The organism is Enterococcus sp. DIV1758 (assembly GCF_051711985.1).
In the GTDB taxonomy this organism is placed as follows: Bacteria; Bacillota; Bacilli; order Lactobacillales; family Enterococcaceae; genus Enterococcus; species Enterococcus faecalis.
This window is the reverse complement of the sequence record NZ_JBIOOA010000001.1, coordinates 247,501-362,843: the sequence shown is the minus strand read 5'-3', so window position 1 is coordinate 362,843 and position 115,343 is coordinate 247,501. Positions and strand designations below refer to the sequence as shown.

The following is a 115,343-nucleotide window of genomic DNA, read 5'->3' as shown; positions in this document are numbered from 1 at the left end:
GGGAAAGTGTAACACCAATACCATGTCCCTGAGGCACGGTCATTGTCCCTTGCTCTAAAATAAAAGGTTCCGTGATGATATCTTCATAAAAATAGCGTTCCGTTGCTGAAATATCACCTGGAAAGGAAAAGGTAGGCTGTGACGCAAATTGCAAATTCAATGCGCGACCAACACCAGACTCAAACATACCACCTAACCAAACCAATAAATCATTTTCTTGGCAAAATGTGGCAATCTTCAACGCCTCGTGAATCCCACCTACACGAGGAATCTTCAAATTGATACTACGGCAACTGCCTAACGCTAAAGCCACTTGGCAGTCTTTGAGGCTGCGAATATTTTCATCCAAACAAATTCTTGTCTTCAGTTCTCTTTGTAATTGTGCGTGATCTAAAAAATCATCTGCAGCAAAAGGCTGTTCAATCATCGCTAATTGATAGTGATCTAAACGTTGCAATTGAGGCAAATCTGCCAATGTATACGCTGAATTGGCATCGACCATTAAAGGCAAGTTAGGAAAATGCTGACGAATCAAAGCAACGGGTTCCACATCATAACCGGGACGAATTTTCAGCTTCACTCGTTGATACCCTTTTTCTACAGCTAACTGAACTTGTTTAAGCAATTGAGGTAACTCTTCTTGAATCCCTAAACTAATCCCTACAGGAATTTTCCTCCGCGTTGGTCCAAAAAATTCAGTTAAACTCTTCTGTTGCCGTTTGGCATATAAATCCCAGATGGCAGTTTCTAACGCAGCTTTTCCCATCCAATGCCCTTTAACTTCTTCAAAAATCGTTGAAACCTCTTGCGGCTGTTCAATCGCTTCTGTTAAAAGTAACGGAATTAAATGCTGTTGGATGATGAAGCGTTCGGTTACCAACGTTTCTTGCACATAATCAGGTTGCTCAAAAGCCACTAATTCGCCAAACCCTTGATTTCCTTGCTCATCTGTTATTACAAATAGATCAAACGCTTTTTCTTCCAGGCGACCATAGCTCGTGACAAACGGCGTTTTTAAAGGCAAACGAACCTGATAGGTTTCAATTGATTGAATGTTCATTCAGATAGCTCCTTTCAATAACGCTGTCACCTTTTCATAGAAAATCGTTGGTTGTTCCAAATGGATACAATGTCCTGCTTCAGGAAAAATTGTCAGCCTCAACAACGGTTGACGTGCCTGCATTTTTTTCGCAATCCCAATAAATTTTTGATCTTCGCCGCCTACCAATAAATCGGTAGGAATCGGCTGCAATTCTGCTAGACGTTCCCAGTAACTCTCTTGCGCTCCTGTACCCATATACCACAAACTACTAGCCAATCCAAATGCCGATTGGCTCAAACGTTCCTGACGAATGGCCATTTGCTGTGCCACAGACAAGGCTTTTTGCGTTTGAAATAACGGTAATTCTTGCCAGAAATCAATAAAATCCACAAGCGGTTCCTCTAAGAGACGTTCCGCCAAACGATGATCTTGACAGATACGAGCCTGACGTTCTGCGGCGGTGGTCAAACCTGGCGATCCACTTTCCAATAAAAGCTGCTGTACCTTTTGTGGATAATGTAATGCAAAACCTAAAGCTGTTCGAGCACCCATTGAATAGCCTAGTAAACAAAAGCAAGGCAAATTTAGCGATTCGGTTAGTTCAGCAAGATCATGGCAAACCTGTATCATGGTATAACGCTCTGGTGCTACCAAACTAGCAGTCGCGCCATGCCCAGGTAAATCAATGCCTAAAACGTTATAAGGTGTTTGACTGGGAAAAACGGCTGCAAACGTGGCTAACGTTCCTGTGAAACCATGTAAACAGACTAGTGTCGTTCGCTTTGCATCAAAAGGTGTTAACCATTGATAATGGTACTGCATCCCCCGAATTAACCGTTCCATGAAATCCCCTGTCTTTCTACTCGTCTACCAATTTCAGCTAAAATTGATTCGTACAAATGAACATTCTCTTGGCGATTTCCTTTGACTTCGATCACTTGAAATTGTGGTTCTTCAGCCGCTGTTTGTAAAATTTGCTTGAGCTCCACGATTGTTTTGACTTCTTGGTACGAAGCACCGTAAAGTTCAGCAACTAACGAAAAATCTAAATCAAGCGGTGTTCCAAATAAAGGCTCGAAATCGTCCTCACGTAAAGTTCGTTGAGATAGAAAAGAGAAAATCCCGCCACCATTGTTATTTAATAAAACAATTGTTAACGGCAACTGATAACGTTTAGCCAAAAATAAACCATTCATATCATGATATAGCGCTAAATCACCAATCAGTAAAACGTTTTGCTGTGTCGGTGCTACGGCACTCATCCCTAAAGCAGTTGAAACAATCCCATCAATCCCGTTGATGCCGCGATTTCCAAACATCCGATAAGGGCGACTATCCATAAATCGATCTAAGTAGCGGATAGCCATACTATTAGATACAAATAACTGACCGTTCTCTTTCATCGTTTGGTGAACAGCTAAGCTGGCTGTTGTTTCATTTAATTCTGTCGCGTTCAGCGTTTCTAGAAGAACTTCAGAGACCGTTTTTTCCAGCAGGAGCCATTGTGCTAACCAAGTCGCTTCTGTTGGTTTGACAACCGTTAGCAGTTGTTCTACAAACGTGGTTTCCTTTGCCTGAATAACCGTTTGTGATTTTTTCAATTGCTCTTGCCATTGACCATTTTCGTCCACAAAATAAAAAGTAGTCTCTGTCGTTGTTAAGCGTTTCAACCATAACATGATGTTTTTAGAAATTGGCAGCGAACCAAAACGCACTACCACTTCTGGTTCTTGTGGCAAGGTCGTCACATTTAGAAACAGATCACTGTGTGCAATAACAACTTCACTATTTTGCCCATGTGTCACAATGTTTGCTAAAGGATCCGCTAGTAACGGCCATTGCAAAGCTTCGGCTAATTGAATAAATAACGCCGCTTCCTCCTCTGTATGACTGCCACCGACAACCAAGACGCCGTTTTTCTGGTACCATTGATCCGCTAAGTGTTGCACTTGTTCTGTAGAAAGGATTGATTGGCCAGCGAATAAAGCCGTTTGTTGAGAACTCTTTGTTTTTCTCTCTAAGTCAGGTAATAATGGTTCCCGCAAAGGAAAATTCAAATGAACAGGTGCAGCAGGCGTTTGTTGCGCGAATGCTGCTCCTTTAGCGCCTTGCCAATAGGCGTAATTCAACATCTCTTCTGTTGCTTCTGGCAAAGCCATTTCAACAAATAATTTCACATGATTTTGATACATTTGTAATTGGTCCATGGCTTGAGGAGCACCAACTTGACGTAACTCATGTGGCCGATCCGTTGTTAAAACAACTAAGGGTACATGGCTAATATTGGCTTCGCAAATTGCAGGATAATAGTTTGCAGCTGCTGTTCCAGAAGTACAAAGTAAGACCACTGGTTTTTGGCTCGCTTTACTTAATCCTAAAGCAAAAAAAGCAGCGGAACGTTCATCGACATCGACAAAAGTTTGGATTGCGGTTTCCCGATGAAGTAATAAAGCCAGTGGTGTGGAACGGGACCCTGGACTAATGACTGCTTGTTCAACCCCGCTATTTTTTAAGCCTTCAATAAAGGCCGTTAAATAATCGGTCATTGTTTCTTGATGATTCATTAAACCTGCCCTCCAATTCCTCGTAACATCGGTTGAAATTTTATTTTCGTTTCTTCTCTTTCTAGCTCTGCTTGGGAATCCGCAACAATACCACAACCTGCATAAAGAACGCCTTGCTGACCAGCAAAGACACCTGAACGCAAGGCCACAGCGAACTCGCCACTATCATCATTCCCTGAAATCCAACCGATTGGCGCACCATATAACCCACGACTCCCTGGCTCATATTGTCGAATCCATTCGACTGCCAACTCTTTGGGCTCACCGCCTAAAGCTGGCGTTGGGTGTAGCTGCATCACACTTTCCAAAAACGAAATTCCCGGTTTACGTTGACCCGAGATTGGCACATAAAGATGTTGTACATCTCGATTTTCCAAAATAATGGGTGCTTGAATACTGTTTTCAGAAGTCGTCATCTTCGCCAACTCTTTCGCTAAACGTTCCACCACAATTTGGTGTTCTCCGGTATTTTTGCGGTCTTGCAAAAGTTGTGCTCCTAAAGCTTTCGTTTCTTCTGGTGTTTGACCCGTTTTAATGGTTCCTGCAATACAAGCGGTCGCAAACGCTTCTTTAGTACCCAACAGAAGTCGTTCTGGTGTTGCACCAATGAAACTTGTGTCATTGGCTTCCAAAGCAAACAAATACGTATTTTGTTGTTGTGCCATTAAATTAACGAGCACTTGGTTACTTCGAATTTTTTCAGGACTGCTCACAGCAAGTTGTCGAGCCAAAACCACTTTTTTTAAAGGGCCATCTTCTCTTAAGACTGCTACGGTTTCGTTGACAGCTTGTAGCCATTCAGTCACGGCAACTTCTTCCTTGTCAATCTTTGTTTCCGCTACAGCTGGCAACTCCTCACAGGTAGCTAACAAGCGATCAAACTGAGCCACCAAAGTCGACCAACGTTCCTCGACTTCTTGTTCACTAGAACCTGAAAAGTTCAGCGTTCCATAAATACGTGAACCTGAAAAAGTAAATAGAATACTTGGTAGATAAAACCAACCTTCCCCTAACTCTCCCCAGGCCTCAGTAGGCGTTTGTTCTGTATCAAAAGGCAAACCGCCAAACAGAAGAGCCCCCGTACCAGAAATAGACATATTTTGAAAACGAGTTGCCGCCTCTTTTTTTAAAAAGTTGTTCAATTGATGCGTTTCTGTTTCTGCGCCTTTTAAGATAGTTTCATATCCGAAGCCAACCAAAGCAAAATCTTTTTTCGGCGTTTGCCAAAAAAAACGTTCTCCTTGGTATGCCTTTTCACCAGCGGCAAAAATTGCCAAGGCTGTTTGTTCTGTTTCTAATGGAAAAACCCAACTGAACTGACGGGCATTCTTCTGATAGGCTTGTCGTAATTCATCAGGCAATTTCATCTGATTAAAAACGCCTCTCTTTCTTCTGTCATGAAACGATGTTTGGCAATCTTTCCACTCGCTGTTTGCGGGAAAGAATGACAAAAATAAATGCGTTTCGGTCGTTTATATTTTGCCAGTTTTCGTGAACACTGGTCTTGAATTTGCGCTAAGGTGAGTTCTTGGTCACTAATCACATAAGCAACTGGGACGGCTCCCCATTGCGCATCTGGTTCTCCTACAACTGCCGCTGCTTTAATTCCTGTTATCGCCTGTAACACCTGTTCAACCTCAGTGGGGTAAATATTTTCACCACCAGAGATAATGAGTTCACTTAAACGACTAACCAAATACAGGTAACCTTGTGCATCTAAATAGCCCATGTCGCCTGTTTTAAACCAACCATCCGCTGTCCATTTTTCAGGTTGACGCTGGTTAAGGTAACCTGAAACAACGTTTGGTCCCTTAAGTAAAATTTCCCCGTCTTGTTTTTCTGGCTGTTCTTGTCCTAGTTCATCAACAATTTTGATCTGCATATCTTTTAACGGTTGCCCAGCAGAGCCGATTTTCAGTGCCGCATCTTCAAATTTCAAGGCAACAACTTGCGAACACGTTTCCGTCATCCCATAAGATTGAATAACTGGAATCCCTTTTTCCTCACACTGCGCTAATTTATCCGGTGCAATCGGTCCGCCGCCCAATAGCATTCCTTTAAAGCTGGCGCTGTAGCCAGCCTCAGGATAGACAGACAATAATTGTTGTAACATTGTCGCAACCACTGAAATGACGGTTCCACGGCCTTCTTGTAAATCTTGTGTCACTTGCTGTTCATCAAATTTATCGTAAAGGCGAATACTACAACCTAAGACGAGTTGTCGAACAACAATCGACAATCCGCTAATATGAAATAATGGGACTGCACACAACCAACAATCTTCAGCAGTAATCCCCATATTTTCTTGAGTGCCTCTAGCACTGGCCAGATGATTTTTAAACCGTTGCAAGACCCCTTTAGGCTGTCCTGTAGTTCCTGATGTATACATAATAGAAGCCACCGACTCTAAGTCACTTGGCTGTTGAAACTCCTGATGTGAAAGACTATGCTGTTTTTTAATCATTGGCTGAACGTCGACAAAAGAAATTTCTTCTAACAAAGCCTGCGTTTCAGGCGCACCAATAATCGTTTTAACTTGCGCATCTTTTAACTGAAAAGTCAGTTCAGCAAGTGTCAAATGCGTATTTAAAAATAATAACTCTTTCCCCAATTCCCATAAGGCTAGAATTGAAAAATACAACTCTTTGCTGTTCTTACTGAATAAAGCCACACGTTTTTCTTCTGGTGCAAGCACCTGTTGATATGTGGCTACCCAATGGCTGACTTCTTGTTGCACTTCTAAAAACGTCCAAGATTCATCCTGAAAATAAAAAGCAGGATGATCGGGACGTTTTTGTACTTGTTTATTTAACCAAGTCATTGGTTTATGGGAATTTAGGGAATTGATCGAAATCTGGTGTCCGTTTTTCTTTAAATGCATCTCGGCCTTCTTGTGCTTCAGCCATTGTATAGTAAAGAAGTGTCGCATCACCAGCTAATTGTTGCACACCAGCCAAGCCATCTGTATCGGCATTTAAAGAGGCTTTAATCATCCGTAAAGCAATCGGGCTTTTGGTTAACATTTCTTCTGCCCACTCCATTGTCACATCTTCTACTTGATCCAATGGAACAACGGTATTAATCCAACCCATATCTAAAGCTTCTTGGGCAGAATATTGTTTACACATAAACCAAACTTCTTTTGCTTTTTTATGGCCGATAACACGCGCTAAGTAACCTGAGCCGTATCCACCATCAAAGCTACCGACATTTGGTCCTGTTTGCCCAAACTTAGCATTTTCCGCCGCAATTGTTAAATCACAGACTAATTGTAAAACATTGCCGCCACCAATGGACCAGCCTTTCACCATTGCGATGACTGGTTTGGGAATGACACGGATTAACCGTTGTAAATCTAATACATTTAAACGTGGAATATTGTCTTCGCCAACGTAACCACCATTACCTCGAACTTTTTGATCGCCACCAGAACAGAATGCTTGGTCACCTGCGCCTGTTAAAATAATAACCCCGACATCTTCTTTATCACGACTAATGTTGAATGCATCAATCATTTCCATGACTGTTTTTGGTGTGAATGCGTTGTGAACATGCGGGCGGTTGATAGTAATTTTTGCTACTTTGCCTTCTTGCTCAAATAAAATTTCATCATATTCTTTAATTGTTGTCCAGTTTCTCATTAGGAAACCTCCTTCATTAATCTCATCTTTTCTATTATACACAAGAATCGGCACTTTAGAGAAAAAGTCGCTTGAATTTTAAGAAAAAACATGGCTATTTCAAATTTTCTTCATTCCTGTATAATAAATAAAAAACCTTTTATTCTCTCTTTTATTAGAAAGGACTGATTACTATTCATCTTTTAGAGTATTTAGGCATCACGATTCAACAGGTTTCTTCTGAGAAATGTCAGCTTACTTTAGCGGTAAAAGACGTGCATAAACAACCCTATGGCCTTGTCCACGGGGGCTTAAACGGCGTCTTAATTGAAACTGCCTGTAGTTTAGGTGCGAACGAAAACGTTCCTGAAAACACTTTTGCTGTCGGCATAGACTTACAAGTAAATCATCTTCGTAGTGTCCATGATGGTAGCCTTACCGTGATTGCGACACCCGATCACTCGGGAAAGACCCTTCAAGTTTGGGAAGCAAAAATTTATAACGCAGACCACCAATTGACGAGCGTGGGGCGCTGTACCTTAACAAATCGACAAAAAAAACAGTAATCTTTACAGGTTACTGTTTTTTTGTTTATGGTTTTTAATAAGTAATTAGATTACTTCGTTTATTTAATTTTAGTACCAACCATTTGCTAACCAGAATGATTTAGCTGCATCCCATGAACCATAGCGACCTGCTACGTACTGATCTGCCACGCGTTCTTGGTTGGCAGGTGAATAGTCACCATTTAAATAAGAGGCAGATAATTGGTAACGACCGATATACTGACCGTTTGTTGCATCGTAAGAACCACTAGATTCACGTTGTGCGATCCACTCTTTTGCATCACTGCTTGCGGCAGGTGCTGCTGGTTGCGCTACTTCTTGAGCAACAGGTTGTTGTACTTCTTGTTGTACTGGTTGTGCAACAGGTTGTTCAACTACTTGTTGAACTGGTGCAACTTCTACAGCTGGTGCTGGAGTATTAGCAACTTCTTTTTCTGAACGAATAACTAATTGTTCCCCTTCAAAAATTAAATCAAGGTTTGGCAATTTGTTATCAGAAGCAATTTTTTGAATTAAGCTATTGTCTCCTGCAAATTGATGAGAAATTGTTGATAAAGTATCTCCTGCTTTAACTGTATATAAGCTTTCTGCGTTTGCGTCTGTTCCTAAGAATAATCCTAAACCTGCGGCCAAAGTTGTTCCAAGTAAAATCGTTTTGATTGATTTCATGTATGTTTCTCCTTTGTAATTAAAAATATTTGATTGTTGCTCTTAGCTCTCGGCAACAACCACGTCTGCTTCGCTTTATCGAAACGACTTCACATACTTTATCATCGAATGGCCGGCCGTAGGTGAATATCTCGTGACAATTTATTACTAGAATGTCGGTTTTGTTACATTTTGTAATAAAAAGCTACTGGAAGCTTGATATTATCCTGTTTATATTTTGCAAAAAAAAGTTAAAAAAACAGGATTTTATTTTCGAGAAACCGTTTTCTAACCCTTGATTAGCCATTAAATGTCGGTTTTTTTACATTCGTTTCAGTCAAAAAGTAACAAAATGTTAAAGATACTAGACATGAGAATGTTTTTTTAAAAAACTCACGCCTAAAAAGAACAGGTGTTTTCTTTGAATTTTTTTATCATTCACTATTTTTATTTTTCCTTCTATATATATAGATAAATTTTTTGTCGTATTCGCTTTTTCGATTCTGAAAAAACACTAAGCACTTCCTATTGAAAAAAAAGAGTTAAACAAAAAAATCTTATATTTCGCTTGTTATTTATTCATTTTAATCTTATTCAAAAAAAGAACAGCTAAAACGACTGTGAAAACAAAGTATTGAAAATAAAGCAGAATAAATATTCATTTTTATCATAATTCACGAATAAAAAACAAACAATCGCTCGAACGCTTGTTATTTAAAAACGTAATCAGTTTTTTCTCTTTCTATTTTCCAATCTATGAGTAATAAAATATATGAATCTACATTTAAGTCATTTTATTATCAAATATTCTGAATATTATAAGAATTGGAGTTTTATCTATGAGTGACAAAGAACAACTTGAGAAATTAGACAAATCCTTTCTGGGACAACCGAAAGGACTAGCAACACTGTTCTTCACAGAAATGTGGGAACGTTTCAGTTACTACGGCATGCGTGCTATTCTAATGTATTACATTTACGATACCGTAGCCAATGGCGGTTTAGGTCTCCCCAAAGCAACTGCCTTAGCCATCATGTCCATTTATGGATCAATGGTTTTCATGTCCAGTATCATTGGCGGTTGGGTCTCTGACCGTGTCTTAGGTTCAAGGAAAACTGTTTTTATTGGTGGTTTGTTAATCATTGCTGGACATATTGTTCTCGCTACCCCATTTGGTGTCCCCGCCTTATTCGTTTCTATTATGTTAATTGTATTTGGGACTGGGATGTTAAAACCAAACGTTTCAGGGATGGTTGGCCATCTTTATTCAAAAACTGACTTACGTAGAGATGCAGGCTTCTCCATTTTTTACATGGGGATTAATATCGGAGCCTTAATCGCTCCCCTTGTTGTCGGAACTTTAGGACAAGAATATAATTATCATTTAGGCTTTTCCGTTGCCGCAGTAGGGATGTTCTTCGGGCTACTACAATATTATTTCCAAGGACGTAAATCTCTTGCTGGGATTGGTCAGGCCCCAACTAATCCAATGTCTAAAGAAGAGCAAAAGAAATTTGCTAAAGCATTTATGTTGGCAATTGTCGTTGCTTTACTTATTTTTGGTGGCGCCTATTTCACAGGACATTTAACAATTGATTTCTTTATTAATACCATCAGCGTGTTAGGAATCCTGTTACCTGTTTATTATTTCAGCAAAATGTTAACGTCTAAAGATGTCACTGCTGAAGAAAAACCAAAAGTTCTGGCTTACTTGCCATTATTCTTAGCAGCAATTGTTTTCTGGTCATTGGAAGAACAAGGTTCGTCTATTCTTGCTCTATTTGCAAATGAACGGACGCAAACGAGTTTGTTTGGCTTCCCGATTGCCGCTAGCTGGTTCCAATCATTAAATCCTGTATTCGTAGTTATTTTGACCCCTATTTTTGTTACATTATGGACAAAACTAGGCAAACGTCAACCATCAACAGTTGTGAAGTTTTCACTAGGGCTAGTCTTTGCTGGTCTTTCCTTCGTCTTATTAATGTTGCCAGGTATACTTTATGGTACCGAAGGACGGGTGAGTCCACTTTGGTTATTCTTTAGTTTCTTCATTATGATTGTCGGAGAAATGTGTTTATCTCCCGTTGGCTTATCGATTACTACAAAATTAGCACCGAAAGCTTTCGAAGCTCAAACCGTTGCTATTTGGTTATTAGCAGATGCCGCTTCACAAGCCATTAACGCTCAAATTGCTCGTTTCTATACACCTGGAACAGAGTCAGCATATTTTGGGATTGTCGGACTTGTAGCTGTCGTTGCTGGGATTCTCTTATTCATTGTGAAAAAACCAATCCAAAACTTAATGGGTGACGTCCGTTAAACCGTCAAAAAAGTTGCCTTTCTCTTTTTTGAAAGGCAACTTTTTTATACAGCTTTTTGATAACGTTTTCATCAAGTGGTATACTAAATAGAAGGAGGACGAGGACATGCGTTACTTAATTGGCGGTATTTTTTTATTGATTAGTATCTGGCAATTCATTGTTACTGGACGGACATTTGCCTACTTAAAGAAAGAGGGCGGCAAAAGAACCTCACCATTTATTCTGTTAGGACTATGGAGCAGTTTAGTGTTTGCTATTATTTCATTTGCTGTGGCGATTGCTTCTTTCTTTTATGTGAGTTTTTAGTAGAAGGCTAGCCATAAGTAAAGGAGCGAGATTGCTAGTCTCGCTCCTTTTACTTATTTTTTATGGTTGTTTCCCAATATAAGCTAAAATTCCACCATCAACATATAAGATATGTCCGTTAACAAAGTCAGAAGCGTTAGATGCTAAGAAAACTGCTGGGCCAGCTAAGTCTGCTGGTGTACCCCAACGATTAGCAGGTGTTCGACCCAAGATGAATTCGTTAAATGGATGTTCTGGTTCTCTTAATGGCGCCGTCTGTGGCGTTTCAATGTAGCCAGGTCCAATCCCATTACATTGAATATTATATTGTCCATATTCAGAAGCAATATTTTTCGTTAACATTTTTAGTCCGCCTTTTGCTGCTGCGTACGCACTAACTGTTTCACGACCTAGTTCACTCATCATTGAACAGATATTGATAATTTTGCCATGACCCTTTTCAATCATATCTGGAATAACCGCTTTTGCCATAATAAATGGCGCATTCAAGTCAACATCAATCACTTGACGGAACTCTTCTGCTGACATATCCACCATTGGAATTCGTTTAATAATTCCCGCATTATTGACTAAAATATCAATAGAGCCGACTTCTTCTTTAATCTGAGCAACCATCGCTTGAACTTGCTCTTCATCAGTGACATCACACACATAACCACGTGCTTCAATCCCTGCGGCCCGATAATTTTCCAAGCCTTGTTTAACTGATTCAGGAGATAAGTTATTAAAAACAATTGTTGCTCCTGCTTCCGCTAGGGATTTCGCAATCTCAAAGCCAATCCCATAAACAGCACCTGTAATTAACGCTACTTTTCCATCTAATTGAAAATCATTCATTTTAAATTCCATGTTTTCTCCTCTTTCTTTAGTTTATTTTAATTGATCCATTGCAACCATATCCATGTCTGTGTACGTAATATTTTCTCCGCACATGGCCCAAATAAAGGAATAATTACTTGTACCAACCCCAGAATGAATTGACCAGCTTGGTGAAATGGCTGCTTGTTCATTACTCATTACTAAATGTTTCGTTTCATCTGGTTTACCCATCATGTGGAAAATCCGCGTATCTTCTTCCATATCAAAATAAACATACGCTTCCATACGACGTTCATGTGTATGACAAGGCATTGTATTCCAAGCGCTACCTGGTTCTAAAATGGTGTAGCCCATTTGTAACTGGCAACTTTCACAAACGTTCGGATGAATGTATTGGTAAATTTTACGTTGGTTCAATGTTAATGGATCACCCGTTTCCATTGGGGTAATTTCATCAATACTAATTTTTACGTTGGGATATTTATGATGTGCTGGCACACAACTAATGTAAAATTTCGCTGGATTATCAGGGTTTTCTGAAGAAAAACGAACATGTTTTGTTTCTTTCCCAATATAATAGCCATCTTGTTTTTTCATTGTTTCTTTGGCGCCATCAATTTCAATAAAGCCTGGTCCCCCAATATTAATAACCCCTAGTTCACGGCGTTCTAAGAAATAGTCAACCCCTAATTCTTTGTCCAAAATAATTTCTAATTCTTCTGTGGTCGGTGTCACACCACCAAAAATCATCCGATCATTATGTGTGTAGGTTAAGCTGATTGCACCTGGAATAAAAACTTTCTCTACTAAAAATTCATCTCTCAATTGTTCTGTTGAATAGTGACGGATATCCGCCGGACTATGTGTATAACGTGTTTCCATATTTTGCATAACTAAAATCTCCTATCTATTTATTTTTCCTGAGCCCGTTGCCAAAAAAGCAAGGACTTCTTTTTGACTAAATTGATTACAATCACCATGGACAGTATGTTTTAACGCACTAGCCGCTGTCGCAAAATCAATGCAGGTTTGTGGATCATAGTCAGCTAATAAACCATGTAAAACCCCACCAGCAAACGCATCACCGGCACCGACACGGTCAACAATCGGTTGTAATCGATGACATTTGGACGTATAATACGCACCTTTGTACCATAGCGTTCCGATTAATTCATTATCTGTCGCTGAGTGTACTTGACGTTTGGTTGAATAAAATACTTGAATGTTGGGATAACGTTCTTGCATTTTTCGGTAGTACCACGTTAATGCGTCTTCAAGTTCTTCCTCTGGTTCTGGAATCTCCAGTAAATAACGAGCATCTAATACCCCAGCTGAACAAATATCAACAAATGGAAGAATGGCCTTCAATGCCACGCTCGCTTCTTTCTGGGACCAAAGTTTCCCTCGATAATTAATGTCAAAACTTACTTGGCACCCTGCTTGCTTCGCTGCTTTAACTAGCGCAACCGTCATACTTTGCCAATTTTTTGATAACGCCGCTGTAATCCCTGAAATATGAAAGATCTCTACTCCTGAAAACAGCTCATGTAAGTCCCATTCCATTTCTTCGATTTGAGCAAAGCTTGAATAGGCGCGATCGTAGACAACACTGGCTGCTCGTTCTCCTGTACCAGTTTCCAAGTAATATGTTCCTAGGCGTGTTCCGCCAGTTCGTACAAATTCCGTTGAAACCCCATAACGACTTAAATGCTTTTTGGCGGCTTCTCCTAATGAATTATCGGGCACTTTACTAGCAAACGTCACTTGGTGGCCATAGTTCGCTAACGAAATCGCTACATTCGCTTCACCACCGCCGTAATGTACAGCAAAATTTTCTGTTTGTGCTACGCGTATTCCGACAGGCGTGGACAAACGCAACATGATTTCTCCCAATGTTACGACTTTCCCCATGTGCCTACACTCCTTTGATTGCTTGGAATTTTTCCATATAGGCTTGGGCAACCTCACGAACTTTTTCAAAATCCCCAGTTGCTGCTGGCGCTAACAGATTGCCACCAACACCGACGGCCGTCACACCTGCAGCAAACCACTCGGCCATATTTTCCAAACTGACACCACCCGTTGGCATAATATTTAACTGAGGCAATGGCGCTTTAAATGCCGAAATAACACTCGGTCCATAAACACTTCCCGGAAATAGTTTAATAATATCTGCTCCGCTTTTCAGTGCTTCTTTCATTTCTGTGATGGTCATACAGCCTGGCAAGTAGGGAACTTGATATAAATTGCAAATTTTAGCGGTTTCTTCATCGAAGCTTGGACTCACAATATATTCAGCCCCTGCTACAATAGCTAAACGAGCAGTCGTAGCATCCAAAACTGTCCCCGCACCAATGACTACGTCAGGATTTTCTTTGTATAACGCAACTAATTCCTGAATCACTTCTGTTGCTTGAGGAACAGTAAAGGTTAACTCAATCCCCCGCATACCGCCGGCTACAATAGCTTGACTAGCTTTTAGCGCTTCCTCTTTTGTCTTTCCGCGAACCACAGCAATCACGCCAGCATTTTCTAATTTTTGTAAAATTGATACTCGCTTCAACAGACTCCCTCATTTCTTATTTAGAAATATATATTTATTATAAAGAAATTCACAACTTCATTATACAGATAAAAAAAGAAAATGCAAACGTTTTTATAAAAATAAAAAAAGAAAGCCAAACAAAAATCTCAATCGACTTTTGTTTGGCTTTCTTTTTCTACTATAATTTCGCTTCAATCGCTGCTTTTGTTGCTAAAAGGGCTTGATTAATCGTCGTTTTATTTTCCTCTGTCAAACGATATTTCGGCATGCTTACACTAAAAGCACCCGCAATTTCGCCATCTTTCATTAAAGATACTCCGCTACAGAAAATATCTTGTTCAATTTCTTCATCATCGTAAGCAACCCCCGTTTGTTGCACTTGTTTTAATTCTTTTTTCAAACGCAAGGGATTGGTAATCGTATTTTCGGTATAGGGAATTAATGTCTGCGTGTCTAAATATTGTTGCACTTGTTCTTCCGAAAATTCTGCTAAAACGGCTTTACCCATGGCCGAATTATACAACGGCCGAGTAATTCCCACTTTCGAGGACATGCGAATCGTTTGATTTTTCGGTTCTAATTTATTGATATACAGAATTTCATTATTATTTAAAATCCCTAAATGAATGGTTTCATCGACCGTATTTTGAAGGTTTTCTAAATAAGGTACCGCAATTTCAGCTAAATCGATTTGCTCCACACTTTGATTCGCATAGCGAATCAATTTTGTTCCTAAGCGGTACGTCTTGTTCGTGTCTTTTTGAACATAGCCAATTAATGTTAAGGTTTCTAAAATTTTGATTGCCGTTGATGCCGTCATTTCGGTATTCTTTGCAATTTCCTGTAAGGTTTGATCGGGTTGTAAACTTAGACAGTCCATGATTTTAGCCGCTTTTAACAAGACTGTTCCGTAAGGTTTTGTTTCTTTCATCGAAACCCTCCTTTTCCATATAAGAAATTATATAGAAAAATAAAGAAATTGCAAGAAAAAAAGAACTCGAAGATTCATTCAGTAACGTTTTACTTTCACTTCAGGTCTTTCTCCCAGTCCTATTTCATTCTTATTTTCTTTTCTTTAACTCATCAGAAACATCTGCATCCTTAGGAATTAAAAGATACTCACTGACTTCTGTGGTTTCATTAAATACGACATATAATTTTTGTTCTTCATCGAAATCGCCCAAATCAATCGCTACGTAATTGGGACAAACTTCTGAGATACCATGAAACATTTGACTAAAGATTTTTTTCGTCATCCCCACATTACGATGCTGCTCTTCTGCTTTTTCCACCGCACTTTGTAACGTATATCCTTCATCTAAAAAACGCTTGATCCAATGCACTTTGACGACTGTATGTAATCGATATTTCCGTGGACCGTTTGCGTCTTTCGCAATAGAAGAAATATACCCTTTTTCTTCCCAATAACGAAGTTGACGTGGCGAAACTTCAGCAATTTCACTTAGTTCACTAATTCCTATCAACAAATTTTCTTCATTTAATAAACGCTGAATCATTTTTGACCACATTAGTTTAACTTCCTTTCCCTTATCCTTTCCTTAATTGTAGTTTTTTTTACACCTTTGTCAAGTAAGTTGACAAAGATTCTAATTAGTTGTAAAGTAGTTAATGCAATTTAATTTGAAACTTACAGAAAAAGGAGCGATATATGTGACTTCACAACAACCTGTGGATATTCACGGAAAACCTTATAACCGGTCGTTACTAGTCGGCGTTTTACTAATCGGAACATTTTGTACGATTTTAAACCAAACACTTTTAACGACGGCCTTACCTACATTAATGAAAGAATTTGATATCTCAGCTTCAAGTGTACAGTGGCTAACCACTGGATTCCTACTTGTGAACGGCATTATGATTCCCATCAGTGCTTGGTTGATTAACAAATTTAGTTCAAAAAAATTATACATAACAGCGATGTCAACGTTCTTAATCGGAACCATCATCTGTTTTGTAGCGCAAGACTTCGGCATGTTATTGACTGGACGTCTTGTTCAAGCCGCAGGGGTCGGCGTATCTATGCCTCTTTTACAAACAATTATGCTTTCAATTTTCCCGCCTGAAAAACGTGGCGCTGCCATGGGCACAACGGGAATTGTTATCGGATTAGCACCCGCTTTAGGTCCAACATTATCTGGTTGGATTATTGATTCTTATACATGGCGTGACCTTTTTGGGATGGTCATTCCAATTGTCGTTTTAGTCCTAATTTTGGCTTCATTCTTAATGAAAAATGTCATCCAATTATCTAATCCAAGTATCGATGTCTTATCGGTCATTCTTTCTACTCTCGGCTTTGGTAGCTTACTTTACGGCTTCTCAAGCGTTGGTGATAAAGGTTGGGGTAGCCCGCAAGTCTATGGATTCTTAATTGTTGGTGCGATTGTTTTATGTCTTTTTACATATCGACAATTGCATTTAGAACAACCTTTCTTAGAACTACGCGTTTTTAAATCAAAAGTCTTTACTGTTGCGGCCATTTTATCTGGCGTAACCAACATGGCAATGATTGGTGCCGAAATGGTTTTACCTTTGTATATCCAAAATATTCGTGGCGAATCTGCCTTCCATTCAGGGTTAATGCTTTTACCAGGAGCGTTAGTCATGGGACTTATGATGCCAGTAACTGGTCGCATTTTTGATAAAATTGGTGCCCGTCGTCTTGCGATTACCGGGATGTTTATTTTAACAGCTGCAACGTTACCGTTTGCTTTCTTAACAAAAGCAACACCTATTATTTATATCATTGTCCTATATGCGATTCGGATGTTTGGTATTTCGATGGTCATGATGCCTGTGACAACTTCTGGCATGAATGCTTTACCAATGAATTTATTAAGTCACGGAACTGCTGTAAACAACACCTTCCGACAAGTAGCCAGCTCAATTGGAACAGCTGTTTTGATTAGTGTTTTAACAAATGTTACCAAAGGCGGCTTACCTGCATCAGACTTATTAAAAACAGCCCCACTCGCTTATCGCGATCAAGCAACAAACGCAACATTAAACGGCTATCACGCAGCCTTCTTCGTGGCAACAATCTTTGGCGTTCTCGGCTTGGCGATTACTTTCTTCTTAAATAAAAAAGAAGCGATGCCGGTTAAGGAAGTAGGTGCAATGAAATAATGATTATTTTTCTTTTAATCCTTTGCGTGTTAGGCTTTGCCTACACAAATGTATTTGGCCGAAAAGTCTGGCATAAATTCTGTATGGTTATTTTTGGTTTAGGCTTCTTAGCTTCGTTAAGTCTTATCGTTTTAAACGATAAAGATCATTTTGGTATGACCGAAGTTACTCAGGACAAAACGTTTGAACTAAAAAGCAGTAGCGCAAGCAAAGATGGCCCCAACATGTTATTGTACCAGCCGTTGGGCGATGGTTCCGAAAAAGTTTATTTATATAACACACCAGATAAAAAGAAACTACAAAAAACAGGAACGGAAAACGTCACAAACACAGTTCAAAAAGATGCTCAAAAAGCCACATTAGTCCAAAAAACGACGAAATGGTCCTATCAAGAGTCTTGGGCCAAAACACTATTTGGCCTTGCTGACAACGATAACCAATTTGCAAAACAAGAAAACACCTTCAACGTTGCTAGTGACTGGCTAGTTTTAAGTGCTGATCAAGCCAAAAAATTAGGCAAATATATGGAACAACATGCCGCTGATATCAAAAAAGAAGGGACTGAAACAGTTGGCAAAAAAATGATGGCCGCTATGATGGCGAATCCATCAATGTCCCAAGAAGAACAAGCGAAACTCACCGAACAATATACCAAAGAGTTTCAACAAGAATTGATTCAGAAAATTCTTAGTGATATGAAATAAAAAAGCGAGCTTGATAGGATCATCAAAAAAGATGTGACTACCAAGCTCTTCTTTTTAATTATAAATCGCTTTAATCGGATCCATCCTCGAGGCACCAATTGCTGGAATAATCCCGAAAAAGATACCTGTGAAGACCGAAACCAATGTTGAAATAGCAAAGATGGACGGCGTAATAATTGGCGTAATCGAAATATACCCACCGACCACAGTTGCCAATAAGTAGCCGCAGCCGACACCGATCAAACCACCAATCAATGTGATAAACGCTGCTTCCATTAAAAATTGGAATAAAATGACTCGTGGTTTAGCACCAATGGCCCGACGAATCCCGATTTCTCGTTTCCGTTCCGTGACAGACACATACATGATGTTCATGACGCCAATTCCCCCGACTAATAGGGAGATTGCAGTAATTGCCATCAGAAACATCGTCATACCCGTGACCATTTCTTCCATTTGTTGTTGGAGTTGTTGGTCTTGGTCATTTTCTTTAAACGTTCCTTTCACTTCAGGATGATTTTCACTTAAAATGGTGATTGCCTGTCCTAAAATTGCTTCCCGGTCCGCTCCCTCACGAACCTTAATATTGATGCCACTAATTGCTTTTGTTTTCGCTAATTTATTGTATGATTCTCGAGAAACAAAACTGCTCATAGCAGTTGCCCAATCATCGTTCATGCCAAAACTATCTAAATCTTTTGGTGCTAAAATACCAATCACCTTGTACATATAACCACCAATTGAAACAGCTTTTCCAATGAGTTGGCTAGGATCATCAAGCCGAATTTGCGCTTCAAAGATATCATGATTTAAGACAATCGCATCTGTATTTGCATCGCTCGGTTGAAAATCACGACCATATAAAATATCATTCTGCCCTTTAGTCGACGTAATGGATAAATTCGCTTGCGCCCCAAAATAATCCATTGGTACAAACAAATTGTCTCCGCCCCCCATCATTGATTCACCATATTGAGGATAAATACTTTCAATTCCTTGAATGTCTTGTAATTTTTTCAAGTCCACTCGGCTAAACGTATAATCTGGCTCTTCGTAGGACATAAAATTGTCACTGCTACCATCCGACATTGTATAATGAATCTTCAAAACATCCGCGTTCACTGCACTGGATGCCTTCACAACTTGGCGCTTCATCCCTTCACCTAGCGCAGAAATCGTTACGACTGATGTAATCCCAATAATAATCCCGACCATCGTTAAAAATACCCGCAACTTATGCGCCTTTAAGCTTAAAAAAGTACTAACAAATAAATTAGCAATCATCTAATCACCTCTTCTTCCAAAAAGCGACCATCTTTCATATGAATCACTCGTGAGGCATATTTTTTCATATCTTCATCATGTGTCACCATGACAATTGTTTTGCCCTGTTCATTCAATTCTTTCAATAATTCCATAATTTCTGTACCCGTTTCACTATCCAATGCCCCAGTCGGTTCATCAGCCATAATCAATAATGGATCATTCACCAAGGAACGAGCAATGGCTACTCTTTGTTGCTGTCCTCCAGAAAGTTCAGTAACTTTTGATTTGGCTTTTGTTTCCAAACCGACAATTTTTAGGTATTTTTCAGCAATCGCTTTTTTCTCAGCGCGGCTTTTTTTCCCTTCATAAACACAGGGCAATTGAACATTTTGACTAACATTTAAAGAATTAATCAAGAAAAATTGTTGAAAAATAAATCCTAGATATTCATTGCGAAAGGCTGATTTTTTATTTTCAGACAATTTTGAAACATCTGTTCCTGAGAAATGATAACTTCCGTCTGTTAAGCGATCCAAGAAACCAATAATGTTCATCAGCGTTGTCTTACCGCTACCGGACTTCCCCATGATTAAAATGAACTCTCCTTGATGGATGGTCAAGTTCAATTCTTTTAAAACATGTAGTTTTTCCTTACCTACTGGATAGAACTTGTTAATGTCCCGCAATTCAATGAGGGGTTGATTTGTATTGTTTGCTTCCACCATCAAGCCCTCCTATTTCGACGCATCTGTCATTGATTCGTTGGTTGCTGATTCATCAGAAGCAATCGCTGCATCTGATTCCACAATATCACCGACTTTTACTGGTTTTTTTGAAGAAATAACCACTCGGTCGGCTGATTCTAAGCCAGATTCAATCGCCATTTTGTCGCCATTTTCTTGCCCGACTTGGACATCACGACGAATGATGGTTCCAAAATCATTCACTAAAACGTAGGCCTGTTCACCCTCTTTTTGAATTGCTTTTTTCGGTAACTCAATCGCCCCTAAATCGCCTAAATCAATGGTTGCTTGCATATGATAGCCATTTTTGACTTTGTCTAAATTGGCCAACGCAATTTTGACACTATAACTAGACATCGTTGTGCCGCCCTCTGGATTGCCACTCGCGGCATCGCTGTTGCCTTCAGGAGGATTATCATCGATGTAAGAAATTGAGCCACCCACAACCACATTATTGGAAACAGAAGTTAGTTTAGCTTTTTGCCCAACACTAATTTTAGTCAAGTCCTTTTCATTCACTTTCCCAGCTAAATAAAGATCTTCTGAAGTTAACCGTAAAATCGGTGAATTGGTATCTTTTACTTCTGGAATTGATACGCGACCTTTGAAATTAGCCTTTGTGGAAATATATTGCTTCGCTCCTAAATCCGCTAAGGTTTCATTGGTGAAGGTAATCTCTTCATCTACCGCATCGACTTCTGTTTGATATTGTTCATTTAAATCATCCCCAGACATCGTGCGGTCTTCTTCTTTAGTTTTATTAAATTTATCAATAGCCCGATTCCACTTATTATAGATATTCGCCCGCTTCGTTTCTAATTTGGCTAAGCTATTTTGTTGTGCCTCAATTTCTTTTGTGACCGCTTCATCTTCATAAGTAAATAATTCTGTGCCTGCATCTACGACATCGCCGTTTTTCACCTTAATCTCTGGATCCTTTGTTATTTTTTGATCGCGCGCAAAGGCTTCCATTTGTTCCGGTTGGATGACACCATTAATATAAATTTGCTGCAAGTCAGGAACGTCAAAATAGTCAATTCCCCAGTCATCTTTAGGCGCTTGCTTGACAGCTACTTGTTGTGCATTTTTATTTAACGCATTCACAGTTACGATGCCCCCAACCGCAATTACCGCAACTGCCCCCAATATAATTATCGTTTTCTTCTTCATTTTCTTCGTTTCATCTCCTCATTCTGTCTATTTTCCCCAACAAACTAAATTGCTCGGTCGTTCACTTATACCTATTTAACCATGCTTGAATTCAAGAAACAAGGGCCTTTCTCTAGGCCTTTAGTCTGATTTATTTCATTTTTGTTCATTTTTTTATTTATTTCACGACAATAAACAACCATTGTTGGGTCTTTGTGTTTCAACAATCAAAAAAGGTTATTTTTATGTTATTTATAACTAAACTATGCGCAATCGAGATTTTTTGCTTCTTTTTTTATTTAAGGTACACTAGAAGAAACAATTGAAAGTGAGGGCTTGCCATGAAAGTCATTATTTTTGGCGGTAGCGGTTTTTTAGGTCAACAAATCGCAAAAATTTTAGTCCAACGCCAACATCAAGTCATCAGTGTTTCACGTCATGGAAAGCCTGCCACGCTCTCCGCATCTTGGAGCCACCAAGTGCAGTGGGTATGCTCCGATGTTACTCGTGACACGAATTGGCAAGAACAAGTCCAGCGTGCTGACTGGGTCATTGATACAGTAGGTATTTTATTTGAAAATCCACGAAAAAAGAAAACCTATCAACGGCTAATTCTGACGCCCGTGAAAAAAATCAGCTCTTTTTTAGCACAACAAAAAAAGCCAGCTAAGTTTTTATTTATTTCAGCCAATACTGTTCCTTTCCCTTTGAGAAAATATATGGATGCCAAATTGGCAGCGGAGGAACTAATCCACCAAGAAGTCGCCGAAGCGGTGATTTTTTATCCTAGTTTACTTGTAGGTCAAGAACGTACCGGCACCATACTTTTTAGTAAATGTATTTATTTTTTTAAGAAAATCCCCTTTTTAAAGAACTTATTTATTGGCTATGATCCCGTGCCTGTGGCAGAAATGGCACAAGAAATTGTTCACGTTTTAGAAGGCGGCAATTCTATTTATACACACAGAAGGACCCGCTAACAATTTATCTCTCAATCGTCTCTGTCTAGAGGCGGTTTTTTTGTGTTACAATACAACTGTTCGAAGGAGAGAAGAAGCATGAAAAAAATTGCCATTATTGGCGGCGGCATTATCGGAATGACGTTAGCTAATTATTTAGATCCACAAAAATTTGACATTACCGTTTATGATGAAGGGCTCGGCCAAGCGACTAAAGCGAGCGCCGGGATTATTTCCCCTTGGCTATCCAAACGTCGGAATAAGAAATGGTACCAATTAGCGCGAGAGGGCGCTGCCCTATTTCCAAAGCTAGTCAAAGATTTTCAGCTGACGGAGGATATTTATCGTCAATCAGGGACTGTCATTTTGCGCCCGGCAGCCGCTTTGGCAGACTTAGCCCATTTGGCAGAAGAGCGTAAGCAAACTGCACCTGAAATTGGAGAAATCACGATGTTGTCAGCAGTTCAAACAGCGAAGTTCTTACCGCTACTTAAGGAAACTCCCTCACTTTTTATTTCTGGCGGCGGTCGCCTAGATGGACCAGCTTATCTAAACCATCTTCAGAAACGCGCCGAAGCCAACGGGGTCACTTTTTGCTCACAACGGGCGCACTTTCGACAACTGAATCAAGGGTGGGAAATTGTCACAAATTCAGAAAAAAAGAGCGTTGATTTTCTCGCTTTAACACCTGGTCCTCATTTAAAGGAATTACTCGCTACTTTAAATTTATCTGTGGACATTCGTCCCCAAAAAGGACAATTGTTAGTTTTCGAGACCCCTTTTACAAACAGTCAGCAATGGCCTGTTGCTATGTTAGATGGCGAAGCCGATTTAATTCCTTTTAATCAAGGGAAAATTTTATTAGGTGCCACCCACGAAAATGATCAAGCCTGGGATTTAGAAGAGACTGCTAGCGCTTTTCAACAACTAACTTCTGGGACTGCGCCATTTCTAAAAGAAGCAGAGCAGCTTTTTAAGCAATCCATGCATTACCGCGTCGGTACACGTGCTTATACATCTGATTTCGCTCCGTTTTTTGGCCCTTTGCCAGAAATGCCCCACCTTGTGGTTGCTAGCGGACTTGGTTCATCAGGACTCACTACTGGCCCATTCATTGGTTACCAATTAGCTGAATACTTCAATACAGGTGCCTTCAAAGGAGAGCTTTATCAAAAACCACTTAGTCAATATGTAAAAAACAACCCCTCACTTTAATCAGTGAGCGGTTGTTTTTTTCCCTTTAATTAAGAAATGTGAAGTATCTTGGTAGAAGGATTTTGTTATTATGCTACTTGTGGTCGCGCATAGCGTTCTACGTTTTGTTTAATATTTTTAACCGTTTCTGGATCTTCAATGCCCGTTACTTCAGCGATCACTGTATCAACACTTTCTTGGTCAAGCATTTCCTGTAATTGACGGCTTTGTTCATCTTCTGGATCATGATAATTAAAGACAATACCAATCATTGCTAATAAATGCGGCGACACTAGATTGCGTTCCTGTAATTCACGGATTGGTCGAATAAACCGTTCTTGCGCACCTAATTTTCTGATTGGTGTCCGTGCTACACGTGTAATAGCATCTGAAATATATTTATTTTGGAAACGTTGAATAATTTTTTCAATATAGGCTGCATGTTCTTGTTCATCAAAATTCCATTTGGCCACTAAAAGTTTACCGGTTTCCTGCAAAACTGATTTGAGTTGTGCTACCACTAAGGCATCCTGCATCGCTTCGTCAATGGTTTGATAGCCTAACAACGCCCCTGTATAGGCAACTGTAGCATGGCCAGTGTTTACACTAAATAATTTTCGTTCAATATACGGCTCTAAATCAGCAACGTAATGAACGCCTTCTAAATGAATCTCTTTGGCTTTTCGGTTGGTATCATCAATGACCCATTCACAAAAAGGCTCAACTTGAACAAAAAGTGGGTCTTCATGTTTTTGTAATGGAACAATCCGATCAACCGCCGCATCAGGAAAACCAATCCATTGTTCAGCATAAGCTGGATTTTTCAAATATTTGGCCACTTCTTCTGCTAAAAAGGTTGAACCACCAATCATATTTTCACAAGCGATAATATCCAGCGGCTTTTGGCAATTTGCTTCGGCACGTGCATCAATTCCTTGGGCAATTAATTCAGCAATTCTTGGTAAAATATTAGGACCAATCGCCGTCGTGACTAAATCGGCTTCCGCAATTGCTTCTACTACTTTTTCTGGTTCTGTCATGTTATTTAACCCAGTCACATTTTCAACGTTAATTTGTTGATGTGAGGCATCAGCCAATTCAATTGTATAACTTTTACGTTCTTTTAACGCTTGAATGATGGTTTCATTAACATCCACAAACGTAATATGAAACCCGTTTTTAGCTAAAATTTCGCCGATAAAGCCGCGTCCAATATTTCCTGCTCCAAAATGTACTGCATTCATTCTTATTCTCTCCTTTAAGCAATGGCTAAATTTTCTGTTATTTCTTCTTTACTTAATGCATCGGCAAGTTGCACCACGTTATCCATATCACTACAATAAAGTGCAATTTGTTGGACTAATTGCAAATGTTCTTCACCGACTCCGGCAATCCCAAATAATACGGTAGCAATTTTTTCATCTTCTTCGGTGCCAAAATTAACGCCCTCTGGGACTTGCACTACACAGATTCCTGATTTTTTCACTAATTTTTTGGCTTCTTCTGTTCCATGAGGAATGGCAATAAAATTCCCCATATAAACAGATAGCAATTGGTCTCTTTCAATCATTGCTTCGATATAAGCGGGCTCAACACAGCCTGCCTCGACTAGTTTTTCGCCGCAAAAGCGAATAGCTTCTTCTTTTGTATTAAACTGTTGATTTAATTCAATTGAAATATTCGTAAGATTTTCCATTGTTTTCTTCCTCTCTAGGCACTTTCTTTTAAGAGCGAAACCACTGTTTCATATTTTTGGGGATTAACCATACTTTTTACTGATAAGTGTGTCGCTTTCGGTGCTTTTTTACGGGCTTGTTCCGTTAGTTCAGCTTTTGTGACAATTAAAGCCTGTGTTTGTTGAGTTAATTCATTAATATTAATTTTTCGAATCGGCATTGAAATTTTCTCTTTATCTAAAATTTCTTCTAAGACTTTCATTCCCATCGTTGCTGACCCGACACGGTCATCGTGAACCAAAAGAATCTCATTGACATTTGCTAAATCTCCCTCAATTTCAGAAGCAGGTGTTGCTTTGAAGGCTGTTGGTTGTGCGTCGTTTTTTTCTTTGGTACCTGATAGTTCAGCCACAATTTCATCATAACGTGGTGAGTTCAAGAAATTTTCAACTGCTACAAAGGTTGCATTAGGTGCTTTCTGTTTAGCCCGTTCTTGCAATTCCGCTTGTGTGACAATCAATGTATTTCCCTCATCGGTCAAATTATTAATAGCCCGATTCGTCACAGTTTGTACTAAACCAGCCTCTTGGACCTTTTTCCGTAAGATAGACGCCCCCATTGCACTAGAGCCCATCCCAGCATCACAAGCAAAAATAATTTGTTGAATTCCTGACAATGAAGCACTACCATTTGCGACAGTTAATCCTTTTGATGCTGCTTTAGCAGCTTGGGTTTCTTTCACTTTTTGGGCAAATTCATCACTTTCTTCTTTCGCATCTGCTTTTAAAATGACTGCGGATACTGCAAAGGAAACAGCAGTTGCTGCCAAAACACCTAAAATAACTGGTAAGTAAGAACCCATTGGTGTCATCGCTAAAATAGCTATAATGGAGCCTGGTGAAGCGGGCGCACGTAAACCAGCATCTAACGTTTGGAAAACCAAACTACCTGTCGCACCACCTGCAATAACCGATAAGAATAATAACGGTTTCATCATTACATATGGGAAGTAAATTTCGTGGATACCACCAAGGAAATGAATAATTATTGCTCCCGGCGCAGAAGATTTTGCCGCACCTTTTCCAAAAAACATAAATGCTAATAAGACACCTAACCCAGGACCAGGGTTTGCTTCTAATAGGAAAAGAATTGATTTGCCAGCCGATAAGACTTGTTCTGTCCCTAAGGGTGTTAAAATGCCATGATTAATCGCATTGTTTAAAAAGAGCACTTTTGCCGGTTCAATAAAAATACTCGTTAATGGAATCAAATGAGCATTTAAAATGATTTCCACACCACGTGCCATTGCAGCAGTCAGCGCATCGACAATTGGGCCAATCGCTGAAAAACCAAGTAAAGCTAACGCAAAACCAATTAATCCAGCTGAAAAATTGTTTACTAACATTTCAAAACCAGCTTTAATCCGATGTTGGAAATACTGATCAAATTTCTTAATTGTAAAGCCACCAAGTGGACCCATAATCATGGCACCTAGCATCATCGGAATATCGGTTCCCACAATCACGCCCATTGTCGCAATTGCGCCAACTACGGCACCGCGATCACCTGCAATTACTTTCCCACCAGTGTAGCCAATTAATAATGGAATTAAATAGGTCAACATTGGGCCAACCATCGTGGCAAAGGCTTTATTTGGCAGATATCCATCTGGGATAAATAGCGCTGTCAAAACGCCCCACGCAATCAACGCCCCGATATTGGGCATCACCATGCTAGATAAGGTACTGCCAAGTCTTTGGACTTTTGCTTTAATTGATACTTTATTTTTTTCTGGTACTTGTTCCATTTTTATTCCCCTTCTCTCAAGTAACTTTTCTTGTTGACTAAATTGTATCCGCTTTCCAAATCTGGAAAAAGTCGTACTTTGGCACAAACCATTGTGCCAAAAGTTGAAAGAAAAAAGCACGTGTTCTCTAGTTACGAAAACCAGAAAACACGTGCTTATTCCATTTCTAATAATTTCAATAATAAATGAACAACTTTTTATGCTATACTCAAATTGGCGACTTGCCTCGAAAGGAGGTGCATCACATGTACGAGATTGTCACAAAAATTCTTGTGCCGATTTTTGTCGGGATTGTCCTGAAACTTGTAACCATTTGGTTGGAAAAACAGAACGAGGAATAAACAAGTTGCTTCCAACCGCTGCTGTCTAAACAGCAAAAAAAGACACCCTACCACAATAGGGTGTCTTTTTAGTGCATCCATGCACGACTTTGTCACAAGTTACTTTAAATTTATCATAGGGCCTATTTTTTGTCAAGGAATCTTCTTATCTTTTTTGTTTAATCTCTTAAATAAAAATATTTTAATTTTTATTATAAAATTATTTCAATAATTATTGAACATTTCAGAATGAATTGATTTTTTACTACCAATTTTTTTCAGATGTAACTTTAGGCTTGAGCCAGAATTTTTTGCGCTTCATCTATTGTTCGACAATCACTGAGCCGCTGAATGTTTTCGAGATCTGAACAGAAAAAAGCTAATTCTTGAAGCATGCTTAGTTGCCGTTGACTTTTTAGAGCAACGACAAATAACAAAGTAGCTATTTTTCGATCTGCTTCCGTACCAAAGTTGACCCCATCAGGCACTTGAATAAAGCAAATCCCTTCTTTTAAAACTTGTTCATCTTGTCCTTCCGCATGAGGCAATGCCACGAAGTTACCGATATACACACTGACTTTTTGTTGACGTTGATACATTGCTTTGACATAGTCAGGCGTGACCAACTGATTTTTTAGCAGTAATTCACCAGAAGCTGCAAGTGCTTCCTCCCAACTAGCATACGATTGATTCAACATTATTTGCTCCGCTGTAATTTCAAACATCTCTCAACACCTAGCCTTTCATTTCTTCAATTAATAATGACGAAAGCAACTGATAAACAATGGCTTCATTTCCTGAATGAAAAATTTCTGTATTTAAATCATTCATAATAATCGCACCACTGATTTTTCCTAAAATTTTCCCGATTGTTTCATCAATCGGCATCGGCGCTAGCATGAGTAACATACGTTGTAACTGCATCGGCTTTTTATCCATACCTTCAATCATAAGTGGCTGGGCCAAATTAAAAATACAAAAAACAGGCTGTGTCACTGCTGTACTTGAGGTATGGAATAAGGCCATTTCCGTCTGAGGAATCCCAATAGGCGCTTGCTCGTAACGTTTCATCAATTGCTGACAAACGATTGCACTATCGGTGATTAAATCTGCGGAAAGTTGCGCGAGGGCTTGTTGAACGGTTTCTGCCAAATCCGCTTGATTATTTAAATCTGTTATGAAAAATGTTTCTAATAGTTTACTAATTTCTTCCATGAAAGCGACCACTGTTTCGTAGCTTTCTTCGCCACCTGTTTTTTTCACAGGTGCTTTCCTAAGCGAGCGTTTTTCGTGACTAATCCGCTTAAACTCTTCTTTCAATTGGCGGATTTCATCGTCTAAAAGTAACGGTGAGATCAATTTATATTTGCCATTGTATCCTGGTAATAACGAAGTGGAAATCACTAAGTCATAGTTTTCCTCAACATTCACCTTACCTAAATCCGCAATCCGAAAAAAATGAATCTGGTTGATAAAAGGAAAGTAGCGCCGTAATCGCATTTCCAACATACTTGTCGAAGCCAAACCGCTAGGAGAAAAACCAGCAATATCAACTTCCATAATTTTGGGACTCCGTTCTAAAGAATTAGCAAAATGAAGTACCATGTAGGCAATTTCCTCTTCCGATAGATTCTTTTGCGGAAAAATTTGCGGCAACGCTTGGCGTAAAGCCGTAGCTATTTCTTGATATTGATTCATGATCCGTTCTAAAATGGGATTCGTTAAATCTTCTTCTTGTAAAACCGCCCGAGAAAAAACACCTGATAAATGCGTCAACAACATTTTATACAAATTGGTATCTTCGAAAAAATTAACTTCCGTTTCTTGACTTACTGCTTCAATCAGTTGTTTCACTGCATAAGCCAGCTGAGTGTCAAAATGTTCATCAAAAAAATCTTCATCAAAAGAATTAGAAAAATCACTTAATAAGCTAGCAAAAAAAACAATCTCACTGACAGCGTATAGTTGTTTCGTTTCAGCAGCGACTTTTGAAAAAAGTCGTTTAGAACAATTTAGAAAAGCCTTATTCATCTGCCCAGTATAGGTCTCATCAGCTAAATAAAAACCTGCAGTGACTCGATCCATCGCAATTGTTAACATTAAAATCAAATGTTGTAATTTGCGATCACTTAATGCTGGAAATAAAGTTTCTACTTCTGGCTGAACAATTTTTTGTGCAAATGCTAAATGTTCTGCATGAATAAACTGAAAGAAAAAATGGTCGCTTGTTGTTAATTCGGTAAAATGAAAAAATTGGTACTCATTAATTTCCATACTTAGAATATTCGCCATTAGAAGACGGCGATATTTTTCAGAACCAGTCACTTCATAGCCTTGATTCCGAGAAATCGTCAACGGAATCCGAGCAATCCGTGTTTCTAATTGTTTAATATCGGCATAAAAAGTCGTATTACTAATACAATACGTTTCCAGAAAATAATGCATAGAGACTGGCTCTTTTGTTTGAAGTAATGTCAATAAAATCGCATGTTGCCGCGCCAAAGTAGAAAGTTCCTGTGTCTCTTCTCCTAAAATAGCAGCCTGAATTTCCGTCATCGCTGCTTCATCTGCTTGAATCGAAAAGCGCCCACGAGCTACTTTTTCCAACGTCGCGCCCATCGATGCTAGCGAGGTTTCTAAATTTTCTAATTCACGATATACCGTCCGGCGGCTAACCTTTAACAAATTCATCATGCGGTTTACTGAAACGGGGGTAGGACTATTCACTAATTCCGTTAATAGAACAGTTTCTCTTGTCGTTAAAAACATCTATCAGCTCCTCCTTCCAGCCATTCTTGATACTCTTTCTTATTCAAAAAACTAGTAACTACGTATAAATTTTGTTGCGTTAGATCTAAATGATAGGCTTGCGCCAGTTCACGAGTCACTACGTAGGTTGTCTCCTTGGTAAAAAAGACTGTTTCCAGTGGCTCTTTAGATACTTCAATCGCGACTCCTTGTTTCGCCGCTTGTTGCCGCAATAATTCCATTCCCATTGTTTGCGATCCTCGAACATTCTCGGCATATAAAAAAACAAGCTTCTGTATTTGTTTTGTCGGGTTCGTTTCAGTAGACTCTGAACCAAGTGAAGATTGCTCTTGAGAAGAAGCAGTCAGTTTGGCTAAAACTTGCGGGTAATAGGATTTAATTTCTAAAAAATTTTGAACACTCACCATATCCTTTTCTGGGACGTACTTTTGTGCTAACTGTTTCAATTCTGCTTGAATCACCACTAATGTCTTAGGCTGCCACTTCATCTGATGAACGGACTGGTAAGTCACAGGCATCTCCAAGTTCACCGCTTTTAATTGTCGGCTTAGCAAACTAGCCCCCATGGCACTTGAGCCCATTCCTGCATCACAAACAAATAAAATTTGCTGATAGTTAGGTGTGACTGTTTCCACTTGGTCTTCCTCCTTCTCCTTCATCTTTATCATTGAAACTGGTTCAGTTCCTCGTTGACGTTTTAATAACAAGCTTGCTATTGCAAAAGAGCACAGAAAGCTAACAAAAATTCCACTAAAAACCGCCAGCCTTGCCTCAGTCGGGGCATTGGCTACAATCGCAACCAATGAACCTGGCGAAGCAGGAGCGCTTAACCCCACATTAAATATTTGAAAAACAAGCGTACCACTCATTCCTCCAGCAATTACTGCTAAAAATAAGCGCGGATCCATCAAAACAAACGGAAAATAAATTTCATGAATACCCCCAATCAATTGAATCATGGTGGCGCCTCCTGCTGTTTTTCGTTGTCCTACAGGACCAAACAGCAGAAAAGCAACCAAAACGCCCACGCCTGGTCCAGGGTTTGTTTCCAATAAAAATAAAATGGACTGACCTGTTTGACTAGCACCTTCTAAACCTAGAGGCGTTAATAAGCCATGATTAATCGCATTATTAAAAAATAACACTTTTAAGGGTTCTAAGAAAACGTGAACCAATGGTAAAAGATTGGCTTCAATTAACCAAGAAGAAAATTGATACAGCCAAAAACTAGCGCTTTCAACAGTAGGAGCTACAACCAGAATACCAAAACAGCAAAGCAGTCCTCCCACAATTCCTGCTAAAAAGTTTTTAGTCAGCATCTCATAGCCTTCTTTAACTTTCGGTAAGAAAATTTGTTCAATTTTGGCGAAAGTATATCCTGCTAAAGGGCCAATAAACATAGCACCAAACAACTGTGGAACATCTGTGGAAACAATCACGCCCACTGTCGCAATAGCAGCAACAACGCCGCCACGTTGTTCCTCGAACATTTTTCCGCCTGTAAAACCAATTAAAATCGGTAAAACAACTCGAATCATTATCGTTTCGACTTCAGAAAGAGCTAGCCGTAGATTCCCAGTCGTATAGCCAGCCACCAAAGACAATAAGCTCCACGCAATAAAAATACTCAAATTTGGCATAATCATCCCACTCAAACGATGACCAAAACGACGTAAATAGGGAATTACTTTCACAAACTTATGTTTAAAAAAGAGCGAATGCATTTCTTTTTCCTTCATATTCCTTGTCCCTCGCTCTCTATGTAGATAATTAGAATACTTCTATTATATGAAATTTCACAAAAAAATAGTATAGATTTTTGTAAAATAATTCTTTTATACACCTCACAAGAGAATCCGTTTACATTAATAGAAAAAACTTTTATACTAAAAGAAAGAAACTCTTCGGATTGGAGGCCAATTATGGCAATCAAAGCAATTGTAATGGATATTGATGGTACCTTGTTAACTTCAGAAAAAAAGATTTCACCAAAAACGCGACAAGCACTAGTAGCTGCACAAAAGCAAGGCCTCTCACTGATTTTGGCTTCTGGCCGCCCGACTAACGGTATGCGACCCTTTGCAGATGAATTGGAGATGGCTCATTATAACGGACACCTACTTTCCTATAACGGCGCTTGTGTCACCCATCATGGCAGTCAGCAACAACTATTTAACCAGACAATTTCAAAATCATTGAGTCAACAAATTTTAGAGCATTTGAAACAATTTGACGTAATTCCAATGATTAATGATGAAACATTTATGTATGTCAATGATGTTTTTCATCACACCTTACATTTAGAGACTGGTGATTTTAATATTATTGAATATGAATCACGGGGCGGCAACTTTCAATTATGTGAGTGGCATGATTTAGCCGCCAGACTAAACTTTCCCTTGAACAAAATTTTAATTGCTGGTGAACCCGCCTATTTACAAAAATATCATGAGGCCATCTACGCGCCTTTCAAAGAAACCGTCACCGCTGCTTTTTCCGCTCCTTTCTATTTTGAATTTACCGCAAAAAATATTGATAAAGCGCGTTCTTTAGAAAAACTAACCCTACAGTTAGGTATAGCTGCTGAAGAAGTAATTGCTTTTGGTGATGGGCACAACGATTATACAATGTTGGAATGGGCTGGCACGGGGATTGCTATGGAAAACGCCGTTGAAGAGCTTAAAAGCATCGCAACGGAAGTCACTTTATCCAACGACAATGACGGCATCGCTGTTGCATTAGCCAACTTTCTTTAAGATCGTTGGTTGATACAAGCGTACGCCGTCATTTTTTATTGCCTATTCAAATGTCGTGATTTTTTCTGGTGCTAAACGAACAGATTCATAGCCAGTTTCCATGCCCTTACCCACAGATAAAATCATTACTGGGACATAGCGCTCTTGATCTAAACCAAATGTTTCGGCTAATTTTTCCGCTTCAAAACCACCGATTGGATTTGTTTCATATCCGTGAGCTCGTGCCACTAACATAAATTGCATAGCTGCTAAACTCGCATCAATTTTTACGATGTCATTCATTTGTTCTCTGCTTAAACTTTCATAATGGGGAATAATTGCTGCTAATTGTTGGTCCCGCACTTCCTTAGGCATTTTACCACTAGCATAAGCTTGATTGTAAATTTCCTCTCCTCGCTCATGGCAGTTTAGATCACCAAAAATTAAGAGCATTGCAGAAGATGTTTCATTTTGACGCGTATTAAAGCGAATTAAGGGTTTTAATTTTTCTTTGCCTGCTTCACTTTCCACTACGACAAAACGCCATGGCTGCATGTTAACAGAAGAAGGGGCAGTGGTCGCTTCTTGAATCATTGTTAACATTTCTTCATGAGAAATTTTATGGGTTTCATCGTACACCCGAACCGATTTGCGGCCAAAAACAATCTCTGAAAAATCATTCGTTGTATATGTTGTCATTCTATCATACCTCTTTCGTTGTAATGCTTTGATCTAGTTTTGTCAAAAGTTCTTTTAATTGGCGACAGTCGTCCTTTGTAAATGTACTGGGAATAATTTCTGTTACCGTTTGTTGCTTGGCTGTACATTGCTGTAGTTCTTGTTGTGCTTTTTCTGTTAAATGCACTAGCACTTCCCGATTATTTTCTGGATTTCGCTGTCGTGTCACATACTGTTTCTCTTCTAAAATTTTCAAATGGCGAGTGACCGCACCACTATCGATTTTTAAGTGTTCTTGAATCTCCGTTTGAAGACACGGCTGACGTTCTTTTAAAATCATCAGCAACTCATAACGAGTCAAACTCAAGCCAACTTGCTCTTCAAAAACTTTGGTAATTTTTTGATCTAATACCTTTAACTGACATAATAATTGGCTGACTTCCCGTAATGATAACGACATAGTTTCCTCCTTAAAAAAATGACTCGTCAACAATTGACTAGTCAACTATAACTGTTTCTTTCTAAAAATGCAACCTTTTTTACAAGAAAAATAGAACAATTGACAGAGAGAAACTACAGTATTCCCCATCAACTGTTCTATTTTAATCAATCTATTTTTCGGTAACAGGTTCTGCTGATAACCGCTTAATCCCTAAACCAGTAAACGCACTGACCATTGAGAAGACAGGCGATAATAAGCTAAAGAAAACAAATGGTAAGTAAGTCAACGTTGGTACGCCAAAGGTCCCCGCTACGAAGCTACCTGCAATCCCCCAAGGAATGAGGTAGTTAATAACCGTCCCACCATCCTCCAAGGTTCTGCCTAAAACAGTCGGATCCAAGCCTTCTTTTTTGTAAACTTCTTTAAAGGCATTCCCTGGTAAAATAACCGATAGGAATTGTTCACCAATAAAAATATTTACGCCAATTCCTGTTAATAACGTTGATAAAATCAATTTCGGTGTACTGCTCATTTTCTGCGAAACAACTTCCATGACCGCAGAAATCAATCCTAATTCCATTAATAAGCCACCTAGAGACAACGTTAGAATAATAAGTGCCACAGTCGGCATCATACTCATAATTCCGCCACGACTTAGTAATTGATCAATTTGTGCGTTCCCCGTTTGAGAAACAAACCCATTTTCCAACGTGTTTCCTAATGCCTGCAACGATACTTTCGGATTTTGAATAATAATCATAATTACTGCCACAATAATGTTTAACAAAATCGTGATAATCGCTGGAATTTTGCGCCAGGCACAGATTAACATTAAGGCTAATGGTAACAATGACCAAATGGAAATGGTAAAGTGGTCTTCCAATACTTGAATAACTTGAACTACTTCTGTCAGACTTGTATTCGCGTACGTTTGCCCTAAAATCATAAACAAGATTAAAGAGACGATAAATGCTGGTACAGTCGACCACATCAAGTTTTTTATATGTTTAAACAAATCCGCTTCAACAATCGCTGCGGCTAAGTTTGTTGATTCTGATAAAGGCGACATTTTATCACCAAAAACTGAACCAGAAACAATCGCCCCCACAACTAAAGCAGGATTTAACCCTAAGGTACTGCCAATACCGAAAAAGGCAATTCCAATTGTTGACATCACTGTAAAAGCGCTACCTACTGCACTGCCGACAATCGCACAGACAATAAAAACTGACGGCACAAACCATTTAACACTAATCATTTTAAAACCAAAAACCATAATCGTTGGAATAATTCCAGCTTGAATCCAAACGGCAATCAATGCACCCACTAAAATGAAAATAAAAATTGGAATAATCCCTGGCTTCAAGCCATCAACAATCCCTTTATGCATTTGATCAAATGGTACTTTACGAAACATTGCGTAGCCTGAAATCAATGCAATCACAAACAAAATAGTAATATTTGGCGATATCTTTAAGCCAATTACTCCTGTCGCAATAGCTGCCACAATAATTAATAACACGATACTTGCTTCTCGAACACTCACGGTCTTCTTTTTCTGTTTTTCTTTCATTTCGTTACTCTCCTCTAATCTTTTTTCTGAATACTCTGACATTAAAGGATCTTATGATAACGAATAACCCCTCCACAACTCATTGAAAACGCCTCCTAAAGCTACATAAAAAGAGAGATTCATCCTTAAAGAATAAGGACGAATCTCTCCGCGGTACCACCTTAATTAGAAGCTTACTTGCTTCTCGCTTATGTATTATGTAATTGTTACTACTTATTAGTGTAATTCACAAATAGACTTGATCGATTCGCAGCAACCATCGACTTTCTGAACAAAACATCTATTTCCTACTGGGCTAATAATTTATGAATCTCAATATACCAAGAAGAAACCGACTTGTCAACGAAAATAGTATAAAAAATTTTTTCACACGCCAACAAAAATTACTTTTTCTTTTTGTAAAAATAGAAAAGCGCCTCCGTTCTCACGAAAGCGCCTGTTAATTAGTGGGTTGTGCCACCTTGTAGTTGAATATCTTCTTGCGTTTTTACCGCTGCTTCAATCATATAGAACAAAGATTCTGTGATTGCTTCTAATGACATAGAAGCAAACGTTGGTTTATCAATTGTTTGTTCTGGTAGGAACGGAACATGAATAAATCCGCCACGAATAGTTGGATATTTAGTGTTAATTAAGTGTAGTAAGTGATACATAATATCATTACATACAAAGGTTCCTGCTGTATAAGAAATCGCTGCAGGTAATTGATGGTCATGACAATTTTTTACCATCGCTTTAATCGGTAAATTTGTAAAATAGGCTGTTGCTCCATCTTCAACCAACGGTACATCGCTTGGTTGTTGTCCTGCATTATCCGGGATACGCGCTTCCGCTAAATTAATCGCTACTTTTTCAACAGTGACTGTTTGACGGCCGCCTGCTTGTCCAACACAAATCACCATATCTGGTTGATGGGTTTCAATTGCTTCAGCCACTTTTTCACCACTAGTGCCAAAAACAGTTGGCACCTCCACTTTAATAATTTCAGCTCCTGCAATTTCAGCAGGTAATTTTTTGACTGCTTCAAAGGCAGGATTGATTGCTTCTCCTCCAAATGGATCAAAGCCAGTAACGACAACTTTCATTTCGATCATCCTTTCTTATTTGAATAGAATCATATAAACAATTTGGAAAATTAACATGAAAAGTGCAATCGGCAATTGATTTTTAATGACGCCGTACTTATCTTTCATTTCCAACATGGCTACAGGTACGATATTAAAGTTCGCAGCCATCGGTGTTAACAGTGTACCACAAAAACCACATGTTAAGGCAACCATCCCAACTAATGCGGGATCTGCACCTAAAGAAAAGACAAACGGCACACCAATTCCGACTGTCATCACGGTTATTGCTGCAAAGGCATTGCCCATGATAGCCGTAAAAATAACCATTCCCACAGCATAAATAATAATCCCTACATTGACATTTCCTGCTGGTACTACGGCACTAACTCCTTTTGAAATAATCTCACCAACACCAGCGCTAGTAAAAACAGCACCTAAACAAGCTAATAGCATTGGCAACGTACTAAGCGGACCGACTGTCTCTAACATTTCCGCCGCATCATCAAAAAATACTTTCGGCGTATTATTTTTAGAAAAGAACATCATGATGAAAATCGCTACAAAGACACCAACACCGACACCGACTAAAGCCCCTAAAGTAGTCAATGTGGCAAAAAGAATTGCAAAAACCCCGATACTTAGTGCGGGAATAAAAATCTTCATTCCTAATTTTTGAGACATTTTTTCCATGTATTCTTTCGAAGGTAAGCGACTTTCTCCTTTTGTCACTTTTTGAAGAATTGCCGGAATTGTCATCACAAAAATAAGTACGCCACAGGCAACTGGTGGAATAAACCGACCAAAACCGATTAAGATCCCTAAAATCCCCCAGAATAAACTAGTCCCATACGCATGTTGATTGGTTTTATCACGAAAACTACGAAAACTTGTATATAACAAGATAATACCCATAAAAATATAAAGGACTTCCAATAACTTTGCACTCAAATCAATACTTGGATCTGTGAAAAAACTCATTTCAGTCCCTCCTGTCCATAATATTTTTTACGTAATCTTTTTTCTTTTAAAGTAAAGTAAATACTTGCCGAAATTAAGGCAACTAAGGCGACTGGTACTTCCACTAAAGCCAATTTACCTAATGTCACTTCATAGCCTAAATCTTTCAATGTTGATTGAACAAGCAATGCCCCAGCCCCACCAACAAACAGAACTTGACCAAAGAACCAACAGATATTTTCCATGGCTGAAGCCATCCCTTTTAGTTCTTCTTCATACTCTGGCACCATTGGTAAATTTTTTGATTCAATTGTTCCTAACGCCATTGGCAAAATAATCGGACGCACAAAACCTGCTACCCCACCGAAACTTACGTTAAAAGCGGCGAAGATAATCCGAAAGACACCATAAATGTCAATAATCACACCAGCAGATACCTTTTTGAATCGTTTAATCAACGTAGCCGCTGACTCTTTCAAGCCATTTCTCTCTAACGTTCCTGTTGCTAACATAATAATAATAAAGATAGCCATGCCTCGATTATTCACAAAGGTTGTTCCTAGTGTTTCTAGCATTGATGTCAAACCAAGCCCGCCAGTAAAAGCCGTCACTATTAAAGCAACCATCACAATCAAGATAGCATCAAATTTCAATGCGAAGCCGACAATGACGATCAATACGCCTAATAAAGGTAATAAATCCATCAAATCTCTCCTTCTTAAAATAAAATTTCACTTTCCATTATATGCCAATTTTCGCTCATTTGTAAGACTTTTTTAATTTTTAATGTTATTTTTTCTAAAGACACAGTTTCCAACACTTTTTAGAGCTACCACTCGCACTTTTTTCTTTTTTCCGCTAGAATAAAAGAAACAATAACATTGAGGAGGATTTTTATGTTCCAAACTTTTAGAGAAAATTTTCGGCGCCATACCCTATTGCGCGACGCCGTATTTATCGTTATCGGAAGTGCCATTGTCTTTAATCCCGGTGCTTTCTTCCAGTTCGTCGGTTATTTAATTGCTGGTTATTTGATGCTTTTAGGGTTAATTAATATTTATGATGACTACAAAATAAAAAAACAAACGGGTAGCTGGGGGCTTGGTTTCGTAACAGGTTTAATCTTTGTCGTCTTAGCAGTAGCCTTTTTATTTTTTGCACCGGTGATTGTTTCGATTCTGCCATTTTTATTAGGGATTAGCATTGTTATAAACGGCCTCGTTCAATTGACTTTTGCTTTAAATACTCGTCAAACAGGCGCGCTTATCTACAGTATTCTGGTTTTAATCGCTGGAGCTGTTTTAGTTTTCAACCCCTTCAAAAGTCTCTTAGTTTTGATGCAAGTCTTTGGATTTATCCTGATTTTCATGGGTGTCATTGAAATTATTGGTCATTTTAGAAATAAAGCTTAACGAAAGGAGCAACTTATGGATAAAGAAAGTACCAAGTGGATCCGCTTTTTAGGTGGGAAAAATTTACTTTACACATTAACTATCCTTTGTCTAATTGCTGTAACTATCTTTTTATTCAACACTGTTTCATTTATCTTTAAACCAATTTTTGTTATTTTGAGTGCCGTCTTAGGCCCGGTACTTTTTGGTATTATTCTATTTTATTTGCTTAATCCAATGGTGAAACGCCTTGAGAAAAAAATTCCCCGTGTTTGGGCGATTGCGATTCTCTATGTCTTAATTATTGCATTACTAGTGTTAGCTGGACTGCAACTTTTCCCAATTATCCAAGACCAAACGGAAGAATTAATCAAACAATTCCCAAGTTTTTGGAAAAGCACGCTCCAAACAGTACAAGAATTTATGGCTAAAACACCTTTTGCAAAAGATTTAGAATCCGCTAATGAGTCGATTAATCAGCTCTGGGGCAAACTTGCAAACTCCTTTAAAGACTTTGCAGGGGATTACCTACAAACAGGCGCACAAGGTCTGGGAAGCGTCTTTTCTGCAGTCTCTTCTACTTTCCTAACCTTGTTTACAGGACCTATCATCGCCTTTTTCCTTTTAAAAGACAAAGAAAAGTTTTATCGCTTTGTAAAAGGCATCATTCCCCCAGCTTTTCGTCCTGATTTTGATGAATATAGCCAAATTGCCAACATTCAAATTGGCGATTATCTAAAAGGTCAAGTCATTGCTTCCTTGGTTTTAGGGATTATGTATTGGCCAGCTTTTCTATTAATTGGTTTACAATTTGGTAGCATTTTAGCTTTAGCTGCGGGTATTTTATGTATTATTCCTTATATCGGGCCATTTATTGCCTTTATTCCTGGATTGATTATTGCCTTTCAGGATTCCACATTTATGGTAGTAAAATTTGTTATCGTCTGGTTTGCCATCCAATTGATTCATGGAGATTTTGTTATTCCTCGTGTGATGGGCGATAAATTAAAAGTCCATCCGATTACTATTTTACTTGTCTTGTTAGTTATGGGTGAACTGTTTGGTTTAATGGGCGTTATTTTTGGGATTCCAATGTATTGCCTAGTTAAAGTGACAGTCATTTATTTATTCCGCAAATTCAAACAACGCTATAACCGCTTTTATGGTGACAATGGCGAGTATGAACACACGAATTTTACTAAAGATCAATATTTAAAATAATACAATGAAAAAGAGCGTGGGACAAAAATCACTTTGGATTTTTGTTCCACGCTCAAAAACTGATAAACGGCGGGAACAGAAGCAACTCCTTCGGAAATAAGCCGAAATTCTCCAAAAATTATAGAACAATTTTCGGAAATTCCTTCTTATTTCTCGGAGTTAAACACTTCTGTCCCGACCTCTTTTTTACCATACTTCTCTAGCAATTTCTTGAAGTAATTGAACTTTGCGCCATTGTTCTTCCTCCGTCAAACGATTTCCTTCTTCCGTCGAAGCAAAACCACATTGCGGACTAATACTTAAGTTTTCTAAAGGAACAAACTGTTGGGCTTCTTCAATTCGTGCTTTCACTTGTTCAGTCTCTTCTAATTCAGGAAACTTAGAAGTAACTAAACCTAAAACGACTTTGCTGCCATTATTTTGCCAATGTCTTAATGGTGAAAAGTCCCCTGCACGATCTGAGTCATATTCCAAGAAGAAACCATCATAATTCGTAGCAAATAATTCTTTTGCTATCGGTTCATAACCACCTGAAAATAACCAAGACGAAGCATGGTTCCCACGGCAAATGTGTGTGGTTACAGTTAAATCTTCTGGCTTGCCAGCTAAGGCTTCATTAATAATCGTGGTACACACTTGTGCAATTTCTTCTGGCTGTATTCCTTTCGCTCGTAATTCTTCTTGTTTTGTCTGATCCGCTAGAAACGCCCAATTTGTATCATCAAATTGCAAATAGCGGCAACCTTTCTCGTAAAAGGCCGCAATTGCATCTTTATATGTTTGTGCTAAATCCTTATAAAAAGCACCAATCTCTGGATAAATTGTTTGAATGCGCGAGGTGCCGTCGTTGGATAAAATTTCTTGACGTAAAATCATGGTTGGACTAGGGATCGTTGCTTTGGCTACCGTGCCATCACCAACTTCCACCACCTCTTTTAAAAATGAAAAGTCCTCTAAAAATGGATGTTGCGCAGGAAAAGATATTTTATCCACTACGCGGATATTATAGGCCGGAGCTGCTTTTCCATGAAAGGTTTGGTTATACCCCGTTTCTGGAATATAGCCTGTCACGCCATTTAATCCTTCTAAGAAATCAATATGCCAAAAACCGCGACGAAATTCACCATCTGTGATTCCCCGTAAGCCGCCAGCTTTTTGTTTTGCTACTAATGCTTTGATTTCTTCATCTTCAATAAGACGTAGCTCTGCTTGAGATAAAGCACCTGCTTGGACCTTTTTCCGTGCTTTCTTAATTGTTTCTGGACGTAAAAAACTTCCCACATGATCAACTGTAAAAGGAATCTGACTACTCATTTGCCTCACTCTTTCCTATTTTTATTTATAAAAAAACGCCCTTTTACTAGCCGTAACTAGTAAAAGGGCGATTATTATCGCGGTACCACCTTTTTTCGGAAAGATGACTCTTTCCCTTCAACTGACAATCATAATCAGCGGTCTTGTTAACGAAAGACATTTCGTTTTTGCCTACGTTTCGACAAAAATTCCTCCTAGGCCATTTTTCGATACAGACATCTAACTTTTTTCACCAACCAAAGTCTCTCTACCAGCTGTCTTGCATTTACTTTCCTATTCAACGGAAATTATTAGATTATAATTAGAATACCACGTTTAGCAAATTTGTCAACGGAGATGGATGAAATAGTAACGAAAAAAGCAGCTTCTGAAAAGAAGCTGCTTACGTCTATTTTTATCATTGCTGATTAGGCAGAGTGTCCTACAATTGTGCTACCTGAGTAACCAAAACCGACACGTGTAATACCTGGGTTAATTTCCCAATCACGGTGACCGCTACCTGAAGCTGTTACCATGTTTGTTTCATTGTACCACGCCATGATTACTGAGTTACCTGGAGCCCACATAATTGCGATAACTTCATCTCCGCGAGACCAGTGATCATTTGGGATACCACCTGCTTCAACTTGTGCTGCACGAGCAGTTGCAGAAGCTGCTAAACCTGCATCCCATACTACTGGACGTAAACCTAATGATTGACGTAGAACGTTCAATGCATTGATTGTTGGATCAGCAGAAGGTGTTGGTGTTGGTGGTGTTGGTTTCTCTGGTTCTGGTGTAGGTGTTGGTGTAACTGTTCCACCACCAGTTTGGCCACCATTATTTCCATTATCACTTGGTGTTGTAGGTTGTACTGGTTGTTCTGATGAAGAAGAGCCAGTATTTTCTGTTGCACTATTATCTGTACTTGGTGTAGTTGTTTCAGTTGTTTGTTGCGTGCTTGATTCAGTTGCTGAGCTTGAGCTTGCTGGTGCTTGTGCTTCTGTTGTTGATGAAGAGGCAACTGGTGCTTCTGCTTTCACTTCAGCTTTAGCTGGTTTTGCAGCAGCTTGTTTGGCTTTTTCAGCTGCAGCTTTTTGTTCAGCAGCTAAACGTGCTTGCTCTGCTTCAGCAGCTGCTTTTTGTTTTTCTAAGCCAGCTTTAGAACTTTCAGCAGATGATTGTTCTAATGCTAATGAAGCTTTCATTACGTTTAATTCAGATTGTTTAGAAAGTAAATCTTGACGTTTTGTTTCTAATTCAGCTTCTGTTGCTTCAAGTTGTTTCACTTTTTTCTCGTTTTCAGCTTTTTTATCAACAACAGCTTGTTTGTCTTCTTTTTGTTGTTGCATTAAGTCGTTGTTGGCATTTACGATTGTTGAAACAGCTTGAACACGGCTGATTGCGTCTGCAACTGAGTCCGCATCTAAAACTGCATCTAGCATTGTTGTGCTTTGTCCATTAACTTGAACATCGCGTGCTTGATTTTTGATTGCTTCGTTACGTTTTTCAATACGTTGATTCAAGTTTGTAATTTCTTGTTGTAATTGTTCTGATTTTGCTTTTAGTGTTTGCTTTTGTTCACGTAAAGCCATGCTTTCATCAAATACTGAAGATACTTCTGCTTCTAAAGAAGATACTTGTGAAGCTAAATCCCCTTGTTTTGCTTTTAATGATGAAATTTCTTGATTTTTTTCTTCAATTTTTTTATCAACATTGTCCGCCAAAGCGATGCTTGGGGTAGCAATTGCTGATAGCGTTAATGAACATAGTAATACTGATGCAAATAGACGTTTCTTCACTTGTCATTCCTCCGAATTAATTTCTAAAGTTTATTTAAAATATCTTAATCTTTTCTTACGACAAAAACATTCTACCACACCCATATTTCAATTAAGCAATAGAAATGTTACAAAAACATTTCAGATCATTCCTTCTTTCTTCATAATAGGTAAACTTACCTTTTGTAAGGTTTTTACACCTTGTCATGACTGGTTTTCACGTGTTTTCAATTGTTAAACAATTCTTCGGTTTTTTTTCATATTTTTTCTTTTTTTATTCAAATTTTGCTTCTTTTTTGTCGATATATGCTTTTTTTCGTAAAATTAATCATTTTTCCTTCTTTTTATCAAACGTTTTTGTTACAAAATTCGTTATATTTTGGTAATGAATCAAGAAAAAGGCCGCTTCGTTGAGCCGCCTTTTATTGCTTTATTTAAAGAATTATTTTAGTTTCTCTGCTTAAGTAAATAGAATCCAGATAAACCTACCAATAAACCACCTAATAGTAAGAATACTCTTTGAAATTTCTGGGTTTCGTTTGTTTTTGGTAAATGTGTGTCATTGGGTGTAGCCTTCGTTATTTTTTTTGCTGTTGTGTTCGTCTCTGCTAAGAAATTATTATCCTTGAGTTCTGAGGTTGCTGTGGTAGTTTCTACAACAATTGGTTTTTCAGCACTCGAATTTGTCGTAGCAGTCTCAGAACTTAAAGACTCATTCGTACTTGTATCTGTTGTGCTGGAAACAACTTCTTTACGACGATTGGTAAGGATAAATTCATCCTTTGTCTTTGTCATTATACTGTCAAATTCAGATGGCACGTTCACTTCTTCTATCTGATATATAAAGTCTTCACCCCTGTTATTAAACTTTGGTAATACTACTTCTGCGCCATTAACCGTTACTTGATTAATCAGCTTTTGATAGCCTTCTTTTTTGGTTAGTTGCATGACTTCTGAAGTAGACCAAGCAGCTTCTTCTGTTGTCGCTTTTCGAGTTACTTGATATTGAATTGCTTCTGGAATTTCTTTTTCTGCAATATTTTCCCAGTTCTTAATCAATTTTAATTGTACAGTAGGTGCTTTAATTGCTGGAATCGGAAAATCAACTGCTTCTTCTTCTGGAGTTGGCTGTAACGTAGTACGATCATTACATAAAAACCATGTATCTCCTTTAAAATCATTTGTTTCTGTGTTCAATCTAATCTGATAAGTTAATGTTAAACGTTCGTTCTTTCCTAATGAAATAGTAGAAATATGGAGCACTTGATTTTCTTCTGTAACTACGACATCAGTCAATAAGTCACTAGCCTCTAACCATTCACCCGTTGGTATTTTTCGCCAACCTTTTAGTTGGTAGCTATCTTCTGTGAAATTCCCAGCACCTTGTAAAAGAATATTTTCTCCCATCGGATCGATAATGAGCCCCTCATGGATAGTATTATTGATACTCCCAGCTAATTCTTTCAGCGCAGTGCCCAAGCCAGATAAATTTTCATCAATAATCAAATAATTTTTAGGATCAGAAGCTATATTCCTACTAATATACTCTCCTCTTAACGAAGGATTAGCTGCAATTGAATAATAAGTATCTCCTGATTTTTTTAGAGAAACAATGGTTCCTAACGTATTATCTGTCACTGTTGTACTGTTTGTTTGGATAGCGTTAGCATCAGTAGAAGCACTGTTACTTGTATAGTACTGATTGGATTCTGTTTGAAACTCTTCCATGTAGGACGATGTATGGTAACCGTTGTAATCGATAATTTCACCATTATTGGGATAGATTTGAGCATTTTCTCTAGGTAAAAAACTAGCATTTGCACTCCCATCACCAATATGAACCAACATCTTTTTTGCATTTGGACGACTTTTTTCAGCCAATAAACGTTGCCCTTCTAGCAAGCCTTTTTGCATAAACGTACCTGAATGTGGTTCGGCTGTATTTCTTAAAAAGTCTTCTAAGTCATTCATGTCTGTAGAAAAATCCGCGGTGGAGTAAGTTAGTCGATTATAGGCAACAATACCAATTCGAACATGACCATCTGTTAATGAATCTGAAAGTTCTTCGCCGAATTGTTGCAAGCCTTTCAAAGCGTTGTTTAATTTTTCACCTTTCATTGATGAAGAATAGTCAATCACTAACACTAGATCAATGGGGCTTTCTGTTTGATTTCCTTTTACATCTAAAGTCACATTAAAAAGCCCTTGCTGGCCTGTTACAGCCACCACGCTTTTCTTCAAATAAGCTTCATCTCCATAATTCACATATTTTTCTTCGTCAAATGTCGCTTCAGGGGCATGACCATAATCATAATTGTATGTATCTCCCTCACTAATTCCGTTCGTTAAATAATGACCTTGTTCGTCATTTTTATAGTTAAAATTGTATGTTTCTGCGGAAACGTCTATACTAAAAATAATCATTAGGAAAAAGAACATAAATAAAAATAAGGTTGTTTTTTTCAATTTTTTTAACTCCTTTGTGGTAAGTAATTTCTCATTCAAATGAAATTTGAGCGATATATGTAACTTACTACAGAAATAACTTTTAAGGAGACAAAAAAATGTACTTGCTAAGTACATTTTTTTAAACAATCGAATAAAAAACAAGTTATACTTATTTTAAATCGAACCAATTGGAGAAGAATAATGGAAATATTAGACACTTTTTTCGGCTCAGAAGTTAAAAAGGAATTGGATTTACTGCGTTTGTTGTACCATAAAAAAAACTTTATTCGTATTGAAACACTTAGTCAATTGTTACAAATGGATCGACGTTCAATCAATAAATACTACGAATCCTTAATTAGTAAACCTTATGTATTGGCTAATAATTGTTCACATATTTTCTCTGCCGAGCGAGGTAAAGGCTATTGTTTCATGGGATCAAAAAAAGAATATAAAATTTTGACGAAGCAAATTTTGCAAAGTAGTCCGTATTTTACATTGCTCGAAAAACTATTCTTTGAAAGCAATGTTCATTTAACAAAATTTAGTATGGACCAATTCTTATCCGAATCAACTGTTCGGCATAAGGTTGCTGAGTTAGATACCATTTTAAAAACCTTTGATTTTTCGATCCAGAGAACCAAAGGCGAGATTCGTTTAGTTGGTGCTGAACCACGCATTCGTTTTTTCATGATTGCTTTCTATTGGCGCGTTTTTTCTGGTCTCGATTGGCCATTTGCTGACGTCTCGCAAACAAAATGTGAAACCCTTGCGAAAGAGCTGATTGCTTTAGGCTATTTCCCAGCCAATCAATTGAATATGAAACTTATTTGTTATATTTTAGCGGTAAATATTATTCGTTATCGAAAGGGATTCCAGATAAATTTCCTGCTTTCTGAATCTATTTCTTCTTTATCTGATGAAGATCAAGAAGTACTGCTTCAATTTGTTGATACTCATCATCTACTAAAAGAACATTTAGAAAATCAATTAACGAACGCCTTTCTGTTACCCAAGAGTGAAAGCCAGCTGATTTTTTTATTTCTATTAACAAATACAACAGTACAACTCTCGAACAAACATTTTATAGATTTAATCGAACCTAACCAACCATTTTCAGAGACGAATTCTTTTATTAAAAAGATTCTTCACTCCCTTGAAACAGAAAACCCTCATGCCTTTGAAACGACAAAAAACAGGGGCTTATTCACAAAACAATTAGTGGCTGGTCTTCTTTTCGTAGAGTTATTTGAACAAATGGATTTTACACTTACTGGCTACAATATTAAGAAGTATTTATTACAAAATTTTGCTCATTTATTTGAGCATGCACAAAAGATAGTCGCCGAGCAAGACATCTATGTTTCGAACCCAGCTAAACAAACTGGCTTAGGCCTTCAATTATCGACGGCCTACACGTTAATTACTGCTCCAACAGCTTTCAATCAAACAATTCACATAAAAATAGAAACAGACTTACCTACACCGATTGAAGCGATTATCATTCAACGAATTCGTGAAACGTTTGCAAGTTTCTATCACCTTGCAATTAATCAATTGTCTGAAGAAGATAGGTACGACCTTTATTTAAGCACTACGCCTTTGCTGCAAGTAAAACAAGCTGCACCATTTTTATTAATTAATGCGCAAGTTTCTTTACCTGACTTACTAGCGATTCAAGAACAATTAGATCGGTTGGTAGCAAAGAAATGATTTAATTCTGTTATAAATAGAACTCGAGGAACAAAAAAATAACTAAAACAGGATCAATCAAACACATCTTCACCTTTATCAAAAAAAGCTCAAAAAGTTAGTTGCGCAAACTAACCTTTTGAGCTTTTTGATTTTTTTCTTAACGAATGATTTCGACTTTTTTGTCTGTCTTGACTGTAACACGGCCGTTTTTAATAACATATAACCGTTCTGGAATATCAATAATCGCATGTTCAACCACTTTTGTGTCTAATAAGACTAAATCTGCTTTATTCCCAACTGCGACACCGTATCCTTCTAGTCCCATCGCACGAGCAGGACTTGTTGTTACCATTGGTAGCACTGTTTTTAAGTCATCCGCTCCACCTAGGTGCCCAACAGGAATGGCTAGCATCGCTGTTTGAACAATATCCCCTGTGCCATATGGTGTAAAAGCATTGCGAATATTATTTGTAGCAATACAGATATTCACGCCACCATCGCGTAATTTACGGATTGGCGTAACCGCACGTCGAACATTGTACTGATCACCGCGAGCTCCTAAATGTAAATCCGTTGCTGGTAAAGCCATCACGCTAATATTTGCTTCCGCCATTTTTGCAATAATAGGCGCCAATTCTGCTTCAGGTAAGGCGTGCAATGCCGTTAAGTGGCCCACTGAAACACGGCCTTGGTAGCCTTCAGCGATAGTTTTTTCACATAAATATTCAATACTCATATCATCAGCTTCATCGGCAAAATCTTGATGTAAATCTACATCTTTATCATATTTTTTAGCAATTTCAAACACTAAATCAATATGTTCTTTCGCTGGTGCATCATTATAAGGAATACCGCCGACAACGTCTGCGCCCATATCCATTGCTTCATACATCATTTGTTCTGTTCCAGGGGCTTTAAAAATTCCTTCTTGCGGAAACGCAACTACTTGCATGTCAATTAACTCTTTATATTCTTCTTTCAAACGCATAATTGTTTTGAAGCCAGTAAAACCTTGCGCTGGGTCAAATTCTGCATGCGTTCTTAACGCCGTGGTTCCATGAACGATTAACATTTCTAAGGCACGCTTAGCACGGTCATAAATGTCTTCTTCGGTAAATGTTGGTTTTAATTCCGCGGTTACTTCAATCGCTTCTTTCAACGTACCTGATTTATTTGGTTTACGATCAGCGATTAATGCCTTGTCCAAATGTAAATGGCTTTCTACAAAACCTGGGATTAAAACACGACCATCTGCTTCGATGACTTCTTTGGCATCGCCAGTAATAACTGGGGCGATTTCAATGATTTTTCCTTCTTTAATAGCTACATCTTGTAATGCTTCACCGTCTTGAAGACGAACTTGTTTAATTAATAAATCCATGTTTTCCACTCCCTAAATTGTTTTTTATCCAAAGATTAAACCGATAACTAATAATAGTACAGAGGCAATACTTAACCATTTCACGTTTCCTTTAACTACATCCAAAATTGGAATTTGGAAGCCTGAAGATAAAGCTTGCATAGTAATATTAACGAAACTCATTTGACTACCTAAACCAACACCCATTGCTACAAAACCTAATGCTAACGGCGGGAAGTTCAACGATACAGCAACTGGTAGCACTAAAGTTAAAACAGAACCTACGTAGGCCCCAGCTGGAATCCCAATTAAAATCCCTGTTAAAATGGCAACTGGCACGACAATAAAGGCTGGTGCATTTTCAGCAACACCTGCGATGACAGCAAACGTTCCTGTTTGTGCAATAACATTAATAAAGGCTAAGAAAATCCCTACTTGGAATAAACGAGTCAAAATATATGTAGACCCATCTACCATCGCTTCGACAGATTTGTTCATTGAGAAATCTGTACATAAGAAAATTAAAACTAATGTTAAAATCATGTATACAAGTGGCGTAAAGAAGGCAAAACCAATTAAATCATTCACAATTGGTCCAAAAATTACAGCAAACAATAAGAAAATGGCTGGCAAGGTAATTTTAAATAATTCACCATTGCTCTTTTTATCAAATTCATCATCTGCCGACTCTTTAAAGCCAACATTTCTATGTTTCGTTCCCCAAAAGGCTAAAACAATCGCTAATGCTACGAAGAATAACCAGTAAGGTCGCATGGTTGAAACATATGAACCGACACTGATATCGCCTAATTTTGAAACAATACTTGATTCTAATGAAGCGGGTGATGTTGTAAATGATACCGCAGCAGCTAAAGACATTGCTGCAATTAATTCAGGAACAACGCCAACTGCAGCAAAGGCCAATGGCGCAATAACCATCGCACTTCCGCCACCAATTCCTGACATATATGTGGCTGCGGCTAATAAGATAACAATAAAAGCTGAAACATACTCGACTTTTCCTTTTGTGCCTCGTTTGGCTAAAGTTAATGCAGCTGAATAACTACCTGCTTTAAAGACCGCCATCGCAACAGCTGAATTAATGATGGGAACGGTAATTCCTAACATCATCGGGATAGCTTCCAACATCTGTTTATTCGCTTCTTCTAGTCCAATGCCACCAATCAGCATCGCTAAGACGCCACCAATTAAACCAGCAATAATCATATCGACTTTCATAAACAATAGAACCAAAACAACAATCAACGGAATAATCACAACTAATGCCATGATTCCTGTCGGGGCAACTACATCCCCAATCTCATCAGCAAAGGCCGCAACTGGCACAAAAATACTAACTAAAAATGCAAAAATAAGTGCTACTTTTGACGATTTTTTCATTTTACTTTCCTCCAATAGAAAGAAGGCGAGAGCAACGCAGCAGCGAATACTCTCTGCGCTCCTCATTATTTGGCAAAGGCACCTTGCCCGCCATATTTATCGTAATGTACAATCTCACTAACTAAATAATCATAAATACTTTGTGGAATTTCAATGCCTTCTGACATGGCTTTTTGATAGTTTAGCTGACCAATTTCTCCTGGATAGTAAACTTGTTGAAACCCTTCTGCTGTAGGCACACTATGAAGTTCTTCCACCATTTGATTAATATTTTCTTTAAATCGTTCAGAATCTGTAAAGCGGCTTGGATCAATGACTAAGAACATCTGACCCAGATTCCGTTTCTCCGTTAAATCCGCATACATGGAGCTGACATGTTTGCCAAAAGGTAAGCCTAACAACGAACCAGCTAAGACATCGACCATCATCATTAGTCCATATCCTTTTGGTCCTGAAATCGGTAATAAACCTCGTACTTCATAAGGATCAGTCGTTGGCTGGCCTTTTTCGTCTACTGCCCATGTGTCGGGAATTTCAACATCTCTTGAACGTGCATCTAAAATTTTCCCCCACGCCTGTACTGTCGTAGCCATATCAAACACGACTGGTTCATGACCTGCTCTAGGTGCTGCAAAAGCGATTGGATTTGTCCCAAAATAATTGCTTGTACCACCAAACGGTACCACCATTGGATCAGATTGACACATCGAAAGAGCAACCATGCCTTGTTCCGCTGCTTTTTTAACATAATACGATAACGTCCCGCTATGACTCGTTTGAGAAACGCCAACATATGCTAACCCTGATTCTTTGGCTAGATCAACTGCAGCAGCTAATGCTTCGTTACAAACAAATTGACCCACGCCATTATCGCCATGAAAAATGGCAGTGGACGGTCCAGTTTTTTCAAATGATAATTCGGGGTCAATCGTGATCCCGCCTTTTGCAATCCGTTCCGCATAATAATCCATACGAACCGCCCCATGTGAATGAATACCGCTAGCATCTGCAAAAGTTAAATGTCGAGCAACTTCTTCGGCATGTTCAGAATGTAAACCAGCAGCTTCTAATTTTTGTTTCATCAGCTTTTCTAATTTCTCCGGTGTAACGACAACCATTTCTTCCATTGCGCTTGCTCCTTTATCATTAATCTTAAAAAAGGGAAAGAAAACAAGTGATTTTCTTTTTCGTCCTTGCATTTCCTTCCCTTTTTTCACTACTTATTGCTACTGTTAAAGACAGTATAGTCAATTTCATCCACTGATTTTGCAACTAGAATAGCAGAGTAAACATCTGAATTGACATTTAAAATTGTTCGCAACATGCCAACAAACCATTCGACGCCTGCAAAAATTGCAATACTTTCAATGGGTAAACCCATTTGCGGAACAATCACTGCCAGTGAGACTAAGCCCGCACCGGGAACAACTGCGTTTGCTAGTGAGACAAACGTTGCTGTAATTGCTAAGTAAATCATTTTCGTAATATCAAACTCTAGCTGATACATCTGAGCGATAGTCATTACAGTAAAAGCCATATGCATCGCTGAACCGTTACTGTTTAACGACATACCTAACGGCAACACTAAGTTAGTAATTCGCTTACTTAAACCTAATTTTGTTTCTGTTTCTTCCAAAGCTACTGGTAAAGTAATTGCTGAAGAAGTTGTCGCCAAGGCCATCACAGACATATTTTTCATGTTTGTAATTAAACGTAGTGGACTTACTTTACAGTACAATGTGATAACCAAAATCCAGATGCCCAAAAATAAAATAGTTCCTAATCCATAGACCAATAGATACTTCACTAACGGTAAAATAATTTGAAGGCCTAAGTGACTAATTGTTGAAGCAATTAAAGCAAAAATCCCCAGAGGTGCTAGATACATGACGTATCGAATGACTGTAATGATAACTTCATTAAAGTCCACAATTATTTGGAAGAGTTGTGTCTCTGGATGGCTTTGTAAGTATTTATTCAGTGCTAAACCAAAAAATAATGCAAAGACAATAATTTGAATAATCGATCCTTGAGTCAGTGAATCAAAAATATTTTTCGGAACGAAATTTAAAATCGTATCAGTGATTGAGATTTCTTGCGCTTTAATAGAAGCATCTTGGAAGCCAGTCATTTTAACACCGTATCCTGGATTAAAAATGACTGCCATTAGGACGCCCCATAAAGCGGCAGCTAAGGAGGAAATCCCGAAAACAGCGATTGTTCTACCCCCAAGGCTCGTTAGTTCTTTTGGATTAATACTGCCAACTGCTTGGACAATTTGCCCTAAGATCAAGATAGGAATAGCCATTTGCATCAGTCGCAAAAAGACATCTCCAACTATTTTCAAGTAATTGCCGCTAGCAGGAATCAAGAGTCCTACGAGGATTCCTACGACAACAGCAATTGCAATTTGGGTGATCATGGACGGTTTTTTCATGGTAAACTACCCCTTTTGACTGATCACAGTTCCTGCTTCTTTATCGATGTTTTCTAAGTTTTCGATAGAAGTAATGATTGCTTTCCGTTTGTCATCACCTTTTACGAAGTCTAAGGCAGCTTCGATTTTTGGTAGCATACTACCAGCAGCAAAGTGACCTTCTTTAATGTATTCTTCTGCTTCGGCTACACTGATTTGTTCTAATGCTTTTTGATCTGGTTGATTGTAATTAATGTAGATGTTATCAACGCCTGTCAAAATAATCAAACGGTCTGCATCAACGTTTTCAGCTAAAACACGTGCAGAGAAATCTTTGTCGTTAACCGCTTCCACACCTACGTATTGTCCGTCTTCTGCTACGACAGGAATGCCCCCGCCACCAGAACAGATAGTTAAAACGTCCGCTTCTACTAAAGCACGAACCGCCTCTTTTTCAACAATTTCTTTAGGCATTGGTGATGGAACAACTTTTCGGTAGCCACGGCCAGCATCTTCCACATACGTAGAGCCATCTTTGGCTGCTTCCGCGTCAGCTTCTTCTTTTGTATAGAATGGACCAATTGGTTTTGATGGTTTTTTAAACGAAGGATCTTCTTTGTCCACACGCACTTGTGTAACTACAGAGATAACTGGTTTAGCAATGTTACGTTTTTCAAACTCATTAGTTAAAGCATTTTGTAACCAGTAACCGATGCTTCCTTGTGTCATCGCAACACAAGTATCCAATTTCAACGCTGGATTTTTTTCACTTTCGCCTGCTTTTTGTTGTAAAAGCAAATTCCCTACTTGTGGTCCGTTTCCGTGACAGACAATGACTTGTTCCCCTTTGGCAACAAATTCTGCAATATATTTGGCCGCGTGATTAACGACGGCTTTTTGGCCTTCATCTGTTGGATCCGTATCTAAAATAGCATTCCCACCTAGGGCAATTACGTTTAAACTCATTGATTGATTCGCTCCTTTTTAGTAAAGCAAAGACAAAATCTTTTCAGTATCGACGGATAAGAAATAATTTGTTTACGAAATGAAAGATTTTGTCTTGCTCATTTTGATTGTTTCAGTCATTATCGAAGGGATAATTAACCTAATTTCGGTTTACTTTCATCTTTAGCTAAGAAAGCAAAAGCTAGTAAACCAATAACTAATAGTACACAAGAAAGATAGAAGCCAACTTGCATTGAGCCTGCTGTATCTGCTAAATATCCTGTGACATACGGTGCTAGGATTGACCCTGACATCCCGATAAAATTATAGGCACTTAACGTTGTTCCTAAGGCCGCTTTTGGTGCATGTTTGGTAACAAAAGTCACCATAATTGGATCTAACGCTAATTTCCCTGTTAACCCATAAAGAATTAAAACAGAAATTAACAATGTCCGATTTGTTACAAAAGCAATCGCAAAGACAGATAGGATTGCTAAAGGTACTAATGTAAAGACTAATTTTTTCGTCGCACCTGTTTTATCATTCAAACGAGCGAAGATTAAGGCGCCTGGAATAGAGGCCCATGGTACAAGTGATGAAATGAAACCAACGCTCGCTCCTGTAAAGCCACGTTCAGCAATTAAAAATTGTGGCAACCAAGTAATAATGACAAAGTTTGCATAAATACTTGTGAAACATAAAATAAATGCGGCTAATAAATTACGATTTGAGAAAATTTCTTTTAATGAGATCTTTTCTTGCGGTCCTTCTTCAGCAGCTGCTCGTGCGGCTTCTTCGCCAGGACGAATCACTTTTTCTTTCAAAATTGTATAGAAAAGAATTCCTACGATAAACGTTGGAATCGCCATGATAAAGAATGGTTTGCTCCAATGTTCACCATTTTCTAAAACCAACTTACTTGAAAGTAAGTACCCACCTGATGTACCGAAGGCCATCCCACTATTGATGATGGCATTACCGATGGTCCGTTTACTTGCTGGAATCGCTTCTGTCGATAACGCATATTGCGGGCCATAGTAAGCTCCTTGACCAATACCAGCAATTGCACGAATGACTAAAAACATAACAAAGGTTGTCGCTAATCCACTAAAATAAGTAGAAATAGCAAGAACGATAAACCCAACAGCAATGACTAATTTCCGCCCAATTTTATCGCCAATCATCCCAAAAGGAATCTGTGCAACAGCATAGGTTAGAAAGAAGATACTATTGGCTAAACCAAGTTGTGTGTTACTTAGACCAAATTGTTCTCCAATGACCCCCATCACTGGATTAAAAATAGTTCGTGTTGCGTACATTAAAATCCAGCCTACGAAGAAAATGGCTACGACTTTAATCCAGTAACTATTGCTCACTTGCACTGCTTGATTTTTTTTACTATTCTCCATGTCTTCTCCTCACTTCTCATCTAACTCTACAGATTGTAAAGCTAGTAACATTCCAAATGACATATCTTTACCAGAGGAATGTCCGATTTGTATAATTCTGTCAATATTTTCGTCAACTCTATTATCCCGATGGTTCTCCAAATCCAAGAGTAACTGATACAACAATGAATTTACATATCCTTTAGCCGAGCTTGCAATATAGCCTTTACTAACATCTGTTGTGGATAAATTTGCTGCCGAAAGAGTAGCGGCTAACGCCGCAGCTCTTTCATCAGCAAGTATGAACAGAATTGTTTGATACGCTACTAAAATGTCATCACCACTCGGGGTTAACCCTTTGCCCCGACCAATCAGATAATTCGTTACTTCTTGCCATTCCGATAGTGTCCAAACTTTTTGTTTTTGGCTCATTTTTTTGAAAATATGCTTTGCTCGTTCGTCTAAAGGCAGGCCAATTCTACGTTCTAAGTTTCTCGCTAATAAGCGGTCTTGCAACAAGCGTAATTGGTCTTTTTCTAACTTGAAATGAGTAATGTTTAAAGAAACGACCTCAGCAGGTGTGAGTTGGATCGTTTTCACGCCGACTGTACTGTAAAAGGTCAACTGATTTTCTGTGATTTTGACTTTATTACCTTGTTGTACATACGGAAAGATTTCTTGAAACAATTGATCTGGCAAAAACATACCAAAGCTTGATAAATAATTATGGAAGTTCGCAACATTGATTAATTGATCCTGGACTTTCAGATTAAATGAACGTTCAAAAACACTGTGAATGGTTCCCATCTTGCCATATTGGTGGATAGGAAAAATGTAGTCACTAATGACTAGTTGGTTATTCAACCGTAATGCCTAGTTTCTCAGCATACGCTTCTAGGGCTTTTTCAAAACAGCCTAGAGGTGCTCTAACTGTCCCTGCACCAATTTGACCAACACCGGCATTTTTGTGTGCAATCCCTGTATTGATGATTGGTGTAATTCCTAATTCCACCACTTTACGGATATCAATTCCTAAACAAGTTCCTTGGAAATCCCAAGTTGGAATTGAAAATGTTGGGTTGTGTCCTTCACAGATTTTTGCCATTTCATTTGAGGTTGCTAACGCATCTTCAAAGCCACCTGCACCAACAAACCGTGTTACGCCAGGTGCAGCTACCATAGCCATTGCTCCAACGCCTACTGTTTCAGTAATTGCACTATCCCCGACATCAGGATTTCCGTCTTCTTCGCTGAAACCAGTGAAGTAAAGACCTTTTGGTGTATTTACTGGTGCGGTATGCCATTGATCGCCTGTTTCTGCAATCCGGACCCCAAAGTTCACGCCGTTACGAGTCATCGTTGTGACAATCGTTCCGTTGGTATCTTTACGGGCACCATCAACAATTGCTTTTCCAGTTGCCATCATGACATTTAAGAAGAATTGATCTGTGTCAGCTAAGAATTTGATTACTTCGTATTTTTGATCTTCTGGAATATCTGTTTTGATAATTAATGGAGACAATTCTTTTAAGAAGTTCAAAGATGCGGCAATATTTCTTTGGTGGAACTCGTCACCCATTGTAATAGAGCGCGCAATCAATACGTTTAAGTTCAAGCCTTCTTCAGAAAGTTTCAAAGCTTTCGCAATAGTTGGTCCTAAAACATCTTTAATCCAATCTAAACGATCAACCACTTCTTGTGAATAAGCACCAAAACGCAATACTTTACCGATACCTTCATTCAAGATACAGTATGCTTCGTTACCTTCTAAGCGATTTTCTACAACAAAGACTGGCATATTACCAGAAGTAATACCGCCCATTGGTCCAACTGCTTTTACATGGTGACAAGGAATGAAACGTACTTCGCCAGCTTCAAAAATCTTCAAAGCATCTTCTTCGTTGTCTGCCCAACGTTCGAATAATGCTGCACCGATACAAGCACCTTTCATTGGTCCAGTCATTTCAGACCATTGGATTGGTGGTCCAGCATGAAGTAATGTTTTTTGTGCGTCATCATTTAATTCTGGAATCACTGATTTTGCAGGTACCACATCTACTAAGAATGGTTGTGCATTTTTAATTTTGTCTGTTACTTTGTGATTTTCAGCTTCGATTTGTTCACTGTAATCTTCCAAAGCATCCAAAATTTTAATCATTTTTTTATTGCCGTTGGCACGCGGACGCCAGTTAAATTGAACAGTTTCGCCACCGTAATCAACGATTGATTCTGTAAAGCTTTGTAACCCAACGTTAATGATTCTTGGTTTGGTTGTTAATAGTTCCATTACTTTTTCGCCTGGTTTTGGTACATCGACAGTTGGTCCGTTGTAAGCAACCACTTCTTTATCGTCTTCTGAAATTTCGATTCCTTTTAACAATAAAGCTAATTGAACAGCTTTAGCATTGCTTTCTGCAACTAAAACGCCGCCTTCTTTCAAACGATCAACCGACGATTGGTAATTTTGCGGATCTTTCGTCGTCCCACAAACAGTTGCAACAAAGTAAAGATCACGTCCGGCTTCTTTGGCTGTGGCACGCGCTTCTTCAATTGCTGGTAACAATGCACCAACCATGTCTTCATGAGCACCGTAGCCTAACACCACATCGAATAAGATAATCCCAGTTTTTTCATCTTGTGCGTATTCACGAATTTTTTCGATACGAACATCTGGGTCAATCATTGGGTGGGGACGACCTTGTGTATACATATCATCGCCTAAGTCAATGACTTCATAACCGTGAGATTTCAAGACATAACCTTCTGCTTTCACTAAACCGCCAAGGTCTAAAGCTTCAGAAATTAACATACCTGCTTCAGAAGCTAATGTACCACCTGAATATAAGCCTTTTACAACTTTATCTTCTGGTAATGTTGGTACAGCTGGTTTTGCTAATGCTTCAAAGTAATTTTTCTTCACGGCCACATCATTTGCTAAATCAACAGCAATTTTAGCTGTTTCTTCTAATGTATGAGCTAGATAAACTTTGCCTTCGTGACTTGTTGGTTTTTCTCCTAAGAAAATCGCAACGACTGGTTTTGAAATACTTTGTAATAATTCAACCACTTCATCACGAACTTCTTTTGCAGGTGGTTTAGAGATGACTGTAATCACATCGGTTGGTTCGTGATTTTCTAAGGCCACAATAGCATCTTTCACAGTGATAGCGCCTACTTTGTCGCTTAAGTCACGACCACCAGTACCAATGGCGTGAACAACTCCGCCACCTAAGCGGTCAATAATCGTTGTAACTTCTTGAATCCCTGTTCCTGAAGCACCAACAACGCCAATGTTTCCTGGAGAAACAACATTTGTAAAGGCGATTGGAATACTTGAGATAATACCAGTTCCACAGTCAGGGCCCATCATTAGTAAGCCTTTTTCATGCGCTAATTTTTTCAAACGTACTTCATCTTCAATTGACACGTTATCCGTGAAAGAGAACACGTGTAAATCATTTTTTAAGGCACGTTCCATTTCTGGCGCACCATATTCACCAGGAATACTGAATAGCGCTACATTCGCCTCTGGTAAAAGATCAAACGCTTCTGACCAAGAAGTTGCTGCTTGTGCTTCTTCACTAGTTCCCTTTGCTGATAAATCATCTAAGAATTCATCAATCGCTGGCATAACTTCTTCCATGATGTTTTCTTTTTCACTGTCAACCACAATCATCATGTCGTTTGCAGATGCACTATTGGCCTCATCCGTTAACAAGTTCGTGTTGTTAAGGATGTCTTTGTTGGCATCTGTTCCCATCATGATTTGACTCATGGTTACACCATCTAATGCATTGATTTTATTGGTCAATAACATTAAGTTGATGGAGTCTTGGTAATTGTTTTTCAAAATTACTGTGTGTAACATTGTTCATCCTCCTATCTATTCCTTACAATGCTATTGTATCGAAACGAGAAAGTGTTTTCATCGGACATAATTCTAAAAAAATGGTATAATTTTTATCCATAAGAGGAAAAAAGGAGAAAACGATGAAATTAAGAGAGTTATTATCGATAGGTGACTTAAAAAAAGGTAAAATTTTGACGAAAGAGATTGGTTTAGACAATGAAGTTGATTCGGCAATGGTCTTAGAAGCGATTGATATCGAGAACTGGAGTAGAAAGAATCAGTTAATTTTGACTTCTTTCTACGCATTGCATGATCTACCCGAAAAAGAGTTGGAAAATTTTTTCGTAAAGATGCGCCGAATTGGCATCAGCGGCTTAATTTTGAAAACAGATCGATTCATTAAAATGATTCCAGAGTGGTTTATCGAATTATGTTTCAATTATGAAATTCCTTTAATTAAAATCACACAAGACATTAGCTATGAAAAAATTCTATTTACGATTTACGAGCCTTTGTTGAATTATCAGTCGCATGTCTTACGTACGTATTACGATGTGCGCCAACGTTTCACCAAATTAGAGCGCCACTACCCAACGGTTGAGACGATTATGCAAGAATTTTATGACATCATTAAATTACCCTTCGCTTTAAAAATGTTGGATAAACATCTGGAAATTAGCGATGGTGACTTACCCCATGATGCGATTGTGCTCTCAAGAGAAAAACTAAAAAACAGTGAATTCACTAAAAATGATTACTCTCTTTTAACACTTTATTCTCATGCCAACCCCAAAAAACAGTTGGCACTAGAAGTTTCTATTTTCAATAGTTATTCCACTAATTGTTTACTTCTGGTTTATTTACAAGATGAAAAGGTTAAAGAAACGGATTTAGTGATTATCGAAAATGCGATTGATGTCTTACAAGAAAAATTCAATACCGAAAATTTGTTAAAAAAAGAACGGTATACTCGTTTGAACAACTTAGCGGATGCTATTTTACAAAATACACCACAAAATCCTGACGAGCTAAACAGTTTGCTTCGTGAAGTGCAAATGCAAGAGCTAGATTCTTACCAAGCGATTGCTTTTTCTACCAAAGACACCAATACACAACTCATGAAAGAACGAATTATTGCCTTACTTCGTACCCTGCGTGTGAAATCCATCTTCTTCGATCAGCTAAATTATTCGGCGGTCCTTTTTAACTTCAATGAAAGTGATGGAAAAATTACAAAGCTGCAATTAAGTCGTTTATTAGCTGAACTTTTAGAAGAAAACGACACGCTTACCGTTGCCGTCAGCAGTTTAAAATCACGAGAAGGGATTAAAGAGCTACTGATTGAATGTCTGGACATTCTGCGCTTTAATGAAACTTTTTATAACGGACCAATTGTCACCTTAGCCGATATCGGGGTATTTAAAAATTTTATCCGCGAAGACCAATTGGAAAATTTAGACGAATTAATTCCTCGCGCACTTTATCAATTAGCCGAAAATAACTACGATTTGTTTGAAACCTTGTACAGTTTTTTCAAAAATAATCGCAACTATAAACAGACCTCTGAAGCGATGTTCCTTCATTCAAAAACGATTCGTTATCGTTTAAACAAAGTGGAACAACTTCTTGATATTGACTTAGCCAATCCCTTGCAATTGTTAAATTATGAAATTGCCACATACATTATAAAGATGAGGAGACGTGCACTTGAAAAACAATCAAACACTCGCTAATGGCGCAACAGTTACTATCTACCCCACTACGACTGAATCAACGAACTATGTCGTCTATTTACATGGTGGCGGGATGATTTATGGAACCAAAAGTGATTTACCAGAAGAACTGAAGGAGCTGTTTACAAGCAATGGCTATACCGTTTTAGCGCTGGACTATTTGTTGGCTCCAAATACAAAAATCGATCACATCTTAGGGACGCTAACAGAAACCTTCCAATTGCTAAACGAAGAGATTATTCAAAATCAGCCATTTGGTTTGTGCGGACGTTCCGCTGGCGGTTATTTAATGTTACAGTTAACCAAACAATTACAAACACTAAATTTGACGCCACAATTTTTAGTCAATTTTTACGGCTATACAGATTTAGAATTTATTAAAGAGCCACGAAAATTATTAAAGCAAGCCATTTCCGCTAAAGAAATAACTACCATTGACCAAACAAAGCCTGTTTGGGATGATCCTTTTCTTTCTCGCTATCTGCTGTATCATTACAGTATTCAGCAAGGGCTATTGCCGCACTTTTACGGATTACCAGAAAATGAGGACTGGTCTGCTTACGCACTGTCAGACGAAACATTAAAAACGTTTCCACCTTGTTTCAGTACAGCTAGTAGCTCAGACGAAGAAGTGCCGTTCCGCTATAGCAAAAAAATCGGACGGACCATTCCTGAGAGTACCTTTAAAGCGGTTTACTATTTAGAACATGATTTTTTAAAACAAACCAAAGATCCTTCGGTCATCGCTTTGTTTGAGCAATTGGATAGCTGGTTGAAGGAACGATAAGCATAACAAAAAAAGAAGCGAGAAATCTCGCTTCTTTTTGTTATTTTTGATAAAGTGTGGTTCCTTTTACCACACTGATTTCCACTGGTGTCTGACGAGCGACAAAAGCCGCCGCACATTCTGCTTCAGTGAGTAAGTAAGTTGCTTCAGCACCAACTTGCGGCCAATTTGCTTGCCCTTGTTCATCTAAAGTCGTGATACCATCTGTCACTAAGCCTAATAATTGTGTTAAAGCATCTTGATCTTTCACATTAAAAAGTTCACCTAAACGAGCCAATTTTTCTTGTAATGAGCCATCACCATAAGGAGACCAGCAATCGTAGATATTGTCACAACCAAGATGGACATTGACTCCATGACGTAACAATTCCATAATTGGCGGAATCGTGTTAGGTGTGATTGGCACGCTGGAATTAATATGAATTTTTTCTGCTGCTAAAGCGTCATAAACTTCGTCACGTTCTTCACCAATGAAATCATTTAACCCGAAGGCATGGCTGATAAATACTTTGTCTTGTAGGCCATATTCTTTCGTTAAACGGATAATTTCTTTAATCGTTGTTGTCCCAGCTTCGTGACGGTCATGTAAATGAATATCCACACCGACACCATGTTTATCTGCTAAGCGGAATGTTTCAGCCAATGATTTTTTGTAATCACCATCTAGTGAATAAGGATCCACGCCACCAATAAAATCGGCACCTTTTGCCAATGCTTGATCAACTAATTCAACGGAATCTGAACGTAGTAAGCCGTGCTGTGGAAAGACGACAATTTCTACAGCAAATGGTTTCGTTTGGGCCAATGCTTGGACTTCATCAAAATAACGTAAGTCTGTCATCGGTTCCACGTCGACATGTGTTCTGAAGGCTGTCGCGCCATGTGGTAATTCTAAGTCAATTAAATGATTTGCGCGTTCTGTTAAAGAAAGTTCTAAACTATCTAAATAAGGGATTTCTGCTTCGACACGTTCCACAATTGACTTCGCTGGCGTCACCGGATACCACGGAACACCTAGTTTACTTTTATCAAAGTGACAATGTTTTTCAATCAAACCTGGTAAAATCAATTGATGGTGACCATCAATAATTGTCAACCCAGGTTCTTCTACCAATTCTTCATTGGGGATGATTTTTGTAAATACTCCATCTGTTACTTCAATTGCCACTTCTTTGGTTACTGTCCCAGATAACCAGTCACCTTCTTTTTGATACCCTGTTTCAATTCGAACATTTTTTAACCAATAATTCATGCTTTCCTTCACTCCTACCTGTATTTATTCCTTCCCGAAAGGACACAATACTTAGTTGTACTGTGCTAAAATTTTACTAATTTCCGTATAACCTTTTTGATTGGCATAGTCCATTGCTGTTCGACCAGAATTGTCTTTAATGGATTGATCCGCACCATTTTCCATTAACAATTTTACAATATCTTGGTAAAGTTGGTTCCCTTCACGTAACCCCACTGCCTCAATCAATGCTGTATAGCCAAAGTCATTTTGGAAATCTATGTCTTCTCGTCCATCTTCTAACAAGAGCTTCACATTGTCAATATGTCCTTTTTCAGCTGCTGGAATTAACGCATTGCCACCGTAACGGTTATGCTTAGTTAAATCTGGTGTCGCATTTTTTAACATATACGCTAAAATCTCCGTACGTCCTTGCGCTCCCGCATAAAGATAGGGACTATCACTAATGCTATTTTGCAGATTAATATCGGCATCCCGATCAATCAACGCTTTTGCAATCTCAATGTCATTATTGTGCACAGCAATATTGAGCGGTGTATTGCCTTCTGTGTCGACTTCATCCACTTGATAAGTAGTATCTTGTAAAATTTCCTTGACCTTCTTCGTATCTCGTTGATTGGCTGCTTCTAAAAGCGCACCCACTTCATAGGTCTTCATCGGTTCTTTCACTTCCTCTTTTGATGTTGTTTGAGCCACCGAACGGGTTGTACTGGTGCTTTCAGTTTTTGCACTACTTTGAGTAGTCACCGTTTGACTATTTTTTGACGCTTCGGAGGGTGTTTCTCCTCCTTGACACGCAGCAAGTAATGGAATGGTCACGACACTTAATAGCCCCATTAAAATTTTTTTGTTCATTGTGCTCAACTTCCTTTCCTCGAGAGAAATATGAGATTTTTCTCCAGTGGTTCTAATCTAACGAATCTTTTTTTATTTGTCGATTAAAACGCTTTCTCTGTTTTTCTATTTTAAAAAGAGAGAAACCAAAAGCAGGAAGTCCTGCTTTTGGTTCCTATTCTCATGTCTAGTTTTTAAAAGGTAAATGTTGGATTAAAAGTTCCTTGGTAAGGTTCATGTTCCACGAACACTTGAATATCATTACCAGCGTTATCTTTACCCATTCGAGTATACGTAAATCGATCATTGTTTAGTTCCGTTAATTCTAGCGCCGCACCGTAACGATTCGTACCAATAGATACATGGGCCCGAATCTTGTTATTGTCCACCACTTGGAAATACCCAAAGTCGCCGCGGGTTTCACCCGTTTGTAAATTGAAAAATTCATATTTACTTGTGTTTGGATCAAATTTCGCTAAACTAATGAAATTTTGATTGGCCGCTGTCACATCATTCCCATTTTTATCTACGACTTTTGTGCCATTCCACAAGGTTGTTCCTAAAATTTTATCCCCTGATTTATTTGTCACAATTTTGCCAGTTTGATTGGTTAATGCTTCACGTCCATTTGTAAAAGCTAATTTTTTCCCATGATAAGGGATGTGTTCCACGTAAACTTCAACATCATTCCCCAGTTTATCTTTTCCTAAACGTTTGTAAGTAAATTTATCTTTACTCACTTCGGTTAAATCCACTACGGCTTGATAATTTTGTGTCCGCGAAATTAAAATTCGTTTTGTGCCATCACCTGTCACAAAAAATGTTCCTTCGTCACCACGGGTTTCCCCAGTATTTTTGTCGAAAAACTCGTAAAAACCGGTTTCACCATCATATTTTGCTAACCCAATAAAATTAGCATTTTCTGCCGTTAAATCATTACCTGCAGCATCATAAACTCGGGTTCCTTGCCAGTCCGTACCAGATAAAATCTTAGTCGCCTTGTCGCCTTTTGTTTGGCCATTGTTTTGATGTTTACCTAAATTTGCTGTAGCACTGTTTGGATTGGCTGCATGATCTGCAAATGCTGGACTTGCATAACCTGCTATCAGTAACGTACTTAATGTTACTAAAGTAATCGAACTTAATACTTTCTTTTTCATAAAGCATCGCTCCTTTTCTTTGATAAACCTATCTTAACAAACGATTCTAAACTACCACTGTCAGAAAAATGAACAATTTATAAACGATTAAAAACAACTATAAACTATTTTTTTGTTAAAAATAAAGTGGTCAAAAGAATCCTTTACTTTCTTTTGGCCACTTCATCTACTCGTAATTGACTAATTAGAACGTGAAGTCTGGCGTAAAGTCGCCTTCATACGGTTCATGTTCCACAAAAACTTTAATTTCTTTGCCGTTATTGTCTTTACCCATTCGTGTATACGTAAAACGTTTATCATTTAATTCTGTTAATTCTAATGCAGCTCCATATTTATTGTCACCAATTGAAACATGGGCACGGATTTTGTTATTATCAATTACTTGGAAGTAACCAAAATCTCCACGAGTTTTACCCGTTTCTAAATCAAAGAATTCATATTTACTTGTTTTATTATCAAATTTTGCTAAACTAATAAACATTTTATTTGCTTCAGTAACATCGTTACCGTCTTCATCTAAAACTTTCGTGCCATTCCATAATGTGGCCCCTAAAATGTCATCGCCAGGTTCATTGGTAACAATCTTGCCAGTTTCTGTTTCTAAATCTTTACGACCGTTCGTAAAAGTTAACTTTTTGTCAGAATAAGGGACATGTTCTACAAAGACTTCTACATCTTTCCCATCTTTATCTTTCCCCATTCGCTTATAGGTAAATTTATCTTTCGTCACTTCCGTTAAATCAACCACTGCTTGATAGTTTTGTGTATCCGAAATTAAGATACGCTTTTCGCCATCGTCTGTCACGAAGAATGTGCCTTCATCGCCACGGGTTTCACCTGTTTCTTTGTCGAAAAATTCATAAAAACCTGTTTCACCATCATATTTTGCTAAACCAATAAAATTAGCATTTTCTGCTGTTAAATCATTATTGTTTTTGTCGTAAACTTTTGTGCCTTGCCAATCAGTACTGGATAAAATTTCTGTTAATTCTTGTCCTTTTGATTGCTCTTTAGCTGCTTCTGCTGAACTAGAGACTGCAGTGCTTGAGCTAGCTGCACTTGATTTATCTGTTGCAGAGTTGGCTCCGCCAGCACAGCCTGCAATCAACAACGTACTAAAGGTTAATAAGGTAAGCGCACTAAAAACTTTTTTCTTTTTCATGGTTGGTAATCCCCTTTTTCTTTTTGATATATCTAGAATAGCAAAGCCTTATAAACTCCTACTTGCCGAAAAATGAACAAATTATAAACAAATGAAAAAAAGTTAATAACAATACTAGCTTTTTTTTGTTCACTTGTAATACACTATAATTAAGAAATAGATTAAAACCACTAGGAGGGACGCTTTTGACCATTAAACGCCGCTTTTTTATTTCTTATATTAGTGCCATCATTATTACTTTAGCCTCTGTTTTAGCTGTTTTATCCTTAGCTTCTTACATCACATTAGGAACTGTCCCCAGTTTGCCCCAAGCTTACCGAATGATGAATAAGCAACGACCATTGACCGCTAACGAAGAAGAAAGTTATTTATCCTTAGATCAATTGTTAAAAAAGTCACCGAAATTACTAGATACGCCTTTAAGTAAAGAATTAAAGGAAACGATTCAAACAATTGAGGAAAAAGGATTAAGTGTGATTATTCGAAAGAATGCACGGTTTCCTTATTATTCGGATAATTTAGTAGAAAAATCTTTGTCTGTACATATTCCAAACTACGAAATGAATAATATTATGCCAACTGGCACACTGGATAATGCAGGGCGTCTATATCATTATGTCAAATCCGATTTTCATTATTTAGATGGTTCTAACGGGAGCTTTATTGTCTTGAAACGCGAAAGCAGCCTTTTTGAATTCTTCACACGCTGGATTATCTGGATGATTTTGTTAATTGTCCTTGTAGCAATTGCGGCAGCTTGGCTCATTAATAAGCGCTTAACCAAAACCACTATCGAGCCATTAGAAGCATTAGAAAAAGCGACTAAAACATTGGGTAAGGAGGCCCAAAAAGAAAATCCATTTACACCAACTAACCACCAAACCGTCTCAACGGAAGTCAAACAGCTTCAACTTAGTTTTGAACAAATGTGGCAAGATTTAGAAGAAGCCAATGCGGAACGCGAAAAATATGAAGATAATCGGAAAGAATTAATTGCCAATATTTCTCATGACTTAAAAACACCAATTACTTCTATCATTGGTTACGTTGAAGGCTTGATGGATGGTGTTGCCAATACCGAAGAAAAAAAACAGCGCTATTTAACGGTCATTCATGAAAAAAGTTTAGGCCTCAATGATTTAATTGAAGAATTATTTTTGTATTCTAAATTAGACCTAGACCGTGCTGTCTTTACAATGGAAAAGACCAATTTCACTCGTTTTATTGCACATATTCTTGAAGAATACCGTTTGGAACAAGAACTCGTGATCACTTCTGTCCTTCCCGCCGAAGCTTTATATGTTCAAATGGATCCAACGCAGATGAATCGCGTAATTACCAATCTAATTCAAAATAGTATTAAATTTGCGGATCCCACTAAAGAACAACTAGCCTTTACGATTTCTTTAGCGCATAATCAAACAGACTTAATTTTAACCATTACAGATAATGGTATTGGTATCGATGAAAAAGAATTACCTTATTTATTCGAACGCTTCTATCGTGTGGACAAATCTCGAACCCCAACGGTCAAAGGAAGCGGCTTGGGGTTAAGTATTGTCAAACAAATTATTGACTATCATCAGGGAACAATCACTGTCACAAGTAAAAAAGGAGACGGCACCAACGTGATAATTACGCTGCCGTTGTTGGAGGATGAAAAATGAAACCACATGTATTAATTATTGAAGATGATCCAAGTATTGCTGATTTGCAAAAAGATTATTTAGAAATTAACGATATGACTGTCACAATCGAACATGATGGAAAAAAAGGATTGGAAGCAGCTTTAAATGAGCCCTTTGATTTAATTATTTTAGATGTGATGCTGCCAACTATGGATGGTTTTGAAATCTGTCGTGCAATTCGGAAAAAAAAGCAAACGCCGATCATGATTGTTTCGGCTAAAAAAGAAGATATTGATAAAATTCGTGGTCTTGGCTTAGGTGCGGATGATTATATAATTAAACCGTTTAGTCCCAATGAATTGGTCGCTCGAGCAAAAGCCCATATGAACCGCTATCAATTGTTAAGCAAGGCAGAGCAACCGCCACAATTACTAAAAATCAATGAAATCGCTGTCGACACTGCCGCCCACAAAGTGTTTGTTTTAGAAAATGAAGTTATTTTTACAAGCAAAGAATACAAATTGTTGGTTTTCTTGATGGAACATCCTAACCGTGTGTGGAATAAAGAAGAACTTTTTGAAAGTGTCTGGGGGTTTGATGCCTTAGATACTGAGGTTTCGACTGTCGTTGTTCACATTAAACGGATTCGGGAAAAATTAAAAAAAGCCAATCTTTCTGACTCTCCAATTGAAACACTCTGGGGAAGTGGCTACCGCTTCAATCGATAAAGAGAACAAAAAATAAGTCGGAACCTATTTCTAGGCTCCGACTTATTTTTTTATTAATTTACACGAGAAAATTTTTGATAAAGTTGGTTGAAAACAATCATAAATTGTTCAATTTCTGCCATTGTATTGCTTTCATCTAAACTAATGCGCACAGCGGAAGTCGCTAATTCCCCTGGCACATGCATGGCATACAAGGTGCTGCTAGCCATTTTTTTCCGGCTAGAACAAGCACTCGTAGTCGAAATATAAATCTGTTTTTCTTCCAATGCATGGACCAGCACTTCGCCACGAATCCCTTTCAAAGCAAAACATAAAATGTGTGGCGCAAAATGTTCATTATCTTGTGAAAAAACAGTTACATTTTGAAATTCTTCTAGCGCCTTTAATAAATAACTCCGTAATGTCGCCACATGTTGCGGCCGTTGTTGTTCGTTCTCTAAATGCAAACGTAACGCTTTGGCCATTGCCACAATTGCTGGTACGTTTTCTGTCCCACTGCGTTGGTTGTTTTCTTGCCCGCCTCCTGTTAAAAGCGGCGCTAAACGTTTTCCTTGTTTCCAATACATAAAACCAATGCCTCGTGGTCCATGAAATTTATGTGCAGAAAACGTTGCAAAATCCACCCGATCCGTTAACCACTCTGAGTAATTAACTTTCCCAATTGCTTGAACCGCGTCTACATGAAAATGAATTTTAGGAAACTCCACTAAAACCTCGCTAATTTCTTTAATTGGTTGAATCGTTCCCACTTCATTGTTGACTGCCATAACAGAAACCAAAATCGTTTCTTTTCTAATTAATTTCTGTAGTTCCTCGACTTTTACACGACCTTCTTTATCCACTGGCGCATAAGAAAGTTCAAAACCTAGTTCGACTAATTGTTCCGCTGTTTCTGTAACTGCTGGATGTTCCACTGCAGAAATAATAATATGATTACCAAATTCTCGTTTTTCGATTGCCGTTCCTTTTAAAACCCAATTATCGCCTTCAGTTCCGCCACTTGTAAAATAGATTTCATTTGCTGAAACATTGATTAGCTCCGCAATCTGCTTCCGTGCTTGTTGTAAGAGCCGATTCGCTTGGTTGCCTAAGTCATGCAGACTAGACGGATTGCCAATAATCCGCTGACTGGTTTTTACATATGTATCTAAAGCCTGGGGGTAAATCGGTGTAGTTGCACTATTATCAAAATAAATCATTTGTCACCCTTCTTTTTTAAAATTCTTTCCCATTATATACTTTCTAAAGTATCACTTCAAGTCACCCCCACGCCATAAAAACAGAGGCTTGTCTGTTGACAAACCTCTGTTTAGTGATTGTTTAATTAAATTGCTGTTAGATTAGGGTTATTGATATTTTTAAAATAAAAATCTTCGATTCGTTTGAACGCCCCTGGCTCAACAGCTTCCAATGCTGTTCCAATTTCATCTAATGCATCTTGATAACGGAATTCTGTCGAGAATAAATACATGCTTTTATCTAAAGCCGTTCGGATGTTCTCGTGAGTATGACGATAGCGGTTTGCATATTGCATCATTTGTTCTGTCAGAGCTGCTGCATTGACTAAATCTTTTGTTTTCTTATCTAATAACTCTAAATCATCTTCGCATAAGTCACACAAACGATTGATTTCATCCATGTTAATGCGCATTTTATTTAAGGCTCGGCTTAAATCTTCAATTCGATCCGTTGCCACATAGAAAAATTCTAAGTAATCAGCAGACAAACCTGGTAATCGTTGCTTTTCAACATACCGTTTGATACTCCGTAAACGGAATTCGTATTCGTCGACTTTTTCTTGGGCGACTTTTTCGCCTTTTCTTAGTTCTTTCAATGAAGCATCAATTTCTAATTGTTGATTTTCAATATCATCTAAAATCTTATAGCATTCTTTATAGAACGCTTGAATTTCAGAGTAAGGAACGGTATGTTCTTTCATTCGAGGTTCCAAGTCTTTTTGACGGCGAATAATTTCTTCAATTTCCGTTTGGAAACCACGACTACGTCCTAGCTCGTTGTTATTTAAGGTGTAGCTTTGTGATACATGGTCCAATTCAATCATTAATTGACGGTTATTTTTTAAGGAATGAGAAATATAATCGTCAATAATTTTTTGATTGGTCACGACATATTTCTTCGCTTCAATCTCACGTTCCATCACTTCATATAATGCATCAATCGCCGTTGCTGTGTCGCGATTTGCGACCTCTACTGCGGCAATCTCTGTTTTCTCTAAATCAGCCATTGAATTCTCGACACGTTTTTTCGCATGTTGAATTTCTTCAGCAAAGTTTTGTTCAGGGAACACGTAATCGTCAGCTAATAATTGGTTGTAGCCTTCTTCGATTTCTTTTAATTGATCTGGGAAAGTTTCATTTAATTCTTCATACATTGGTGGAATCCGTTTCATTAAGTCTTCCAATTCATACGTATGACGTTCCGCATCTTCTAGGACTTCTCGAGCCTCGATTGGGTCCCCCGATGTATTTAGTGTGACAAATTGTGTGAATTCAATTTCGACGTTTCTTAATTGTTTTTGTATTTCGGAGTATGCTGGACCAAAGCTAGCTTTATCATCTTTTAGTGATTTACTTAATTCTTCATAGACATCCAAAGCTTTTTGAACTTCTAATGAATTGCGCTCTTCACTTTCACGTAATTCTTTCAAGCCATTACGAATGACTTCCACTTCGGCTTCCATTTCGGTCATCGTTTCATTCGCTTCCACGACTGCTTTCTTCGCTTTCATGAAACGGAAAATTTCATTTTGATTTTCGACTTCATAAATTTGACTCTCTAGTTCGGCGAAAGAACGCGTTGATAGTTCTACCCAACGTTGATTCCATTCACGGAAACTATTTTGACTCTGTCCAACTAGATGCATTTTTTTAATGTCATCGATTTCTTCAAAGACTGGCAAGTCAAACAGGGCTTCTTTACGAACTTCTAATTCATCTAATTGTTCTTGATTTTTTTTGCGCATAAAATAACCAATTAAGTATAGCACCGCAGCAATAATAACGATTACTAGTACTAAAATGATAATCCAATTATTCTTCATTTTGGCTCCTCCGATAATTTTTCTATAATAAAAGAAAGGTTGTTTGTTCTCTTCACACGGTTATCTATTGTTCCTGACCCTTGAAAAAGGGCATTCTTGCAGAAATACCTATAGAAAATTATAGCACAAACTGTATATTCATTCACTAGTTATAACAAATTTTTTTAAGAAAACCCGCGATCTTCTTACGAAGGGGTTGATTTACTGCTTTCATCTATCCGATTTTCACTAATTTTTTTACAAATATCACTTAGTTGTGTTAAGAAGGCATCCGCTTGACTTTGATCCATCCCAAAGTGTTCATCACGCATAGCCCAAACTTCTAGCCCAGCTTCTTTGGCAGAAGCAATGCCTTTTTCTGAATCTTCAATGGCTATACATTCCTGTGGCGCAACAGCTAATTCTTGTAACGTGTGCAGATAAATATCCGGCGCCGGTTTACTTTCTTCGAAATCTTCCCCACTCACGACCGCATCAAAATAACTACTTAATTGCCCCACTGTCAAAACCTCTTCAATTGCGTCTTTTGTGGAAGAAGAAGCTAATCCGATTTTATAGCCTTGTCTTTTTAAAAATTGTAAAACACGTTTCGCATTTTCATCAAGCACAGCTAAATAATCTATCGGATGCGCTTTTTTATAGGCTATGTATTGTTCATTTAAAAAAGCAATATCTAGCTCTCTTTTGTTGACTTGTTCAATCTTTTGCCATAATGAACGCATATCCGCGCCGACTAATTCCGGCAAGGTTAGGCCCTCAATGGTCAAATCAAATTCCGCTAAAAATGCTTTACGTCGCTCATAATAATAAGCTTCGCTATCTACTAGGACACCGTCCATATCAAAAATAATGGCAGTTTTGGATTCTGTCATACTATTTAACTCCTTCGTTACGACTCATATCTTTACAGTTTAACAAAATTTTAAGAAAAAATGAAGAACAAATATTTTCATGATTTCCTAACTTTCTGAAAATAAGTGGTTGCTTTTCTAAATGTTTTTCGGTATCCTTTTACTAATCTACAAATGAGAAAATAATTAAAAACAGGAGTGATAAACGTGAACGTAGTTAAATTCGGCGGTAGCTCGCTAGCATCAGCACCACAGTTACAGAAAGTCTTACAAATCGTCAAGGAAGAGCCGCGCCGAACGTTTGTCGTTGTATCCGCTCCTGGAAAGCGAACCCCGCAAGATATTAAAGTGACTGATTTATTGATTCAATACTATCAGCGCTACTTAAATAATGAGGAAATTGAATCGACAATCTCTGCCATCATTCGTCGTTATGAAGATCTTTTTGATGAATTACACTTGGATAAAGCAGTTTTAGCTGATATTGCTATTTCGATTCGCCAATTAGCCACTTTACCAAAAGAAAACAATGCTTTTTTATTTGACTATTTTTTAGCTAGCGGCGAGGACAATAATGCAAAAGTTGTTGCCAGTTTTTTCAATCAGAATGGCTTAGATGCTCGCTACATTAGTCCAAAAGAATTAGGTCTCCTAGTGACACCTGAGCCAGGCAATGCCCGCATTTTACCAAAAGCTTTAGAGAAAATTAGTGCCTATCGTGAGACTCAACAAATCTTGGTTATTCCAGGTTTCTTTGGTTATACAGAAGCCGGCGAAATTTGTACTTTTTCTCGTGGCGGTTCCGATATCACAGGGTCCATTGTTGCCGCAGGTGTTCAAGCAGATTTGTATGAAAACTTTACCGATGTGGACGGAATTTATGTCGCCCATCCTGGAATTATTGAACAGCCTCAAACGATTCAAGAATTGACCTACAGAGAAATGCGGGAGTTAGCTTATGCAGGATTTGCCGTCCTCCACGACGAAGCTTTAATGCCTGCCTATCGCGCAAATATTCCAGTCGTTATCAAAAATACTAACAACCCACATCATCCTGGCACCCTAATTACCACTTCTCGCAAAGTGAAGCATGCCCCTGTTGTAGGAATTGCTAGTGATCAAGGGTTCGCAAGTATTTACATTAGTAAGTATTTAATGAATAGAGAGTTAGGTTTTGGGCGACGGCTTTTAGAAGTACTAGAAAAATTAGCCTTAAGCTATGAGCATATGCCCTCAGGAATTGATGACATCACAATTGTTTTAAGAGAAGACCAGTTAACAACTGAAATTGAAAATAGACTGATGGCCCAACTCCAAGAAGTTTTAGCGCCTGATGAGTTACGCATCACGCATCACCTTTCCATGATTATGATTGTCGGGGAAGGCATGCGCCAACGAATTGGGGTTACTGCTGAAAGTACAATGGCGTTAGCCAAAGAAAAAATCAACTTAGAAATGATTAACCAAGGATCTTCGGAAGTAAGTATTATGTTTGGTATCAAAAAAGAACAAGAAGAAAAAGCCATCAAAGCCTTATATCGGACGTTCTTCCATGATTAATGAAAAAGACGAATGAGAAAACTCATTCGTCTTTTTCATTGGTCTCAGTAATTTTCAATTGGCGTTGAATTTCCGCTTTAATTTTAGCTTCTGGCGCAAAATCTTGTTCCCAATTTTCAGGTTTTAATACTTTATTTGTTTCCGGATCATAATGTGGCTGTCCATCTGGAAATAATTTTCCCATATTGGCTTGATGAACGATTTCAATAATTTTTGTTGGATTGACGCCCATTAAGCAAAACGAACCATAAGTAAAATACAATAAATCGACTAGTGCATCCACTTCCTCCACTAAAGGGTCAGATACTGGTTTGCCTTTCGCCAAGACTTTCTGCTCTGCTTTATCGACAGATTTTTTTAATCCATTGACCAATTGTTGAAAAAGCACCTGGTCATTATTAGCAGCACTATATAAAAATTCTACAAGTTCTTCAACTTTAAACTCTGCTCGCCGACTGGCTAGCGCTGGCGAAAAAGCAGTTGGTTGCTCTGGTTGTTGTGGATTAAAAACCTCGTGGAAGGCACAAGCCATTTCATAAGGGGATTGCTTTTCAGACATTCAGCTACCTTCTTTCTCAAAATAAATCTAATTGTTTTGGATTCAAATCATCGTAACTCAAATTCAAGACTTTTTGCATCTGTAGAGCGTTTTCTGCGGCATCGCCGCCAGAATTATTATTAAAAATTACGCCCACTTCTTTAGCTTCTTGCGACATTTTTAAAACAGCTTCGCTTAAATCAGCGATTTCCTGCGTATTATAATGATAGAGGGTTCTTTTTTTACGCCACTCTGCATCATTGGCTAACCAGCCAGCCGCATTACGTCCGTGAAACCGGAAGAGCACGAGATTAGGATTCGTTACATAAGGATAAAAAGGCACTGGATTTGTAGGAATCTGCGGTTCATCTACAATCACAAGTGAAAATTGATTTTCTTTCATAAATTGCAACATTTGTTTTACAAAGTTTGGTTGATACCATGAATTATTTCGTAATTCAATGGCGATGGGTAGGTCTTTAAACCAGTGACGAATTTTTTGCAAGTAAGCGACATTTTCTTTCGTACAACCAAATGTTCCTGAAAATTGTACCAGAAAGGCGAATAATTTTTTACTTTCAATTAATGGGGCCATACTTTCTAAAAAGGCGGTGATCATTTCTTCTTCACTTGCATAATAGGTCTGCCACTCACCTTGACAACTGATTCCACTATAAACTTTCATGACAAAGCGAAAGTTTTCGGGAACTGCTTTGACCCATTCAGCTACTCGTTCTTTGGGAGGAATCCCGTAATACGCCGTGTCCATTTCAACTAGCGGTAAATGACTGGCATATTCATAAAGCGTGGCCCGTTTTTTTCCAGTTAAATAGTCGTGTTCACTAAAAGATGTTAATCCTAAGCGAATCATGTCCTTCCTCCTCTGCGTAACTTTTTATTTTTCTAAACCGTCATCTCAACTTAGTTGGTCCAATCGATATTCGCTTCACAATAGGTTTGACCATCAATCCGAATCTCATGGCGCGTTTTCAAGTGATTTTCTTGTTCGACAATTTCGTAATGACTTTCGACTTCTTGCCCATATTCTACTTCTTTGTCAAATTTCACAAGAATTTTTTTCGGTTGATGCGTTGTTAAAAAGTCATACCCTAACACATCCAATAACCAATTAAAATAAATCGCATTATTAACATGTTGATTGCCATCAATATCAAAAAAACGCACACGATAAGGTAAAAAGTTCCCCTCTGTGACCTTTTCAATTTTTTCATGGCGATAAATTTTAGTGATTTTTTCAGAATCAAAAGGTGCAATAATTTCTGGTAGCACACTACTGATTTTCCGATTTTTTTGATCCATTAAGACAAAGGTTGATTTCACAAAGACACATTCATTGCCTTCTTCATCATGAACCCAAAAGTTACGATAACAAAAATATTTGTTATAACTCATAGCTTGCGTTGTAATTGCTACTTTTTCACCAACTTTTGGTAAGCGGTGAATCTCTATTTCATAGTTGGTGATGACCCATCCTAGGCCAAATTGGGCGACATAAGCTGCATTTCTTCCTAGTAATTCTGTTTGTTCTTCTGATACTTTAATGACAACCGCTAACAAAGCCGGTATTTTCATTGCACCAGTAAAATCGCCGTCATAGTAGGCAACTTCATAAGAGGATGTATGTTTTTTTCCCACGAAATAATCTCCTTTTTCCAATGGCTACTTTCGTGTCATTGTTTCTTCTTAAAAGTATACCACGTGATTTCTTCAATTGCGATTCCGAATGAAAAATTAACAAAACTTTGAAAAACACTATTATTTATATTATTTAAAAACATTCTTAATATTACTTAAAAAATATTGTTTTATTTTTAAAAATAACATTTCTTATTATTTGTATCCGAAAGATTATTATGTTATATTCCTATCTGTAAGCGCATACAAAATAATTTTTTAGGAGGTTTTTTTCGTGAAAAAGAGTTTATTAACAATCGTCCTGGCTTTTAGTTTTGTTTTAGGTGGCGCTGCATTGGCCCCTACTGTTTCGGAGGCTCATGGTTACGTAGCAAGTCCTGGAAGTCGTGCTTTCTTTGGTAGTTCTGCTGGTGGTAACTTAAATACAAATGTTGGTCGTGCACAATGGGAACCTCAAAGTATCGAAGCGCCCAAAAATACGTTTATTACTGGTAAATTAGCCAGTGCAGGTGTCTCAGGTTTTGAACCTTTGGATGAACAAACAGCTACTCGTTGGCACAAAACAAACATTACCACAGGTCCCCTTGACATCACTTGGAACTTAACTGCCCAACATAGAACTGCTTCTTGGGATTACTATATTACTAAAAATGGCTGGAATCCCAATCAACCATTAGACATTAAAAACTTCGACAAAATTGCTTCAATTGACGGCAAACAAGAAGTTCCTAATAAAGTTGTTAAACAAACAATTAATATTCCGACAGACCGCAAAGGTTATCATGTCATTTACGCTGTTTGGGGCATTGGTGATACGGTGAACGCCTTTTACCAAGCGATTGATGTGAACATTCAGTAAAAACACTCACATCTTAAACTAAATTAAAGGAGTTCTCAAAAAATGAAGTTAAAAAAAATAATTCCTGCTTTTCTCCTTCTTTCAACCGTAGCAGTTGGCTTGTGGTTAACGCCTACTCAAGCTTCTGCAGATGCTGCGGATACGATGGTAGATATCTCTGGCAAAAAAGTGTTGGTTGGATATTGGCATAACTGGGCCTCAAAAGGACGCGATGGTTACAAACAAGGAACATCAGCATCACTGAACCTTTCAGAAGTAAATCAAGCCTACAATGTCGTACCGGTTTCCTTCATGAAAAGCGATGGTCTGACACGGATTCCTACGTTCAAGCCTTATAACCAAACGGACACTGCCTTCCGACAAGAAGTCGCACAATTAAATAGTCAAGGTCGCGCAGTTTTATTGGCACTTGGTGGAGCAGATGCACATATTCAATTAGTCAAAGGCGATGAACAAGCCTTTGCGAATGAAATCATTCGTCAAGTGGAAACATACGGCTTTGATGGTTTAGACATCGATTTAGAGCAATTGGCGATTACTGCTGGCGACAACCAAACCGTTATCCCTGCTGCGTTGAAAATAGTCAAAGACCATTATCGAGCACAAGGAAAAAATTTCATCATTACGATGGCGCCAGAATTCCCTTATTTAAAACCTGGTGCCGCTTATGAAACATACATTACTTCCCTAAATGGTTATTATGATTACATTGCCCCACAATTATATAACCAAGGCGGCGACGGTGTCTGGGTTGATGAAATTATGACTTGGGTTGCTCAAAGCAACGATGCTCTAAAATACGAGTTCCTCTATTATATGTCTGATTCATTAATCCATGGCACACGCGGCTATCTACAGATACCAAACGATAAATTAGTCCTTGGTTTACCAGCAAATCGGGATGCTGCTGGTAGTGGCTATGTTGTTGAGGCTACCCCTATAGCCAAAACTTTTGATCAGTTAGCAAAAGACGGTAATCCTATCCGTGGCTTAATGACTTGGTCTGCAAATTGGGACGTTGGTCAAGATGTCAACGGCAAGTCCTACAACAATGAATTTGCGACACGTTATAGTAACCTCGTAAAATAAAAGCTATTTTGAGACAGAACACCGCATTTGGTTCTGTCTCTTTTTAAATTTTACTCACCTGTCTTTCAATAATCCAAACAATGTTCTCTCGCTTTCTAACCAATTAATTTTAAACCAATCACAGAAACAATGATTAAAAAAATAAAAAATATCCGGCGTAGGTCTTTTGATTCACCTAAGAGCATTCCTAAAATAGCGCCTCCTGCTGTACCAATTCCTGTCCAAACTGCATAAGAAACGCCCATCGGTAATTGTCTCATCCCTAAATATAAGAATAAGAAACTACCACTAAACGCTAGAATTAAAATTAACAATGAACGTAAGTCTTTTTTTGTTGTAAATAATTTAATTGAACCTACACCAAAGATTTCAAAACAGCCTGCAATAACTAAGTATAACCAACTCATCTTGTTTCCTCCTCTTTATTTCCAGTTACCATTTTTAAGCCAATTACACCTATTAATAACAGCAACAGAAAAAGAACTTTTCCTATGCCCAATGGTGTGTGGAATAAAAAATGATCTGTTACAATAGTTCCAGCACTACCTAAGCCGACAAATACAGCATAGGCTGTGCCGACTGGCAATTCCTCTCCTGCTTTAATCAGCGCATAGAAACTGATAAAGATTGCGATTACTGTCCCTAAAATCTCCCACCATGTTGTACTATGCTTCATGCCAATGACCCAAATCACTTCACAAAAAGCGCCAAAAATAACTTTTAACCAAGCTTTACTCATCTTGTTTTCCTTCCCTTCCAAACAAAAAAAGTGCCAACAAACAGTTCAGCTATGGCCTAAGAACTGTTCATTAACACTTTAGTCGCAAGCATCCGGCGATGTTTACGAAAGTTTATGTATTAAAATATCTCAGGTTATTATATTCTTATTTTTTAAAAAAATCAACTAAAAAATAATAGTTCGAATTCGAGACATTTCTTTTGCATTTTTAGAACTAATCATTTAAACTTACTTTTAGTAAGTTAGTTAATTAAAAAATTATTTTTCTTTTAGGAGGATTTTTATTATGAATACACAAATTTTAGGTTTACACCACGTCACTGCCATGACTTCAAGTGCTGAAAAAATTTATCACTTTTTCACCGATATTTTAGGTCTACGTTTAATTAAGAAGACTGTCAACCAAGACGATATTGAAACATATCATTTATTTTTTGCTGATGATGCCGGCTCTCCCGGAACAGACATGACTTTCTTTGACTTCCCAGGCTTACCTAAAGGAACCAAAGGAACGAATACAATTTCTCGTACTTCCTTCCGTGTAAAAGATGATGCTGCTTTGGATTACTGGGTATCACGCTTTAATGAATATGCAATTGATCATGGAGAAATTCAAGAACGTTTTGGCAAAAAGTATTTAGAATTTGAAGATTTTGACAATCAACGTTACCAACTTATTTCTGATGAAAAGAACCAAGGTGTTGCAGCCGGCACGCCTTGGAAAAAATCTAACGTCCCTAGCGAACACGCTTTAATCGGCTTAGGTCCAGCCTTTGTAACTGTCGAAAATTACGAACATCTGCAACTAGTTTTAACTGAAGTTTTAGGGTTCAAATTGATTGATGCTGAAGGTAGTTTCCATTTATTTGAAGTTGGCGAAGGTGGGAATGGTGCCAGCATTATCGTAGAGCATCGAAAAGATTTGCCAGCGGCCCAAGAAGGCTACGGCAATGTCCATCACTTAGCCTTGCGCGTTGCCGATGAGGAAGCACTACGTTTCTGGATTGAAAAAATTAATCGTTTGGAATTTCCTAATTCTGGCTTTGTGGAACGTTTTTACTTTAAATCTGAATATTTCTTGGCAGCAACACATGTTTTATTTGAACTGGCAACCGATGGTCCTGGTTTTTTAGAGGATGAAACCTATGAACACGCTGGTGAAAAATTATCATTACCGCCATTTTTAGAACCAAAACGGGCAGGGATTGAAGAATTTGTGCGTCCTTTCGATACTTCAGATGCGAATGTTCAAAGAAATTAGTATTTTTTCTAGGAGGTTCCTATGATTCATTACAATAGTAACGAGTTATCTGCAAAAACAGCGTATAAATTTTTATCAGGAAGTATTATTCCTCGGCCAATCGCTTGGGTTACAACACAAGATACAGCTACAGGTGTCGTCAACGCTGCTCCCTTTAGTTTCTTTAATGCGGCGGCAGCTGAAATTCCTTTAGCAACGTTGTCCATTTTACGACCAGACAAAGAGCCTAAAGATACGGCACGAAACATCTTGGCTACTAAAGAACTTGTCATCCATTTCGTTAACGAAGACGTTCTTACTCAAATGAATCAGACTTCGGCGTCTTTAGCAGCAGAGATCAGTGAAATTGACACATTCGGTATTGAAACCATTGCCAGCCAGACTGTTACTGTTCCAGCAATCAAAGCCGCGCCGATTCGGATGGAAGCTCGCTTACATCAATATGTACCTATTGCTAACCATGAAGGTCAAATTATTACGGATTTATTCATTGTAGAAATTACCGATTTCTATTTTGATTCAGCCGTTTTCGATGAAGAACATCAGTACATTTTACCTGAAAAACTCCAACCGATTGCTCGTTTAGCAGGCAATGATTATACAACATTGGGCGAAATCCGTGAAGTTCGCCGCCCAACGTAAAAAGAAGGCCCCCGCCATGACGGCGGGGGCCTTCTTTTTCTGTTTTATGCTAATGCTCCCATTGGATCCCAAGGTGCCAAAACAGTTGGCGCTTGTTCCCAAGCTTTTTTCTGTTCGTCAGTTAATAAATCTTTGTGCACAACGATTTGATAAGTGTATTCGTCCATCCACGCATCGCTCATGACGAAGAAGCCATTTTCACCGACTTTTTCGCCCCAGCTATTTTCCACTTTCCATTTTGTTGTTTGACCATCAACGATATCAACACCTGTTAAAACCATGGCGTGTGTCATTAAGCTTTCACCAAAGTCTAAACGTTCTGCTTTAGTCATCGTAAAATCAATATCAAAAAGATCGTTCATATCGTAAACATCTAATGCCATAATTCCTGTGTCACGTGTTGAAGATTGTCCGACATCACAACCAAACCAAACAGATTCGCCTTGTTCCAATTGTGCAGCAGCTAATTTTTTGAAAGCAGCCATTTCTACATTTAAATATTTAACTTCTTTGCCGCCGACAACATTCCCTAACATTTCAACAGTGTATGTTTTGTTGAAGGGTTTATCTTCTGTAGGAGCATTAATAATACTTACATAATCATGTAAATTAACGCCAACGTATTTTTCAAAGAATGTTTGCGGTGTTAGATTTTGATCCAAATGATAATTTTTTTCTTCGTCACGGTATTCAAAATCAAAGGTTTCTGGCGGCGTTCCTAAAGAGATTGCTAAGAAATTATAAATTTCTTGTAACATTGCTTCTTTGTTTTTTTGGACTTCTTCAGCAGAAGCGCCTTTTTCAATTAAACTGCGTAAAATTGTTGCATCTTTGCGTAATTTTTTATTTAAATAGTTGTTTAAATCACGTGAATTGGAACTGTTGCTGCTTTCAGGCATTGCCGTTTTAGGCACTACGCCATATTTATCAAAAATTGAAACGATCATATCCCATTGCCCACCATCTTGTTGTGGTGTAGCTAATAAAAAGGCCACTTTACGACTAGTCAACGGTTGATCGGCTGTTGCAATAATATTTTCATAGAAATAATTTGATTTTTCATATTTATCCCAGAAAAATGTATAGTTTTGTGATAATTCAAAATCTTTTAATTGAAACGCATTTAACATTCTATGTCTAAATGTATTTAATGCCGCAAACATCCAGCAGCGACCGCTTTGTTTTTGATTGGCCACTTTTCCAGTAGCTAAGTCGACTGAAAAGACGGGTACGTTATTCACGGCTCCTTGTACAGATTCACCTGAAGCGCTGATACCATTTTTTACTACACTACGTTGTAAGGCATTTTGTTTATTATTGTTCAAGAAATCTTGATGGAATTTCTCTGTTAATTTTGGTTCAATTGCTGTCATATTTTCATCGTCCTTTCATTTTACGTTCTTCTTCATTATATGCTTCTCTTTAAGTAGAAACAACCATTTACTCTAAATTCCTTGCTTTTCAACTCTTTTTGTATTAGTATATATAATACAGATATCACAAATAAGACAGGAGTGATTCGATGCTTTTAGAAATAGATGAACAAAGCGAACAGCCCATCTATCAGCAACTCATTGATCAAATCATTGTAGGCATTGCCAAAGGTGAACTGGTTCCCAATGAAAGTTTGCCTTCTATCCGACAATTGGCGGACGAAATCGGGGTCAATATGATGACTGTTTCAAAAGCTTATAATAAGTTAAAGCAATCAGGTTATATTGTGACTGACCGTCGTAACGGCACCAAAATTGCCGCAAAGTTACCTGCTACCGCTGTTTGGCAACAGCAATTGCATGAGCGTTTAGAACTTCTGTTGGCTGAAAGTTTTTTACATCAGCAATCCGAAGCAGAAATCCAAGCACTTATTCAGAAAATTTATCAAAATTTTGATTCGAAAGGGCGTGCATTATAATGGCGGTATTCTTTTATTTCATCCTAGTTTCTGTCGCTTTTTTTATGGCATTTACTATGGGGATTTATGCAAATCCTCACAAAAATATTATTTTGGAAAATACTTTACCAGAAGATAAACTACAAGATCCCAGCGTTCAAGCAATCCGAAAACGTTATAAAAAACGCTTGGTTCAACTAGCAGCTGTTTTTAGTGTTCTTAGTTTACCTTTGTTATTTATTCCTTATGATTCGATTTTATTGTTCCTTTTTCTGTTACTTTTATTTAGTTTTATTGGCAGTGGCTACTATCTGCAAATTGTTTATATTCGCAAAATGGCCGCTTTAAAAATGCAAAACGGCTGGTTGTTGCCTAAACGTCCTCTCTTAATCGATACGCAATTAGTTTTAAATAAAAACCAGAAACTTATTTCATTTTGGTGGTTTTTACCTGCGATTATTCTTACTTTTGCTGGGGGCTTTTATTCCTTGCAAACGGCGATTGGTTCCTGGATTCTTTTCTTAATTACTGTTTTGATGTTAAGTTTGTTCATTGGCGGCTATTATTTTATTGCGCGCTTACCTGTCAAACCGCTAACTAGCGACTCAAAAATTAATCAGCAAATCAATGATTTATTTCGGCATCATTGGTCTGTTTTAATGGTTTTATCAGCCTTAGTTTTTGCACCGCTAACCATTTTACCAACTTTCACAATTGTCATTGATTATACGGTTGCGATGGCCCTTACTTTTTGTTATTTTATTCTTTTGTTTGTTTATGTAGGCTTTCTCTTCTACTACCTATTTTCAATGCGCAAAAAACAAGATCAATTCGTTTTACAGGCTGGCGATTATCGCTATGGGGATGATGATCAATATTGGCGGTATGGGATTTATATCAATCCAAAGGACCCCAAAATCATGGTTCCTGATCGCATTGGTATGAATTTATCTATTAACCTAGGACGGCCTGCTGGGAAAATTATTCTAGCCGCTACTGGTATTTTAACGATTGCAGTGCTGTTCTTTGCCACAGTACCAATGTTTATAAATGATTTTTCTAGTCATGCCTTTCAAGCAACTATTGAAAAGAAACAAATTGAGTTATCTGCCCCATTAGCAAAAACAAGGTCAATTCCTTTTAACCAAATCACTGCTGTTTCTTTGATTGATGACTTACCTCAAGAACGCATCCGCACAATGGGTGCTGCGACAGATAGTTACTTAACAGGAGAATTTAAAGTCGCTGGAAAACCTGCTTATTTACTAATTTATACAAAAAGTCATCCGATTCTGAAAATAGAAACGCGGGAGAAAGTTTATTATTATACTGCGCGTGATGGTCAAGAAACGACTAAGATTTATCAGGAAATCAAAGCAAAACTTCCATAACAAAAAAACAGGGCCTACTCATGATGGTAGGCCCTGTTTTTTGTTATTCGCTGACAACCTTGAATTTTGTATCTGCCAACGTGGTATTCAGTTCATCCTGGCTTACTTCACGATCTGCTGTCACAACGGCTGTTTGATCTGCCAAGTGAACCGCAACATTCGTTACGCCGTCAATTCCACTAAATTTTTCAGTGACCGCTTGAACACAGCCATCACATTTCATCCCATCAATTTTTACTGTTTTTTCCATTTCACTTCATCCTTTTCAATTTTATTTTTGACTTCCACTAGTTTTTTTCACCGTCGAAGGTTTAAATCCTTTTAAGCGTAAGGCGTTTAGTAAGACAGAGACTGAACTAAAACTCATAGCTGCTGCTGCAATCATCGGACTTAACAAAGGTCCACCAAATAAGTGTAACACACCCATAGCCACTGGAATACCTAATGTATTATAGGCAAATGCCCAGAAAAGATTTTCTTTGATGTTTTTGATGGTCGCTTTACTTAATTCAACTGCTGTAGGCACATCCATTAAATCACTACGCATTAGCACAATATCGGCCGATTCCATTGCAACATCTGTGCCTGAACCAATAGCAATCCCCACATCTGCTTGGGCAAGTGCTGGTGCATCATTAATCCCGTCACCCACCATCGCAACTTTTTTGCCTTCTGCTTGTAGTTTTTTCACTTCTAACGCTTTATCTTCTGGTAAAACTTCACTTAAGACACGATCGATACCTACTTGTTTCGCAATCGCCTCTGCAGTACGCTTGTTGTCTCCCGTAATCATCACGGCTTCGATCCCCATTTTATGCAAACGTGCAATGGCTGTTTGACTGCTATCCTTCACAGTATCTGCTACCGCAATGATACCCGCAAACGAACCATCTTTTGCCACAAACATTGGGGTTTTCCCTTCTTCTGCCAAACGATCCGCTTGTTGAACAAACGTTGATAGCTCAATGCCTTCTTCTTTCATTAATTTTATATTGCCCAAAAGTAGGACTCGTTCGTTGATTGTCACACGGATGCCATGACCTGGAATCGCTGAAAAATCGCTTCCTTCTGCTAATGGCAATTGACGTTCTTTAGCCGCTCCCACAATTGCTTCACCTAGAGGATGTTCTGATCCTTGTTCTGCAGAAGCTGCTAATGTTAGTAACTCAGCTTCTGAAAGTGCTGAATCAGCAACTAAAATATCCGTAACCACCGGTTTGCCTTCTGTAATAGTTCCTGTTTTATCAAACACGATTGTTTGAATTTTGTGAGTGGTTTCTAAAGCATCCCCACTTTTAATTAAAACGCCATTTTCAGCGCCCTTACCTGTCCCCACCATAATCGCAGTCGGCGTTGCCAAGCCGAGCGCACAAGGACACGCAATCACTAACACAGAAATGGTAATTGTCAAAGCGAAAATCCATGACTCTTGTCCTAAAAAGAACCAAGCCAAGCCAGAAAGAACAGCCAAACCAATAACGATTGGGACAAAAACACCCGAAATTTTATCAGCTAATTGTGCAATCGGTGCTTTTGAGCCTTGCGCATCTTCCACTAATTGAATGATTTGGGCAAGGGCCGTCTCTTTTCCCACTTTTGTTGCCTTGAATTGAAAGCTGCCATTTTTATTGATGCTAGCACCAATTACTGCATCACCGACTTTCTTTTCAACAGGCAAACTTTCGCCCGTTAACATGGCTTCATCCACAGAACTACTGCCTGAAACAATCACTCCATCAACAGGGATTTTATCTCCTGGGCGAACAATCACAATGTCATCCAACTGAACAGCATCAACTGGCACTTCAATTTCTGCGCCATCACGTAAAATATGGGCAGTTTTCGGTGCTAAACCCATTAATTTTTTTATCGCATCTGAGGTTTTCCCTTTTGAAACAGCTTCGAAATATTTTCCTAATGTAATTAAAGTTAAAATAACACCCGCTGATTCATAATAAAGAGCCATTGTAAAACTTGTGTCTCCTAAGAATATCATGACTGTGCCATATAAACTATACACAAAAGCAGCACTGGTTCCTAAAGCTACCAAAGAAAACATATTTGGATGCCCTTTAAATAACGCTTTAAAACCAACTGTGAAAAATTCTCTGCCGACATATAGGACGGGTAACGTCAAAATCAATTGAACCATTGCAAAGGTCGTCGCATGTGTCATTGGATTCAACAAATCCGGCAATGGTAAGCCTACCATGTGTCCCATCGCAATATAAAGAAGTGGCACTGTAAACACCGCTGAGATCCAAAAACGTTGCCACATCTCAGCAATATGTTTTTGTTTCTTTTCACGATCTTGGTCCGCTGTTGCACCTGCAGCGACTTCTTCTGTCGCCTGATAACCTGCATCCGTAACTGCTTTGATAATTTCAGCACTCGTTACTTGATGGTCGTCATAACTAACCACCAGTTTTTCCGTGGCTAAATTAACAATCGCTTGTTGAACACCAGATAATTGGTTCACAGCTTTTTCAATCGTTTGGGCACAGGAAGCACAACTCATTCCTTCAATCGCAAACGTTCGTTGCTGGGCTGGGCTAATCGCCTTGTAGCCAGCATCTGACACAGCTTCCTTAATTTCTTCTTCTGTGACTTCCGTCTGATCATACGTGACACTTAATTTTTCCGTAGCTAAATTGACACTTGCCTTTGCCATCCCAGGTAACTTCGCCGTAGCCTTTTCAATCGTTTGGGCACAGGAAGCACAGCTCATCCCTTCAATATCAAACGTTTTACTTTCCATTTTTTTCACTCCTTTTTAAATTAAATGACATTGGCATTGACCAGGAATACAGTTGCAAGGGACGGATTCAACCGCCGTCTTGCGCTTCTCTTTCAAGAGTTCCTCTAATCGATCCAAATCGTCATAACTCAACTGACTCTCTGTTAAAATTGTTTCTACCACGGAACCAACTTTACGGCTGCACACCTTGGCCAAAAGTTCATCTGCCACCGTTTCAACGCTCTGACGTTCTTCTACTAGCGGATAATAAATATATTTATTGCCTGCTTTCTCCGTCCCAACTAACCCTTTATCTGTTAAACGACTTAGTAACGTCTTGACGGTCGTTGATTTCCATTCTTTCTTCTCATTTAAAAGTGTATGCACTTCACGACTCGTGGTCTTGCCTTGGGTCCAAATAACCCGCATGACTTCCCACTCTGCATCTGTAATTGTCGCTAATTTATCTTTTGCCATACTCGTTAAATTCCTCCTTCATCAATAAAAAAAGAGTTCAAGGTTATTGACTACAAACGTAGTCGTTTATCTTGAACTCATCATATAGCTATTTTATTTTTTTGTCAACAACTTCTGCTCATCTTTTTTTATTGCAACGCAGATTCTTGTTTTTTAACAAAGTATTTCAATAAGAACGGTGCAACTAAGGTCGTTAAGATAATTACCACAATCATGCTCGTATAATACGCTTCTGAAAGTAATTTAGATTGGTAGCCAATTTGCGCAATGATTAATGCCATTTCCCCACGCGAAACCATCCCAGCACCGACCATTAAAGAACTTGTATTGGAGAAACCAACCATTTTCGCTCCCCAGGCGCCGCCCAGTAATTTCGTTAAAATCGCCATAATCGTCATTACCAAAATAAAAGGTAAATCCTTTCCTAACGTGTTAAATGTCACTGATAAGCCAATGCTGGCAAAGAAGACGGGAATAAACACGGCATAGCCAATAGCTTCAATATTGAAATCTATTTCTGTTTTTGCATCCGTTTGTCCCACAGCAATCCCTGCAAAAAAGGCACCTACGACAGAACTTAAACCAACTAAATCAGCCAAATAAGCCATGCCCAAACAGATAATCAATGACATGATAATAACAGACGACCCAATGTTCATTTTTTGACTTAAACGTAGTAAATAGGGAGCGATAAAGCGGACCAAAAAGAAAATCCCAATAAAGAATAAGCCTTGTTCAATTAACTTAACAATAAAGCTGACTTCTGTATTGCCGCCTGTACTTGCACCAATCATGCCGACAGCGACGCTTAAAATAATCACGACCACGATATCGTCAACGACAGAAGCTCCAAGAATCGTTGCACCTTCTTTACTACTTAAAACATTCAACTCTCTTAATACTTCTACTGAAATGCTGACCGACGTTGCTGCTAAAACTAACCCAAGGAAAAAAGCTTCTTTCCAAGAAAAAGCAAACAGCTGACCAATCAACATAGTAAAACCAACCGGTAAAACGATGCCCAAAATAGCAACCATGACACTAGGTTTCGCATATTTTTTCAATAATTCCAATTCACATTCCATTCCAGCAATAAACATCAACATAATGACACCAATTTCTGAAAAGTCATGCACAAACACATCTTGATGCACAATATTTAACATCGCTGGACCTAACACAATCCCTACTAGCAATTGCCCAATTACCGCAGGAATTCCTACTCTTTTACAAGCAACACCTGCTAAAGTCGTTGTAATTAAAATCAAACATAAAATACCTAAAAATTCCATTCTATTTCCCTCTTTCTCTATTAACCAATCATCACTGATTCTTTTGGATATTGAACTTTCGACTGACTTTCCAAGCCTTTCTTAATTAATGACAATAACACCGTGTACACACCCACACGACCGACGAACATTAGAAAAATAATCACCAGTTTACCAAAAACAGTTAAATCTGGTGTTAACCCCATTGTTAAACCAACCGTTCCAAATGCAGAAACCACTTCAAAAACGATATACTCAATCCCGTTTTTTAAAGGTAATGTTTCTGTAAACGAGAGAATAACCGAAGCAGTTACACATAAAAAAGTTGCCAAGAAGAACAAAGTAAACGCTTGGAGCACTACTCGCTCAGGAATTGTGCGTTCATGGAATTCCACTCGCTGTTTCCCTTTAAAAATCGCACGAAATTGTAAAAATAACACACCAAACGTAGTGGTTTTCAAGCCGCCAGCGGTTGATCCTGAAGTGCCACCAATAAACATCCACAAAATCGTGACAATCAGGCCTGGATTACTCATTTTCAAATAATCAACTGAATAAAAGCCAGCCGTTCTTGGTGTAACCGACAAGAACCAACTGTTGACAAGACGCTGCCAAAAAGACATGTCAGCTGGAAAATGGCGATATTCTGAAATGTAAAAAATAACGGTCCCTAAGACTAAAAAGGTGGCGGTCACCGTTAAAGCAAGACGTGTATGAATACTAACACGGTGCTTAATTCTATTTTTATAACCTTTAATCATTGCAAAAATATCGCGCCACACAATAAATCCTAAACCACCAGCTATAATTAAAAAGCTAATGACTAGTAAAAGATAAGGCGAATTTTGATAAGGAACCATACTATCCCCTAGCAAATCAAAGCCAGCATTACAAAATGCCGAAACGGCATGGAAGAGACTAAAAAACATCCCTTTTTTCCACCCAAATGTTGGCACAAATTGAAAGGACAACAAGAAGGCTCCAAGTAATTGAATAATGGCCGCAAACTTCATAATATATTTCATTAAACGAAAAACTCCGGAAACTTCACTAACATTTAAAGCTTCTTGATACAACATCCGTACACTTAGTGACGCTTTTTTCCGTAGCAAACTAAAGAAAATCGTGGCAACGGTTAAAAAGCCTAAGCCGCCTAATTCAATCAAAATCATAATAATAACTTGCCCGATAGGACTCCAATGTTCCGCCGTATTCAAAGGCGAAAGCCCTGTAACACAGACGGCGGAAGTTGCCACGAAAAAAGCATCAATCCATTGCGTTTTTTGTCCAGCTTGTGCAGAAAAAGGCATCATTAATAAGATTGTGCCTACAACAATTAATAGAAAAAAGCCTAAGACAATTGTTTGAACAGGTGAAATATACAACCTTCTTTTGATCTGATGTTTCATTTTTTTCTCCTCTACCATTTCTTTGTCAATCAAAAACAACACAAACGGCTAGACAACTGTTGCTTTGTTCCTCTCGCCCTATGAGAAACTCAAAACCTTGAAAGCAACTTGCCCAACCGAATAATTATTTTTTAATTTTTGTTTTCACGTTGATAAATCGAATAAACCAACTCATTTTTTTGATAAACCTGTTTTAAACGAACTGGGATTGATTGATCCATTGTCTCGTATAGAGCAATGCCCTCACCCAGAAACAGTGGTATTGTCGTCAAAATGAAGGTATCAATTAAATCAGCTGCCAAAAGCGGTTGAACCACTTTCGGGCCTCCAACAATCCAAATTCCCGCGCCGTCTTCTTCTTTGATACGACGAATTAATGTGACGGGATCTTCCTTTGTAAAAGTTCTTGAAGCAGTTGATGGTTCTGGATGAGAGGTAATGATATAAGAATGCTTGTCTTCATAAAAATACACATCTGGGGACAATTCTTGTGTCACTTGATCATAAGTAGTCCGCCCCATTACCACAGTGTCTATTTTTTCATACATTTCATCGTAACTACGATCTTCTTCATCGCCACGAATATTCTCTTCTAACCAAGCAACACCGCCCGCTTTGTCCGCAATGAAACCATCAATACTCGCTGCAATAAATAAAATTACTTCCCGTGCCACATCAACGCCTCCTTTTCTCTTCTTATCTATTTTAGCTTGTTTTCACAAAAAACTCTAGGGGTGCGCATTGTTATTTTTAAAAGAAAAAAGAGAAAAACTAGGATAATTGGGCTACTTTTTGTAAAATAGGAAATAAGAAACTTTTTATTGAGTTATTTTACATTTTTTTCAAGAAAAATAAGAATTGGTTTATTTGATTTACACAAAAAAATAACATATTCAGTTTTTATATAAAGGAGGATTACTTTGTTTGATTTAGAGAAGGTTCAGACCTTGAATGAATTAGAAATGCTCGTTTACCATTATGTATTGGAACACCTGCACCAAATCCCTCAACAGACCATTCGCCAACTGGCTACTTCCTGTCATGTCTCCACCTCAACGATTCTACGATTTTGTAACAAAATGGGCTATGCTGGTTTTTCCGAATTAAAATATGCAGTGAAAGAAGAAGCCAAACAAACACAAACGTTTGAAAATTTTTATGATGCCACGGTTCACGTCGATGCTTTTTTGAAAAAATTAAACCAAGAAACCTATTACGAAATGCTTCGTCCAGCAATTCAAATGATTGTTCAAGCACGTCACGTTGCCTTTACTGGCATTGGTACCAGCGGAATTTTAGGTAGTTATGGCAGTCGTTATTTTGCCAACTTAAATATCAATTCTTACAGTATTGCTGACCCCTTTACGCCTATCCCCAAGCGCGGATTTGAAAATACATTAGCCTTGATTCTGTCTGTATCTGGGGAAACCAATGAAATGATTAAACAAATGACCGACTTTAAAACAGCTGGCGCCAAAGTGCTAAGCATTACCAACAATCAACATTCAACTATTGCCCGCTTGGCTGACTACAACATCTCCTATTATATGCCCGACGAACGTTCTCCATTTGCAGATAAATCAGTCAATACAACCACTCAAATCCCTGTCATTGCTTTAATTGAACTCCTAGCTCATCAAGCAAGTCAACTTTTAAAGGAACTAGATGAAACACCTTCCTAGTTGTTTTTCACAAAAGCTCATGCTGTCTAAAACAGCATGAGCTTTTGTGTTTTTTTCTTGGTACATGTTTCTCATTCAAGCAAAAGTCTATTTTTTCTTCAAATAAGCTTATATAGTAAATATGTAAACGGATACATTTACATTTATATTATTCTTCAAAGGAGAGATTTTTATGAACGAATGGATTAACGAGAAATTATTACCTCCAGTACTAAAATTCGTCAATACCAAAGCAATTACTGCCTTACGGAACGGGATGCTTTACACGATGCCTTTTACCATTGTTGGTTCCGTATTTCTTCTATTAGCGAATTTCCCAGTTACAGCTATTTCTGAATGGGTTAACGCAAGTGGCCTGGCCGTTTATTTCAATCAAGCATATGGTGCATCTTTTGCGATTATGTCGTTATTTGCGGTCATCGGTATTGCCTACTCGTATGTAAAAAGCGAGGGATTTGAAGGCCTCCCAGCGGGTATGATTGCCATGGTGGTTTTCATTTTGTTTATGTCATCTGAAGTCAAAGATGCGGTTTCTGGCGCAGTAGTTGGCAATGTCATCAACAAAGATTGGACAGCTGGCAAAGGGATGATTACAGCTATTATTGTTGGTTTGTTAGTCGGCGTTGTATATAGTTGGTTTTTACGTCATGATATTCGTATCAAATTACCAGAAGCTGTACCAGAAAATGTGGCCAATTCCTTTACTGCGTTAATTCCTGCCAGCGTCATTGTAACTGGTGCAATGCTAATTTTCATTCTTCTAGATAAAGTCTTCAATACGACATTCTTTGACTTTATTTACGAAGTGCTACAATCACCACTTCAAGGAGTCACAGATTCACTAGGTGGCGCATTACTATTAGGTTTTGTCATTCCGCTCTTTTGGTTTTTTGGTGTTCACGGGTCAACAATCGTTGGCGGTATCATGGGCCCTATTTTACAAGCAAACTCTTTAGAAAACACCGAAATTTTGAAATCAGGAAAAGACTTAACACTGGCTAATGGCGGCCATATTGTTACACAACAATTTTTAGATCAATTTTTAACGGTCACTGGTGCGGGCATGACAATCGGGTTAGTCGTGTTCATGGTTTTCTTTGCCAAATCAGCTCAGTTCAAGCAATTAGGTCGGCTTTCAATTGGGCCAGCTGTTTTCAATATTAACGAGCCAATTGTCTTTGCTACACCTATCGTGATGAACCCAATCATGGCTGTGCCATTCATTATCACACCGATTGTTTCTTCTGTTGTGACATATTTTGCCTTGTACACAGGACTGGTTCCTCTCTTTACTGCGGTACAAGTTCCCTGGACTACTCCTCCAATCATTTCTGGACTTTTAGTTGGTGGTTGGCAAGCAGCGTTGCTTCAAGTAGTGGTACTAACGATGAGTTTCTTTATCTATTTACCGTTTGCTAAAAAAATGGATGCACTTAATTACGCAGAAGAAACCAATCAACCAATTACTGAAGAAACCCTTGAAAAAGTCGAAGCACAAAACGTATAAAAATTTGAACAAAGGACTGAAACGATATGTCAATTTTGAAAAATGATTTTCTTTGGGGCGGCGCTGTCGCTGCTCATCAATTAGAAGGAGGCTGGGACCAAGGCGGTAAAGGGGTGAGCGTGGCGGATGTAATGACTGCTGGTGCACATGGCGTCCCTCGTAAAATTACCGCAGGCGTTTTACCGGATGAACACTATCCTAACCATGAAGCGATTGATTTTTACCATCGCTATCAAGAAGATATTCAACTATTCAAAGAACTTGGTTTAAATTGTTTCCGAACCTCTATTGCTTGGACACGAATTTTTCCTAACGGAGATGAAGAAACGCCCAATGAAGAAGGTCTTCGTTTTTATGATGCACTTTTTGACGAGTGTTTGAAAAATGGCATTGAGCCAGTCGTGACACTGTCTCACTTTGAAATGCCTTATCATTTAGTCACAAAATATGGCGGATTTCGCAATCGCCAGATCATTGATTTTTTTGTCAAATTTGCTGAAGTCTGTTTCACTCGTTACCAGAAAAAAGTCAAATATTGGATGACCTTTAACGAAATTAACAACCAAGCCAATTATGAAGAAGATTTTGCACCTTTTACTAACTCTGGTATTGCTTACCAGGAAGGAGAAGACCGCGAAGCAATTATGTATCAGGCTGCTCATTATGAACTAGTCGCTAGCGCACGTGCAGTGAAAATTGGCCACGCTATCAATCCCGACTTCCAAATTGGCTGTATGATTGCGATGGTGCCTATTTATCCTTATTCTTGTAATCCTGAGGATATGATGATGAGTGTTAGCGCAATGAAAAAACGTTATTGGTTTACCGATGTTCATGTCCGCGGTCATTATCCAAGTGCAATTCAATGCTATTTGAAACGAAAAAACATTTCATTAGATGTCACAGAAGAAGATTTAACTGATTTGGCTAATGGCTGTGTTGATTATATTGGCTTTAGCTATTACATGTCGTTTGCTGTGAAAGGTGCAGAAAAGGCCCCTACTTTTGACTACAATGAAGCAAAAGACTTGGTGCGAAATCCTTATGTAGCAACATCTGATTGGGGTTGGCAAATCGATCCTATGGGCTTACGCTATGCAATGAATTGGTTCAATGATCGGTATGAATTACCACTCTTTATTGTTGAAAATGGCTTTGGTGCTATTGATGAGCTAGAACCAGACGGAACGATTAACGACACTTACCGAATCGCTTATTTACGTGAACATATCGAGATGATGAAAGAAGCCGTTGCGTATGACGGCATTGATTTGATGGGCTATACACCTTGGGGATTCATCGATTTAGTGAGCGCTAGTACAGGCGAAATGAAGAAACGGTATGGCTTCATTTATGTAGATAAGGACAACGATGGTCACGGAACGTTGGAACGGCGAAAGAAAAAATCGTTTGCTTGGTATCAACAAGTGATTGCTACGAATGGAGAAGAATTATAAACAAAAGGCCTTCGTCTAAAGACGAGGGCCTTTTGTTTATGCTTGTAATCCCTTTTCTAAATCAGCCAATAAATCTTCGACTGCTTCAATTCCTACAGATAAACGAATGAGTCCATCTTTAATTCCCACGGCTTCACGATTTTCCTTGGGAATAGATGCGTGAGTCATAATGGCAGGTACTTCAATTAAACTTTCTACGCCACCTAAACTTTCCGCTAAAGTAAAAATTTCCAACGCTTCTACGAAAGGAACGACTTGCTCATCCTTGGCTAATTCAAAAGAAATCATGCCACTAAATCCCGACATCTGTTTTTGCGCAATTTCGTGACCAGGATGACTCGCTAGTCCTGGATAATACACCGTTGCTACAGCTGGATGCGCTTCTAAAAATTCTGCGATTTTTTGAGCATTTTGGGCATGCGCTGCCATCCGGACGCCTAATGTTTTTATACTACGTTGGACCAACCAACTATCATGTGGTCCTAAAACAGCGCCAATCGCATTTTGTAAAAAGGCAATCTTTTCTGCGCTTTCTGGATGATTCGTTACGACTAAACCAGAAACTACATCACTATGGCCCCCTAAATATTTTGTCCCGCTGTGAACCACAATATCAGCACCTAACGCTAACGGCCGTTGAAAATAAGGCGTTGCAAACGTATTATCGACAATAGTTAACAACTGATGTTTTTTAGCAAGCTTAGCCGCCGCTTCAATATCTGTAATTTTTAACAGTGGATTACTTGGTGTTTCCAAAAACAAGGCTTTTGTATTTGGCTGAATTGCGGCTTCAATTGTTGCTAAGTCGCTGGCGTTTACAATCGTATAGCTTAACCCATTTGCTACAAATACTTTGTCCAATAAACGGAAACTGCCCCCATAGACATCGTCACCTAATAAAATATGATCTTCGGGTCCAAACATAGAAATGATTGCATGGATACCAGCTAAGCCTGAGCTAAACGCAAAGCCATGGCTCCCACCTTCTAACTCAGCAATTAAGGTTTCTAACGCGTGACGTGTGGGATTACCTGAACGAGAATATTCATATTCTTTGGGTTGGCCCACGCCGTTTTGTTCAAAGGTTGACGTTTGATAAATAGGAACACTCACTGCACCTGTTGTTGTATCTTTACTAATGCCGCCATGAATTAATTTGGTATTGAATTTCATAAAAGTTTTCCTCCTAAGAATAAATATTTTTTGATAAATAACGGTCACTACCGTCAGGAAAAATAGTTACAATTGTGCTACCTGCTGGTAAGCGGCGCGCCTCTCTTAATGCCGCCGCAAACGCTGCGCCGCTGGAGCTTCCCACCAGCAAAGCGCTTTTCTTGGCTAATTGTTTGACCCAGAAAAAACCATCCTCGTCTGAAATGGTATAAAAGCCGTCCACAGGAATCTGTTTAAGAAAAGGCGGCACGAACTCCACGCCAATACCTTCGATTTCATGTCCGTGTGCAGGTCCGCCATTTAAAATTGAACCTTCTGGCTCCACGCCCCATAATTGCGTCTTACTATTTTGTTCTTTGAGATATCTGCCAACACCTGCAAATGTTCCACCACTGCCTAAACCTGCGACAAAGCTAGTAATCTTCCCGCCTAGGTCTTGAACAATTTCAGGTCCTAATCCTTCGTAGTAAGCAGCAGGATTATCCGGATTTTCAAATTGTAACGGCACGTAACTATTAGGAATTTCCTTGGCTAAGTCTTTGGCACTAGTTATCGCTCCGACAATCCCTTGCTCTGTTGGCGAAGGGACAATTTTAGCACCTAACGCTTGCATCAGCTGTTGTTTTTCCTGACTAAATTTTTCTGGCACAACAAAGATTGTCTTGAGGCCCAGTTGACTGGCAGCTAATGCCAGGCCAATCCCTGTATTCCCCGCTGTCGGTTCAATAATTGTTGTGGCTTGATTTATCTTTCCCGTTTTCATTGCTTCTTTGAGAAGATGCACACCAAGCCGATCTTTGACACTGCCACCTGGATTCAAATATTCTAGTTTCGCATAAATTTTAGTGCCTTCTGGCATAGGATATTGTTCACTTGTAAATTCAAATAATGGTGTTGCTCCGATTGTGTCTAAAATTGACTGAACAATCATAGTGAATTCCTCCTTCTAATACATGTACATAAAACAAAAAGGTGCTGATCGCATCAGCACCTTTTTTGTTTATTTCTGGTTGTCTAGATTCAGAGAGGAATCGTGTTAGGCAATTTTTCAGAAATAACGGAGGTTTTCCCCATCACAAAAGAGTATGCTGCACTATTTTGCACCATACAACAACAGCTTTCCGTTTCTAAAAAAAAGCTAGCTTGTTTTTTCGTCATGGTTGATTTCCTCCTTCGTCATGTGTTGACCAAACTATACCATTTCCCATTTTCTAGTGTCAACGATTCTAACGATTGCTATTTCCTATCACACCAATGGTTTTCTTATAGGTAAAAGAATTAATAGACCAAAAAAAAACAGAAGGCTAGCCTTCTGTTTTTCTGCTACTTATTTAGCACGTTTTAAATACGTACCTTCCGCAGTATTAATTTCTAATAATTCGTCTGCTTCAACAAAATCTGGAACGTTAACAACTAATCCTGTTTCCATTGTAGCAGGTTTACCAGAACCAGTTACTGTTGCGCCTTTGATTGAAGGTTGCGTTTCAGCAACACGTAAGATTACCGTTGTTGGTAAAGTTAAACCAATGACTTCTTCACCATAAAATTGAATTTTTACTTCCATATTTTCTAATAAATATTTTAGTTCTTCTTCAATTAAAGCAGTTGGTACTTCATATTGTTCATATGTTTCTAAATCCATGAAAATAGCCATATCATCTTGACTGTATAAATATTGAACTGGTTTTGTATCGATGTGCGCTTTTTTCACTTTTTCATCTGGGCGCATTGTTGTATCTGTTGTTGAACCCGTACGAACATCTTTTAATTTCATACGCATAACCGTGTTACCTTTACCTGGTTTGTGGTGGCTAGCTTCCATTACTTTAATTAATTTGCCGTCTTGCTCAAAAGTCATACCGGCTTTTAAATCGCTTGCTGCAATCATTGTAATTTCTCCTTTTCTCTGGTTAATTCTTCATTATTGTAGCAAATAACCTAGGATTAATCTAGGAAATCACGTATCTTTTTTAGAAGTTTATCACTCCCCAGACATTGAATTGGGAAATAAAACGAGTTTAACTTGCCTTTTTTCTTGAATTGCGTTAGAATTACCAAGCTTTCATCAATTATTTTCACTTTTTACATAGAAAAAATCAATCATTAAAGGGGGTGATGATATGATACGTCAAACGCTATCTTTATCAAAAACACATGAGGTTGTCTGTCACTAAACATACGTTGGTGAGACAAATTGCCTTTCAGCGTATGTATTCGGTCTATTTGAAAGGAATTTAAAATCATGAACCCAACTATTCAACCTTACCAATTTAACATAATTAAAGAACAAGTCGCTGTGTTACTAAACACCTATACGTCTGTCAACGATGCTACCACTGTCAAAACTGTCCAGGCCCTATGTGCCGAAAAAATCAATGGGTTATTTCCAGAAGAACACCCTGCTGTTACGATTTTGTTGGACAAAGTGATGGATCGTCGTTTAACACGCGCACGTGCTGAAAAATATTTAGATGAATTAAAAGAAACCGTGCTGCCCTTTAAAGAACCTTCAACACCACAAGTCACGAAAGTCTTTCGCAAAGTGAAAAAGTTAAAGATTCCTGAGTGGGAAAACATGGATTTACGGAACAATACCTATGTCGGTTGGAACGACGCTGGGACTCAGAAAAAATTTATCTTAGCTTATCGAGAAAATAAATTAATCGGCGTCCACGGCACCCTTTCACCCACCATTGTTAAAGGTGTTTGCTCCATCTGTCAAACAATCACGAATGTGTCTATGTTCCTAGCTACCACCAAATCAGGCGGTGACGGAACCTACACGAAAAAAGGCAATTACATTTGCCATGATAGCGACACCTGTAACCAACAATTAACACAACCTGAATATTTGGAAGCCTTTATGGAAAATGTTAAGGCTGTGAAATAACAAAAAAACCGTCAAGAAATTTTCTTGACGTTTTTTTGTTACATCTCTTTCAATTTCCCACGAAATTCTTCAATACTTTCATAACCTTTTGCTGCCATGATTTCTTGTAATTCTTTGGCTAGACGCTCAAAAACTTGTGGACCTTCTTGATGCAATTGTGTGCCAACTTGTACTAATGTCGCACCACATAAAAGATGCTCAAAAACATCCTTTCCGCATGTAATACCGCCCGTTCCAATAATTTTGATTTCTGGTTTCAAACGTTGCGCAAACGCACGAACATTGGCTAACGCTGTTGGTTTGACATATTCGCCGCCCAGTCCACCGAAGCCTCCTTTTGGTTTAATGACCACTTCTTCCTTGTCACTGTCAATATATAAACCATTACCGATGCTATTAATACTATTCACGTATACTAAAGGGAATTTATTTAAAATTTCAGCCATTGCGTCAAAATGTGCAATATCAAAAAATGGGGGTAATTTTACACCTAATGGTTTAGTAAAAAATTGAAAAACTTCTGTTAAAAGCTTTTCTGTTAATTCAAAATCATAAGCAATTTGCGGTTTACCAGGTAAATTGGGACAAGACAAATTAAATTCTGTCACTCCTGTGTATTCACTTTCTTGCACTTTTTTTAAAATAGCGATATTTTCCTCATAATTCATACCAGATACAGATAAAAAGCGTAACTCCTCAGGAAATTCCTTTTGACGTGCAATCTGATAATCTAAATAATAATCAATCCCTAAATTAGGCAAGCCCATTGAGTTAATACTTCCTAATGGTGTATCAAAATACCGAGGCTCCTCATTGCCCTGACGAGGATTAGGTGTTGCCGTCTTAGCGACAAAAGCACCTGCTTGAGAAGCCGCTAACTCATCCATTTCCTTAATTGTCATACAATGAATGCCTGATGCGTTCATTAACACATTCGCCAATTTATGTCCCGAAAACTCTACTGAAATATCCAAAAGAAAAACCCTCCTGTAAATTGTTTTACTCATAAGCTTACCACCTTCACATAAGCTTTTTATGATTATAGCATGTTTTTTTGCGTTAGTGTTATTTATATAAATTTAAAAAGGAATAAGCCAATATGACTTATTCCTTTTCTTAGGGAAACTAACATATCCAAAATTGATTGATTCTTATCGTCCCACAATAAACGTCAATTCACATTCGCAGACCTTTTTATCTTCCACGTAAGCAGTCGCTTTGCCGATGCCGACAAAGTCACGTAATTTGACGATTTCAAAATGTAATTTCAAGACATCACCAGGGACCACTTTTTGACGGAATTTGGCCTTGTTGATACCGCCAATATAGGCCGTTTCACCTTCAAATTGATCCATTTTTAAGATTAAAATCGAACCTACTTGTGCCAATGCTTCAATAATCAAAACGCCTGGCATTGTTGGATTTCCAGGGAAATGTCCTTGGAAAAATTCTTCGTTAATTGTCACATTTTTTGTTGCAATAATCTTTTCATTTGGAATAATTTCATCCACATAATCAATATAACAAATCGGATAGCGATTAGGAATCATTTCCATAATTTCTGTTGCAGTCATTACTTTTTTCATACTAGTTTTCCTCCCATTTCTTCAAGCAAATTACACCATTATGGCCACCAAAGCCAAACGAATTACTAATTGTATAGTCCGCTGTAATGTCACGTGCACCTTCTGTGACATAATCTAAATCACAATCTGGATCAGCTACTTGGTAGCCTACTGTCGGATGAGCTTTTCCTTCTTGCAATGTTTGCACACAAGCGATCGCTTCGATACCGCCAGCCGCGCCCAATAAATGTCCAGTCATACTCTTTGTACTTGAAATTGGAATTTGCGATGCTCGCTCACCAAAGACACGTTTGATGGCCGTTGTTTCCGCAGCGTCATTCGCTGGGGTTGACGTACCATGAGCATTGATATACCCAATTTGTTCCGGCGTAATCCCTGCTTCCGCAATCGCCATTTCCATCGCAGCCGCCGCGCCACTACCGTCTTTTAAAGGAGCGGTCATGTGGCTAGCATCACAGTTGCTGCCATATCCAACAATTTCGCCGTAGATAGTTGCGCCACGTTTCTGTGCATGCTCGAGTTCTTCTAAAACCAGCATTCCTGCGCCTTCACCCATCACAAAACCTTTTCGTTCTTTATCAAAAGGAATCGAAGCCCGAGTCGCATCTTCTGTTGTATTTAAAGCATTCAATGCCGCAAAACCGGCAATCCCAATTTCACATACTGTGGCTTCTGTGCCACCAGTTACCATCATGTCCGCTAAACCATATTTAATCGTGCGAAAAGCTTCACCAATCGCATTCGTCGCAGAAGCACAAGCAGTCACGATAGTTTGAGAAGGTCCTTTTGCACCTAGACGAATCGAAATATTTCCCGCTGCCATATTAGCAATTACCATAGGCACGAAAAATGGTGTTACGCGTTTTGCGCCTTTTTTATCCATTACCCGTACTTGGTCTTGTAAGGTAGTCATCCCGCCGATCCCACTACCGACAATCACACCTAAACGAGTCGGGTCAATCGTTGCTTCTGTTAAACCACTCATTTCCCACGCTTCTAAAGCAGCCACCAAGCCATATTGAGAAAATAAGTCCATTCTTTTTTGCTCTTTGCGTTCTAAAACAGCACTTGGGTCAAACTCTTTCACTTCACCAGCCAAAGCCACCCCAGTATCTTCAGAATCAAATTTAGTGATTTTGCCAATTCCTAGCTTGCCATCCACTAGATTATGCCAAAATTCTTTTACGGTATTGCCTAATGGTGTTACGGCTCCCATGCCGGTTATGACCACTCTTTTCATACTGTACCTCCGAGTTTATTTTGATTATCAAACTATTATTTCATGCGGTTTCCAGCACTTTTTCTTAAAAAATAAGAAAAATAGTTTGACTTTCAAAGTATTTTGGTTAATAATTCAGACATCAGGAAAAATGTCTGTTTTTTTCAAGATTAGAAAATTGAGAAGATTTTGTTATCATTCTCACACAGATAATACCAGTTGAAATTTTATTCGTCAACTCAATAAATGTAACTTTTACATTTTGATGAAGAAAAGCCTATTCTATCAACAAAAATTTTTTATTAAAGGAGATTTTATATGTTTTTACAAAATAAGAATGTCGTCGTAATGGGTGTTGCCAACAAAAAAAGTATTGCTTGGGGCTGTGCAAAAGCATTAAAAGATCAAGGGGCCAATGTTATTTATACGTATCAAAACGAACGCATGAAAAAGCAAGTGGTTAAATTAGCAGATGAAAATGATTTGTTGGTGGAGTGCGATGTTGCTTCTGATGCGTCCATTCAAGCAGCCTTTGAAACAATCAAAAACGAAGTGGGCACAATCGATGGACTAGTCCATGCGATTGCTTTTGCCAAAAAAGAAGAATTGTCTGGAAACGTTAGTGACATCACTCGTGATGGTTTCCTATTAGCACAAGATATTAGTAGCTACTCTCTTTTAGCAGTCACTCATTATGCGAAACCTTTGTTAAATCCTGGTTCAGGAATTGTCACATTGACGTATTTAGGTTCCGAACGTGCGATTCCTAACTACAATATGATGGGGATTGCTAAAGCTTCTTTAGAAACTGCCGTGAAATATTTAGCTTTTGAATTAGCTGCAGATAAAATTCGTGTCAATGGAATCTCCGCAGGAGCGATTAAAACATTGGCTGTGACTGGTGTAAAAGACTACGATCAATTGATTAGTATTTCTAATGAGCGGACACCAGATAAAACAGGTGTAACCATTGAAGAAGTCGGAAACACTTGTGCCTTTTTAGTCAGTGAACTAGCTAGTGGTGTGGTCGGTGACATCATTTATGTCGATAAAGGCGTTCACTTAACTTAATCATTTTTTGTCTTTATTTTCTATTTATACATTAAAAAACAGAGATTGGACAATCTCTTTCACTCATTGATTGTCCAATTTCTGTTCTATTTTGTACTTTATTCTATAATAAAATTGACAGTTTCAATTCCAAAAACAGTTGTTAGGATTTGATTGACTTGTTCAAAAAGTTTTGGTAAATCTTCCAGTTTATTTTTAGATTGGATTTTTTCAGAACCGTTATCGTAGCTTAAATGATTGTACGTTTCTTTAAAGGTTACTGCTGTGTCTTCTTTTCGATAAAGGATATATTCGTCATCTAGCATATCCATTTGCAGCTCCTGTTTAAATCCATTTCTGGCAACAACAGCAGAAACTAGATGAGCAACTGTCAAGCCATCTAACGGAATGTCCACTCCATTCATTGCTAATGTGTAGACGGTATCTTCCACTAAACCACAGGCGTTGCAACCACCACTGGTTAAATCTACTGTACTTGTTATAATTGCCTCTTGCATCGTTTCTTCCCCCATATTGTTTTTTAAAGTTATTCTTTCATTTGTTATTTACGAACGTAATTCACATCATAATCGTCAACTTCAATATAGATATAGATTTTTTTATCAGGCATTTTACTGCGAATGTCTCGTTCAATCGCATTCACAACATCAGGTGCATCTTCTTCCATTGGTTCTACCACATCAATTTTTGCCGCTACTAAAATTTCAGTTGGGCCTAAATGAACGGTCTTTACATCAATTAGTTTTTCAACATCCGCCCGATCAAATGCGGTTTTAATTTTTGCTAAATCTGTAGCGGTCACACTTTCGCCTATAATCAAACTATAAAATTCTTTCGCTAAGAAAATGGCTGCACACATTAATAGTAAACCAATCAGTAAACCACTGATAGCATCAAATGCAGCAATCCCAGTTACCATCGTTAAAAGGGTCCCCACCAAAGCTAAACACAAACCAATAACCGCACAAAAGTCTTCCGTAAAAATAATTAAAATTTCACTGTGACGACTTTCTCGCAAAAATTTTAAGAGCGATAACTTCTCTGTATTCAATTCTTTGATTTCTTTCATCGCTACACGCAACGAGCTACCTTCCACAAGCAAACCAAAAATTAAAATACCAATGACAATAGCCACATTTTCTACTTCGTGAGAGGGATGCAGTAACTTCTGAATAGCCTCCATTACGCCTAACGCACCCCCACCAAAAAAGAGCATCGTTGCAACAATTGTACTAAAAAAGTATTTTGCACGGCCTTCTCCAAATTGATGTAATGCACTTTGTCCACGAGAAGCGCGCTTATTCCCAAAAAGTAATAACACCTGGTTACTACAATCTACGACACTGTGGATACTTTCATTCATCATAGCGGTACTACCACTTAAAGCAAAACCAACAAATTTACTAATCGCTACTAAAATATTCGCAATCAGTGCGGCAATAACTGCAAACATGCCACTCGATTTTTTTGTCTCCATAATTACCTCCTATATGTAACGTAAAACTAAGATAAACCACCCGTTTATTCATCCATCATTTTACCACTTCTGAGGTATTTGTAAAAAAGAGTTCTCTTAAAATTCAAAAAGAAATGTACTGACTGTTTTAGTTGGCCCTCATTTATCGGTGTCCGTCCCACTCTTGATAAAATTCCTCCAGATAAAGTTCCATAAATTGATGACGCTTTTCCGCCAATAAGCGACCATAATTTGTATTCATTTGTTCCTTTAACTTTAAAAGTTTCTCATAAAAATGCATAATGGCAGTATCTTCCCCATTCCGGTATTCTTCTTGGGTTAACTGTTCTCGAGGTTGTTTGTGAGGATCGTGAATTAAACGGCCTTTATTTCCCGAATAAGCCATCACCCGTGCAATTCCAATCGCGCCGATGGCATCTAATCGATCCGCATCCTGGACCACTTTTCCTTCTAATGTAGTGACTGTTTTCCCAGTATTTCCTCCTTTAAAGGACATATTAGCAATAATAGAAAGGATGTGATTCGTTTGCTCTGTTGATACGTTATTTGCTTCCAGCCATTGTTGCACCTTTAGTAAGCCAGCCTCTTCACTTTCGTTAAATTTTTCATCGCCAATATCATGTAACAATGCTGTTAATATACATAAAAATAAATTTGCTTGTTCTTTCTCTGCAATTGTTTTTGCTAATTGTGTCACTCGATAAATATGCCACCAGTCATGGCCACTTGCTTCGTTGGCTAATTCTTGTTGAACATAACGCGCTGCTGCTTGAATAATTGTTTTTTCTTCAAAACTAAGAGATTCATTTTCAAACATCCTAACACTCCTTTATTCTGGATTTAAAATTTCCACTTGGATAATCCCGCTAGCTTTCAGAAACATATTGGTGACAATCGGACCTACAAAAGAAAATCCTCTTTTTTTTAAGTCTTTTGCTACGTTATCTGATAAAAGCTGTGTGCGTGGGACTTGGTATGCTTCTTCATAAATAGATAAAACGGGGACGTTTTTTACAAATTGCCATAGATAATTGGCAAAACTGCCAAATTCTTCTTGTACTTTTAAAATTGCTTGCGCATTTTTAATGGTTGCTTCAATTTTGCGCCGATTGCGAATCATATCTGGATCAGCTACTATTCGATCGACTTCGTCAGGCAACAGCGCGGCAACTTTTTCCGGCTTCATTTGGCAAAAATTTTTCATGAATGCTACTTTTTTCCCTGCGGCTGCTTTCCAACTTAAACCAACTTGAAAAACACCCACCGTCAACAATAAAAACAGCAAATCATCCTCTCTTGTAGGTTTTCCCCATTGTTCTGTATACCATTGATAGTTGTTCATCGCCGCCTCCTTTTAAGACTGTTCAAATGTTAATAATGCTTGTTTCATTGCTAAACCACCACGGTAACCGGTTAATTGTCCCTTGCTGCCGATGACTCGATGACAAGGGATGACCATTAATAAAGGATTTTTCCCAATCGCTGTGCCAACTGCTCGAACCGCACGTGGACGCCCAATTTTTTCTGAAATTTCTTGATAGGTCATTGTCTCACCATATGGGATTTCTTGCAATGCCTGCCAAACTTCTTTTTGAAAGGGCGTTCCTTCGATGTCTATGGGACAAGCAAACGTTGTCGAATCTTGGTTAAGATAACTTATTAATGCTTCTTTATAAGGCGCAGTTTTCTTTTCAGAAGCTTCTAATTGTGCTTGAGGGTACCAGTTTTTCAGCTCTTCTATCGATTGATTGGCTGAACCTACAAAAGCTAGTCCAGCGTCTGTCACACCAAGATAATAGTGATCGTTCTGCCATTCTTGTTGCGCATAATAAATCTTTTTTGCCATATGTCTACACTTCTTTCTCGTGTTTTCTTATCTTCATTATAATTCTTTTGGCTTTCAAAATCTTGCGCTCCCATCACTTTTTACTTGTTTTTATTAGGGATTCTTTTACAATGAAGAAAATGGGAGGTGTGCTTACAATGAAAATAACGTATCGACTTACTCAGAAACGTTGGGAAGCCATTCAAAATAATAATACGCAATTTGATGGTGATTTTTTTTATGGTGTGACCACAACTAAAATTTTTTGTCGTCCTTCGTGCCCTTCCCGTGTGCCCAATAAGAACCACGTTCTGATTTTCAAAACGGCTCAGGAAGCTTTAACACTTGGTTTTCGTCCATGTAAAAGATGTCAACCAACCGGGCAAGTCGTTCCTAATGAGGAATGGGTTGCTCAAATTAAGCAATTTATTGATCGGCATTCAGCGGAACCATTAAGTTTAGACTATTTAGCGCAAGCCTGCCACGGTAGTCCCTTTCATTTGCAGCGAACCTTTAAGGAACAGGCGAAACAAACCCCGTTAGCTTATTTAACAAGTGTCCGAATTAGGCAAGCCCAAGAATTGCTTCTCCATTCACCCCTTACGATTCAACAAATCGCGAAAAAAGTTGGCTTCCAAACCGCAGCATATTTTGCCACCACTTTTAAAAAAGAAACAGGCGTAACCCCCTCTGTTTATCGCAGTAAAAATGAGCCGAAAAAATAACATTTCGGCTCATCGGATTATTTATTGGGGCGTGATTGTAGCCACGCTACAATCAATTGACTGATTTCTGTTTGCTGTTGCTCGTTAGAAATTGTCGCTTTGTTGTCTCCTTTTTGGACACCGTAATTACCAAACCCTGCATGGTTACCACCTTTGATAGATACATACTGCGTATCTTTTGGCAAAAACTGTTTGGCTTTTTGGTAGCTAGTCCAATTTAAAACACCATCGTTTGTGGCTGTTATTGACAGAACCGGCAGATTTTGCTTGTTTAGTGCACCTTTTTCGTCAGGATAGCTGGCTAAATAAATCATGCCTTTGATTCGTTGCTCATTTTCCGCTACAAAACGACTAGCCATCACACCACCCAGAGAATGCCCAGCCAAAACGAAGTTTTGTTGTGGATGATCCTTTATAATTTGTTCTGCAGCATTTGGTGCAAGAACCGCTAAATTCAAAGGAAAATGAACAACATAGACATCGTAACCTTTCGTAGCAACTTCTTGCGCCCATTCACTATAACTAGCTGGCACAACCAATGCACCTGGATAAAAAATCAGTGCTGTATCATTTTTTTGCCCGTTTGTGTAATAATCATAGTTTTTTTCTTGCGTGGCACTTTGACTTATTTTTAAGGCCGAATCGGTCGCTTGATACGTACTATTTTTAATAAAAATAGTCAGGCCGATGACTAAGATTACTAAAAAAAGCCCGAGTCCTAGGACAATTTTTTTCCAGCGTGATTTTGTTCTATTTTTCATCTCATTTCCTCCCAATGAAAAAATTCTTCTTTCTGATTCTACCTTTAATAAAAAAAGAACACAACAATAGGAGTTGGTGGAGCAACCCTTTTCTTGCTCCACCAACTCCTAAATAAACTGTTTCTCGACGCCTTAGATTATTTTGATTCTTTTTTGCCTGCTTCTAAGTAGCTGACATCATTGACTTTATCCAAAGTATACTCGCCATTTTTGTAATGAATCGTTGTAACACTAGCATTCTTCAAACCGCCTTCTGGGACTTTAAAATCATCAAATAAAGTTGCTAACAACGCTGAAATACTCAAGCCATGAGAGACCACTAAAACATTGCCATTTCCGGGATTGGCTGATTCTGTGGCAACAATTTTATCTAAGCCTTTTTTCAAACGTTTGGTAATTGTAGCATAGTCTTCTGCAGGCCAGTTATTCTTGCTTTCCTCGCGCTGTTGATCCAGTTTAGCTACACTGTTGGCAAAAGATTCAGGGGTCATGTTTTTCATAAATTCTTCTAAGGAAACACCTTGATCATCAGCAATATCCTGCCACATTGTCTTGTTTAAATCCCCTTCATAGCTACCAAAATTAAATTCACGTAAATCTGGGTCACGCACGACTTCAAGGTCTTTGCCTGCTTTATTTTGATCTAAAATAAGTTGAGCAGTTTGCAAGGCGCGGCCACTATCACTACTATATGCATTTTGAAAGGCAACATCTTTCAAACCAATCCCAGTTGCGGTCACAACTTTTTCACCTTCTGGTGTTAAGACCGCATCTGACCATCCTTGTACGCGGTCCGTCGTATTTAACATGGTTTTTCCATGGCGCACAATGTAAAGAGTTAGTTCTTCAGGTTTTGTCTCTTTTTCTTTTGTCGTTGCTTGCTGATTTTTACCACAACCAACCATTACTAAAATGGCCAGAAAAAGCATCCCCACAATCGTCAATCGTTTTTTCATTTTTTATTTCCCCTCATTTTCTACTCAGTTGTTAAGTTTTCACCATTACTAGCGATAACTTGTTTGTACCAATTAAATGATTTTTTCTTAGTTCGTTTCAAGGTTCCCTGACCTTCGTCATCCATGTCTACATAGATAAATCCGTAACGTTTTTTCATTTCGCCAGTCCCTGCTGAAACTAAGTCAATACAACCCCATGGCGTATAACCAATTAAGTTAACCCCGTCTTCTTCTACTGCGGTTCTCATGGCTTCAATATGTTGTTTAAAATAATCAATGCGGTAATCGTCGACAATCGAGCCATCCTCTTGCAATGTGTCCACCGCGCCAAACCCGTTTTCAACCACAAACAATGGCATATTGTAACGATCTGACAACTGACACAATGAAATTCTTAACCCTAAAGGATCGACAGCCCAGCCCCATTCAGATTCTTGCAAATAAGGATTTTTAACCGCAGGCATTTGGTTGCCTCCGACATATTTTACTTCTTCGGGATAAGCAGTCGAAACGGTCGACATATAATAACTAAACCCGATATAATCAACTGTTCCTTTTTGAATAATCGCTAAATCCTCTGACTCCATTTGAATTGTCATTCCTTCACGCTCAAATTCTTTGAGCTTATGCGCTGGATAATATCCCTTAGCCTGGACATCCATATAAAATTCTTGCTCTCGGTTAAATTGAACAGCTGCCATCACGTCCTCAGGTTTGCAGGACAAAGGATAACTTGGGATATAAGCCACCATCATACCAATCTGGAAATCTGGATTGATGGAATGTCCTAATTCAACTGCTTTCGCACTTGCTACAAATAGATGATGTGCCGCTTGATATTTACTTTGTTTATCATTATTGTGAATCCCAATTTGCGTCCAACTTCTTAAAAAATTAATTTCATTAAAAGTCATCCAATACTTCACTTTATCCTGGTAACGTGTAAAAATGGTTTCGCAAAAGAAAACAAAGAAATCAATCACTTCACGATTTTTCCAACCATCATATTCATCGGCCAAATACATCGGAATATCAAAATGGTTAATCGTCACAACAGGCTCAATTCCATGGCGCAGCAAAGTATCAAAAACTTTATCATAAAAGGCTAAGCCTTCTTCATTAATCTCTTTTGTTCCATTTGGGCAAATCCGGCTCCAGGCGATAGACAGCCGAAAACATTTGAAACCCATTTCTGCAAATAAGGCGATATCTTCTTCGTAATGATGGTAAAAGTCCGTCGCTACATGGCTAGGATAGTATAACTCTTCATCGATATAGCCAATCGCTCCTTCGGGCAATGCTTGATCGCGCGTACACGAAGCTTTTTGGCCCTCTTTAGTTAAATACGTAATCCGTCGCGGTTCTGTTTGACTACCACCAGTAATTGCATCTAATGTACTCAGACCTTTGCCTCCTGAAAGGTAGCCACCTTCATATTGGTTAGCAGCTGTTGCGCCGCCCCATAAAAAATTTTCTGGAAATCCCATAAAATCCCTCTTTCCCTCTGTTTTTAGGCATAACAAAGAAACCATCAAGGGAATTGAGGCTGGCAGAAGAGTCCTTGTTTTTTCTGCCAACGTCAAACGCCCTTTAATAGTTGCTAATTTTATTAATTACTTAAATCTTCACCATTTGTTGCGATTACTTTTTTGTACCAATCAAACGATTTTTTCTTGCTTCGTTTTAACGTACCATTTCCTTCGTTATCGCGATCCACATAGATAAAGCCATAGCGTTTTTTCATTTCACCAGTTCCAGCTGATACTAAATCAATACAGCCCCAAGTCGTATAGCCTAACAAGTCGACACCATCTTGTTCAACGGCATCTTTCATCGCTTGAATATGCGCCGCCAAATAATCGATACGATAATCATCGACTACATAACCATTTTCGTCTGGTGTGTCTACCGCTCCTAAGCCATTTTCAACAATGAATAGTGGTTTTTGATAACGATCATATAAATCATTCATCGTAATTCTCAAACCAAGCGGATCAATTTGCCAACCCCATTCACTGGCTTTTAAATAAGGATTTTTCACAGAGGCAAAGATGTTACCAGCTGTTTGTTCATTAATTTCTGGATCTGTTGATGTGACACGAGAAGAATAATAAGAGAACGAAATGAAGTCCACCGTATGTTCTTTTAAAAGTTCTTCGTCGCCTTCTTCCATTTCAATTTGAATACCTTTACGTGCCATTTCTTTTAAAGCATACGCAGGGTATTCCCCACGTGATTGGACATCAATAAAGAAATAATTTTCACGATCTGCTTGTCGAGCAGCGAAAACATCTTCTGGTTTGCAAGTATAAGCGTAGTTGGAACCAGCCGCTAACATACAACCTACTTGGTTTTCAGGATCTACCTCATGAGCAATTTTTGTCGCAATTGCACTTGCTAGTAGTTCATGATGGGCCGCTTGGTATTTCACTTGTTCTTTGTTTTCGCCTTCTTCAAAGTATAGACCTGCTCCCATAAATGGTGCATGTAAAATCATATTAATTTCGTTAAATGTTAACCAATACTTGACTAATCCTTTATATCGGTTGAAAATTACACGGCAAAGATTTTCATAGAAACCTACTAACTTACGACTACGCCAAGCGCCATATTCTTCCACTAAGTGCATTGGACAGTCAAAGTGTGTAATCGTTACTAGTGGCTCAATCCCATATTTATGACATTCTTTGAATAAGTCTTCATAGAACTTCAAGCCTTCTTCATTCGGCTCTGTTTCATCTCCCATTGGAAAAATTCGACTCCAAGCAATGGATAAACGGTATGTTTTAAAACCCATTTCACCAAACAAGGCGATATCTTCTTTATAGCGATGATACATATCAATCGCCTCTTGTGCAGGATAGAAATGTTCCTCATCAAAGTTAAACATTTTCTTTTCACCAGTGATTACTGGAAAACGATCTGGACCAGTTGGCGCTAAATCGACGTTTGCCAGACCGCGTCCACCTTCGTTATAGCCACCTTCACATTGATTGGCTGCTGTTGCGCCACCCCATAAAAAGTCTTTTCTAAATGCCATAAATTCTCTTCCTCCACATCTTTTTATATTAAAGCGGTCAGCAAATCATCGCTTGTTGAAACTTCATTACTGCCGACTTCCAAAATATCTAAATAATCCGCTGTATTCGTCACAACGATTGGGATTTGTGTACTAAACCCAGCTTTTTTAATTCCTTCTAAATCAAAGGTTACTAATGTTTGACCTTTTTTCACGTGGTCACCTTGTTTTACAAAAGCTTCAAAGCCTTCACCTTCTAATTGAACTGTATCAATCCCAATATGAATCAATAATTCTGTGCCGTTATCTGAAATCAAACCTAATGCATGTTTTGTTGGGAATAGTGTGACAATCGTTCCATCAAAGGGTGCAACCACTTTACCTTCCGTTGGTTCAATCACGACCCCATTTCCTAAAGCTCCATTTGCAAAAGCAGGATCCTCTGCATTTTTTAAAGATAACACTCGTCCTTTGACTGGACTTGTAATATTTTCTTTTTTAATCGTTGTTTTATCAATAATCACTTCTTCTTCCTCAACTGTATTGTCTTTCCAGAAGAAGAATGTTAGACCAAAACCAACGAGCGCTGCAATGGCAATTGCAATAAAGGACTGAATCATCCCACTTGCATCATCACCATTGATAAAGTTTAGCACACCGAAAATTCCTAAACCACCCATTGTATATGCTGTCACATTATTGATCATCAAATATAAACCACCGACAGCGCCACCAATCATTGAATAAATAAATGGCCATTTTTTCGGTAAAGTGATTCCATAAATTGCTGGCTCTGTTACACCAAAAATACCAGAGATAATTGCTGGCGGACACAAAGCTTTTAACTTTTTATCTTTCAATTTGAAGAACATCGCTAAAACAACCGCTGTTTGCGCAAAACTAGCTGCAAATGATCCCGTTAATACTTGGCTTGAACCTTCTTGTGTCACTTGCATAATAGCTAATGGCACAACGCTCCAATGTAAACCAAAAATAACTAAGACTTGCCAGAAGAAACCAAGAATCAAACCATACAAAGCTGGTGAGAAACTCATTAATGCTGTAAAGCCAGCGCTTAATAAATCCGTTAGCATGCTAACGATTGGCCCAATTACTAAGAAACCAATTGGTAAGGCAATCAACAAGACGAAAAACGGTACTAAGAACGTTTGAACAACTTCTGGAATAATCCGTTTAAACACTTTTTGAACTTGTGCCGCAAAAGCAATAATGAAGATGATTGGTACGACACTACTTGTATAGTTCGCACCGACCCAAGGGATCCCCATAAAGGTATTATAGGCAGGTAAACCGAATAAATTATACGGTGCTGCGGCTCCCGCACCCGCTGTTGTTTCAAAGGCCGTTTGTAATGCACTTCCTTGAATCGTTGGGTAACATAAAGCTGCGCCAATCACGATCCCTACCATTGGATGCAACCGGAATTTTTTAGCTGCTGTATAACCTAAAATAACTGGCATAAAGTAGAAAATTGCATCGCCAATCCCATTTAACATGGTATAAGTCCCTGACGTAGCCGTATAGAGCTTTAAGAAAACCAATAAGGCATTTAACCCTTTGACCATCCCAGCCGCTGCTAACGCCCCTAAAAAGGGTTGGAAACAACCACTTAAAATATCTATTAAGCGATCAAATAAATTCCCACTAGAAGCTTCTTCTTCACGTTCTCCTGACAAGCCTGCAATACTAACTACTTCTTCATAAACGGCTGGGACATGATTTCCAATAACGACTTGGTATTGTCCACCGCTTTTCATAACAGTTACCACACCGTCCATATTTTTTAAGACATCATCATTCGCTTGACTCTCATCTTTTAATTTGAAGCGAAGACGTGTGATACAATGTGTCAAACTATTAATATTCTCTTGCCCACCGACATTTTTTACAATTTTTTCTGCTAGTTCATGATATTTTCCCATCTTTTTTTCCTCCAAAAATTTATTTTCATTTGAAGGTTTAGCCAACTGAATGTCACTATCCAAAGTGGTGCGTTTAATGTTCCGTTGTTTGTACAATTCGTGCAATGTGAATCGTTAGGTACAAGCGTTCTTCATTTGAAACTTGATAGTCATAGTTCTCATTTAAATACAAGCTGATCTTTTCCACGCAACGATAGGCGTTGAGATATTTCTTTTTAATTACCGCATACAGTTCTTCATCATCATTTTCGACAACTTCACGTTGGTGTAATAAGCGATAACAGAAAAATTTTAAATGTGTGCTAAATCGATAAAAGTAAACAGAGTCTTCATCAAAACTTACCTTAAAATAGTATTTGACGATATTTGTAATCTCTTGCATCAACTTTGTCAATTCGTAAATATTACCGACTTCTTCCTCCATCTCCGCATTCACCAAGTGCAATGCGATAAAACCTGCCTCATCCGTTGACAATTCCATTCCTACGCGCTTTTGTACCATTTTTAAAGCATTTACTCCTACTTCGTACTCTTCAGGAAAAAAACGTTTAATATCCCATAATAATAAATTCTTAATTGCAATTCCTTGTTTTTTTCTTTCTAAAGCTGTGTACAAATGATCCGTCAGAGAAATATAAATGGTATCATTCAAACTCTTTTTCAACGTTGATTTTGCATAAACAATAATGTCATCCGAGAGTTTCATCATCTCTAAAGGAATATTTCCTAACAATTCTTGAAACTTAAGTGATGTTTCTTGATTGGCTAAATAAAAAACTTGATCGATACTTTCATCAGGAACCCAATCCCCAATGCGTTTCTTAAAAGCAATTCCTTTGCCCATAACAATTTGCTCTCGTTTATCATCATCTAATGTAATAACCACATTATTGTTCAAAATTTTGTGAATAATCAATGCCCCACCTCCTTTGTGTTTCGTTGAAAAAAGAAAAACCCAATTTCTTCAAAAAGAACGACACATCTGTCGCTTCATGAAAAAATTAGGTTTAGCTTGTCTTTAAACAATCACTATCCATCTATTTACTTATCCCTACATCCAAAGAATAACATATTTACAACAAATGTCAACGCTTTCAACGACATTTTTTTGTAATAAAAATAAAAAAAGCATACAAACAATGTTTGTATGCTTCACTATGACCCGTACGGGACTCGAACCCGTGTTACCGCCGTGAAAGGGCGGTGTCTTAACCGCTTGACCAACGGGCCATTAAAAAGAAAAAACGGAGAAGGAGGGATTTGAACCCTCGCGCCGGTTTCCCGACCTACACCCTTAGCAGGGGCGCCTCTTCAGCCACTTGAGTACTTCCCCAAGAAATAAATGGGCCTAAATGGACTCGAACCATCGACCTCACGCTTATCAGGCGTGCGCTCTAACCAGCTGAGCTATAGGCCCCAAATAAGAAAAAAGCGGGTGACGAGAATCGAACTCGCGACAACAGCTTGGAAGGCTGTGGTTTTACCACTAAACTACACCCGCAAATTTTTCTTGGATGGCGCGGGACAGAATCGAACTGCCGACACATGGAGCTTCAATCCATTGCTCTACCAACTGAGCTACCGAGCCAAAAACGGTCTGGACGGGACTCGAACCCGCGACCTCCTGCGTGACAGGCAGGCATTCTAACCAGCTGAACTACCAAACCAATTCGTTTTTGCTTTATGCAAATGTATGCTTTAAAAAATAAAAGCAATTGCGGGGGCAGGATTTGAACCTACGACCTTCGGGTTATGAGCCCGACGAGCTACCTGACTGCTCCACCCCGCGATAATTAGACCAAGGAAAATTGATTCCTAAGAAAGGAGGATAAGGGATTCGAACCCTTGCACGGTTTTACCCGCCTGACGGTTTTCAAGACCGTTCCCTTCAGCCGGACTTGGGTAATCCTCCGTAACAAAACTATGACCCGTACGGGACTCGAACCCGTGTTACCGCCGTGAAAGGGCGGTGTCTTAACCGCTTGACCAACGGGCCATTTTATAAAATTATGGGCCTAAATGGACTCGAACCATCGACCTCACGCTTATCAGGCGTGCGCTCTAACCAGCTGAGCTATAGGCCCAAAAAGAAAAGCGGGTGACGAGAATCGAACTCGCGACAACAGCTTGGAAGGCTGTGGTTTTACCACTAAACTACACCCGCATGGCGGTCTGGACGGGACTCGAACCCGCGACCTCCTGCGTGACAGGCAGGCATTCTAACCAGCTGAACTACCAAACCATACTTTTCTTTTTATGTGCTTTTGAAATCAAAAGCAATTGCGGGGGCAGGATTTGAACCTACGACCTTCGGGTTATGAGCCCGACGAGCTACCTGACTGCTCCACCCCGCGATAATTAGACTAAGGAAAATTGATTCCTAAGAAAGGAGGATAAGGGATTCGAACCCTTGCACGGTTTTACCCGCCTGACGGTTTTCAAGACCGTTCCCTTCAGCCGGACTTGGGTAATCCTCCATGATAAAAATAAAACTATAAACAACGTCACAATGGACCTTGTAGGACTCGA

The 115,343-nt window shown here is 38.5% G+C and carries 106 protein-coding genes, 15 tRNA genes and 2 other annotated features (2 of these 123 only partly in view); of the genes, 30 read left to right on the top strand and 91 right to left on the bottom strand.

Translation table 11 applies throughout. The features are described from left to right. The 6 genes in view from menC to menB are tightly spaced (at most 4 nt apart) and all read right to left on the bottom strand, a layout consistent with a single transcriptional unit that may run on beyond the window. Positions 1–1,060, bottom strand: partial view of an o-succinylbenzoate synthase gene (menC, locus tag IGJ52_RS01885; RefSeq protein ID WP_010827132.1) — the 5' portion only. 44 nt of this gene lie to the left of the window's left edge; 1,060 of the gene's 1,104 nt are visible here — the first part of the coding sequence; the start codon lies at positions 1,058–1,060; the stop codon falls past the left edge of the window. Next, on the bottom strand, positions 1,061–1,885 hold the full coding sequence (gene menH, locus IGJ52_RS01880) for a 2-succinyl-6-hydroxy-2,4-cyclohexadiene-1-carboxylate synthase (RefSeq protein ID WP_438791855.1): 825 nt from the start codon (positions 1,883–1,885) through the stop codon (positions 1,061–1,063). It abuts the gene before it with no gap. Beyond that, positions 1,873–3,606, bottom strand: a complete 1,734-nt coding sequence (gene menD / locus IGJ52_RS01875) for a 2-succinyl-5-enolpyruvyl-6-hydroxy-3-cyclohexene-1-carboxylic-acid synthase (RefSeq protein ID WP_438791854.1) — start codon at positions 3,604–3,606, stop codon at positions 1,873–1,875. The genes menH and menD overlap by 13 nt, the downstream gene beginning before the upstream one ends. Then, entirely contained in the window at positions 3,606–4,973 is a 1,368-nt protein-coding gene (locus IGJ52_RS01870) for an isochorismate synthase (RefSeq protein WP_002383697.1), read from the bottom strand. Before IGJ52_RS01870 ends, menD begins: the two co-directional genes overlap by 1 nt. Continuing rightward, positions 4,970–6,427, bottom strand: coding sequence for an o-succinylbenzoate--CoA ligase (locus tag IGJ52_RS01865; RefSeq protein ID WP_438792175.1), 1,458 nt, complete (start codon positions 6,425–6,427; stop codon positions 4,970–4,972). Before IGJ52_RS01865 ends, IGJ52_RS01870 begins: the two co-directional genes overlap by 4 nt. Before the next feature lie 4 nt (positions 6,428–6,431). Beyond that, positions 6,432–7,301: a 1,4-dihydroxy-2-naphthoyl-CoA synthase gene (menB, locus tag IGJ52_RS01860; protein ID WP_002383695.1), complete on the bottom strand. Its 870-nt coding sequence runs from the start codon at positions 7,299–7,301 to the stop codon at positions 6,432–6,434. 110 nt (positions 7,302–7,411) lie between these two features. Between menB and IGJ52_RS01855 the strand changes: the two genes are divergently transcribed. Beyond that, positions 7,412–7,792 (top strand): PaaI family thioesterase, encoded by a 381-nt coding sequence (locus IGJ52_RS01855; protein ID WP_181035845.1) that lies wholly within the window; start codon positions 7,412–7,414, stop codon positions 7,790–7,792. A gap of 69 nt (positions 7,793–7,861) precedes the next feature. Here the strand turns inward: IGJ52_RS01855 and IGJ52_RS01850 are convergent, their stop codons facing one another. Beyond that, the gene (locus IGJ52_RS01850; protein ID WP_002355317.1) at positions 7,862–8,461 is read right to left on the bottom strand and encodes a LysM peptidoglycan-binding domain-containing protein; all 600 of its coding nucleotides are present in this window, start codon (positions 8,459–8,461) and stop codon (positions 7,862–7,864) included. Between the two features lie 818 nt (positions 8,462–9,279). Here IGJ52_RS01850 and IGJ52_RS01845 point away from each other — a divergent pair. Together IGJ52_RS01845 and IGJ52_RS01840 are read left to right on the top strand one after the other, a co-directional pair. After that, positions 9,280–10,761, top strand: a complete 1,482-nt coding sequence (locus IGJ52_RS01845) for a peptide MFS transporter (protein ID WP_438791853.1) — start codon at positions 9,280–9,282, stop codon at positions 10,759–10,761. A gap of 106 nt (positions 10,762–10,867) precedes the next feature. After that, positions 10,868–11,068 carry an immunity protein PlnM gene (locus IGJ52_RS01840; RefSeq protein ID WP_010717459.1) on the top strand — a complete coding sequence of 67 codons (201 nt, stop codon included), beginning with the start codon at positions 10,868–10,870 and terminating at the stop codon, positions 11,066–11,068. 60 nt (positions 11,069–11,128) lie between these two features. Here IGJ52_RS01840 and IGJ52_RS01835 read toward each other — a convergent pair whose 3' ends face one another. The 6 genes from IGJ52_RS01835 to IGJ52_RS01810 form a co-directional block, all read right to left on the bottom strand. Beyond that, positions 11,129–11,917, bottom strand: a complete 789-nt coding sequence (locus tag IGJ52_RS01835; protein ID WP_438791852.1) for a gluconate 5-dehydrogenase — start codon at positions 11,915–11,917, stop codon at positions 11,129–11,131. Positions 11,918–11,938: 21 nt separating this feature from the next. Next, the gene (gene kduI, locus IGJ52_RS01830; protein WP_002355301.1) at positions 11,939–12,778 is read right to left on the bottom strand and encodes a 5-dehydro-4-deoxy-D-glucuronate isomerase; all 840 of its coding nucleotides are present in this window, start codon (positions 12,776–12,778) and stop codon (positions 11,939–11,941) included. Positions 12,779–12,790: 12 nt separating this feature from the next. Further along, positions 12,791–13,798, bottom strand: a complete 1,008-nt coding sequence (locus tag IGJ52_RS01825; RefSeq protein ID WP_438791851.1) for a PfkB family carbohydrate kinase — start codon at positions 13,796–13,798, stop codon at positions 12,791–12,793. A gap of 4 nt (positions 13,799–13,802) precedes the next feature. Then, positions 13,803–14,450, bottom strand: a complete 648-nt coding sequence (locus IGJ52_RS01820) for a bifunctional 4-hydroxy-2-oxoglutarate aldolase/2-dehydro-3-deoxy-phosphogluconate aldolase (RefSeq protein ID WP_002397542.1) — start codon at positions 14,448–14,450, stop codon at positions 13,803–13,805. 160 nt (positions 14,451–14,610) lie between these two features. Further along, entirely contained in the window at positions 14,611–15,363 is a 753-nt protein-coding gene (locus tag IGJ52_RS01815) for an IclR family transcriptional regulator (RefSeq protein WP_002355294.1), read from the bottom strand. Positions 15,364–15,493: 130 nt separating this feature from the next. Then, positions 15,494–15,961: a MerR family transcriptional regulator gene (locus IGJ52_RS01810; RefSeq protein WP_002383688.1), complete on the bottom strand. Its 468-nt coding sequence runs from the start codon at positions 15,959–15,961 to the stop codon at positions 15,494–15,496. Positions 15,962–16,061: 100 nt separating this feature from the next. Here IGJ52_RS01810 and IGJ52_RS01805 point away from each other — a divergent pair, with 100 nt between their 5' ends. After that, positions 16,062–17,579, top strand: coding sequence for an MDR family MFS transporter (locus IGJ52_RS01805; protein ID WP_002419220.1), 1,518 nt, complete (start codon positions 16,062–16,064; stop codon positions 17,577–17,579). Further along, a complete protein-coding gene (locus tag IGJ52_RS01800) occupies positions 17,579–18,283 on the top strand; it encodes a DUF4811 domain-containing protein (RefSeq protein WP_438791850.1) in 705 nt (234 codons plus the stop codon). Before IGJ52_RS01805 ends, IGJ52_RS01800 begins: the two co-directional genes overlap by 1 nt. Positions 18,284–18,337: 54 nt before the next feature. Here the strand turns inward: IGJ52_RS01800 and IGJ52_RS01795 are convergent, their stop codons facing one another. From IGJ52_RS01795 to IGJ52_RS01785, 3 genes are read right to left on the bottom strand one after another with little or no spacing between them, the layout of a single operon-like run. Then, the gene (locus tag IGJ52_RS01795; RefSeq protein ID WP_033601159.1) at positions 18,338–19,567 is read right to left on the bottom strand and encodes an ABC transporter permease; all 1,230 of its coding nucleotides are present in this window, start codon (positions 19,565–19,567) and stop codon (positions 18,338–18,340) included. Continuing rightward, on the bottom strand, positions 19,564–20,274 hold the full coding sequence (locus IGJ52_RS01790) for an ABC transporter ATP-binding protein (protein ID WP_002383683.1): 711 nt from the start codon (positions 20,272–20,274) through the stop codon (positions 19,564–19,566). The genes IGJ52_RS01795 and IGJ52_RS01790 overlap by 4 nt, the downstream gene beginning before the upstream one ends. A gap of 9 nt (positions 20,275–20,283) precedes the next feature. Next, entirely contained in the window at positions 20,284–21,462 is a 1,179-nt protein-coding gene (locus IGJ52_RS01785) for an efflux RND transporter periplasmic adaptor subunit (protein ID WP_438791849.1), read from the bottom strand. Positions 21,463–21,782: 320 nt separating this feature from the next. On the opposite strand from IGJ52_RS01785, the gene IGJ52_RS01780 reads away from it, so the two are divergent. Both IGJ52_RS01780 and IGJ52_RS01775 read left to right on the top strand, forming a co-directional pair. Continuing rightward, positions 21,783–22,421: an NAD(P)H-binding protein gene (locus IGJ52_RS01780; RefSeq protein ID WP_002358396.1), complete on the top strand. Its 639-nt coding sequence runs from the start codon at positions 21,783–21,785 to the stop codon at positions 22,419–22,421. Between the two features lie 78 nt (positions 22,422–22,499). Further along, the gene (locus IGJ52_RS01775; protein WP_192445007.1) at positions 22,500–23,615 is read left to right on the top strand and encodes an NAD(P)/FAD-dependent oxidoreductase; all 1,116 of its coding nucleotides are present in this window, start codon (positions 22,500–22,502) and stop codon (positions 23,613–23,615) included. A 68-nt stretch (positions 23,616–23,683) separates the two neighbouring features. Here the strand turns inward: IGJ52_RS01775 and IGJ52_RS01770 are convergent, their stop codons facing one another. From IGJ52_RS01770 to IGJ52_RS01760, 3 genes are read right to left on the bottom strand one after another with little or no spacing between them, the layout of a single operon-like run. Then, entirely contained in the window at positions 23,684–24,838 is a 1,155-nt protein-coding gene (locus IGJ52_RS01770) for a mannitol-1-phosphate 5-dehydrogenase (protein ID WP_002383679.1), read from the bottom strand. A 14-nt stretch (positions 24,839–24,852) separates the two neighbouring features. Continuing rightward, on the bottom strand, positions 24,853–25,290 hold the full coding sequence (locus tag IGJ52_RS01765) for a PTS sugar transporter subunit IIA (RefSeq protein WP_002355279.1): 438 nt from the start codon (positions 25,288–25,290) through the stop codon (positions 24,853–24,855). Between the two features lie 14 nt (positions 25,291–25,304). Continuing rightward, positions 25,305–27,077, bottom strand: a complete 1,773-nt coding sequence (locus tag IGJ52_RS01760; protein WP_010816286.1) for a PTS mannitol-specific transporter subunit IIBC — start codon at positions 27,075–27,077, stop codon at positions 25,305–25,307. 245 nt (positions 27,078–27,322) lie between these two features. On the opposite strand from IGJ52_RS01760, the gene IGJ52_RS01755 reads away from it, so the two are divergent. Then, complete coding sequence (locus IGJ52_RS01755; RefSeq protein ID WP_015543884.1) at positions 27,323–27,418, top strand: type I toxin-antitoxin system Fst family toxin; 96 nt, start codon at positions 27,323–27,325, stop codon at positions 27,416–27,418. Between the two features lie 269 nt (positions 27,419–27,687). On the opposite strand, the gene IGJ52_RS01750 is transcribed toward IGJ52_RS01755, so the two are convergent. The 3 genes from IGJ52_RS01750 to IGJ52_RS01740 are packed head-to-tail and all read right to left on the bottom strand — an operon-like array spanning position 27,688 to position 31,905. Beyond that, positions 27,688–28,122, bottom strand: coding sequence for a PTS sugar transporter subunit IIA (locus IGJ52_RS01750; protein ID WP_002358391.1), 435 nt, complete (start codon positions 28,120–28,122; stop codon positions 27,688–27,690). Between the two features lie 10 nt (positions 28,123–28,132). Further along, positions 28,133–30,166, bottom strand: coding sequence for a BglG family transcription antiterminator (locus IGJ52_RS01745; RefSeq protein ID WP_438791848.1), 2,034 nt, complete (start codon positions 30,164–30,166; stop codon positions 28,133–28,135). Further along, the gene (locus IGJ52_RS01740) at positions 30,157–31,905 is read right to left on the bottom strand and encodes a PTS transporter subunit EIIC (protein ID WP_438791847.1); all 1,749 of its coding nucleotides are present in this window, start codon (positions 31,903–31,905) and stop codon (positions 30,157–30,159) included. The genes IGJ52_RS01745 and IGJ52_RS01740 overlap by 10 nt, the downstream gene beginning before the upstream one ends. Before the next feature lie 183 nt (positions 31,906–32,088). On the opposite strand from IGJ52_RS01740, the gene IGJ52_RS01735 reads away from it, so the two are divergent. Next, entirely contained in the window at positions 32,089–32,922 is an 834-nt protein-coding gene (locus IGJ52_RS01735; RefSeq protein ID WP_438791846.1) for a Cof-type HAD-IIB family hydrolase, read from the top strand. Positions 32,923–32,964: 42 nt separating this feature from the next. Here IGJ52_RS01735 and IGJ52_RS01730 read toward each other — a convergent pair whose 3' ends face one another. The 6 genes from IGJ52_RS01730 to IGJ52_RS01705 all read right to left on the bottom strand — a co-directional run bounded on the left by IGJ52_RS01730 (position 32,965) and on the right by IGJ52_RS01705 (position 38,322). Continuing rightward, positions 32,965–33,600: a nitroreductase family protein gene (locus IGJ52_RS01730; protein ID WP_002358386.1), complete on the bottom strand. Its 636-nt coding sequence runs from the start codon at positions 33,598–33,600 to the stop codon at positions 32,965–32,967. 4 nt (positions 33,601–33,604) lie between these two features. Further along, positions 33,605–34,039, bottom strand: coding sequence for a MarR family winged helix-turn-helix transcriptional regulator (locus IGJ52_RS01725; RefSeq protein ID WP_002362972.1), 435 nt, complete (start codon positions 34,037–34,039; stop codon positions 33,605–33,607). A gap of 151 nt (positions 34,040–34,190) precedes the next feature. Next, entirely contained in the window at positions 34,191–35,636 is a 1,446-nt protein-coding gene (nhaC, locus tag IGJ52_RS01720; protein WP_438791845.1) for a Na+/H+ antiporter NhaC, read from the bottom strand. An 89-nt stretch (positions 35,637–35,725) separates the two neighbouring features. After that, positions 35,726–35,901: a binding site (T-box leader), on the bottom strand. 136 nt (positions 35,902–36,037) lie between these two features. Then, positions 36,038–36,679: a pyroglutamyl-peptidase I gene (gene pcp / locus IGJ52_RS01715; protein ID WP_153854057.1), complete on the bottom strand. Its 642-nt coding sequence runs from the start codon at positions 36,677–36,679 to the stop codon at positions 36,038–36,040. 15 nt (positions 36,680–36,694) lie between these two features. Continuing rightward, complete coding sequence (locus IGJ52_RS01710) at positions 36,695–37,639, bottom strand: DUF979 domain-containing protein (RefSeq protein WP_002355267.1); 945 nt, start codon at positions 37,637–37,639, stop codon at positions 36,695–36,697. After that, positions 37,636–38,322 carry a DUF969 domain-containing protein gene (locus IGJ52_RS01705; RefSeq protein WP_002355265.1) on the bottom strand — a complete coding sequence of 229 codons (687 nt, stop codon included), beginning with the start codon at positions 38,320–38,322 and terminating at the stop codon, positions 37,636–37,638. Before IGJ52_RS01705 ends, IGJ52_RS01710 begins: the two co-directional genes overlap by 4 nt. Positions 38,323–38,514: 192 nt before the next feature. Between IGJ52_RS01705 and IGJ52_RS01700 the strand changes: the two genes are divergently transcribed. Together IGJ52_RS01700 and IGJ52_RS01695 are read left to right on the top strand one after the other, a co-directional pair. Continuing rightward, a complete protein-coding gene (locus tag IGJ52_RS01700; protein ID WP_002381189.1) occupies positions 38,515–39,030 on the top strand; it encodes an HdeD family acid-resistance protein in 516 nt (171 codons plus the stop codon). 15 nt (positions 39,031–39,045) lie between these two features. Beyond that, on the top strand, positions 39,046–40,230 hold the full coding sequence (locus tag IGJ52_RS01695) for an AI-2E family transporter (RefSeq protein ID WP_438791844.1): 1,185 nt from the start codon (positions 39,046–39,048) through the stop codon (positions 40,228–40,230). Between the two features lie 186 nt (positions 40,231–40,416). Here the strand turns inward: IGJ52_RS01695 and IGJ52_RS01690 are convergent, their stop codons facing one another. Together IGJ52_RS01690 and IGJ52_RS01685 are read right to left on the bottom strand one after the other, a co-directional pair. Continuing rightward, complete coding sequence (locus IGJ52_RS01690; protein ID WP_002383670.1) at positions 40,417–41,544, bottom strand: 5-methyltetrahydropteroyltriglutamate--homocysteine S-methyltransferase; 1,128 nt, start codon at positions 41,542–41,544, stop codon at positions 40,417–40,419. A gap of 60 nt (positions 41,545–41,604) precedes the next feature. Further along, positions 41,605–41,834, bottom strand: a binding site (T-box leader). 117 nt (positions 41,835–41,951) lie between these two features. Next, positions 41,952–43,325 (bottom strand): PcsB-like coiled-coil domain-containing protein, encoded by a 1,374-nt coding sequence (locus tag IGJ52_RS01685; RefSeq protein WP_002419226.1) that lies wholly within the window; start codon positions 43,323–43,325, stop codon positions 41,952–41,954. Between the two features lie 185 nt (positions 43,326–43,510). Here IGJ52_RS01685 and IGJ52_RS01680 point away from each other — a divergent pair, with 185 nt between their 5' ends. Continuing rightward, positions 43,511–43,690: a hypothetical protein gene (locus IGJ52_RS01680; RefSeq protein WP_438791843.1), complete on the top strand. Its 180-nt coding sequence runs from the start codon at positions 43,511–43,513 to the stop codon at positions 43,688–43,690. A gap of 61 nt (positions 43,691–43,751) precedes the next feature. On the opposite strand, the gene IGJ52_RS01675 is transcribed toward IGJ52_RS01680, so the two are convergent. Further along, positions 43,752–45,887 (bottom strand): vWA domain-containing protein, encoded by a 2,136-nt coding sequence (locus IGJ52_RS01675; RefSeq protein ID WP_438791842.1) that lies wholly within the window; start codon positions 45,885–45,887, stop codon positions 43,752–43,754. A 66-nt stretch (positions 45,888–45,953) separates the two neighbouring features. Here IGJ52_RS01675 and IGJ52_RS01670 point away from each other — a divergent pair, with 66 nt between their 5' ends. Continuing rightward, positions 45,954–47,465, top strand: a complete 1,512-nt coding sequence (locus tag IGJ52_RS01670) for a helix-turn-helix domain-containing protein (protein WP_002383667.1) — start codon at positions 45,954–45,956, stop codon at positions 47,463–47,465. A 139-nt stretch (positions 47,466–47,604) separates the two neighbouring features. Here IGJ52_RS01670 and IGJ52_RS01665 read toward each other — a convergent pair whose 3' ends face one another. The 8 genes from IGJ52_RS01665 to fdrA all read right to left on the bottom strand — a co-directional run bounded on the left by IGJ52_RS01665 (position 47,605) and on the right by fdrA (position 58,825). Then, positions 47,605–48,828: an amidohydrolase family protein gene (locus IGJ52_RS01665; protein ID WP_002383666.1), complete on the bottom strand. Its 1,224-nt coding sequence runs from the start codon at positions 48,826–48,828 to the stop codon at positions 47,605–47,607. A 24-nt stretch (positions 48,829–48,852) separates the two neighbouring features. Beyond that, the gene (locus IGJ52_RS01660) at positions 48,853–50,274 is read right to left on the bottom strand and encodes a hypothetical protein (RefSeq protein WP_002383665.1); all 1,422 of its coding nucleotides are present in this window, start codon (positions 50,272–50,274) and stop codon (positions 48,853–48,855) included. Continuing rightward, on the bottom strand, positions 50,274–51,335 hold the full coding sequence (gene allD / locus IGJ52_RS01655) for an ureidoglycolate dehydrogenase (protein ID WP_002413499.1): 1,062 nt from the start codon (positions 51,333–51,335) through the stop codon (positions 50,274–50,276). The genes IGJ52_RS01660 and allD overlap by 1 nt, the downstream gene beginning before the upstream one ends. 89 nt (positions 51,336–51,424) lie before the next feature. Beyond that, positions 51,425–52,645 carry a dicarboxylate/amino acid:cation symporter gene (locus IGJ52_RS01650; protein ID WP_002361159.1) on the bottom strand — a complete coding sequence of 407 codons (1,221 nt, stop codon included), beginning with the start codon at positions 52,643–52,645 and terminating at the stop codon, positions 51,425–51,427. 6 nt (positions 52,646–52,651) lie between these two features. Continuing rightward, positions 52,652–53,590 carry a carbamate kinase gene (arcC, locus tag IGJ52_RS01645; protein ID WP_002355252.1) on the bottom strand — a complete coding sequence of 313 codons (939 nt, stop codon included), beginning with the start codon at positions 53,588–53,590 and terminating at the stop codon, positions 52,652–52,654. A 134-nt stretch (positions 53,591–53,724) separates the two neighbouring features. Next, entirely contained in the window at positions 53,725–54,978 is a 1,254-nt protein-coding gene (locus tag IGJ52_RS01640) for an MFS transporter (RefSeq protein ID WP_002355251.1), read from the bottom strand. A 9-nt stretch (positions 54,979–54,987) separates the two neighbouring features. After that, complete coding sequence (locus IGJ52_RS01635; protein ID WP_002415952.1) at positions 54,988–55,821, bottom strand: DUF2877 domain-containing protein; 834 nt, start codon at positions 55,819–55,821, stop codon at positions 54,988–54,990. Continuing rightward, positions 55,814–58,825 (bottom strand): DUF1116 domain-containing protein, encoded by a 3,012-nt coding sequence (gene fdrA / locus IGJ52_RS01630; protein WP_002355249.1) that lies wholly within the window; start codon positions 58,823–58,825, stop codon positions 55,814–55,816. Before fdrA ends, IGJ52_RS01635 begins: the two co-directional genes overlap by 8 nt. Before the next feature lie 122 nt (positions 58,826–58,947). Between fdrA and IGJ52_RS01625 the strand changes: the two genes are divergently transcribed. Continuing rightward, complete coding sequence (locus tag IGJ52_RS01625; RefSeq protein WP_002383661.1) at positions 58,948–60,540, top strand: PucR family transcriptional regulator; 1,593 nt, start codon at positions 58,948–58,950, stop codon at positions 60,538–60,540. Next, positions 60,515–61,327: an alpha/beta hydrolase gene (locus IGJ52_RS01620; RefSeq protein WP_192445022.1), complete on the top strand. Its 813-nt coding sequence runs from the start codon at positions 60,515–60,517 to the stop codon at positions 61,325–61,327. Before IGJ52_RS01625 ends, IGJ52_RS01620 begins: the two co-directional genes overlap by 26 nt. A 40-nt stretch (positions 61,328–61,367) precedes the next feature. On the opposite strand, the gene IGJ52_RS01615 is transcribed toward IGJ52_RS01620, so the two are convergent. From IGJ52_RS01615 to IGJ52_RS01600, 4 genes are all read right to left on the bottom strand, one after another. After that, on the bottom strand, positions 61,368–62,579 hold the full coding sequence (locus IGJ52_RS01615) for an amidohydrolase family protein (RefSeq protein WP_002413500.1): 1,212 nt from the start codon (positions 62,577–62,579) through the stop codon (positions 61,368–61,370). 51 nt (positions 62,580–62,630) lie between these two features. After that, on the bottom strand, positions 62,631–63,434 hold the full coding sequence (locus IGJ52_RS01610; protein WP_174094047.1) for an ankyrin repeat domain-containing protein: 804 nt from the start codon (positions 63,432–63,434) through the stop codon (positions 62,631–62,633). Positions 63,435–63,607: 173 nt separating this feature from the next. Continuing rightward, on the bottom strand, positions 63,608–64,573 hold the full coding sequence (locus IGJ52_RS01605; protein ID WP_033601262.1) for a DUF4822 domain-containing protein: 966 nt from the start codon (positions 64,571–64,573) through the stop codon (positions 63,608–63,610). Positions 64,574–64,757: 184 nt separating this feature from the next. Next, entirely contained in the window at positions 64,758–65,735 is a 978-nt protein-coding gene (locus IGJ52_RS01600) for a DUF4822 domain-containing protein (RefSeq protein ID WP_002375795.1), read from the bottom strand. A gap of 323 nt (positions 65,736–66,058) precedes the next feature. Between IGJ52_RS01600 and IGJ52_RS01595 the strand changes: the two genes are divergently transcribed. Together IGJ52_RS01595 and IGJ52_RS01590 are read left to right on the top strand one after the other, a co-directional pair. Then, entirely contained in the window at positions 66,059–67,402 is a 1,344-nt protein-coding gene (locus IGJ52_RS01595; protein ID WP_438792174.1) for a sensor histidine kinase, read from the top strand. Further along, positions 67,399–68,091 (top strand): response regulator transcription factor, encoded by a 693-nt coding sequence (locus IGJ52_RS01590; protein ID WP_002355236.1) that lies wholly within the window; start codon positions 67,399–67,401, stop codon positions 68,089–68,091. The genes IGJ52_RS01595 and IGJ52_RS01590 overlap by 4 nt, the downstream gene beginning before the upstream one ends. 53 nt (positions 68,092–68,144) lie before the next feature. Here the strand turns inward: IGJ52_RS01590 and IGJ52_RS01585 are convergent, their stop codons facing one another. The 3 genes from IGJ52_RS01585 to IGJ52_RS01575 form a co-directional block, all read right to left on the bottom strand. Then, complete coding sequence (locus tag IGJ52_RS01585; RefSeq protein ID WP_002383651.1) at positions 68,145–69,290, bottom strand: cysteine desulfurase family protein; 1,146 nt, start codon at positions 69,288–69,290, stop codon at positions 68,145–68,147. Positions 69,291–69,415: 125 nt separating this feature from the next. Further along, on the bottom strand, positions 69,416–71,152 hold the full coding sequence (gene ezrA, locus IGJ52_RS01580; RefSeq protein ID WP_002375789.1) for a septation ring formation regulator EzrA: 1,737 nt from the start codon (positions 71,150–71,152) through the stop codon (positions 69,416–69,418). A 185-nt stretch (positions 71,153–71,337) separates the two neighbouring features. Next, positions 71,338–72,024, bottom strand: coding sequence for an HAD family hydrolase (locus tag IGJ52_RS01575; RefSeq protein ID WP_048942481.1), 687 nt, complete (start codon positions 72,022–72,024; stop codon positions 71,338–71,340). Positions 72,025–72,210: 186 nt separating this feature from the next. Between IGJ52_RS01575 and IGJ52_RS01570 the strand changes: the two genes are divergently transcribed. Further along, the gene (locus IGJ52_RS01570) at positions 72,211–73,563 is read left to right on the top strand and encodes an aspartate kinase (protein ID WP_002385384.1); all 1,353 of its coding nucleotides are present in this window, start codon (positions 72,211–72,213) and stop codon (positions 73,561–73,563) included. A gap of 22 nt (positions 73,564–73,585) precedes the next feature. On the opposite strand, the gene IGJ52_RS01565 is transcribed toward IGJ52_RS01570, so the two are convergent. The 3 genes from IGJ52_RS01565 to IGJ52_RS01555 are packed head-to-tail and all read right to left on the bottom strand — an operon-like array spanning position 73,586 to position 75,757. Further along, complete coding sequence (locus tag IGJ52_RS01565) at positions 73,586–74,122, bottom strand: haloacid dehalogenase (RefSeq protein WP_002419236.1); 537 nt, start codon at positions 74,120–74,122, stop codon at positions 73,586–73,588. A 16-nt stretch (positions 74,123–74,138) separates the two neighbouring features. Continuing rightward, on the bottom strand, positions 74,139–74,972 hold the full coding sequence (locus IGJ52_RS01560; protein ID WP_002358361.1) for a DUF72 domain-containing protein: 834 nt from the start codon (positions 74,970–74,972) through the stop codon (positions 74,139–74,141). 50 nt (positions 74,973–75,022) lie between these two features. Next, positions 75,023–75,757: an acyl-ACP thioesterase domain-containing protein gene (locus IGJ52_RS01555; RefSeq protein ID WP_010715004.1), complete on the bottom strand. Its 735-nt coding sequence runs from the start codon at positions 75,755–75,757 to the stop codon at positions 75,023–75,025. A 274-nt stretch (positions 75,758–76,031) separates the two neighbouring features. On the opposite strand from IGJ52_RS01555, the gene IGJ52_RS01550 reads away from it, so the two are divergent. Beyond that, complete coding sequence (locus tag IGJ52_RS01550) at positions 76,032–76,616, top strand: lytic polysaccharide monooxygenase (protein ID WP_002355225.1); 585 nt, start codon at positions 76,032–76,034, stop codon at positions 76,614–76,616. Positions 76,617–76,658: 42 nt separating this feature from the next. Then, positions 76,659–77,705 carry a glycosyl hydrolase family 18 protein gene (locus IGJ52_RS01545; RefSeq protein WP_438791841.1) on the top strand — a complete coding sequence of 349 codons (1,047 nt, stop codon included), beginning with the start codon at positions 76,659–76,661 and terminating at the stop codon, positions 77,703–77,705. Positions 77,706–77,800: 95 nt separating this feature from the next. On the opposite strand, the gene IGJ52_RS01540 is transcribed toward IGJ52_RS01545, so the two are convergent. Then, positions 77,801–78,112 carry a DMT family transporter gene (locus IGJ52_RS01540; RefSeq protein ID WP_002355223.1) on the bottom strand — a complete coding sequence of 104 codons (312 nt, stop codon included), beginning with the start codon at positions 78,110–78,112 and terminating at the stop codon, positions 77,801–77,803. Beyond that, positions 78,109–78,465: a DMT family transporter gene (locus tag IGJ52_RS01535; protein ID WP_002386054.1), complete on the bottom strand. Its 357-nt coding sequence runs from the start codon at positions 78,463–78,465 to the stop codon at positions 78,109–78,111. Before IGJ52_RS01535 ends, IGJ52_RS01540 begins: the two co-directional genes overlap by 4 nt. Positions 78,466–78,730: 265 nt before the next feature. On the opposite strand from IGJ52_RS01535, the gene IGJ52_RS01530 reads away from it, so the two are divergent. Continuing rightward, a complete protein-coding gene (locus IGJ52_RS01530) occupies positions 78,731–79,705 on the top strand; it encodes a ring-cleaving dioxygenase (protein ID WP_174094045.1) in 975 nt (324 codons plus the stop codon). Positions 79,706–79,726: 21 nt separating this feature from the next. Continuing rightward, positions 79,727–80,347, top strand: a complete 621-nt coding sequence (locus tag IGJ52_RS01525) for a flavin reductase family protein (protein WP_002383902.1) — start codon at positions 79,727–79,729, stop codon at positions 80,345–80,347. A 44-nt stretch (positions 80,348–80,391) separates the two neighbouring features. Here IGJ52_RS01525 and IGJ52_RS01520 read toward each other — a convergent pair whose 3' ends face one another. After that, entirely contained in the window at positions 80,392–81,720 is a 1,329-nt protein-coding gene (locus IGJ52_RS01520; protein WP_002358357.1) for an aminopeptidase C, read from the bottom strand. A gap of 149 nt (positions 81,721–81,869) precedes the next feature. On the opposite strand from IGJ52_RS01520, the gene IGJ52_RS01515 reads away from it, so the two are divergent. Both IGJ52_RS01515 and IGJ52_RS01510 read left to right on the top strand, forming a co-directional pair. Next, positions 81,870–82,259: a GntR family transcriptional regulator gene (locus IGJ52_RS01515; RefSeq protein ID WP_002358356.1), complete on the top strand. Its 390-nt coding sequence runs from the start codon at positions 81,870–81,872 to the stop codon at positions 82,257–82,259. After that, on the top strand, positions 82,259–83,629 hold the full coding sequence (locus tag IGJ52_RS01510; protein ID WP_010715002.1) for a PH domain-containing protein: 1,371 nt from the start codon (positions 82,259–82,261) through the stop codon (positions 83,627–83,629). Before IGJ52_RS01515 ends, IGJ52_RS01510 begins: the two co-directional genes overlap by 1 nt. Before the next feature lie 43 nt (positions 83,630–83,672). Here IGJ52_RS01510 and IGJ52_RS01505 read toward each other — a convergent pair whose 3' ends face one another. The 6 genes from IGJ52_RS01505 to IGJ52_RS01480 all read right to left on the bottom strand — a co-directional run bounded on the left by IGJ52_RS01505 (position 83,673) and on the right by IGJ52_RS01480 (position 90,197). Continuing rightward, positions 83,673–83,879, bottom strand: coding sequence for a heavy-metal-associated domain-containing protein (locus tag IGJ52_RS01505; protein ID WP_002355215.1), 207 nt, complete (start codon positions 83,877–83,879; stop codon positions 83,673–83,675). A 21-nt stretch (positions 83,880–83,900) separates the two neighbouring features. Next, entirely contained in the window at positions 83,901–86,387 is a 2,487-nt protein-coding gene (locus IGJ52_RS01500; RefSeq protein WP_033601149.1) for a heavy metal translocating P-type ATPase, read from the bottom strand. A gap of 15 nt (positions 86,388–86,402) precedes the next feature. Then, the gene (locus IGJ52_RS01495; protein ID WP_002379040.1) at positions 86,403–86,843 is read right to left on the bottom strand and encodes a CopY/TcrY family copper transport repressor; all 441 of its coding nucleotides are present in this window, start codon (positions 86,841–86,843) and stop codon (positions 86,403–86,405) included. Positions 86,844–86,971: 128 nt separating this feature from the next. Next, positions 86,972–88,135 (bottom strand): cation:proton antiporter, encoded by a 1,164-nt coding sequence (locus IGJ52_RS01490; RefSeq protein WP_002355211.1) that lies wholly within the window; start codon positions 88,133–88,135, stop codon positions 86,972–86,974. A 20-nt stretch (positions 88,136–88,155) separates the two neighbouring features. After that, complete coding sequence (locus IGJ52_RS01485) at positions 88,156–89,523, bottom strand: TrkH family potassium uptake protein (protein WP_010816275.1); 1,368 nt, start codon at positions 89,521–89,523, stop codon at positions 88,156–88,158. 131 nt (positions 89,524–89,654) lie between these two features. Continuing rightward, positions 89,655–90,197, bottom strand: coding sequence for a dihydrofolate reductase family protein (locus IGJ52_RS01480; protein WP_002419241.1), 543 nt, complete (start codon positions 90,195–90,197; stop codon positions 89,655–89,657). Between the two features lie 246 nt (positions 90,198–90,443). Here IGJ52_RS01480 and genR point away from each other — a divergent pair, with 246 nt between their 5' ends. From genR to genA, 3 genes are all read left to right on the top strand, one after another. After that, the gene (gene genR / locus IGJ52_RS01475) at positions 90,444–91,205 is read left to right on the top strand and encodes a transcriptional regulator GenR (RefSeq protein WP_002362941.1); all 762 of its coding nucleotides are present in this window, start codon (positions 90,444–90,446) and stop codon (positions 91,203–91,205) included. A 172-nt stretch (positions 91,206–91,377) separates the two neighbouring features. Next, entirely contained in the window at positions 91,378–92,712 is a 1,335-nt protein-coding gene (gene genB / locus IGJ52_RS01470) for a PTS sugar transporter subunit IIC (RefSeq protein WP_002355207.1), read from the top strand. A gap of 26 nt (positions 92,713–92,738) precedes the next feature. Further along, on the top strand, positions 92,739–94,169 hold the full coding sequence (gene genA / locus IGJ52_RS01465; RefSeq protein WP_438791840.1) for a 6-phospho-beta-glucosidase GenA: 1,431 nt from the start codon (positions 92,739–92,741) through the stop codon (positions 94,167–94,169). Between the two features lie 36 nt (positions 94,170–94,205). Here genA and IGJ52_RS01460 read toward each other — a convergent pair whose 3' ends face one another. The 4 genes from IGJ52_RS01460 to efp form a co-directional block, all read right to left on the bottom strand. Continuing rightward, positions 94,206–95,342 carry a cystathionine gamma-synthase gene (locus tag IGJ52_RS01460; RefSeq protein ID WP_010816273.1) on the bottom strand — a complete coding sequence of 379 codons (1,137 nt, stop codon included), beginning with the start codon at positions 95,340–95,342 and terminating at the stop codon, positions 94,206–94,208. 13 nt (positions 95,343–95,355) lie between these two features. Further along, entirely contained in the window at positions 95,356–96,273 is a 918-nt protein-coding gene (locus IGJ52_RS01455) for a PLP-dependent cysteine synthase family protein (RefSeq protein ID WP_002383912.1), read from the bottom strand. Positions 96,274–96,362: 89 nt separating this feature from the next. Further along, a complete protein-coding gene (locus IGJ52_RS01450) occupies positions 96,363–96,500 on the bottom strand; it encodes a hypothetical protein (RefSeq protein ID WP_002419246.1) in 138 nt (45 codons plus the stop codon). 169 nt (positions 96,501–96,669) lie between these two features. After that, on the bottom strand, positions 96,670–97,230 hold the full coding sequence (efp, locus tag IGJ52_RS01445) for an elongation factor P (protein WP_002355202.1): 561 nt from the start codon (positions 97,228–97,230) through the stop codon (positions 96,670–96,672). A gap of 354 nt (positions 97,231–97,584) precedes the next feature. Here efp and IGJ52_RS01440 point away from each other — a divergent pair, with 354 nt between their 5' ends. Further along, positions 97,585–98,232 (top strand): FusB/FusC family EF-G-binding protein, encoded by a 648-nt coding sequence (locus IGJ52_RS01440; protein WP_002355200.1) that lies wholly within the window; start codon positions 97,585–97,587, stop codon positions 98,230–98,232. Positions 98,233–98,270: 38 nt separating this feature from the next. Here the strand turns inward: IGJ52_RS01440 and IGJ52_RS01435 are convergent, their stop codons facing one another. From IGJ52_RS01435 to fabF, 3 genes are all read right to left on the bottom strand, one after another. Next, complete coding sequence (locus tag IGJ52_RS01435; RefSeq protein ID WP_002386045.1) at positions 98,271–99,239, bottom strand: dihydroorotate oxidase; 969 nt, start codon at positions 99,237–99,239, stop codon at positions 98,271–98,273. A 144-nt stretch (positions 99,240–99,383) separates the two neighbouring features. Continuing rightward, positions 99,384–99,818, bottom strand: a complete 435-nt coding sequence (fabZ, locus tag IGJ52_RS01430) for a 3-hydroxyacyl-ACP dehydratase FabZ (protein WP_002355197.1) — start codon at positions 99,816–99,818, stop codon at positions 99,384–99,386. A gap of 1 nt (position 99,819) precedes the next feature. Beyond that, positions 99,820–101,058: a beta-ketoacyl-ACP synthase II gene (gene fabF / locus IGJ52_RS01425; protein WP_002358339.1), complete on the bottom strand. Its 1,239-nt coding sequence runs from the start codon at positions 101,056–101,058 to the stop codon at positions 99,820–99,822. 297 nt (positions 101,059–101,355) lie between these two features. Between fabF and fabI the strand changes: the two genes are divergently transcribed. Beyond that, on the top strand, positions 101,356–102,108 hold the full coding sequence (fabI, locus tag IGJ52_RS01420) for an enoyl-ACP reductase FabI (protein ID WP_002358338.1): 753 nt from the start codon (positions 101,356–101,358) through the stop codon (positions 102,106–102,108). A 98-nt stretch (positions 102,109–102,206) separates the two neighbouring features. Here the strand turns inward: fabI and IGJ52_RS01415 are convergent, their stop codons facing one another. The 5 genes from IGJ52_RS01415 to IGJ52_RS01395 form a co-directional block, all read right to left on the bottom strand. Then, positions 102,207–102,620, bottom strand: coding sequence for a DUF4809 family protein (locus tag IGJ52_RS01415; RefSeq protein ID WP_002389555.1), 414 nt, complete (start codon positions 102,618–102,620; stop codon positions 102,207–102,209). 29 nt (positions 102,621–102,649) lie between these two features. Then, entirely contained in the window at positions 102,650–103,585 is a 936-nt protein-coding gene (locus tag IGJ52_RS01410; protein WP_002355191.1) for a cation diffusion facilitator family transporter, read from the bottom strand. Between the two features lie 142 nt (positions 103,586–103,727). After that, positions 103,728–104,402 (bottom strand): HD domain-containing protein, encoded by a 675-nt coding sequence (locus tag IGJ52_RS01405; protein WP_086281429.1) that lies wholly within the window; start codon positions 104,400–104,402, stop codon positions 103,728–103,730. A gap of 12 nt (positions 104,403–104,414) precedes the next feature. Further along, positions 104,415–104,927 (bottom strand): DNA-3-methyladenine glycosylase I, encoded by a 513-nt coding sequence (locus IGJ52_RS01400; protein WP_002355189.1) that lies wholly within the window; start codon positions 104,925–104,927, stop codon positions 104,415–104,417. A 12-nt stretch (positions 104,928–104,939) separates the two neighbouring features. Beyond that, positions 104,940–105,431: a methylated-DNA--[protein]-cysteine S-methyltransferase gene (locus IGJ52_RS01395; protein WP_010821340.1), complete on the bottom strand. Its 492-nt coding sequence runs from the start codon at positions 105,429–105,431 to the stop codon at positions 104,940–104,942. Between the two features lie 110 nt (positions 105,432–105,541). On the opposite strand from IGJ52_RS01395, the gene IGJ52_RS01390 reads away from it, so the two are divergent. Beyond that, the gene (locus tag IGJ52_RS01390) at positions 105,542–106,135 is read left to right on the top strand and encodes a bifunctional transcriptional activator/DNA repair enzyme AdaA (protein ID WP_438791839.1); all 594 of its coding nucleotides are present in this window, start codon (positions 105,542–105,544) and stop codon (positions 106,133–106,135) included. Between the two features lie 17 nt (positions 106,136–106,152). Here IGJ52_RS01390 and IGJ52_RS01385 read toward each other — a convergent pair whose 3' ends face one another. The 21 genes from IGJ52_RS01385 to IGJ52_RS01285 all read right to left on the bottom strand — a co-directional run. Beyond that, positions 106,153–106,896, bottom strand: a complete 744-nt coding sequence (locus tag IGJ52_RS01385) for an alpha/beta hydrolase (RefSeq protein WP_113792760.1) — start codon at positions 106,894–106,896, stop codon at positions 106,153–106,155. 137 nt (positions 106,897–107,033) lie between these two features. After that, entirely contained in the window at positions 107,034–107,852 is an 819-nt protein-coding gene (locus IGJ52_RS01380; RefSeq protein WP_002419252.1) for a histidine phosphatase family protein, read from the bottom strand. Between the two features lie 20 nt (positions 107,853–107,872). Continuing rightward, positions 107,873–109,339, bottom strand: a complete 1,467-nt coding sequence (locus tag IGJ52_RS01375) for a glycoside hydrolase family 1 protein (protein WP_002373156.1) — start codon at positions 109,337–109,339, stop codon at positions 107,873–107,875. Between the two features lie 122 nt (positions 109,340–109,461). Beyond that, positions 109,462–110,892, bottom strand: a complete 1,431-nt coding sequence (locus tag IGJ52_RS01370) for a 6-phospho-beta-glucosidase (RefSeq protein ID WP_002355183.1) — start codon at positions 110,890–110,892, stop codon at positions 109,462–109,464. 23 nt (positions 110,893–110,915) lie between these two features. Further along, positions 110,916–112,814, bottom strand: coding sequence for a beta-glucoside-specific PTS transporter subunit IIABC (locus tag IGJ52_RS01365; RefSeq protein ID WP_438791838.1), 1,899 nt, complete (start codon positions 112,812–112,814; stop codon positions 110,916–110,918). Between the two features lie 73 nt (positions 112,815–112,887). Then, positions 112,888–113,730, bottom strand: coding sequence for a BglG family transcription antiterminator LicT (gene licT, locus IGJ52_RS01360; RefSeq protein WP_010816267.1), 843 nt, complete (start codon positions 113,728–113,730; stop codon positions 112,888–112,890). Positions 113,731–113,972: 242 nt separating this feature from the next. Further along, positions 113,973–114,044: transfer RNA gene (locus IGJ52_RS01355), tRNA-Glu, on the bottom strand. Positions 114,045–114,059: 15 nt separating this feature from the next. Further along, positions 114,060–114,147 (bottom strand) — tRNA-Ser (locus tag IGJ52_RS01350). A gap of 10 nt (positions 114,148–114,157) precedes the next feature. Next, positions 114,158–114,231, bottom strand: a tRNA-Ile gene (locus IGJ52_RS01345). Between the two features lie 13 nt (positions 114,232–114,244). Continuing rightward, positions 114,245–114,315, bottom strand: a tRNA-Gly gene (locus IGJ52_RS01340). Positions 114,316–114,329: 14 nt separating this feature from the next. After that, a tRNA-Phe gene (locus IGJ52_RS01335) sits at positions 114,330–114,402 on the bottom strand. A 5-nt stretch (positions 114,403–114,407) separates the two neighbouring features. Further along, positions 114,408–114,481: transfer RNA gene (locus tag IGJ52_RS01330), tRNA-Asp, on the bottom strand. Positions 114,482–114,529: 48 nt separating this feature from the next. Then, positions 114,530–114,603, bottom strand: a tRNA-Met gene (locus tag IGJ52_RS01325). A gap of 33 nt (positions 114,604–114,636) precedes the next feature. Further along, positions 114,637–114,726 (bottom strand) — tRNA-Ser (locus IGJ52_RS01320). A gap of 12 nt (positions 114,727–114,738) precedes the next feature. Beyond that, positions 114,739–114,810, bottom strand: a tRNA-Glu gene (locus IGJ52_RS01315). Positions 114,811–114,824: 14 nt separating this feature from the next. Beyond that, a tRNA-Ile gene (locus IGJ52_RS01310) sits at positions 114,825–114,898 on the bottom strand. A gap of 9 nt (positions 114,899–114,907) precedes the next feature. Further along, positions 114,908–114,978: transfer RNA gene (locus tag IGJ52_RS01305), tRNA-Gly, on the bottom strand. Position 114,979: 1 nt separating this feature from the next. Further along, positions 114,980–115,056: transfer RNA gene (locus IGJ52_RS01300), tRNA-Asp, on the bottom strand. A gap of 38 nt (positions 115,057–115,094) precedes the next feature. After that, a tRNA-Met gene (locus IGJ52_RS01295) sits at positions 115,095–115,168 on the bottom strand. A 33-nt stretch (positions 115,169–115,201) separates the two neighbouring features. Then, positions 115,202–115,291, bottom strand: a tRNA-Ser gene (locus IGJ52_RS01290). 33 nt (positions 115,292–115,324) lie between these two features. Further along, a tRNA-Ile gene (locus IGJ52_RS01285) sits at positions 115,325–115,343 on the bottom strand; it runs 55 nt beyond the window's last position.

Excerpts from the sequence above, each read along its gene's own strand:
- IGJ52_RS01525 (WP_002383902.1), top strand. The coding sequence starts at position 79,727 with ATGATTCATTACAATAGTAACGAGTTATCTGCAAAAACAGCGTATAAA.
- IGJ52_RS01530 (WP_174094045.1), top strand. The coding sequence starts at position 78,731 with ATGAATACACAAATTTTAGGTTTACACCACGTCACTGCCATGACTTCA.
- IGJ52_RS01485 (WP_010816275.1), bottom strand. The coding sequence starts at position 89,523 with ATGAAACATCAGATCAAAAGAAGGTTGTATATTTCACCTGTTCAAACA.
- IGJ52_RS01575 (WP_048942481.1), bottom strand. The coding sequence starts at position 72,024 with ATGACAGAATCCAAAACTGCCATTATTTTTGATATGGACGGTGTCCTA.
- allD (WP_002413499.1), bottom strand. The coding sequence starts at position 51,335 with ATGGAAGAAATGGTTGTCGTTACACCGGAGAAATTAGAAAAGCTGATG.
- IGJ52_RS01705 (WP_002355265.1), bottom strand. The coding sequence starts at position 38,322 with ATGGATTTATTACCTTTATTAGGCGTATTGATCGTCATTGTCGGCTTC.
- efp (WP_002355202.1), bottom strand. The coding sequence starts at position 97,230 with ATGATTGCAGCAAGCGATTTAAAAGCCGGTATGACTTTTGAGCAAGAC.
- IGJ52_RS01545 (WP_438791841.1), top strand. The coding sequence starts at position 76,659 with ATGAAGTTAAAAAAAATAATTCCTGCTTTTCTCCTTCTTTCAACCGTA.
- fabF (WP_002358339.1), bottom strand. The coding sequence starts at position 101,058 with ATGAAAAGAGTGGTCATAACCGGCATGGGAGCCGTAACACCATTAGGC.
- genB (WP_002355207.1), top strand. The coding sequence starts at position 91,378 with ATGAACGAATGGATTAACGAGAAATTATTACCTCCAGTACTAAAATTC.
- fabZ (WP_002355197.1), bottom strand. The coding sequence starts at position 99,818 with ATGAAAAAAGTAATGACTGCAACAGAAATTATGGAAATGATTCCTAAT.
- IGJ52_RS01670 (WP_002383667.1), top strand. The coding sequence starts at position 45,954 with ATGGAAATATTAGACACTTTTTTCGGCTCAGAAGTTAAAAAGGAATTG.
- IGJ52_RS01385 (WP_113792760.1), bottom strand. The coding sequence starts at position 106,896 with ATGAAAAATAGAACAAAATCACGCTGGAAAAAAATTGTCCTAGGACTC.
- IGJ52_RS01730 (WP_002358386.1), bottom strand. The coding sequence starts at position 33,600 with ATGACAACATATACAACGAATGATTTTTCAGAGATTGTTTTTGGCCGC.
- IGJ52_RS01625 (WP_002383661.1), top strand. The coding sequence starts at position 58,948 with ATGAAATTAAGAGAGTTATTATCGATAGGTGACTTAAAAAAAGGTAAA.
- IGJ52_RS01560 (WP_002358361.1), bottom strand. The coding sequence starts at position 74,972 with ATGATTCGCTTAGGATTAACATCTTTTAGTGAACACGACTATTTAACT.
- IGJ52_RS01675 (WP_438791842.1), bottom strand. The coding sequence starts at position 45,887 with ATGTACTTAGCAAGTACATTTTTTTGTCTCCTTAAAAGTTATTTCTGT.
- IGJ52_RS01800 (WP_438791850.1), top strand. The coding sequence starts at position 17,579 with ATGATTATTTTTCTTTTAATCCTTTGCGTGTTAGGCTTTGCCTACACA.
- ezrA (WP_002375789.1), bottom strand. The coding sequence starts at position 71,152 with ATGAAGAATAATTGGATTATCATTTTAGTACTAGTAATCGTTATTATT.
- IGJ52_RS01510 (WP_010715002.1), top strand. The coding sequence starts at position 82,259 with ATGGCGGTATTCTTTTATTTCATCCTAGTTTCTGTCGCTTTTTTTATG.
- IGJ52_RS01650 (WP_002361159.1), bottom strand. The coding sequence starts at position 52,645 with ATGAAAAAACCGTCCATGATCACCCAAATTGCAATTGCTGTTGTCGTA.
- IGJ52_RS01780 (WP_002358396.1), top strand. The coding sequence starts at position 21,783 with ATGAAAGTCATTATTTTTGGCGGTAGCGGTTTTTTAGGTCAACAAATC.
- IGJ52_RS01735 (WP_438791846.1), top strand. The coding sequence starts at position 32,089 with ATGGCAATCAAAGCAATTGTAATGGATATTGATGGTACCTTGTTAACT.
- IGJ52_RS01565 (WP_002419236.1), bottom strand. The coding sequence starts at position 74,122 with ATGTCTGAAAAGCAATCCCCTTATGAAATGGCTTGTGCCTTCCACGAG.
- IGJ52_RS01600 (WP_002375795.1), bottom strand. The coding sequence starts at position 65,735 with ATGAAAAAGAAAAAAGTTTTTAGTGCGCTTACCTTATTAACCTTTAGT.
- IGJ52_RS01380 (WP_002419252.1), bottom strand. The coding sequence starts at position 107,852 with ATGAAAAAACGATTGACGATTGTGGGGATGCTTTTTCTGGCCATTTTA.
- IGJ52_RS01505 (WP_002355215.1), bottom strand. The coding sequence starts at position 83,879 with ATGGAAAAAACAGTAAAAATTGATGGGATGAAATGTGATGGCTGTGTT.
- IGJ52_RS01790 (WP_002383683.1), bottom strand. The coding sequence starts at position 20,274 with ATGGTGGAAGCAAACAATACAAATCAACCCCTCATTGAATTGCGGGAC.
- IGJ52_RS01405 (WP_086281429.1), bottom strand. The coding sequence starts at position 104,402 with ATGTTTGAAAATGAATCTCTTAGTTTTGAAGAAAAAACAATTATTCAA.
- IGJ52_RS01490 (WP_002355211.1), bottom strand. The coding sequence starts at position 88,135 with ATGGAATTTTTAGGTATTTTATGTTTGATTTTAATTACAACGACTTTA.
- IGJ52_RS01805 (WP_002419220.1), top strand. The coding sequence starts at position 16,062 with ATGCAATTTAATTTGAAACTTACAGAAAAAGGAGCGATATATGTGACT.
- IGJ52_RS01825 (WP_438791851.1), bottom strand. The coding sequence starts at position 13,798 with ATGGGGAAAGTCGTAACATTGGGAGAAATCATGTTGCGTTTGTCCACG.
- IGJ52_RS01760 (WP_010816286.1), bottom strand. The coding sequence starts at position 27,077 with ATGGAACAAGTACCAGAAAAAAATAAAGTATCAATTAAAGCAAAAGTC.
- IGJ52_RS01810 (WP_002383688.1), bottom strand. The coding sequence starts at position 15,961 with ATGTGGTCAAAAATGATTCAGCGTTTATTAAATGAAGAAAATTTGTTG.
- IGJ52_RS01585 (WP_002383651.1), bottom strand. The coding sequence starts at position 69,290 with ATGATTTATTTTGATAATAGTGCAACTACACCGATTTACCCCCAGGCT.
- menH (WP_438791855.1), bottom strand. The coding sequence starts at position 1,885 with ATGGAACGGTTAATTCGGGGGATGCAGTACCATTATCAATGGTTAACA.
- IGJ52_RS01395 (WP_010821340.1), bottom strand. The coding sequence starts at position 105,431 with ATGGCAAAAAAGATTTATTATGCGCAACAAGAATGGCAGAACGATCAC.
- IGJ52_RS01740 (WP_438791847.1), bottom strand. The coding sequence starts at position 31,905 with ATGAAGGAAAAAGAAATGCATTCGCTCTTTTTTAAACATAAGTTTGTG.
- fabI (WP_002358338.1), top strand. The coding sequence starts at position 101,356 with ATGTTTTTACAAAATAAGAATGTCGTCGTAATGGGTGTTGCCAACAAA.
- IGJ52_RS01415 (WP_002389555.1), bottom strand. The coding sequence starts at position 102,620 with ATGGGGGAAGAAACGATGCAAGAGGCAATTATAACAAGTACAGTAGAT.
- IGJ52_RS01515 (WP_002358356.1), top strand. The coding sequence starts at position 81,870 with ATGCTTTTAGAAATAGATGAACAAAGCGAACAGCCCATCTATCAGCAA.
- IGJ52_RS01500 (WP_033601149.1), bottom strand. The coding sequence starts at position 86,387 with ATGGAAAGTAAAACGTTTGATATTGAAGGGATGAGCTGTGCTTCCTGT.
- IGJ52_RS01865 (WP_438792175.1), bottom strand. The coding sequence starts at position 6,427 with ATGACTTGGTTAAATAAACAAGTACAAAAACGTCCCGATCATCCTGCT.
- IGJ52_RS01770 (WP_002383679.1), bottom strand. The coding sequence starts at position 24,838 with ATGAATGCAGTACATTTTGGAGCAGGAAATATTGGACGCGGCTTTATC.
- IGJ52_RS01640 (WP_002355251.1), bottom strand. The coding sequence starts at position 54,978 with ATGGAGAATAGTAAAAAAAATCAAGCAGTGCAAGTGAGCAATAGTTAC.
- IGJ52_RS01680 (WP_438791843.1), top strand. The coding sequence starts at position 43,511 with ATGACTGGTTTTCACGTGTTTTCAATTGTTAAACAATTCTTCGGTTTT.
- IGJ52_RS01785 (WP_438791849.1), bottom strand. The coding sequence starts at position 21,462 with ATGAAGAAGAAAACGATAATTATATTGGGGGCAGTTGCGGTAATTGCG.
- IGJ52_RS01390 (WP_438791839.1), top strand. The coding sequence starts at position 105,542 with ATGAAGAAAATGGGAGGTGTGCTTACAATGAAAATAACGTATCGACTT.
- IGJ52_RS01835 (WP_438791852.1), bottom strand. The coding sequence starts at position 11,917 with ATGGAATTTAAAATGAATGATTTTCAATTAGATGGAAAAGTAGCGTTA.
- IGJ52_RS01660 (WP_002383665.1), bottom strand. The coding sequence starts at position 50,274 with ATGAGGAGCGCAGAGAGTATTCGCTGCTGCGTTGCTCTCGCCTTCTTT.
- pcp (WP_153854057.1), bottom strand. The coding sequence starts at position 36,679 with ATGAAAGTTGTCGTTACTGGCTTTGATCCATTTGGAGGAGAAGCAATC.
- IGJ52_RS01540 (WP_002355223.1), bottom strand. The coding sequence starts at position 78,112 with ATGAGTTGGTTATACTTAGTTATTGCAGGCTGTTTTGAAATCTTTGGT.
- IGJ52_RS01700 (WP_002381189.1), top strand. The coding sequence starts at position 38,515 with ATGTTCCAAACTTTTAGAGAAAATTTTCGGCGCCATACCCTATTGCGC.
- IGJ52_RS01520 (WP_002358357.1), bottom strand. The coding sequence starts at position 81,720 with ATGACAGCAATTGAACCAAAATTAACAGAGAAATTCCATCAAGATTTC.
- IGJ52_RS01595 (WP_438792174.1), top strand. The coding sequence starts at position 66,059 with ATGAATAAGCAACGACCATTGACCGCTAACGAAGAAGAAAGTTATTTA.
- IGJ52_RS01795 (WP_033601159.1), bottom strand. The coding sequence starts at position 19,567 with ATGATTGCTAATTTATTTGTTAGTACTTTTTTAAGCTTAAAGGCGCAT.
- IGJ52_RS01750 (WP_002358391.1), bottom strand. The coding sequence starts at position 28,122 with ATGTTTGAAATTACAGCGGAGCAAATAATGTTGAATCAATCGTATGCT.
- IGJ52_RS01850 (WP_002355317.1), bottom strand. The coding sequence starts at position 8,461 with ATGAAATCAATCAAAACGATTTTACTTGGAACAACTTTGGCCGCAGGT.
- IGJ52_RS01440 (WP_002355200.1), top strand. The coding sequence starts at position 97,585 with ATGAACCCAACTATTCAACCTTACCAATTTAACATAATTAAAGAACAA.
- IGJ52_RS01370 (WP_002355183.1), bottom strand. The coding sequence starts at position 110,892 with ATGGCATTTAGAAAAGACTTTTTATGGGGTGGCGCAACAGCAGCCAAT.
- IGJ52_RS01495 (WP_002379040.1), bottom strand. The coding sequence starts at position 86,843 with ATGGCAAAAGATAAATTAGCGACAATTACAGATGCAGAGTGGGAAGTC.
- fdrA (WP_002355249.1), bottom strand. The coding sequence starts at position 58,825 with ATGTTACACACAGTAATTTTGAAAAACAATTACCAAGACTCCATCAAC.
- IGJ52_RS01615 (WP_002413500.1), bottom strand. The coding sequence starts at position 62,579 with ATGAATTATTGGTTAAAAAATGTTCGAATTGAAACAGGGTATCAAAAA.
- IGJ52_RS01375 (WP_002373156.1), bottom strand. The coding sequence starts at position 109,339 with ATGGGATTTCCAGAAAATTTTTTATGGGGCGGCGCAACAGCTGCTAAC.
- IGJ52_RS01870 (WP_002383697.1), bottom strand. The coding sequence starts at position 4,973 with ATGAAATTGCCTGATGAATTACGACAAGCCTATCAGAAGAATGCCCGT.
- IGJ52_RS01690 (WP_002383670.1), bottom strand. The coding sequence starts at position 41,544 with ATGAGTAGTCAGATTCCTTTTACAGTTGATCATGTGGGAAGTTTTTTA.
- IGJ52_RS01840 (WP_010717459.1), top strand. The coding sequence starts at position 10,868 with ATGCGTTACTTAATTGGCGGTATTTTTTTATTGATTAGTATCTGGCAA.
- IGJ52_RS01745 (WP_438791848.1), bottom strand. The coding sequence starts at position 30,166 with ATGTTTTTAACGACAAGAGAAACTGTTCTATTAACGGAATTAGTGAAT.
- genA (WP_438791840.1), top strand. The coding sequence starts at position 92,739 with ATGTCAATTTTGAAAAATGATTTTCTTTGGGGCGGCGCTGTCGCTGCT.
- menD (WP_438791854.1), bottom strand. The coding sequence starts at position 3,606 with ATGAATCATCAAGAAACAATGACCGATTATTTAACGGCCTTTATTGAA.
- IGJ52_RS01815 (WP_002355294.1), bottom strand. The coding sequence starts at position 15,363 with ATGAAAGAAACAAAACCTTACGGAACAGTCTTGTTAAAAGCGGCTAAA.
- IGJ52_RS01450 (WP_002419246.1), bottom strand. The coding sequence starts at position 96,500 with ATGACGAAAAAACAAGCTAGCTTTTTTTTAGAAACGGAAAGCTGTTGT.
- IGJ52_RS01665 (WP_002383666.1), bottom strand. The coding sequence starts at position 48,828 with ATGGATTTATTAATTAAACAAGTTCGTCTTCAAGACGGTGAAGCATTA.
- IGJ52_RS01695 (WP_438791844.1), top strand. The coding sequence starts at position 39,046 with ATGGATAAAGAAAGTACCAAGTGGATCCGCTTTTTAGGTGGGAAAAAT.
- kduI (WP_002355301.1), bottom strand. The coding sequence starts at position 12,778 with ATGCAAAATATGGAAACACGTTATACACATAGTCCGGCGGATATCCGT.
- IGJ52_RS01710 (WP_002355267.1), bottom strand. The coding sequence starts at position 37,639 with ATGAGTTTTTTCACAGATCCAAGTATTGATTTGAGTGCAAAGTTATTG.
- IGJ52_RS01460 (WP_010816273.1), bottom strand. The coding sequence starts at position 95,342 with ATGAAATTCAATACCAAATTAATTCATGGCGGCATTAGTAAAGATACA.
- IGJ52_RS01365 (WP_438791838.1), bottom strand. The coding sequence starts at position 112,814 with ATGGGAAAATATCATGAACTAGCAGAAAAAATTGTAAAAAATGTCGGT.
- IGJ52_RS01410 (WP_002355191.1), bottom strand. The coding sequence starts at position 103,585 with ATGGAGACAAAAAAATCGAGTGGCATGTTTGCAGTTATTGCCGCACTG.
- arcC (WP_002355252.1), bottom strand. The coding sequence starts at position 53,590 with ATGAGTTTAAACGTAATTGCCCTAGGTGGGAATGCTATTTTAGATACG.
- IGJ52_RS01435 (WP_002386045.1), bottom strand. The coding sequence starts at position 99,239 with ATGAGTAAAACAATTTACAGGAGGGTTTTTCTTTTGGATATTTCAGTA.
- IGJ52_RS01610 (WP_174094047.1), bottom strand. The coding sequence starts at position 63,434 with ATGAACAAAAAAATTTTAATGGGGCTATTAAGTGTCGTGACCATTCCA.
- IGJ52_RS01765 (WP_002355279.1), bottom strand. The coding sequence starts at position 25,290 with ATGGAAAATCTTACGAATATTTCAATTGAATTAAATCAACAGTTTAAT.
- nhaC (WP_438791845.1), bottom strand. The coding sequence starts at position 35,636 with ATGTCAGAGTATTCAGAAAAAAGATTAGAGGAGAGTAACGAAATGAAA.
- IGJ52_RS01755 (WP_015543884.1), top strand. The coding sequence starts at position 27,323 with ATGTACGAGATTGTCACAAAAATTCTTGTGCCGATTTTTGTCGGGATT.
- IGJ52_RS01455 (WP_002383912.1), bottom strand. The coding sequence starts at position 96,273 with ATGATTGTTCAGTCAATTTTAGACACAATCGGAGCAACACCATTATTT.
- IGJ52_RS01775 (WP_192445007.1), top strand. The coding sequence starts at position 22,500 with ATGAAAAAAATTGCCATTATTGGCGGCGGCATTATCGGAATGACGTTA.
- IGJ52_RS01590 (WP_002355236.1), top strand. The coding sequence starts at position 67,399 with ATGAAACCACATGTATTAATTATTGAAGATGATCCAAGTATTGCTGAT.
- IGJ52_RS01400 (WP_002355189.1), bottom strand. The coding sequence starts at position 104,927 with ATGAACAACTATCAATGGTATACAGAACAATGGGGAAAACCTACAAGA.
- IGJ52_RS01605 (WP_033601262.1), bottom strand. The coding sequence starts at position 64,573 with ATGAAAAAGAAAGTATTAAGTTCGATTACTTTAGTAACATTAAGTACG.
- IGJ52_RS01725 (WP_002362972.1), bottom strand. The coding sequence starts at position 34,039 with ATGTCGTTATCATTACGGGAAGTCAGCCAATTATTATGTCAGTTAAAG.
- IGJ52_RS01845 (WP_438791853.1), top strand. The coding sequence starts at position 9,280 with ATGAGTGACAAAGAACAACTTGAGAAATTAGACAAATCCTTTCTGGGA.